The following is a 98,432-nucleotide window of genomic DNA, read 5'->3' as shown; positions in this document are numbered from 1 at the left end:
GTGGCGGAGCAAGGGTTACGGCGGTCATAGCGTGGGGGAAACGCCCGGTCCCATCCCGAACCCGGAAGCTAAGACCCACAGCGCCGATGGTACTGCACCCGGGAGGGTGTGGGAGAGTAGGTCACCGCCGGAACACCATTCAGGTCGAGGACCCCAACCACCAGGTTGGGGTCCTCCCGCATTTAACCCCCCTTTAGGCCGCTTTCGAGTCCAGGTCAGGATCTGGGGAAGAAGGCCACGCGGGTAGAGTTGTTGCCCATGGATAACCTCTTCAGCCATGCCCCGTCCGGCGCACCGGAGCCCGCCGCGGCGGACGAACTCGATCCCGTCGTCGTCGGCGTCGTGCTGCCGGGCGCAGTCGCCCGGGCCTTCATGGGATTCACGGAACACACGCACCTCTGGTGGCCGCTCGAGGACCACAGCGTCTACGGCGCCGGCTCCTATGTCGAGTTCGAGGAGAACCTGATCATGGAGTCCTCGGATGACGGCAGGACGGCGGTGTGGGGATCGATTGACGACTGGCAGCCGCCGCTGTCCTTCCACGCCAGCTGGCACCCCGGAACCACTGCCATGTGGTCCACCGAACTCCGGGTGGCGTTCAGGGCGGTAGGCGAAGGGACAGAGCTCCGCCTGGTTCACAGCGGCTGGGAAGGCGCCGAGGACCCCGCTGCGGCCCGGGCAGAGTATGCGGCAGGCTGGCCCGCCGTCCTGGACCGCTTCGTTCGGTTCATGGGTGGCGCCGGTGCGGTCGGCCCCGACGCCTGAACGCCCTGAGACCGGCGCGCCCGTACCATCAGGCATTAAGGCTGGCGCTCAGGCAGTCATTCAGGCCGGCGGCCGCTCCGGAACGGCTGGCGCGGACCTTAGCCCCGCAGTGGTGCCTGGTCTACCGGCGGAACGGCAGTGCTGGAACGGATCACGAACTGTGTAGGGTATTCGGAGTCCGCCGCCGATGAGTCAGCGTCGCCGTTGAGTCCCGCCAGCAGACGCCTGACGGCCAACGCGCCCTGCCCCCGAGCATCCTGGTCGATCGTGGTCAGTCCGAAGACCTCACCCAGCTCGTGGCCGTCGATGCCGATGACAGAGAGATCCTGCGGCACCCGCAGGCCGAAGTCCCGGGCGGCGAGGATCGTGCCGATCGCCATTTCGTCCGAGGCGGCAAAGACGGCCGTGGGACGCTCCGGCGAGCCACCGAGCAGTTGGCGGGCACTGGCATATGCGCCTTGAATCGTGAAATCGGCGGAGACCTGCCACTCCGGCCGGACCGCCAGTCCCGCATCGCGCATGGCTTTCTTGAAGCCGGCCTGACGCGTCCCGGGCAGGCGGAAGTCTTGTTCGTAGGCGGCGTCCCCGGTCATGTGGGCGATCCGGCTGTGACCAAGCTGGATCAGGTGCCGGGCCGCGGCCTCCGCGATGCCGGAATCATTGATGCGGATTGTCGAAGCCCCGGGCAACGGACCGCCGATTCCCACGATTGGGCGATGGATGGCCAGCAGTTGGTCAATCTCCGCTTCGGAGAGCTCCAAAGACACCGCGATGACGGCATCCACGCGTTTGCGGAGCAGGAAGTCGTTCAGCACGCTGTGACGGCGCTCCTGCCCCTCGCTGACGTTGTACAGCGTGAGGTCGTAGCCGGCATCCAGCAGCGTCGCCGAGACGCCTTCGACGACCGAGGAAAAGAACCACCGGTGGACCGAAGGCACAACGACGCCGACGTTGTGGTTGCGTCCCGAGGCCAGGCTCGAGGCGTGGTAGGACAGGACGAAACCGAGCTCGGCGGCGGCGGCCCGGGCACGCTCCCGGCTCCTCGGCGAGACGTTGCCCTTGCCGCTCAAGGCGCGCGAAACGGTAGCGATGGAGAGGCCGGCCCGTTCCGCGACGTCCTTGATGCCGGGCATTTCTACCCCTCCGTGTCCTCTATGTAGGTTTCCAGCCAAACTGTTTCACCTGAGCTTAACTGATCACCGGTGCTGGACATGTCCTCCGTGGCGTAGCCGGACCCGGGCCTCGTCGAGCTTCGCAACAGCACCCGGCCGGCCGGCATGTCCAGGGGTTCGGATCCCGTGTTGAGCAGCACCAGCGTGGTCCCGTTGAGGAAGGCCAGGCTCGTGTCCGTGCACAGGTCCTCGTACCAGGACAGCGAGCCGCGGCCGAGTTCCAGCCCGCGGCGGAGATCCAGCATCCGCTTGTAGAGGCTCAGATGCGACGATGGCGACGCGGCCTGCAGATCACGCGCAAGTCCGGCAAAGCTGTCCGGCTGCGGCAGCCAGGGGTCCTGCCCGTCGCCGAACCCGGCATGGAGCTCGCCGGCCCGCCAGGGCAGCGGGACCCGGCAGCCGTCGCGGCCAAGCCGCTCACCGCCGGTGCGGGCAAAGGTGGGGTCCTGCCGCCGGGTGTCCGGGATGTCGATCCCGTCCGGGAGACCGAGTTCCTCGCCCTGGTAAAGGTAGGCGCCGCCGGGCAGTCCCAGCATGAACATGGACGCGGCAGCCGCCCGGGACCGTCCGAGGTCCTCATCCGGCTGCGGATCCCAGGTGCCGATTCCGTCGCCGTCACGCGGCGCCTGACCGGTGTACCCGAAACGGGTGGCGTGGCGGACAACGTCGTGGTTGGAGAGCACCCAGGTGCTGGGGGCACCGACGGCGTCCAGCGCCGTCAGCGACTCGGTGATGACGTTGCGCATGCGGTGCACGTCAAGTCCTGCGTGAAGGTAGGGGAAGTTGAAGGCCTGGTGCATTTCATCCGGACGGACCCAATCGGCGAGCCGGGGAAGCGGGTCCACATTAGCCTCGGCACAGAGGATCCGGTCGGGGCCGTACTCCGCGAGAATCCGCCGCCACTGGCGGTAGATCTCATGAAGTGCGGGCTGGCCGAACATTGGGGCGTCGTGGCCGGGGAAGCCGTCGCAGCTGTTGCCGTCGGCGCGGCCGCCCCACTCGGGCAGGCCGGGGGCCTTGACGAGGGCATGCGCCACGTCCACCCGGAACCCGGAGACTCCGCGTTCGAGCCAAAAGCGCAGGACGCGCTCGAATTCCTCGTGAACGGCGCGGTTGTCCCAGTTGAAGTCCGGCTGGGAGGAATCGAACAGGTGCAGGTACCACTGGCCCGGCGCGCCGTCGGGTTCGGTGATCCGGGTCCAGGCCGATCCGCCAAAGTGGGACTGCCAGTTGTTCGGCGGCTCCTCGCCGAACGTGCCGCGGCCGTCGCGGAAAATGAACATGTCCCGTTCGGGACTGCCGGCCGGCGCGGCGAGGGCGGCCTGGAAAGCCGGGTGCTGGTCCGAGCAGTGGTTGGGCACCAGGTCAACGATCATCCGCAGCCCCAGCCGGATGGCCTCGGCCATCATGGTGTCGAAATCGTCCAGCGTGCCGAACAGGGGGTCGACGTCGCAGTAGTCGCTGACGTCGTAGCCGGCGTCACGCTGGGGTGACCGGTAGAACGGGGACAGCCAGACGGCGTCGATGTCGAGTTCGGCGAGGCGAGGCAGCTCGGCCGTGATACCGGCGAGGTCGCCGACGCCGTCGCCGTTCAGGTCCCGGAACGAACGCGGATACACCTGGTAAATGACGGCGGAACGCCACCAGCCGGGAAGGTGGTCAGCGGCGTGCACCGGGGTCAGCGGGCCCGTCAGGGGACCGGTGGGGGTGCCGGCCATCGCGGCGGGGGAGAAGAGAGCTGCATCTACGGACATGACCGTAATGGTAAGTCCCGCGCACCCAAAATGAAAACGCTTCCAGTCACATTCCAGCCCGCGTGTTTGGCCAGCGATTGGATTATCCCGGGCGGGGAGTGCGGCCTGGCGGCCGACGACAGCTAAGAACGTGAGCGACGGATCGTGGCGCGTCGCACCCCAGCCGCAGGAGGCTGGTCCCACTACCGGCCGGTAGCCTGACTTTTCAAAGCGCCGTCGAGCATGTACTTTGGAAGCGCTTGCAGCTGTGAGCCACATCACCGACGATGCCACGGGGCTCTGGAATGGAATTCCAGGGCCTTACGCGTGGATGCAGGATTTTATGAAAGGGACACCAATGAAGGTGCAGAACACCCTCACGAACGGGACGAGCCGGCGGGTATTCACCGCAGGCGCGATCTCCGTAGTGGCCGCGCTGGCCCTCAGCGCTTGCGGCGGCGCCGCAGCCACCGCGCCGGCCACCGCGACGGCCAAGCCGGACCTGAAGGCTTCCGGGGCCAGCACGATCACCATGTGGGTCGATGCCGAGCGTTCACCCGCGCTGAAGGACATCACGGCCAAATTCCAGGCCGATACCGGCATCGCGGTCAAGCTCGTGGTCAAGGACTTCGCCGCAGTCCGCGACGACTTCATCACCCAGGTCCCCACCGGCAAGGGCCCGGACCTGATCGTCGGTCCGCACGACTGGGTAGGCAAGTTCGTCCAGAACGGCGTGATCGCGCCCGTGGAGCTCGGTGACAAGAAGGCCGGGTTCCAGGACTCCGCCGTCAAGGCCATGACCTACAACGGCTCCGTCTACGGTGTTCCGTACGCGATCGAGAACATCGCCCTGCTGCGCAACACGGACCTCGTGCCCCAGAGTGCCAAGACCCTGGATGAGGTCATCGCCAACGGCAAGAAGGCCGTGGCCGACGGCAAAGCGAAATTCCCGTTCCTGGTGGGCATGGACCCGAAGCAGGGCGACCCCTACCACCTGTACCCGCTGCAGTCCTCCATGGGCTCGGAGGTCTTCGGCAAGGCTGCCGACGGCGGCTACGATCCCAAGCAGCTCCTGATCGGCGACGCCGCCGGCGTCGCGTTCGCCAAGAAGCTGGCCGCCTGGGGCGACGCCGGAGAGAAGATCATCAACTCCAACATCACCGGCGACATCGCCAAGGAGAAGTTCCTGGCCGGCGAGTCCCCGTACTACCTGACCGGCCCGTGGAACGTGCCGGACGTGCAGAAGAAGGGCATCAAGTTCGCTGTCGACGAGCTGCCCACCGCCGGCGACAAGCCCGCCCAGCCGTTCATCGGCGTCAACGGCTTCTTCATCAGCGCCAAGAGCGCCAACGCCCTGGCCACCAACGAGTTCGTCACCAACTACCTCACCACCGAGGCAGCACAGGACTCCATGTACAAGGCCGGAGGCCGTCCGCCGGCCCTGAAGGCCTCGTTCGAGAAGGCCGCCAGCGATCCGGTCGTGGCAGCCTTCGGCAAGATCGGCGCCGCCGGCGTCCCGATGCCGGCCATTCCGGAAATGAGTGCCGTCTGGGCTGACTGGGGAGCCACCGAGCTCGCCCTCATCAAGGGCCAGGGCGATCCCGCCGCTGACTGGGCCAAGATGGCCGCCAGCATCAAGGCCAAGATCGCGGGTTAGCCCTCGCGCGGTTCCAGCGGATCCCGTTGAGGGTCCGCGGCACCGCACAGCCCGGGCCGGGCGGCAGAGCATGCCGCCCGGCCCGTTCCTGCACCACCCCAGCTTTCTCCCGAGGACCGAACACAGCCATGACAGACACCGAACTCCGCCAGGCCGGCGATTCCGCCCCTGCAGCTCCCGGCGGCCCCGCCAGGACCCCCTCCCGGAAACTAAACGGCTCCCGCCGCCGAACCTTCGGCCCCGATACCACCAAGGGAACGATCGCCAAGATCGTCCTGCTGGGCCTCGTGGATGCCGTCGCCGTCTACGTGCTCATGATGCTGTTCCTCAGCCAGTCCTGGGGCGCGCTGGCTGTTTCCGCCGTCGTCGTGGCGGCGATCAACTGGATCTACCTGCGCAAGGGCGGGCTGCCGGCGAAGTATCTCGCCCCCGGCGTGCTGTTCCTGCTCGTGTTCCAGGTGTTCGTGGTGCTCTTCAGCGGCTACATCGCCTTCACCAACTACGGCGACGGGCACAACAGCACCAAGGATGACGCGATCGCAGCCATCCAGCTCACGGCGCAGAAGCGGGTCCCTGACTCGCCGGCCTACAAGGCAGCCGTGCTGTCCAAGGACGGCTCCTTCTACCTGCTGTTCACGGACCCGGACGGCAGGACCTCGCTGGGGAGCACCGGCACGCCGCTGGAACAGGTCTCCGGCGCGGGAACGGACTCCACCGGCAAGGCCAACGCCCTGGCAGGCTACCGGACCCTGAACTTCCAGGAGATCGTCGCCAACCAGCAGCAGATCCTGGGCATCACCGTTCCGGTCTCCGCCGATCCCGCTGACGGTACTCTGCGGACCGCTGACGGCAGCTCCGCCTACCAGTTCAAGCCGGCCCTGGAGTACGACGCCGACGCCGGCACCTTCACGGACACGGACACCGGTTCCGTCTACCGGGACAACGGCAAGGGAGCGTTCGCCACGGACAGCGGAGAGACGCTGACTACGGGCTGGAAGATCGACGTCGGCATGGAGAACTTCGCGCGGGCCTTCACCGATCCGAGCCTCCGCGGCCCGCTGCTGGGCGTCATCCTGTGGACCTTCACCTTCGCCGTCGCCTCGGTGGCGCTGACCTTCGCCCTGGGACTGTTCCTGGCGATCACGTTCAACCGCGAGGACCTGCGAGGCAAGAAGATCTACCGGATCCTCATGATCCTGCCCTACGCCTTCCCGGCATTCCTGTCCGGACTGGTCTGGTCCGGCATCCTGAACCCGCAGTTCGGCTGGCTCAACCAGACCCTGCTGGGCGGGGCCACGATCGGCTGGCTGACGGACCCGGTCCTGGCCAAGATCAGTGTGCTGGTGGTCAACCTCTGGCTCGGCTTCCCGTACATGTTCCTCGTCTGCACCGGGGCCCTGCAGTCCCTGCCCACGGAGTTGGACGAGGCGGCCAGGATGGACGGCGCCGGCCCCTGGCGGGTGTTCCGCTCCATCAAACTGCCGCTCCTGCTGGTCTCGATCGCGCCGCTGCTGATCTCATCCTTTGCCTTCAACTTCAACAACTTCAACGTGATCTTCATGCTCACCGGCGGCGGCCCGCGGTTCGCGGACACGGACCGGGACATCGGGGCCACGGACATCCTGATCACGCTCGTCTACAAGGTTGCGTTCGGGCAGGGCACCGGCCGTGACTACGGCCTGGCCAGCGCCCTGGCGATCATCATTTTCATCATCGTGGCCACGGTTTCGGCCATCAGCTTCAAGCAGACCAAGGCACTTGAGGAAGTGAACTCATGAACGGGCCCGCAGCACGCGTCGTCTCCACTACTGACCAGCCGCAGCGCCTTGCCTCCGGCGACCGGACGGCCGAAGAAGCACGCGACAGGGACGGTGCCGGACCCCGCAACGGCACCGGCGACACCGCCGGCGGGCTTGCAGCCCTCCCTCGGCGCAAGTCCTTCGGCGCTTGGCTCAAGGACAAGGGCTGGCGGCACCTGGTGGGAATCGTCGTCACCATCTTTGCGGTCTTCCCGCTGCTGTATGTGCTTTCCGCGGCCTTCAACTCCACGGGCACTCTGGTGGGATCCAACGCCTTGTTCAGCCGGATCGACTTCGGCAACTTCACCGAACTGCTGAACAACCCCTCGCGCCCCTTCGCGCGCTGGTTCGTCAACACCATGGTGGTGGGCGGCGTGACCTCTGCGTCCACCGTGTTCCTGGGCGCCATGGCGGCGTACGCGTTCTCCCGAATGCGCTTCACCGGGCGCCGGATTGGCCTGCTGAGCCTGCTGCTGCTGCAGATGTTCCCGCAACTGCTCGCCGTTGTGGCCATCTTCCTGCTGCTGAGCGGGATTTCCGAGGTCATCCCGGCCCTTGGGCTGGGCAGCCAGCTGGGCCTGATCATGGTGTACCTCGGCGGGGCCCTGGGCGTGAACACCTACCTCATGTACGGCTTCTTCAACACCGTGCCGCAGTCCCTGGACGAGGCGGCCAAGATCGACGGCGCCAGCCACGCGCAGATCTTCTTCGGCATCATCATGCGGCTCGTCACCCCGATCCTGGCCGTGGTGGGCCTGCTGACGTTCATCGCCATCTCCGGCGAGTTCGTGATCGCTTCCGTGGTGCTCACGGACCCGGACAGCCAGACTCTCGCCGTCGGGCTGTACTCCTTCGTGGCGCAGCAGCGCTCGGAAAACTGGGGCGTCTTTGCCGCCGGGGCGGTGCTGTCCGCCGTCCCCGTGATGGCTTTGTTCCTTTACTTGCAGCGCTATATCGTCAGCGGCCTCACCCAGGGCTCGGTGAAGGGCTAGGCATGGAGCTGCCGGGCAGCGCGGGACCGCTTCCGCACCATGACGGCTCGGCCCTTTGCGCGCCCGGGCACGTCGAGCAGGGGGCGGAGCTCCGCCTGCGGCTCCGCGTCCCCGCCGTCTGGGGGCGGCCCGCCCGGGTCTGGCTGCGGTCCATCCACGACGGCGAACCCCGCTACGACCCCGCCCTGCCCCTGGGCGAGGCCGACGGCTGGGCATGGTGGGAGGCTGCCACCGTGGCGACCAACCCGGTGGCCCGGTACCGGTTCCTGCTGGAAGTCCCGGAGGCCAGCGGAGCCGCAACCGACGGGGCCACGGCAGCCGGGACCGCCGGCAGCCTGCGGTACTGGAGCCTGAACGCGCAGGGGTTATTCAGCCGGGATGTGTCCGACTACGCCGACTTCCGCATCACGACCTTCCGGCCCGCACCTGAATGGCTGCGCCGGGGAACGATGTACCAGATCTTCCCGGACCGCTTCGCCCGCTCCGCTCTTTCGTCGCAAAACCTGCCGGCGCAAATCCTGTCCGCAGAAGACCTGTCCGCGCCTGGTCCGGTCCCGGAGCGCCCCGCTCCGGACTGGGCCGTGCCGTGCAGCTGGGACTCCACCGAGGTGGACGGCTCCGGCCCGCAGACCCCGTACCAGTACTACGGCGGGGACCTCCGCGGCATCACCGAGCGGCTGGACCATATCCAGCAGCTCGGAGCCGATGTCATCTACCTGACGCCGTTCTTCCCGGCCCGTTCCAACCACCGCTACGACGCCGCCACCTTCAGCTGCGTGGATCCGCTGCTGGGCGGGGACGAGGCCCTCGTGGAACTCGTCGAAGCCGCCCACGCGCGCGGCCTGCGCGTGATGGGCGACCTCACGGCCAACCATTCCGGCGATGCCCACGAATGGTTCCGACGGGCCCTGGCCGACCCGGCCTCCGAGGAGTCCGGATACTACTACTTCAACGCCGAGCACACGGAATACGAGTCCTGGTACGGCGTCAGATCGCTGCCCAAACTGAACTGGTCATCTCAGGGCCTGCGCGAGAAATTCGTCCTGGCCGACGATTCCCCCGTGGCGCGCTGGCTCCGGCCGCCGTTCAACCTCGACGGATGGCGGATCGACGTCGGCAATATGACCGGCCGGCTCGGCGGCACCGATCTCAACCAGGACGTCGCCCGCCTGATCGCGGACCGGGTCCGTTCGATCAACCCGGACGCGGCGCTGCTCGCCGAGGCCACCAACGATGCCGCCCCTGACTTCAGCGGCGAGCACTGGCACGGCGCCATGACCTACTCCAACTTCACCCGGCCACTGTGGTCCTGGCTGGCCGGCGACGCCGGACACGTCAACTTCTTCGGAACCCCGCTGCCGGGGCCGAACCGGACCGCCGCCGAGGATTTCTTGGCCACCCATCTGGACCTCGCCGCCGCGTTCAGCTGGGACGTCCGGCAGCAGAACATGAACGCCCTGAACAGTCACGACACCGCACGCGCCGCCACGGTGATGATCGACGGCGGCCAGCGGCTCGGCGCGCTGCTGATGTTCACCCTGCCGGGGGTTCCCGTGGTCTTCGCCGGGGACGAGTTCGGCCTCAAAGGCGACAACGGGGAGTCCTCCCGCACGCCCATGCCTTGGAACGACCCCGGCCGCATCCTCAGCGACCTCCGGGCGGATTACGCGGCGCTCAGCACACTGCGCCGGGAACAGCCCGCGCTCACCGGCGGCGGTGTGCGGTGGCTGCACGCCCGCGGGGATGTCCTGGCGTTTGTTCGCGAAACCGCGGGGAGCTCCGTGCTGGTGGTAGTGGCCCGGGCGGCCGCCGAAGTGAAACTGGAGCCCGGAACGCTCGCGGCGGCCCAGCTGGCGGCCCTTGCCGGGCGGCCGGCCTACGCGACGGCCGACGTCGACGTGGCACTGATCCCGTCGCCGGGGCAACCGGGCGGGCAGAGCAGGTCGGATGACGCCGGCGGAACCGCCCTGATCTGCACCCGAGGGCCTGCGGCCGCCGCGTGGGTGTTGCCCGGGACCCGGGTGCCCGTCCCGCGGACTTAGACTGGGATCCGGATTCGACCGAACTGGAGACCGCATGCGCAGCATCATCGATGAGCTGACCAATTCCCTGGGCGCGGCGAAAATTGCCGTGGACGCGACCACCCTGGCCGCCTACGCCGTGGACCAGGCCCCCGTCCTGGACTATCAGCTCCCGCAGGCCGTGGTCCGCGCCGAATCGGTGGCCGACGTGCAGGCAACGGTGCGGGCCTGCGCCGCCCTCGGCGTCGCGCTCGTGGCGCGCGGAGCCGGGACCGGGGTTTCCGGGGGCGCGCACGCGAGCGCGGGCTGCGTGGTGCTCACGCTCGAGGGGATGAACCGCATCCTGGACCTCAACCCGGACGACGAGACCGCCGTCGTGGAACCCGGCGTCATCAACGCCGACCTGAACGCGGCCGCCGCCGTGCACGGGCTCATGTACGCCCCGGATCCTGCGAGTTTCAAGATGTCCACCATCGGCGGCAACGTGGCCACCAACGCCGGCGGGCTGCGCTGCGCGAAGTACGGGGTGACCCGCGACTCGGTCCTGGCACTCGACGTCGTCCTCGCGGACGGCTCCCTCATCCACACCGGCCACCAGACCTTCAAGGGCGTCGCCGGCTACGACCTCACCGGGCTGTTCGTCGGCTCGGAGGGGACCCTGGGGATCGTGGTCGGTGTCACCGTGCGGCTGAAGTACCTGCCGCGCGACGTGCACACCATCGCCGCCTTCTACCCGGACTTCCGCAGCGCCGCGGCCGGGGTCCTCGCCGTGGGCCGCGCCCGCGTGCAGCCAGCCATCATGGAACTGCTCGACGGCGGCTCGCTCGCCCAGCTCGATGACCTCCACGGCTCGGACCTGGCCGCGCGCGGGGCAGCCCTGCTGCTGATCCAGACCGACGGCTTCGGCGCGGCGGCGGAAGCCGCGGCCATCCGCCCGGTCCTGGTGGCGGGAGGAGCCGTGGTGACCATGGAAGCCGACGCGGAGGCCGAACAGCTCGTCGAACTGCGCCGCAACAGCCGCGGGACCGAGGTGGACGACGAATACCGGGTGGGCGAGGACGTGGCCGTGCCGCGCTCACGCCTGGTGGATTACGTCGCCGAGCTCGAAGCCATGGCGGCGGAGCACCGGGTCCAGCTCAAGGTCGTGGCACACGCCGGCGACGGCAATCTGCACCCCACCTTCTGGGTCGACCGGGTGGACAACACCGTGGACCCCGATGCCATGGCCCGCCTCGGCGCCGCCCTGGACCGGTCGATTGCCGTGGCCCTGGCCATGGGCGGCACCATCACCGGCGAACACGGGATCGGGCAGTACAAGCTGCGCTGGCTTGGCCTGGAGCAGAAGGAACCCGTGCGGGAACTGCAGCGCCGGATCAAGGAACTCTTCGACCCGGCCGGGATCCTGAACCCCGGCAAGGCGATTTAGCCCGGGCGCGCCACAACCTGCCCGGCGCGCAGCCTAGTCGTCGGAGTCCGGGTATTCGTCCACGGATTCGTCGGCGCCGTACCGCGATTCCTCGGTCTCCACCTCAAGGATCTTGAGCAATCCCGTGTCCGGGTTGAGCATGATCGCAGCCTCGTCCCGGCGGTGACGGAGTTCGTTGTCGATGTAGGACTGGACGGCCTCCGCCAGGGGGATATGCCGGTTCTCCTTCTCGGACATGTACCAGCGGTGCTCCAGGACCTCGTGCACCGCCTCGGCCGGCTCAAGCTTGCCGGAGAGGTCGCGGGGGATGGCCCGGACGATCGGCTCAAAGATCTGGCTGACCCACAGGTGCGCGCTGTATTCCTCGTCCATGCCCGGGTTGTTGTCGGCCCGGAATGAATCCATGTCGTTCAGGAGCCGGCGGGCCTGGTTTTCCTGGGCGTCCAGGCCGGTCAGGCGCAGCAGCCGGCGCTGGTGGTGCCCGGCGTCGACGACCTTCGGCTGGAGCTGGATGGTGGAGCCGTTCTGCGTGGTCTTGATCGCGTATTCCTCGACGTCGAACCCCAGCTCGTTGAGCCGCCGGATCCGGGCGGCCACGCGCCAGCGTTCCCCAATCTCAAACGACTCCTTCGCCGTCAGCTCGGTCCACAGCCGCCGGTAGCTGTCCATGATCAGCTCGCTGGTGGCCACCGGATCCACTTTCTCCTCGATCAGGCCCCCGTCGAGCAGGTCCATGAGCTCACCGGCGATGTTGACGCGGGCGATTTCGAGGTCGTACTCGCGCTGGCCGGTGGACAAATCCGGGTACAGTTCGCCGGTCTCGGCATCGACGAGGTAGGCGGCGAACGCGCCGGCGTCGCGGCGGAACAAGGTGTTCGAGAGCGAGACGTCGCCCCAGTAGAAGCCGATCAGGTGCAGCCGGACCAGCAGCAGCGCCTGGGCGTCGATGAGCCGGGTCAGGGTGTCCTTGCGCAGCATCTGGGAGAAGAGCGCGCGGTAGGGCATGGAGAACTTCAGGTGCCGGGTCACCAGCACGGGGTTCAGCGGCCGGCCCTCCGGGGTGGTGCGTCCGGTGATGACGGCCACCGGCTCCACGCCGGGAACGTCCAGCCGGGCGAGCTTGCGGAGCATATGGTACTCGTGGCGGGCCACGTGCTCGGAGGTTTCCTTGATGGCGATCACGGAGCCGCCGAGGTGGGCGAAACGCACAATGTGCCGGGAGATCCCGCGGGGGAGGGCTGCCAGATACTCTGCCGGCCAGTCCTCGAGGGCAATGTGCCAGGGCAGGTCCAGCAGCTCGGGCTCGGTGGCGGCGGCCGTGATGCTCAGCGAGCTGGACACCATCGAGGCCTTGTCGTCATTGGCGCTGGCGGCCTCATACCGGGGCAGTTTCCCGATCTGACCGTAGTCGGTGGGCTCGTCGTGCCACTGGGCACTGTTTTCCTCGGTCATATATCAATTCTTCCGTATTTGGCGGGCCGCGCCTAAAGCAGGGCAGTTAACGCCCGACGGCGGCCCTCCGCTGGGGAGGACCGCCGTCAGGCGTTTAGGCTACCTGGGCCCACGCCGGCAGGGTTCCCTGACCGAAGCGGAGCGAGGTTAGGGAGCCGGTGGGGACTAGTCGCCGAGGCGCAGGCCGGTCTTGGTGTCGAACAGGTGTACGTGGCCCGACTGCGGGCGGACCCAGATGGACTCACCCTTCATCGGGGGGCGGCGGCCGTCGACGCGGGCCACGATGTCGTGGCTCTGGCCGTCGAGCGTGGTGTGGCCGTAGACGTAGGCGTCGGCGCCGAGTTCTTCGACGACGTCGACCTCGACCTGGAGGCCTTCACCCTGGGCAACAGTCTCAAGGTCTTCCGGGCGGGAACCGAGGGTCACGGTCTGGCCGTGGGCTTCCTCGAGGACGTCGCGCGGTACCGGGTAAACGGTTCCGCCGAACTGCACGCCGCCGTCGACGACGGGGAGTTCGAGCAGGTTCATGGCGGGGGAGCCGATGAAGCCGGCCACGAAGACGTTCTTGGGCTTGTCGTAGAGGTTGCGCGGGGTGTCGACCTGCATCAGCAGGCCGTCCTTCAGCACGGCGACGCGGTCACCCATGGTCATGGCCTCGACCTGGTCGTGGGTCACGTAGACCGTGGTGACGCCGAGGCGGCGGGTCAGGGACGCGATCTGGGTGCGGGTCTGCACGCGCAGCTTGGCATCCAGGTTGGACAGCGGCTCATCCATGAGGAAGACCTGCGGGTTACGCACAATGGCGCGGCCCATGGCAACGCGCTGACGCTGGCCGCCGGAGAGGGCCTTCGGCTTGCGGTCCAGGTACGGTTCGAGGTCGAGCAGCTTGGCGGCCTCACGGACGCGCTCGGCGCGCTCTTCCTTGCTGACGCCGGCGATCTTCAGAGCGAAGCCCATGTTGTCCGCCACGGTCATGTGCGGGTACAGGGCGTAGTTCTGGAACACCATGGCGATGTCGCGATCCTTCGGCGGGACGTCCGTGACGTCACGGTCGCCGATGAGGATGCGGCCGGAGTTGACGTCCTCGAGACCTGCAAGCATGCGCAGGGAGGTCGACTTTCCGCAGCCGGAGGGTCCAACGAGGACCAGGAATTCGCCATCGGCGATATCAATGTTGAGCTTGTCAACAGCGGGCTTCTCAGTGCCCGGGTACAGACGTGTTGCGTTGTCAAAAGTAACTGTAGCCACAGTTATCAATCCCTTCACCGGCAGGTACGTGCCGGACGATCCGTAGTGAATGGTCGTTTTATGCAGTTGTTAATTCAATTGTGGGTTATCGTGCGCATACTCCTCGGCCGAAGCCGAGGAGTATCCAATGACGCCGCACGGTAGTTGTGCGCCACATCACATACAGAGTATGTCAGATTTATGGCATTTGGGCCAAAATGTTACGGATGTCACACGTGGGGTCCGTCACGTGGCGCCAGAAATGGGTGTGTAGGCTGTGCGCATGACGGCACTGCAGATCTATGTCAGTTTCCCGGGCACGGCGCGTGAAGCACTTGGCTTCTACGCCGACGTCTTCGGCGGAGAGCTTGCCTTGTTCACGTACGAAGAGTTCAACCGCAGCGACGGCCCGCCGGACGCCATTGCCCACGGACAGCTGAACGGCGCAGTCGCATTGGCGGGCTCGGATGCGGCAGCGGGCGAGAAAAGCGTTCGGTTCGAAGGCCTCATGCTCTCGCTGCTAGGGACCGCCGAACCGGCAGTTCTCCACGAGTGGTTCGACAATCTCGCCGTTGACGGCCGGGTGATCGACCCCCTGGCCCCGAAGCCCTGGGGCGCAACAGATGGCCAGGTTGTCGACCGTTACGGACTGCACTGGTTGATCGGCTACGAACTTCAGTCGTGACCGACGCCCGGTTGGCCGCTCAGTGAGCCCGCTTTAGCTCCCGGAGTCGACGGACTTCTTCCGCTCACGCAGCAGGGCCTCCAGCAGTTCGCAGATGTGGACCGGTGCCTCCACCCGGAACTCGGCCTGGGTGAAATCGAGCCCCACTTTTACGCCGAGGTCGCCGGGGACGAGGCTGGCCAGGGCGTCCTCGTCGGTGGTGTCGTCTCCGGCGAAGGCCACAGCCGTGGCTCCGGTGGCCTGCCGCAGGAAGGCAATGCCCTCGCCCTTGGAGGCGTTCACCACTGAGGTCTCCAGGACGCGGTTGCCCGTTTTGAGGAAGACGCCGCTGCGGTCCTGCAGGACCGCCCGCGCCGCGGCGACGGCGTCCTCGGCGACGTCGTCCGCCGCGAGCCGCGTGTGCAGCACGACGCCGGCCGGCTTGTCCTCCAAAAGGGTCCCCGGGGCCTGTTCGACGATTCCCTCAAGCTCCTTGCGGACCTCGGCCAGGAGTTCGCGTTGGGCCTCGTCGAGCATGAGCTGCGAGGAGCCGGGCCCCATCCAGACCTCTGCGCCGTGGCTGCCGATCAGCAGCGTCTCCTCCGGCGGGGAGGCGACGGCCCGCAGGCTGTCCAGCGCCCGGCCGGAGATGAGCGCCGTCGTTGTCCGGGGGAGTTCCGTCAGCGCCGCGAAGGCGGCCGCGGAGCGCGGGAGCGCGCGGGCGTCGCCGGCATGGTCCACGAGCGGCGCCATGGTGCCGTCGAAGTCCATCGCCACGAGCAGGTGCTCGGTGCCGGCGACGCGGCGCACGGCCGCCAGCAGCTCAGGGGCGAGCGAGAGCCGGGCGGTGTCTGGGGTGTTGGTGTCTGGGTCGTTGGTACCGGCGGCGTCAGGAGTCATCGCGTACAACCTTTTCGGCGAGGGCTTTCAGGAAGTCGGAGGACCAGAGGTCGACGTCGTGGTCCAGAATCTGCTTGCGCATGGCCCGCATGCGGCGCGATGCCTCGGCCGGCTGCATGTTGACGGCCCTCATGATCGTGTCCTTGAGCCCGTCAATGTCGTGCGGGTTCATCAGCAAGGCCTGCTTGAGCTGGTCGGCGGCGCCGGCGAACTCACTCAGTACCAGGGCGCCGTCGTTGTTTGTCCGGGCCGTGACGTATTCCTTGGCGACGAGGTTCATGCCGTCGCGCAAGGCGGTGACCAGCATGACGTCCGCGGCCAGGTACAGGGAGACCATCTCTTCGATGGGGTAGCTGTGGTGCAGGTAGCGGACTGCCGTGCTCTCCATGGTGTCGAAGGTGCCGTTGATGTGGCCCACTGTGCCCTCGACCTCCTCGCGGAGCAGGCGGTACTGCTCCACGCGCTCCCGGCTGGGGCTGGCCACCTGGATCAGGGTCGCGTCCTCGACGGTGACCTTGGCGTCCTGCAGCAGTTCCTCGTACGCCTTGAGCCGGTGCCGGATGCCCTTGGTGTAGTCGAGGCGGTCGACGCCGAGCAGGATGGTCTTGGGGTTGCCGAGGTCCCGGCGGATCTGCTGCGCCCGCTCGATAACCTCCGGCTTCTTCGCCAGCTCGCTGATCTGTTTGACGTCAATGGAGATAGGGAACGCCTGGGCCCTCGCGATGTGGGTGGTTTCGCCGTCGGCGCCCCTGACATGGACCTGCTGCTGCTTGACGCTCGCGCCCAGGAAGCGCCGCGCGGAGCGCATGAAGTTTCCGGCATCGCTGCTGCGCTGGAAGCCCACCAGGTCCGCGCCCAGCAGGCCGTCGATGATCGCGCGTCGCCACGGGAGCTGGGCAAAGATCTCCGGCGGCGGGAACGGGATGTGGTTGAAGAATCCGATCTTCAGATCCGGCCGGGCCTCCCGGAGCAGCTTGGGAACCAGCTGGAGCTGGTAGTCCTGCACCCAGACGGTGGCACCCTCCGCCGCATGGCGGATGACGGCGTCGGCGAACCTGCGGTTGACCTTCCGGTAGGAATCCCACCAGGTACGGTGGAATTCCGGCGGGGCGATCACGTCATGGTAGAGCGGCCACAAGGTGGCGTTCGAAAAGCCCTCGTAGAAGAGCTCGATGTCCTCGGTGCTCAGCTGGACGGGGATCAGGTCAATGCCGCCGTGGCTGAAAGGCTTGACCGTCTCATCGGGGGCGCCGTGCCAGCCCACCCACGCGCCGTCGGTTTTGGTCATCATCGGAGCCAGCGCTGTGACGAGTCCGCCGGGGGAGCGGCGCCAGCCGTCCTCGCAGCCGGTTTCGTCGGACGAGCAGCGGTCGACGGGCAGCCGGTTGGACACCACCATGAAGTCGAACTGATCCCCCGCCGCGGCGCCGGTGGTGGCGCCGTCGGCTGCCGGCCGCGTCGCTTCAGTGGTGCTCTGTGTGCCGTGGCCGGCGCTGTCCGTTGCTTGCATTGGTGCCCCCTGGGGTCCGCTCGTGGCTCTCCATCAACCCTAGCCGCCCGGAATCTTCCGGGCTATTCGTCCGTTGGGCAGGCGGAAGGAAACTTGAAAGCGCAAGTTCTCGGGTTTCTCCCCTAAAATGATGACGTTGCCACTGAGTGGACCGTCCCTGGCCGAACGACCCGAGGAACCAATGAGCCCCGCAAACGAACCCCGACTGTCTAAGGCAGAGCGCACTGCCGCGGCGCGCGAGAAAGCCCGCGAGATCCGCGAGGCGCAGCTGAAGAAGGAGAAGCGCAACAAGCTGCTGATCGGCTGGGGCATCGTTGCCGCCGTCGTCGCGATCATCGTGATTGTCGCGCTGGTTGTCACCTCCAACATCAAGAACAACGCCCCGGTTGCCGATGAGGGACCCACTCCGGCCAACGGCAACATCCACGGCGGTGTCACCCTGCTGGCGAACACCGAGGTTGCGAAGACCGATCCCGCAACCGTGAAGCTGTCCGATCTTCCGTCCGCTCCGGCCACGCCGCCGTCCCCGGTCACGGCCCCGGGCGCCGAGGCTGAGGCCGGCAAGCCGGTCAAGGTGGTCCTCTACATCGACTTCATCTGCCCCGTCTGCAAGAACTTCGAGGCGCAGTACAACGAGACGCTCACCAAGCTGCGCAACGAGGGCAAGATCAGCGTGGAGTACCGGCCGCTCGGATTCCTTGACAGCCGGTCCACCACGAACTACTCCTCCCGCGCGGCCAACGCCGCAGCCTGCGTGGTCAACGAATCCCCGGAGAAGTACTCGGCCTTCGTCGACCTGCTGTTCGCCAAGCAGCCGGCCGAAGGCAGCGCCGGGCTCTCCGACAACGAGCTGAAGACGCTGGCCAGCGACGTCGGGGCCAAGAGCATTGACCAGTGCGTGGATGGCAAGACCTACCGCCCGTGGGTGAAGCACACCACCCAGGAGGCCACGGTGATCGGCATAACCGGCACGCCCACCGTGTTCGTTGAAGGCAAGCAGTGGGGCGTCGGCGACAGCGCCCAGACCCCGTTCGACCAGTACCTGCAGGCCGCAGTCGACGCCAAGAAGTAACCGTCCACGGCACATGCCGCTGAAGGACGCAGTAGAAGGCCGCGGTTGAAGGCCCGGCCCCGGATCGATCCGGGGCCGGGCCTTCGCTTCTGGTCTTTTGCTGAGGCCTTCGCTGTGGCCTTCGCTGTGCGGGAGGGGCGTTGCGCGTTTTTCTCTGGGTTTTTCTCACCGGGCGTCGGTGGGCTAATCTTGTCTAGCGTCCTGACATCCGCGCCATTTGTGGCCCGGTGTTGTGTCAGGAAGCAGGAATGCCTCCTTAGCTCAGTTGGCCAGAGCACCGCTCTTGTAAAGCGGGGGTCGTCGGTTCGAATCCGACAGGGGGCCCCACGAACCCCTCCGTTCCGGCGATTGCCCGGAACGGAGGGGTTTTTCATGCCGGAAAATTGGGCACGACACGCTTACGACACGCTTTCGAGGGGCCGCGTTAGGCCCGTCGGCCGTCGGGCTGCATAGGGAAACCATGCAGACAAGCAGAAAGACCTTGGGACCGGCCACGGACCAAGGCTACGCAGCGCAACTCCTGACCACCGAGGAAGTGGCCGTATGGCTGCAGGTGGCACCCAAGACCCTCCGGAACTGGCGCTCCGCGGGGATCGGACCAACTGCCCTCAAACTCCATAGCATCGTCCGCTACGACCGGGCCGCTGTCGAGGCTTGGATCGGCAAGACCTCGAAGGCTGCTGCCTGATGGGGCGGTCGAGCCTCCCGGTTGGTGCCTGGGGAACGATCAGTGCCAAGAAAGACGCAGCGTCCGGAAAATGGCGGGCCAGCTGTAGGTTCCGTGGCTGGGACGGTGTCACGCGGAGCTACGGCAAGTTCGGGTCAACCAAGGGCAAAGCCGAGACAGCCTTGCTGGCGTCCATGAAAGAGCGCCAGCAGCGTGCCGGCCGAGTAGCGGCGAACCCCTCGCTGAAGGTCGTCGCCGAGAAGTGGCTCGCCAGCATCGAGGTGCCCAAGGTCGTCGTTGACGACAATGGCAACATGGTCGCGACTGACAGCACGGGCGGGATCCGGCGCCAGACGTGGGACCAGTACGAGGGGCTCATCGACCGACTCATCGAGCCCGCACTCGGCGCGCTGAAGATCAGCGAAATCAGCACGTCCACGTGTGACAGCTTCCTGAGGTCGCTGGTCGGGGAGGGGAAGGGGCACACGAATGCCCGTCTGGCAAAAACGGTGCTCCAGCAGATCATGTCCTATGCCATCCGGCATGACCTCTACGTGGGTGGAAACCCGGTGCGTGAGGTCGATCGGCTGAACAGGCCGCGGAAGAGGCCCGTTAGCTTGAGCGCGACTACCCTGCACGATGTTCGCGAGGCTGTCCGGATTTGGCGGACAGAACCCGGCCAATTCGGTCCCCGCCCGAGCAACGTACTGGCAGACGTCGTTGACGTTCTGATCGGCGCCGGGGCGCGAATCGGGGAGGTCCTGGCCATCCGTTTGGAAGACATCGACCTGTCGGGCGACGTAGGAAAGATCGCACTCACCGGAACGCTGGTGGAGCCTCGTCACGGCCCCAAGTACCGCCAGAACTTCCTCAAGAGCCGCGGCAGCGAGCGGGTCATCCCAGTGCCTCGGTTTGTCGTCGACGTACTCATCCGCCGAAGCCTCGAATCCCCGGAAAACAACAAAGCGGGGGCCCTCTTCTGGTCCAGGACCGGCACCTACGTTCAGGCGTCAAGCGTACGGAGGCAGCTGCGTTCCGCGCTGACCGCCTCCAAGATGGAGAACACGGCAGTCATCACTCCGCACGCCTTTCGGCGTACGGTTGCGTCCCTTCTCGCCAGGGAGCTGACCGACGGGGCCGCTGCCGCCATGCTGGGTCACGCCGACGTCTCCATGACTCACGCCGCCTACATCGAGAGGCTGAGGGACGTGGCGGACTACACCACGGTTTTGGACCGGCTGGCGCCGAAGCCCTAAAGCCCGGGCGAAAAGGTGGTGCGCTCCTCGATTCCGCATTCGCGGCGGGGAGGATCGTGCCACCATTCACAGAGGATTTGCGGGAAGACCGGAATACAAGCGTTCTCCACTACTTATTATCCTCAGCTCGCAGCAGGACGTTGCACGGGCCGTCACCCTGCCGCCTGCGTTGACCACCGTGTTCTTCGCGGTCTTGGTGATCGTCAAGCACCAGGCAAGAACTTGCCCGTCACCGAAAAGGGCCGCCCTTCTTACCGAGGGCGGCCTTTTGTAGCCAATGCAAGCAATGGGAGAAGGGGAATCTCGCGAGCGTCTAAGAGGTTCCGCCATTAGGTGAGGCCGCACCGGATCTATCTATGTAGGCACAGGCTCCGATAACCATGTGATTGTTCTAGAACCCTGGTCATGGACTACATCGAGGCTTGGGAGAACCACAACGTCCCACTGTCAATGCGGGCCCCGGACCTCGGCGGCCCCATCGGCACCCCATCAAGCTTGCGGCCGTGAACCCTTGGCGGCATCGTCGAATACCGACGATGAAACTGCCTGATAATACTTGACGAGCGCATACACTTCGAACATGCGCGTCTTTGACACTTCATTCGACTACATGACCGACACTGCTGCTAAGACCAAACCGGGCAACGCCGGCTCCCCGCCGGACTCCGACTCCGGCACCCCAAAGGAACGCGACCCGGATTCGCACAGTCCAAAGCTCCGGGCGGACCATCAGCTGCTGTGGACCAAGACGCTAAACTCCGGCGTCCTCTTCGAACCGACCGCGCCGCCGAAGCGTACGGACGGCTATCTCATCTTCACTGACCCCTCCGAGGCGAGGCATTGGTACGGCAGTGATGCCATCACGCACTCCTACACCGGCCGGGCACGTACGAGGTCTCTGGCGAACGCCATCGCCTCGCTGAACGAGGACGAGCGGTCCCGCTACCTGAAGCCGCCGTACACCATCGGCAGTGCGATGATCTGGCCCGTCAGGAAGAAGGACCGACCCACCATGAACCAGGCCCGGGGGTTCAGGTCGCTCATCGCCGACCGGATGGATCTGACCCTGGAGTGCATCCGGCGTCATTACGCAGGAGAACCGGAGAGCCCCCTAGCCGATGTCATCAACGCGTACGCGGACTTCTTTGCGCTCTTCGACGGGTTCAAGGAGTTTGTGGAGTTCTTCCAGTTTCAAGACCTCGTGACGCCCGACTACGAAGGGGTTCGGTTCTACCTGCCCTTCGACAACTTCAAGCGTTCCGGGATGCCGGCCACAAAAGACGAGTACGTAACGTACCGGGAGGCCACGCTGGAGTTCATCGCGGCACGGAACCGTCGGATGGCTGAGTGGGTCATAGAGAACCACCCCGAGATTGAGGTCCGCCAGTAGCGTCTTAGCGGTTCAGGCGATAGCTCGGGGCGGCGTTCGGGCCGGGTGTCCCAGCGGTTAGTGGTCCAGGCGTCGCGGATCAGGCGCCGGACGGTGATGATCTCGTTGGCCAGGGCAACGAACGCGTCGATGACGCGGATGAGCTGCTCGATAAAGATAGCGAGCCTTTGACGCCGAGGTTGTGGCAGGAGTTGGTTCGTCGACCATCTGGCGCTTGCCCGGCCTAGATCTGGGGCGACGGCATACACCGGGTCTCCCTCGACGAGGTCATTGTGACCATACGCGAAACCGGCCGCGACATGAGCTCCAAGTACAAGGAAACCGCAATGGGCGGCCTCGCCGTCAACGTCGTGGAGTGCTGACCTCAGCCGACGGCAGGCGCCGCGGATTGTCGTGCAGGTCCATGGCTTCATGGATCTGCAGGGCAAACCACAGTTGCGCCAGCGTGGAGGTTTCGGTCATATCAAGGCCTGTCAGCTCACTGATCTTTCGGATGCGATAGATGATGGTCTGCCGATGCGCGAACAGGGCGGCCGCCGTCTTCTGCCAGGACCGTTGCGTGTCGAGGAATGTCTTGAGCGTGACGATCAGGTCCCCGTTTTCCCGCTGTTCGTACTCGAAAATTGGTCCGAGGAGCCGCTGGACCAGGGCGTTGCCTTCCTCAAAGCTGGTGAGCCCGAGCCACGAAGGTCCCTCGGCATAGCGGACCAAACGCTCGCCGGTGCTTGATGCGGTCCCAAGTGCCCACATTGATTCCTGAAGTGCTCTCTGCACACCAGCGGCCGTGGAAGGCCGGCTGATCCCGATCCTGACGTCCAAGGGAACCGTGTGTCGCAGCAGATCATCGGTGCAGTCTGTTGCGACGGCCAAGTGGATTGTGTCGAATCTGCGCTGGCACGCCGTCGGGTAGCCGTGTCGCCAAAGATCAACGTGGATCCCTGCCAGGCGCTCACCGTCGTCGCTGGACATAGAGATGATGAGGAATTCCCGTGACGGAATTCCGAACTCAGGCAGGCGGCTTTCAATGTCGGCTATGCCCAGGCGCCCGTCAAAGGCCTGCAAAAGGAACTCCGCACCCAGCCGGCGCTGGTTCTCGAGGGACAGCACCGTACGCGACAGCTCGAGTCCCAGGACTGTGGCCACATGGAGCAGTACTACCGCGTCCGGGAGCGGTTCGGATTTCGGCAGCACCACCAGAAGCGCATTGGCGTGAGTCGGAATATCCATCATGAGAAGGTGGCCTTCCCCCAAGCGATGCCACTGGAACTTCTTGCTTGCCACCGGTGACTTGCTGGTCAGCGGTTCAAGCTGCCGCCTGAGGCCCGGCGGCAGCGGCTGGCCTCCGGGGTGCCAGGCGTGCAGGCACCGTCGATCAATGACGAAGAGGCTGGCGTCGAGTTCAGCTTCGATACCCAGGATCAGTCCCAGCCAGTTGTCCTCAGATGGACCCGCCAGCCGCAGCAGGTCGTAAATACGGGCCGTCTGGCGCAGCCTGCGGGACTCCTCAAGCAACGAAGACTCAGCGACCGAACGTGCGATGGCGATGAACGGAAGCGGGTAGGGGATGCTGATGACCGGCAACGGCAAGCGGTCACAGGCTTCGAGGAACTCGGGACAGAGTTCAGGGGCATGCATCTGCTCGCCGATCGCCAGGGCACTCGCACCTGCGTTGACCAGTGCCTCGGCAAGCTCAACCTGCCCCTCGGGATCGGCCGGAATGGAGAGCCCGTTAGTCATCATGAGCTCGCCGCCGGTGACCCATTCCCACAGGCGCGGGAGGTCGGAGGTGTGGGCCCAGGTGACCCGGTTGCCCAGGCCGGCGGAGCCCGCCAGAAGGCTCAGTCCCAGCTGGGGTTCGGCAAGCAGTTCGGCCACGGTGATCGCCATGCGCGGTTCCTGTTCATGAGTCCGGAGGCCGTCCCCAGGCCGCTTATACATATGTATAAGCCTCTCGGCTGTTTGTAGTCAATCGGCGGATATACGGCGTGACGCCGATCACTAATAGTTAAGGCATAGACCTCAACCGGCGCAGGAAGAAATTGCCAGGCCGACTGAAACCACAGCAACCGGAGGACCCCAGTCATGACCACGCACAAGCCAATCGGCCCCGTCGACGCAACAAAAGTTCCCCGCTACGCGGGCCTGGGCACCTTTGCCCGGCTTCCTCAGATTGACCGCGTCCCGGACTATGACATTGCGATCGTTGGTGTCCCGTTCGACGGCGGTACCTCCTACCGCCCCGGCGCCCGCTTCGGTCCGGCTGCTGTCCGTGAAGCGTCGCGGCTCCTGCGCCCCGGCTACCACCCGGAGCTCGACGTCGAGCCCGTCTACGAAGCCCAGGTTGTGGACGCCGGCGACATCGCCTGCACCCCCTACGACATCGCCCGCGCAGTCCGCGAGATCGAGGAGCAGGCCCTCCCGCTCCTTGGCGACGCCGGCTCCGGCAAGAGGCTCATCTCCATCGGCGGCGACCACACCATCGCGCTCCCGATGCTGCGGGCCTTGAACAAGGTCCACGGCCCCGTGGCCCTGCTCCACTTCGACGCACACCTGGATACCTGGGACACCTATTTCGACCAGCCGGTCACGCACGGAACCATCTTCCGCCGGGCCTTCGAGGAAGGCCTCCTGGTCGAGGACAAGTCGATGCACGTCGGCATCCGGGGCCCGGTTTACGACCGCAACGATTTCCTTCGCGACCACGAGTTCGGCTTCCAGATCATCCGCTGCTCGGACCTGGACGTCATCGGGGTTCCGGCCGCGATCCAGCGGGTCAAGGAGCGGCTGGGCGACACCCCGGTCTATGTCTCCATCGACATCGACGTCCTGGATCCGGCCTACGCCCCGGGCACCGGCACTCCGGAAATGGGCGGGCTCCACTCCCGCGAACTGCTGGCGCTGCTCCGCGGACTGAATGGCATCAACATCGTGGGCGCCGACGTCGTCGAGGTCGCTCCGGCCTATGACCACGCAGACATCACCACAGTCGCCGCGGCGACGCTCGTCTTTGACCTCCTCGCACTGATGGTGAACCGCAGCAAGGCCACCGCCAACGTCACCGAGGAGCTGCAAGCGGCCACCGTCTGAACCACAACTGCTGGGCTCTCGCACTTGATTTGTACATATGTATGAACAGGTCTACGGCAACTATTCAATCGCCGGATTACCACTGTGACAAAAGTCACGAATGATTGATACATCAGATCCCGTGCTCGACGAAGCGCCGGGACAGAACAAAGAGGTTCCCATGAACTCCAGGAACGCATCATGAACGCTCGACCCACCCACGCCGTCACAGCCGAAGTACCCCGGCTCGAGGACAAGACCATTCAACCCATCCCGGCCCACGAACGCCACGGAAAAGCACGGGACCTCTTCACCATCTGGTTCGGTTCCAACATCATGATCATGACAATCGTGACCGGGGGACTCGCGACGACGGTGTTCGGGCTCAGCTTTGTGCCGGCAATCGTCGGAATCATCATTGGGAACCTCGTCGGTGGCATCTTCATGGCACTGCATTCGGCCCAGGGCCCGCAGCTGGGCGTGGCGCAGATGATTCAGACCCGCGGCCAGTTTGGTTCGTACGGGGCGCTGCTGATCGTGGTCATCGTGGTGATCATGTACGTCGGTTTCTTCGCGGCGAACCTCGTCTTTGGCGGCCAAGCACTGGCCGCCGTCACCCCTGGCATCAGCGTTGATGCGGGCATCATTGTCATTGGCGTCGTGAGCGTCGTGGCCACCATCTTCGGCTACCGGCTCATCCACGCCTATGCACGCTTCTTGAGCGTCGTGGCCGGTCTGGCGCTGGTGCTGGCCTTCGTCTGGATCCTGGCGGTCTACGGATTGCCGGCCAGCTTCCTGGATCAGGGAAACTTCAACTGGGTCGGCTTCATGGCCACCATCTCGGTCTCCGCGCTATGGCAGCTCGCCTACGCTCCCTACGTCTCTGACTACTCCCGCTACATGCCCCAGGGCACCGGCTCGGCCCCGGCGTTCTGGGCCTCCTACTCAGGCTGCGTCTTGGGAACACTCTTCCCGATGGTCTTGGGAGCCCTGGTGGGAACGCTCGCACTGGCACTGATCAACGATGGCAGCAACGTCGAAATAGTCGGGAGCCTGGGAGCCATGCTCGGGCCATGGACCATGGTGATCATCGGAATCTTCTGCCTCGGCGTTGCGGCGTCAAACGCGATGAACCTCTACTGCGGGGTCCTGTGCACCCTCACCATTGGGCAGACGTTCAGGCCGGCCTGGTTGCCCCACGCCAAGACCCGGACCATAGCGGCGATCCTCATCTTCACCCTCGCCCTCTTGATCGCGCTGTTCGCTCGCGACAATTTCATCTTCTTCTACACGAACTTCCTCTCCTTCCTGATGTACGTCCTGGTTCCCTGGACGGCCATCAACCTGGTCGATTACTACCTCCTGCGGCACGGCGAATACCGGGTTGAAGACTTCTTCAAGCGCGACGGCGGGGTTTACGGAAGGTTCAACTGGGTTGCGATCGGAGCCTATGTTGCCGGCGCACTGATCCAGGTTCCGTTCTCGGCCACAGCGATGTTCACAGGCCCCGCTGCCGCAGCGATGAACGGCGTGGACCTCTCCTGGATTGTCGGCCTGGTGGTTGTTGCACCTCTGTACTACTTCGCGGCACGTGTGTTCGGGAAAACGCCGGAAGCCGCCCCCTTTCAGTCTCCCGCATTCGCAACTGACCTGATTGAGGCGGAGCGGGCGTAACGCCCGCTCCGCGCATCCCGGGCACGTACCGCCCACCCCCACACCAAACTCCCGGCGCCGCGATCGGCGCAGAAACAAAGGCAAAAAATCATGACACTCACTGACCTCGAGCGGTTCACAGTCCGACGCTCTGCAACGGAGCAAAGCAGCACCAGTTTCTTGCCACCCGTTTTGCCTCCGACGGGGCACTTCATCGGTGGATCGTTTGTCCCCGGTTCCGCGACCCGGCTGATCGACGTCGTGGACCCCACCACGGAACAGGTCATCGCGTCGGTTCAGGCCGGCACGGCCGCGGATGTGGACGCTGCGGTTGAAGCAGCCGTGGCGGCCCAAAAGTCCTGGGGCGCCACGACACCGAAGGAACGCTCCGAGGTCCTCTCCCTGATCGCCAACATCATTGAAGCCAACCGTGAAGCCTTCGAAATCATCGAGTCCGCCAACACCGGTAAACCGCGCACCGTCGCGGAGGACGATGTCTCCAGCACCATCGACACCTTCCGATTCATGGCCGGTGCTTCCCGCACACTGACCTCCATGGCAGGCGGCGACTACGCCACCGGACACACCTCGGTCATCCTCAGGGAACCCGTCGGCGTCGTCGGCGTCATCACCCCTTGGAACTACCCGCTGCTGATGGCTGCCTGGAAGATCGCGCCCATCCTCGCCGCCGGAAACAGCATCGTCCTCAAGCCCTCGGAACAGACGCCGCTCTCGACGCTGAAGCTGGCAGAGCTTGTCGCCGGACGCATCCCCGATGGAATCCTCAACGTCGTGACAGGAAAAGGCCGAACCGTCGGGCAGCGACTCTCCGAACACCCTGATGTGGCGCTCATTGCGTTGACGGGAAGCGTCGTCAGCGGACAGGCAGTGGCGGAGACCGCGGCCAGGTCTGTCAAGCGCGTCCATCTGGAACTCGGCGGCAAGGCCCCGGTTGTCGTCTTCCCCGACGCCGACCTCCGCGCGGCCGCCGCCGGCGTGCGAAACGCCGGCTTCTGGAATGCCGGCCAGGACTGCGGCGCCGCCTGCCGGGTGCTCGTGCACGAGTCCGTGGCCGAGGAGTTCACCGAACACCTGGTACGCGAAGTCAGCACGCTCGTCGTCGGCGCTCCGGGCGCCGGGGAGGACGTGGAAATCGGTCCCATGATTTCGCGCCCGCACTTCGAACGCGTCAAGGAAGCCCTTGCCGAGGCAAAAGCTGCGGGGCTTCAGGTGGCCATCGGCGGCTCGGCCTTGGAAGGCCCCGGTTACTTCATTGAACCCACCGTAATCAGCGACGTCCCGGCCGGGGCGCATATTGCTACCCACGAAATCTTTGGCCCCGTGGTCACCGTGGAGTCCTTCCGCTCCACTGAAGAGGCCATCACCCGGGCAAACGAGAGTCCCTACGGCCTTTCCGCCTCGGTATGGACGCGGGATTCGAGCCTCTCGCTCAGGGTTCCGAAGCAACTCGATTTCGGCACCGTCTGGGTCAACTCGCACCTGGTGCTGGCCTGCGAGGTTCCCTGGGGCGGATTCAAGGGATCCGGCTACGGCCGCGACCTCTCGCTGTACGCCTTGGACGATTACTCCCGCACCAAGCACGTCATGATCAACCACGGCGCATGAGCCTAAAGACCAGCATCGGAGCTCAGCAATGACCACCACGAATCATCACCACGCCGCGTCGTCCGCCCGTGCCGCAACGCCGTCCGCTCCCTTCGGAACCGACGTAACGTGGACCAATTGGGGCGGAAACCAGAGCGCCACGCCAGCCTTCACCGTCCGGCCGCGGAATGAACAGGAGGCCCTCGACGCCGTCCGGTTCGCCATCCGGGAAGGCCTGCCAGTACGCGCGGTCGGCTCAGGGCATTCGTCCTCTCCGCTTGTTCAGACGGGCGGCGTCCTGATGGACATGTCCGCACTCTCGGCAATCACCGGAACCGACCTCGTGCGGCGCCGCGCCCGGGCCCTGGCCGGCACCACCATCAACGCCTTCGGCGATCCGCTGTGGGAGCAGGGGCTGGCACTGGGCAACCAGGGCGACATCGACAAGCAGCAGATCGCCGGGGCACTGGCGACCAGCACCCACGGCTCCGGAAAGAACCTGGGCAGCTTCTCATCGGCCCTGCGCTGGGTCCGGCTGATCAACGGCTACGGCGAAATCGTCGAAATCGGTGAGGGGCAACTCCGCGAACTCAGGGCAGCCCAGGTCGCCCTCGGGACCCTCGGAATTTTCCTGGAGGTCGAACTGGCGGTCGAGGACCGCTATTACCTGCAGGAGCAGATCACGTATCCCACCTGGGCAGAGACCGCGGCAACCTGGCAGGCCGATATCGACGGGAACAGGCACTACTCGTTCCTCTGGTGCCCGGACAACGATTCCTGCGAGCTCCTGGACCTGCCCGGATCGCCGGGCCAGAGCATGGCAAACCGCAGCTACACCAAGCGGTACAACATCGCCGACGTCCAGGACGAGCGGGAAATTTCCGGCACGGAGGGTGCCCGGCTGGACCGGTCGTACCGCATCTACCCGGGCGGATTCACCACACCGTTCCACGAACTCGAGTACTTCGTTCCCAGCGAACACGGCCTGGCGGCCGTCGAGGCTGTCCAGGACCTGATCCGCACCAAGCACTCCGATCAGAAGTACCCCGTTGAGGTCCGCTGGGTGAAAGCCGACGAGGGCTACATGTCTCAGTTCCAGGGACGCGACACCACCGTCATCACGCTGACCACCGAACCTGGGACCGACTACTGGCCCTTTTTCCGGGACGCCGATGCGGTGCTGCAGGAATTCGAGCCACGTGCACACTGGGGCAAGATCCACTTCATGACCAGAAGCCGCCTGGAGCGTCTCTACCCGGAGCTCGACACGTTCATCCAGATCCGCCGGGAATTCGACCCCCGCGGGATGTTCCTCAACGACCACACGCGGGCCCTCGTGGGCTAACCACCAATTCGACGCGGGAAGAGACGACATGAGCCATTTTCAGGACAAAGCCTACCTTGTCACCGGAGCCAGCTCCGGCATCGGTCTCGCGACCACTCGAGCCCTTCTGGCGCACGGTGCCAAGGTTGCGGCAGTAGGGCTGCCTGACCGGTTGCTTGATGATGCAAAACGCCAGCTGACGGGCGCTGTGATCTTCATCGAAGCCAACGTGGCTGAGTCCGTGCAGGTCGATAGCGCCTTCGCCCAGGCCGAAGCTGAACTTGGACCACTGAGCGGTGCCTTCAACGCTGCAGGGATCTCCAGCGTGGCGCCGATCGCTGAAACGTCCGACGAGCTGTGGCAAAGGCTGATCCAGGTGAATTTGACCGGCACTTTCCACTTCGCCAGGGCAGCGGCGCGAACGCTCACATCCAACGGCGGCGGATCGCTGGTCTGCACTGCCAGCGAGCTGTCACTGGTCGGCCAGACGGGCTACTCCGCGTACACCGCCACCAAGGGCGGCGTGCTTTCGATGATGCGGTCTTTGGCCGCCGAACTAGCTCCCGCCGGCGTCCGGGTCAACACACTCTCGCCGGGCACGACGGATACGCCTATGCTCGCGGCCGAGTTCGCGAACGAAGAAGAGAGAGCCCGAGACGAAGCTTCAGTACCGCTTGGCCGATTCGCCCTGCCGGAGGAGATTGCAGCCGCGGCGCTGTGGCTACTGGGTCCTGAGTCCTCGTATGTCACGGGAACAAACCTGGTGGTCGACGGTGGTCGAACGACAACCTTCCCGCTAGGGCATTGACCCCCATCCAACACACGTGCTGAAAGGCAAAATCACATGAGCTCTGTCCTGGTCACAGGTGGTGCCGGATTCACCGGCCGCCACATAGTCAACGAACTCTCCGACGCCGGTCATCAAACCGTCAGCTACAACCGGGACTTCCTCGAGGCGCCGCGCCCAGATGTCATGTCCGTTCAGGGCGAGCTCTTCGATATCCCTCGTCTCCTCGAGGTCCTCAAGGAGCACGACGTGGACACCATCGTTCATACCGCCGCAATATCCCACCCGACGTATTCGCTGAGCTTTCCCTTGGCAACCTTTGCTGCCAACGTCGAGGGAACTGTGGCGGTTTTCGAGGCGGCACGGCTCCACGGCGTCAAACGGATCGTTTTCTTCTCTTCCGAGTGCGTGTACGGAAAAACCTCAGCGCCCGTGGTCCTCGAATCGGAGCCCGTAAATCCCACGACGCCGTACGCCGTAACGAAGGTTACCGGGGAATGGCTCGGCCAGGTCTACGGCGACAGGTACGGGATCGACGTTATCTCCCTGCGCATCGGCCAGGTTTACGGACCCGGAAACCGGATGGACGAAATCATGCGGGACATCATGCGCGGCGTGGTCCGTGACGGTTCATTCTCGCTCGACCACGGTGCCGATCACCGCTACAACCTAGTCTACGTCCGCGACGTCGCTCTTGCCGCGCTGGCAGCAGTCCAGGCACCGCAAACAGCCTCAGCCAGGCCCCTGGCTTACAACATCTCCGGCAGCGAATACTGGACACTGAGCGACGTCGTCAAAGAAGTCCGATTGGCGTTCCCGGACGCCACCGTGGAGATCGGGCCCGGGACGGATCCAACCTTGGACTTGCAGGGCCACTTCAGCATCGCTTCCGCGGCCACGGACCTAGGCTACGAATCGGCCTGGCCGCTGCAGCGGGCCCTCGGCGATTATGCAGACTGGCTCTCCGGCCATGACTTCTGACCTTGGAAAGGGAGGATGGAGGCAGGGGGCGGCATGCGTTGCCGCGTTGACGTTCGACGTCGACGCCGAGTCCCCCATCCTGGCTGCCGGCCGCCGCTATGCCGAGAACGCGATGGCGATGACTCACCAGGCGTTTGGACCCAAAGTGGGGGTTCCTCGGATTCTCCAAATGTTGAAAGAGGTCCAGCAGCCGGCGACATTCTTCATTCCAGGGGTAACCGCGGAACGATATCCCCGCATGGTTGAACAGGTCCTGGAATCGGGGCACGAGATCGCGCACCACTCACACACTCACCGGACCGCGGTGAACATGAGTTTCGACGATGAACGCGCCGACTTCGACCTGGCGCTTGCCGCACTCGGGCGCTTCGGCATTACTCCAAAGGGGCACCGCGCCGCGCTATGGGAGCCCTCCTGGCAGACGCCGTCGCTGGTAGCTGAGTACGGGCTCAAATACGATTCCAGCCTGATGGACGCGGACGTGCCGTATCTCATTGAAACCCCCGCAGGAACGGTTGCGGAGCTTCCCCCGCATTGGAGCCTGGACGACTGGGAGCAGTATGCCTTCCTTCCTGAACCCAGGATCGGTGAAATCATCCAGTCGCCTCTGGTGGTCGCTGATATGTGGATTCACGAGATCGACGCAATGCGACGTCACGGAGCGCTATTCATGCTCACGTGCCACCCGTTTCTCACTGGACGGGCAGGACGGCTGGAAGCCCTGCGGACGGTTATCGAAACGGCGCTGGAACGCGGCGACGTCCGCTTCTCGACGTGCGAAGCGCTCGCGGACGCGGCCCTCGGCGACCCGGAGATGATTGCCGAGCCCCTCATCCCCGTTACAGCATCCGCGGAACTCTACCCGGACTACTGAACTGGCCAGTAGTCCCATCAATACCAGTAGTCCCATCAATAGGTGCAGGGCCCCACCGGCGTCAGAGCGATGCGTAGATCCTGCCGGCTACTGTCAGTTGGCCGTTCGTTTGGTAGAGGGCCGAAGGGCCCAAACACGGATCGGAGGGCCCCCTGGCATACCACGCGAACCGTTCTACGAACGGCATCGCCCGCATCCCGGCGACAGCAGCCCGCATGAAACTGTGCACTTCGTTACGGGTGTACCGGGAGGGGCGCGAGGGGGTCGCAGACCAGTCCGCGACGGAAAATTCGGTAACCCACACGGGCCTTTCATACTTTTCGTGCAGATTCCGGACCTTCGAAAGGAAGCTCTCAGCATTTGGCCAGCCGTAGCTGTGCATCGTCATGAAGTCGACGCGCAGGTTGGCCCTGGCCGCCTTGGTCATGAACTTATCCAGCCACGGGCTGGTCGCGCTGACGGTGCACGGGGAACCCAGCCTCAGGCCGGTGGACTGGAGCAGGGGCCATAGACGGATGGCCTCGTCAACGGACATGTTGGCCTGGCTGGAGTAGTCAGGCTCGTTGAAGCCCAGAAGGTTCTCGGTCCTCGTCACGGGAAGCTGGCGGATCACGTCGCCGACAGAATTATTCCGGATCAGGGCTTTTCCGCTCCAGACCATCGGGACGAATCCTGGGTTGGTGGTGACGGTATATGTCGATCCCCACGAGTAGTACCAGCTGGCGTTGAGGTCCCGGATCTGCCGAAGCGCCAGTGCGTCTGTGCCTCCGCGGGCTGCGCCCTTGAGCGCCAGGGGCCGGGGAACCACCGCGGAGGCAGGGGCCGAGGAAAGGACCCCCGGAAGAGTCAGGGCGGCCAGCGGTAAGGCGAGAAATGTCCGGCGTTCCATTGTATTCCTTCTCTCGATGCGAAGCGGGTCGAGACCAGGATCTGACGCGAGTCACGCTACGCCGTCGTATCGGTGTTAGGAAGATTCGTTCGGCCCTATTCGCAGCAAACGCACGGCTTTGCCCCCGCAGCAGGGGGCAAAGCCGTGCGCCGTCTATTGCCGGTGGAGGCTACTCCGGAACCACCAGCGCGGGCGTGTCCTTCCGGATCGTCTCGCCCCGGAAGAAGCCCGGATGCAGTTTCGCGGCGACCAGCATGATCACGACGCCGAGGGCGAGGATGCCGATCCCCAGGATGAACACCAGGCCAACCCCGAAGACCTCCGAGCCGCTGCCGAATTCCGGTGCCCAGCTGTCCACGGCGGTCTGGAAGAAGACCACGGTGAGGACCAGGCCGCCCAGCACCGGGAACAGCAGGCGCATGAAGAAGTTGCGGACGCTGGAGAACAGGCTGTGCCGGAAGTACCAGGTGCAGGCGAACGCCGTGAGGCCGTAGTAGAAGCAGATCATCAGGCCCAGGGCCATGATGGTGTCATTGAGGACGTTCTCGCTGACCACCTTCATGACGGCATAGAAGCCGCCGGAGATCACACCGGCAATCACCGTGGCGAAACCGGGGGACCCGAACCGCTTGCTGACGGATGCGAAGCGCGGCGGCAGCGCCCCGTAGTGGCCCATCGCCAGCAGGCTGCGGGCGGGGGAGGCCATGGTGGACTGCAGGGACGACGCGGTGCCGGAGAGCACGGCCAGGGACATCAGGATGGCCAGCGGGCCCATGACGGGGGAGGCCAGTGCCGCAAAGATGTTCGACTGGTTGTCCGGGTTGTTCAGGCCGATGCCGTCGGTTCCGGTGCCGGCAACCATCATGGTGGCCACGATCGCGACGAGGTACAGGGCCAGGACGGCGACCGCCGTCGTGGTTCCTGCCCGGCCGGCGGTGCCCTTGCCGCCCTTGGTTTCCTCGTTCACGGTGAGGCAGACGTCCCAGCCCCAGTAGACGAAGACGGCCAGCGACATGCCGGCGGCGAACTGCTCGAAGCTGCCGATCTTCATCGGGTTGAACCAGTCCCAGTTGAAGGCGATCGCGGTGCCCGAGTCGCCCGAGGCAGCGTGGGTGAGTGCCATGACGACGAAGATGCCCAGGACGAGGACCTGGAATCCGACCATGGTGTACTGCACCAGCTTGGTGGCGTGCAGGCCGCGGTAGCTGACCCAGACGGCCAGTGCCACGAACACCAGGCACGTCACGATGTTTACGGCCGTGTTGGAGGTCAGGTCCGCGAGTTCGGGATTGTTGAACACCTGGGCCAGGAAGAGATAGAAGAAGTCCACCGCGACGCCGGCCAGGTTGGACAGGACGATGATGTTGGCGGCCAGCAGGCCCCAGCCGCCCATCCAGCCGACGAATGGGCCGAACGCCTTCGTGGCCCACGTGAAGGTGGTGCCGCTGTCCGGTGAATCGGCGTTGAGCTCTCGGTAGGCGAACGCCACCAGGATCATCGGGATGAACGCGACAATGAAGATCGCCGGCAGTTGCAGGCCCACGGCCCCGACGGCGGGTCCCAGCGAACTGGTCAGGCTGTAGGCGGGTGCCACGGAGGAGATGCCGAGGACGACGACGGCGAGCAGGCCCAGCTGGCCGCCCTTGAGTCCCTTGCCCGTGATGCCGTGCTTGGAACCGGCCGGATCGACGACGTCGGGCGCGGTAGTGGTGCCGTCTTCGCGGCCGATAGTTTGACTCATGGCTGACCTGTCTTCTGGGGGACGGACGGTTGCTGTTGGGTGATGCAGTGGATGCCGCCGCCGCGGGCGAAGAGCTCGCGGGCGTCGATGCCGACTACCCTGCGGCCGGGGTAGGCGTCGCCAAGGATGCGCAAGGCCTTTTCGTCCATCGGGTCGCCGAAGGTGCAGGCGATGACGCCGCCGTTGACCACGAGATGGTTGATGTAGCTGTAGTCGACGAAACCCTCCTCATCCGTCAGGGTTTCCGGGGCGGGGACCTCGATGATGTTCCAGTCGCGGCCGGCCGCGTCCCGGGTCGTGGCGAGGTGGCTGATGATGTCCCGGCTGACCTCGAAATCGGGGTGTGCCGGGTTCTGCTGGGAATGGACCAGCACGGTGCCCGGGGACGGGATGGCCGCGATGATGTCGACGTGGCCGCGGGTGCCAAACCGTTCCGAATCCCGGGTCAGCCCGCGGGGAAGCCAGACGACGTGGCTGACACCGAGGGTCCGGGCCAGCTCGGCCTCGACGTCGGCCTTGCCGAGCCCGGGGTTGCGGCCCGGGTCGAGCTGGACCGTCTCGGTGACGAGGACCGTGCCTTCGCCGTCGACGTGGATGCCGCCGCCCTCGTTCACCAGCGCGGAGACGAGGTGGCTGGCTCCCGAGCGGGCCGCGACGTCCGCCGCCACGAGCGAATCCTTGTCCCAGGCGGCCCAGTCCTGGCCCCCCCAGCCGTTGAAGACCCAGTCGACGGCGCCGAGCCGGCCGCCGTCGTCGAGGACGAACGTGGGGCCGATGTCCCGCATCCAGGCGTCGTTCAGGGCGGCGGGGACCACCTCGATGTCCGGGTGGAGGTAGTCCGCCGCGGTCTGCACATCAGCCGGCGCCACCAGCATGGTGACCGGTTCGAATTCCACGACGGCGTTCGCGACGGCGGCCCAGACGGAGCGGGCGGCGTGGGCTTCTGCCGCTGTTTCGCCCAGGGTGTAGCCGCCGGTGGGGAACGCCATCCAGACCCGGTCCTGGGGTGCCGTTTCGGACGGCATCCGCCAGGCGCTCATGCGTTGGCCTTGCTGGTGTCGGAGCCGAGCGGGGCGTCGGCGCGTACCGGTTCGGTCAGACGCCCGTACGTGTCCGGGCGGCGGGTGGCCAGGAAGGGGAAGAGCGTGAGCCAGTCCCGGCGCTGGTCGAGATCGAGGTCCGCGACAATCACTGCGGATTCGTCCCGCGGTGCCTGGGCGAGGATCCGGCCGTAGGGGTCGGAGATGAAGGAGGAACCGTAGAAGTTCAGCGTGCCTTCGCTGCCCCAGCGGTTGGGGACCACCATGAACAGCCCGTTGGCGATGCCGTTGCCCACAATGACCTGCTGCCACAACGGCTGGGTGTCGAAGTCCGGGTGGTCCGGCTCGGAGCCGATGGCGGTGGGGTAGACCAGGAGCTCCGCCCCGCCGAGGGAGTAAATCCGCGCCAGCTCCGGGAACCACTCGTCCCAGCAGGTGGGCATGCCCAACCGTGCGCCGCCGAGTTCGGCGGGGGCATGGACCTCGTAGGCGTCGTCGCCGTCCGGGCCCTGGCGGAAGAATTTGTCCTCGTAGTAGCCGGCCGTGACGGGAATGTGGAGCTTGTGGGTGCGGGCCAGGAGTTCGCCCCCGGGGGACACCAGGATGGCGGTGTTTAGGCCCAGGCCGTCGTCAGCGCCGTCCGGATTCTCCGCCTTCTGGTAGAGCGAGGCGTGGACGCAGATTCCGTGTTTCCGGGCCGCGTCCGCCGCGAAGCGGAACGTGGGGCCGGTGAACAGGTCCTCGGCGATGTCCGAGGGCCGCGGGCGCGTGGTCCCGCCCCCGGCGGCGTCATTTTCGGGAAGCGTGTCCGCGGGGTAGCGGGACAGTGTGAGCTCGGGGAGGAAGACGACGGCGGCTCCCAGCCGGGCCGCCCGCCCGATGCCTTCGTCCAGTTCTGCGTGCAGGGCCGCGGCGTCAGGATGCCAGCGATGTTGTACGACGCCGACCCGCAGCGCAGGCCGGCTGGACGGCGTTGTGCTGGACTGCGCGGTGCTGGACGGCGCGGTGCTGGACGGCGCGGTGCTGGACTGCGTTGTGCTGGACTGCGTGGTAGGGGACGAGGCGGTGCGGGCCAGGGAGGGCGGGGTGTCGAGGGACGTGATTTCGATCATGGCTACTCCAGTGAGACGGGCGTCACATTAATGAACGGTGTTCATTTAGTTTGAGGGTGACGGGCGCGCGGGGCAAGACCTAATATGAATAAAGTTCATTTATTTATTCGCGGTGCAACCTGCGGCGTCCCGGGGCCGGCGGCCGGACCGCTGCCAACCCCCGGCGCGGACCTCCCCGGGGGTGCGGGCCGTAAGGCCCTAGACCGTGGATTGGACCCGGCAGAGTCTGGGGTATGACTCAAACGAACCCGGGGCCGGCCCCGGACATCAGGGCCGCCCAACTCAAGGAACAGCCCACAGCGGTCGTGCGTGAGACAGTCCCGATGGATGCGTTGCGGGAATTTTTCGGCCGTGCCTTCTCCGCCGTCATGGGTGCGGTGCAGGAGCAGCACGTCCAGTTGGCCGGACCGCCGTTCGCGCTGTACCGCGGCACGCCGACCGACGTCGTCGACGTCGAGGCGGGGTTTCCGCTCGCCGCACCTTTCACGAATCCCGGCGGCGCGGACACTGCGGTCATCGCCGGGATCCTCCCCGCAGGCCAGGGCTACGAGGCGATGCACATCGGCCCCTACGAATCACTGCAGCACACCTACGGCGCGATCATGGCGCGGATGCGGCAGGACGGCGCGAACCCGGGGGTGGCAATGTGGGAGTACTACCTCACCGATCCCGGCGTCGAACCCGACCCGGCGAAATGGCAGACCCTCGTGGTCTGGCCGGTCGCCTGAACTGCCGCACGTGAACTGCCCGTTCGAAGGTCGGAGACGCTCCGGCGGGGTCCGCTGCACCGGTTTGCCAGGGCCCGTCCGACTCATTGTGTCTGATAGGCCACACTATTGCTCAACTCCATGCATAATGTCCTAAACTGCTTCACTGAGGTGCCTGAAATGGCGCTGCGCAGCAACGAAAGTGAACCCCGATATGGCTACCGATTACGACGCCCCACGCAAGACAGAAGAAGAATCTCCCGCTGAGTCGCTGGAGGCCCTTCAGGCGTCCCGCGGCGGCGGCGCGCAGACCGCCGTGATCGACGTCGATGAGAATGACACCGCTGAAGGCATCGATCTTCCCGGTGCGGATCTGTCCGGCGAAGAGCTGACGGTCATTGTTGTTCCGGAGCAGTCCGATGAATTCACCTGCTCCTCCTGCTTCCTGGTCCGTCACAGGTCCCAGGTGGCCCTTGAGAAGAACGGCATGAAGTACTGCCGCGACTGCGAAGGCTAAAGCCTTCCAAGCATCAGCCAGGCCGTAAGAAGCGCCGGACCCGCGAGGGTGCCGGCGCTTCGCCGTTCCCGGCCTGGGCTGGGGCTGACGGTGTTATCTGTTCGTGAACGATATTCACGCGTTGTGTCTGTGAAATCCGTCCGTGACCAGCAATGGGCCACGCTAACGGTTGGGCGCCGAAACCGTGGAGGACCTCGCCCGCCGGGTCGGGGCCGCCTACGCTGGAAGCGTCTGACCTGCGCTGACTGTTCCGCCAGCCCAAGGGCCCAGGCAGCACGAGGGGGTGGCGGGGTTGACGAAGACCCAGTTGAAAAAGACCCAGTTGCGGAAGTTCCGCGCGTTGCTCGCAACAGTGCTGATGGCCGCCGGTCTCGGGATTCTTGCGCCGGCGCCTGCCGCCGCGGACCCTTACTGCGGACAGGCCTGGGGATCGCTGGCCAAAGCGGATCCCGCCATGAGCCAGGCCAAGGTGGTGAACGTCCGGACCGGTCAGCACTACTGTTTTGACCGGCTGGTCATTGATCTCAACGGCCCCGTGGCCGGCTATAGCGTCCGCTACGTACCCGGGGTGGTGCAGGACGGGTCCGGCCTGCCGGTCCCGCTGCGGGGCCAGGCTTTCATTCAGCTCACGGTCAATGCACCCGCATATGACGACGCCGGCAACCCCACCTACAACCCGCCGAACAAGAATGAACTGGCTGACGTGGCCGGCTACCAGACCTTCCGGCAGGTGGCGTGGGCGGGCAGCTTCGAGGGCTATTCGACCATTGGCCTGGGGGTACGCGCCCGGCTGCCGTTCCGGGTCCTGACCCTGCCCGGGCCGGACGCCGGGTCGCGGCTCGTAGTGGACGTGGCGCATTTCTGGTGAAGCCGGTGAAGCTCGTGAAGGTGGAGGGGCGCAGGGCAGGGCCGCGCGCTTTGCCGGGCGGCCGACTAGAGCGAGTTGAGTTCGGCCCGGAGCGGGAAGTCCCGGCCGTCCAGCACAAGCTGCGAGCAGCGTCCTGTGGCGCGGTTCAGAATGATCGGAGCCATGAGGTTGACGGTCGTGGAACCGGGGGAGTGGTTGACCACGATCAGGACCTGGGCGGCCTCCCGCTCGTCGAGTTCCAGGGCCTCCAGCGATGCCGCCGGGATCGGCGGAGCGTAGCTGGGTGCAAACACGGCGGCGTCGGCCAGGAACAGCCGCACCGGGCTCGAACCTGCCTCCAGGGCGTACAGGCCGGCCGCGCCCTCGACGCTCCGCAACGCGAAATCGTGCAGCTCCTCGAATCCCGGCATGGGTGCGGTGAAAGAGAGGGGCAGGCTGGCGACCGGAGTGTCCATGACCGGGGTGCTCACCGCAGGAAGTCCATCAGGGTGGGCTGAAGCACCCGGGCCGTCGCCGCGAGGGCCACCTGGTAGTTGGTTTCCTGAAGCTTCAGGTCCATGATGACGCTGCCGAGATCTGCCTTTTCAATGCCCATCTTCTGTGCATCCAAGGTGGCCTCCAGTTCGGTGTTGACGTTGCCTGCGCGTTCCAGCTGCACCTGCCGTGTTCCTATTTCAGCACGCCCGCTGACGATGTTCTTGAAAGACGCTTGAAGGTTTGTGAGGTTCACAGTGGCATCCTCACCTTTGCGCAGGGACTCGATGGTCTTGGTGACGGCGTCGAAGACGGAGCCAGAGCCGCTGCCGAAGATCGCGGCGCCGTCCGCGTCGACCTGGACGGTTCTGTCGGCACTGATGCGCCGTTCCACTGAACCGCCGGCGACGCCGTTGAAGACCGGGGGAGTCCCGGTGTCACCCGGAACCGTCGGGTCGGCCGGGATGGCCGGGCTGAAGGCCGTGGCCGCGTCAGAACTTCCAGCAAAAATGTTGCGGCCAAGGTGCTTGCTGTTGGCGGTTGACAGCAGATCCTTGTTCAGCCCTTCGAGCTCGACGGCGATCGCGTCCTTGCCCGCCTGGTTGAGCGCGCCATTGCCGGCCTGGACCGTGAGGTCGAGGATGCGGTTCATGACGTTGGTGGCCTGGCTGAGGGCGGAGTCGGCCGCGTTGAGCCAGCCGGCGCCGTCGTCGATGTTCCTGCCGTACTGGGCGTTGGCGGCGAGCCGCGCGCGCGTATCGAGAGCCTGCGCGGTGGCGGCAGGATCGTCGGAAGGACGCGAAATTTTGTCCAGCGTGGTGGCCTTTTCCTGCAGCTGGGCCAGCTTGGACTGCTGGGCCTGCAGGGTCCGCTGGGCGGTTGTGCTCATGGTCAGGTTTGTTACCCGGTTCAGCATGTCTATCTTCCTACCAGTCCGGTGCGGTTGATCAGAACGTCCAGGGCTTCGTCCACAGCCGTCATGACGCGGGCGGCGGCCTGGTACGCGTGCTGGTTGGTGAGCAGGCTGACGTTTTCCTCGTCGAGGCTGACGGACGCCTGCGAGGCGCGGTTGGACTGCGCGGAGATCTCCGCTGCCGAGCTCAACGCTTCATGCTGCTGGGCGCCGCGTGACTGCACACCGATCCCGGTGACGATGTTTGCCCAGGCGCTGTCCGGAGACCCCGGCCCAGTGCCAAGCTGTGAGATCTGGTCGGCGAGGCTGCCGTCCAGGTTCCCCGCACCCGCCACGCCGACCGCGACTTCCGCGGCGGCCTTGGGCACAACGGCGAGGGCGAGGGCAGCAGGGCCCGCGGCCGCCGGGTCGAAAAAGTTGCCCGATGAAGTACCGGCTGAGGTCCGTCCGCCGAAGTGAAGGGCGTTGACCGCGTCCCGCAGGTCGCCGGCGAACTTGTTCAGTGACTGTGCGGCCGAATCGATGGCGCCGCCGTTCGCTGCAGGGGCCAGGACGGACAACGCGCCGGCGATCTCGCCGTCGGCGACGGCGATTGCCGCGCCCGGCCGGTCCGCCCACTCAAGCTGCACGGCGGTGCCGAGCTTGTCCGCAGTCTGGGTTCCGGAGAGGGCGAGGGCCCGGACGGAGCTGCCCATCACGAGGGCGTTTCCGCCGACGTGGACATCCACGGTGCCGTCGGCCTGTTCCCTGACGGTGCCGCCGGTCAGCCGGGAGATGGTCTCGGTGAGCTTGGCCCGGGCGTCGATCAGCTCGTTGGCGGATCCTCCTGCGGCGAGGGTTGAGCGGATGCTGGTGTTGAAGGCGGCCACCTGCGTGGCGGCGGCATTGACGGCGTCCACGGCGCCTTGGGCCTGGCCACGGACGCTGCTCCACTGGTCTTCAAGGGAGCGGTAGGAAGAGGAGACCTTGGTGGCGAGGTCGTTGCCGGCCTGCAGGACCAGTCCCTTGGCTGCGGAGTCGTTGGGCTGGTTGGCCGCGCCTTGCCAGGCCGACCAGAAGCCCTGGAGCGCGGTGGAGATGCCGTTTTCGCCGGGTTCCTGCAGCATGCCTTCGATCCCCTGGAGCGCGGAAGACCGGGCGCTGGCGTAGCCGGACTGGGCCGCCGTCGATCGGACGCCCGAGTCAAGGAAGCTGCTGCCCAAGCGTGCGATGCCGTCCACGGAGACGCCGTTCCCGGCCTCGGGGCGGCCCGAGCCGAACAGGCCCTGCGCGGGAGCCACAATTGACGACTGCTGGACGCGCTGCCGGGTGTAACCCTCGGTGGCGGCGTTGGCGATGTTCTGCCCGGCCACGTTCATGCCCTGCTGGGCGGCGGTCAAGCCACGGTAGGCGGTGTTCAGGGCGCCGAAGGTACTCATGGTCGCTTCCTTAGAATTGCTTGTCGAAAATACGCGAGGCTGCGGTTTCCCCGGTCTTGCCCTGGGCGTCATAGGTGCCGGCTGCAGCGGTGGGCCGCAGATCGGCGAGGGATTCCTGGGTGGAACGGACTGCGGTGCGCAGGTACTGCTCGTTGGAGTCGCGCAGTTCCTTGATCAGTGTCGTTTGGTGGGTCAACGCCGTCAGATGAGCCGTGAGGATCTCGGACCAGGCGCCTTCCGGCGCGGCAGCGGCGAGTTCGCCGAGGGACGCGTCAGTGGGCAGCCCCCAGGTTTCGGCCACGACGGCGGCTTCGATGGTGCGGGCCAGGCTCGCCTTGGAGAGGTGTTCCAGGACCTGCTCGACTTCCTTGGTGCCGTGGGGCAGCCAGCGGGATTTCCCGGCGGTGAGCAGCAACTGCTCTTCCTCCAGCTTGAAGGTGAGAACGTCCAGGAGTTCACGCTCCCGCCACAGCAGGGCTGAAAGTTCGTGGATGGCCATGGTCCGGACGGCTCCCTCATGTGTGAATGGTGCAGATGACTGGTGCGGTGGTGCCGGGGCGTCGATTTCATCGTGCGGACGATTCAGCCTTCAGCAGGGTTCGTAGAAACTATCGGCAGGGGTGCGCCATCCGTTAGCGGCAATAAGGCTGATAACAGTCAGGAGCAGCCCGGGCGTTGAACTGAAAAACTCTTTTGGAATCTTCCTTACGTGTGCTGGGCAAATGGCGATAACTACTCGTGAAGGCCCACGGATGGGCCATCGCACATCGTCCCAATCATGGAGGAAACATCATGGGAATGCAGATCAACACCAACATGGCTGCGAACAACGCTTACCGCAGCCTCGCCAATACCCAGACCGACCTGTCCAAGTCGCTGGAAAAGCTTTCCAGCGGCCTGCGCATCAACCGCGCCGGTGACGACGCGGCCGGCCTGGCAATCTCCGAGGGCCTGAAGTCCCAGATCGGCGGCCTCACCGTCGCTTCCCGCAACGCCCAGGACGGCATCGGCCTGGTCCAGACCGCTGAAGGCGGCCTGAACCAGACCCACTCCATCCTGCAGCGTCTGCGTGACCTGGGTGTCCAGGCCGCTAACGACACGAACAACGCCGATTCGCGCGCAGCTATCAAGACCGAGGCAACCAGCCTGGTCGAGGAACTGGGCCGGATCTCCGGTTCCACTGACTTCAACGGCACCAAGCTGCTGAACGGCGACAACTCCAACCTGAAGATCCAGGTCGGAGCAAACAGCGACGCCAACAGCCAGATCACCGTTGACCTGTCCGGTGCGAACGTCAAGGCGATCGCCACCACGCTGAACCTTGGCGCGCTGGCAAGCGGCGGCAGCACCTTCGACATCGCGGACGCGACTGCCCTGGCCGGCGCGGCTACCTTCACGTCCACGAAGGACGGCGTCGTCACGACGGTTACGACCGCTGACTTGGGTAGCTCGTTCACCAGCGTCGAGGGTTACGCCGATGCGCTGCGCGGGGACGCCGACTTCTCCGCCAAGTTCACCGTTTCCGTTGAAAAGGATGCCAACGGCGCCGGCACCGGCATCGTGGTTCAGGCCAAGGACGGCGGCACGCTGCTCGACGCCGACAACGGCACCGCAGGTACCGGCCTCGCCGCCGGAGCCGAGACGGCTTCCGTCGGTACGGGCCTCGACTTCACCAGCGCCGCCAAGGCCCAGGCGTCCATCAAGTTGATCGACCAGCAGATCGTCGCGGTCTCAACGGCTCGTGCAGACCTGGGTGCCACCCAGAACCGCCTCGAGTCCGCTGTGCAGACGATCAACGTGGCCAAGGAAAACCTGACGGCTTCCAACTCCCGTATCCGCGACACGGACATGGCTGAGGAAATGGTCAAGTTCACCCGCAACAACATCCTGTCCCAGGCCGGCACCGCAATGCTGGCCCAGGCAAACCAGTCCAACCAGGGTGTACTGCAGCTCCTGCGCTAAACCCCTGCGGGAAGCGATCACTTCGGTGACTTCCGCTAGGTAGTTCAGGCTGCACGTGGCGCCCGGGGAGAGAGTTCTTCTCCCCGGGCGCTGTGCAGTACCACCAGCCATTACTGATTCAGCCAGCCATTGTTCTAAGGAGTTGTAGGCATGGGACTTTCTATTGACGGACTTTCCAGCGGTTTGGACACCACAGCCCTGATCAATTCCCTCATGGCCGTGGAAGCAATCCCGCAAAGCCTCATCAAGAACAAGGCTGCAACTGTCCAAACCCGCATCTCGGCCCTGCAAGGACTCAATACCGCCGTCGCGGACCTCGCAACCAAGGCCGGCAAGCTCTCCGACCCCAAAAGCCTGGAACTGTATTCCGCCTCGAGCAGCTCCGCCAAAGTCACCACCACGGTCGGTACCGGGGCGAAGCCCGGTGCGGTTGATTTCACCGTCTCGCAGCTGGCCCAGACCCAGGTCTCCGTTAGCAAGAACCTCGCCGCGTGGCCTTACACCACCATGACGGTCACCGGTGAAGGCGGCCAGGCCATCACAGTCACCCCGCTCACTTCCTCCCTGGACGACGTCGTTTCCGCCGTGAACCTCTCCGGCGCCGGCATTGTCGCATCGAAAGTTTCCGTGGGCGGCGGCGAGTACAGGCTGCAGTTTGCCTCGTCCAAGACCGGCGTCGCCGGCGGGTTCAGCATCGCCGATCCGGACGGCACCGCCGGCCTGACCAAAGTGCAGCCTGCGCAGGACGCGCAGATCAAACTGTGGGCGGGAACAGCTGCCGAAGCGACGCTCAGCTCCGCCACCAACACCTTCGCGGATGTCCTCAGTGGAGTCTCGATCACCGTCTCCGAGGTCTCTGCCACTCCGACACGGGTCACAGTTGCCCGTGATAACGCCCAGATCAGCAAGGCCGCCTCTGATCTGGTCAGCTCGGTCAACGCAGTCCTGGCACAGATCGGCACCAAGAGCGCCGTGGTCAGCAGCACCGACGCCTCCGGCAACCCCGTCACCTCAGGCGGCGTGTTCACCGGAGACAGCACCATCCGCAATGTCAACGCCGCGATCCTCGCCGCCGCGTCCCAGCCCTTGAACGGAAAGTCGCCGTCTGAGCTTGGCATCAGCGTCACCAAGACCGGGACGATGGAATTCGACGCCACCAAGTTCGGCGATGCCTTGGCGAAGGACCCGGCCGGAACGATGGCGGCCGTGGCCACCATTTCGGGCCGCGTGGCGGACGCCGCCAAGCAGGCCTCTGATCCCGCCACTGGGCTGCTGAGCACCAAGATCAAGGGACAGCAGTCCACCGCGAAGGACTACACCGAGCAGATCGCCGACTGGGACGACCGCCTGGAGATGCGCCGGACCACGCTGCAGCGGACGTACTCCGCGCTGGAGGTCGCTCTCAGCGGCATGAAGGCTCAGTCGTCATGGCTGTCCTCCCAACTCGCCGGACTCTCTTCAGGAAGCTCTTCATCATGACTCTGAACTCCTTCGGCGGCGGCTACGGCAGTGCCGGCCAGCGGAACCAGTACCTCGCCGACTCGGTCCTGTCGGCCCCGCCGGCACGCCTGCTCACCATGCTCTACGACCGGCTCCTGCTGGACCTGGGCCGGGCGGAAACGGCGCAGCACGCTGCCGACTGGGCCACCGCATCGGAAAACCTGCTGCACGCCCAGGCCATCGTGTCCGAGCTGTCCTCCTCCCTCAAGGTCGACGCATGGGACGGCGCCAACGGGCTGCTGGGGGTCTACAACTACGTCTCCACGGCACTGATCAATGCGAACATCCAGCGGGACCCGGCCCTGACCCGGGAAGCGATCGAACTCTTGGAGCCCCTGCGGCAGACCTGGCACGAGGCCGCTGCCGCGGCACCCGTGCCGGCAACCCCCGCGGCGTTTCCCGCCGCAGCTCCAGCCGGTTTCCCGGCAGCAGGGGCCTGGAACACCGGGCCCGGAACAGGCGGCGGGAGTCTCGGCTTTGGCTGAACAGGCATACTCGGATATCGGCCTAGGGGGAGCCGGATCCAACGACGCCGCTTCATCCCTTCCCGGCAAGATCCCTGAAGACACCACCTTGGCAGCTTGGATGGCCGTCCTGGATGTACTTGAAATGGCGGTGCAGGCCGCCGAGCGGACCCTGAAAGATCCGCTGGGCCCGCTGTCCGCGCCCGCGGGATCGGTGGCGGAACCCCGGCCGGAAAAGCGCTGGTCTCCGCCGTCGATGACCGGGCCGTTGCCGGCGACCGCCCGGCGCCGCGCCGTCGCCCTGGCAGCGGCACAGGAACGCGTTGCCCTCCGGCTGGAAGAGGCGCGGCTGGGCGTCGCCCGGCAGCTGCAGGCGGTCTCGTCCGTGCCCGGTGTGGGGGAGTCCGCCGGGGCCCTGTACCTGGATGTCAACGGCTAGGAATCCCGGGTTCCAAAACATCTGAAATCCTCTCCTGATTTCGCCTAACGCGGCGCTGAGCAGTGCCGATAACCACTGTAAGAGCACGGATCGCTCGATTACCGGCCACGGATCGGCCACCCCCACCTTTCCCAGGCAGGACTCTGTGCTCGAATCCGTGACTTCCGCCGCCCTGGCCAGCGCCATGGACGGGCTGGCACTGCGCCAGCGGACCATCGCGAACAACATCGCGAACGTCAACACGCCGAATTACCACGCGAAGCGGGTCAGCTTCGAGGACGCCCTCGCTGCGTCGGTGCAGTCCGGGAGCGGCCGCGTCCAGGCAACCACGGCGGAATCCCTGGAGCCCACCCAGCTGAACGGCAACAACGTCAACCTGGACACCGAGACCCTGTCCAACATCGACACCGTGCTGCGGTTCCAGTTCGCCGCCCGCGCCGTCAACACCGAATTCACCGCCGTGCGCTCCGCCCTGAGGACCAGCTGATGACCTTCGACGCAATCGGCATCGCCGGCTCCGCCCTCACCGTCCACCGCAAGTGGCTCGATGCCGTCTCGGACAACCTCGCCAACATGAACAACGCCTCCGCCACGTCCGGCCCCGCCTTCCAGGCCCGGTACGTCGAGGCCGCAGAGGGCTCGGAGGGCTCGGGCGTGTACGTCAAGAGCACCCAGCTCGGCGATGCCGAGGGCAGGATCGTCTACCAGCCGGACCACCCGCTGGCGGACGCCAACGGCAACGTGAAGTACCCGGACATCGACATGGCCGAACAGATGGGTGCGCTCATCATTGCCCAGCGCGGCTACCAGGCCAACGCGCAGGTGGTGGATCGCGCCCGCGAGACCTACATGGCCGCCCTTGAGATTGGACGCTCCTAATGACTGTCGCCCCCTTCGCCCCCGTCCAGGGCGTCCTGCCGACAAACTATGTGACAGGCGCCGGAGCGGCCCCCGTTGCCGGCACTGACGGCTCCGCCTTTGCCACTTCCCTCACCGGCGCGGTGGATAACCTCCAGCAGCTGCAGTCGACGTCGAACCAGCTGGCTGTCTCCGCAGTGACCGGCAACCTGGATGACATCCACAACGCCACGCTTGCCGCGACCCGCGCCCAGGTGACGCTCGAGCTCATGGCCACCGTACGCAACAAGGGCGTTGACGCGTTCAACGAGATCATGAGGATGCAGGCCTGATGCCTCCGCAGATTACCGCTTTCTTCCAGCGCCTCGGCGCGGGCCTGAAGAGCTTCACCGCCGGCCAGCGCACCATCGCCGTGATTGGCGCCGCCCTGCTGGTGGTGGGCATTGTGGCCCTGTCCGCCTGGCTTACCCGCCCCGTGCTGACCCCGCTGTTCTCCGGCCTCCAGACCACCGACGCCAACGGCATCGTCGAACAGCTCCGCAAGGACAACGTTCCGTACGAGCTCAGCGACGGCGGATCCACCATCCTGGTGCCGCAGGACAAGGTCTACGACGAGCGCCTCAAGGCAGCGGCCGCGGGCCTGCCGACTGCCGCCGCCACCGGGTACTCCCTGCTGGACAAGATGGGCGTGACGTCCTCGGAGTTCCAGCAGTCCGTCACCTACAAACGCGCCCTCGAAGGCGAACTTGCCAGCACCATCTCCGCCATGGACGGCGTGAAGACCGCCGCCGTCCGGCTCGCCATCCCCGAGAAGACAGTGTTCGTGTCCAAGGCCCCGGACACCACCGCCTCGGTGTTCATCGAGACCGACGCCGGCGCCACCCTGTCCAGCGACAGGGTGCAGGCAATCGTCCACCTGACCTCCGCCGCCATCGAAAACCTCAAGCCCTCCAACGTCTCCGTGGTCGATTCCCAAGGCAACGTGCTCTCCACCGTCGGCGGCGGGACCGCGGGATCATCCACCAAGCAGGCCAGCGACTACCAGCAGCGCACCTCCGACGCCGTCCGGGCCGTCATGGACCGTGTGGTGGGCCCGGGCAACTCCACGGTCGCCGTTGCCGCCGACGTGACAGGCGAATCGGCCCAGCAGAAGAGCGAGACCTTCTCCAACGCCGAGGGTGCCCTGCCGCTCAGTGAATCGTCCAAGACCGAGACCTACACCGGAACCGGGGGAGGCGCCGCGGGCGTCCTCGGCCCGGACAACATCGCCGTTCCCGGCGGCACGAGCGGCAACGGCAACTTCGATTCCTCCACCGAGACCAAGAACAACGCGGTCAACAAGGTCACCGAGGACCGGGTCATCCCGGCCGGTGCCATCAAGCGGCAGACCATTTCCGTCGCCGTCAGCCAGGCCGCCGCCGGCGGCCTGAACCTGGCCTCGCTGAAGAACCTCGTCACCTCCGCCGCCGGGGCCGACACCGCGCGCGGCGATGTGGTCACGGTCGAGGTTGTGCCGTTCAGCACCGCCGCCGCCGACGACGCCGCCAAAGCGCTCGCCGAGGCCCAGGCCAACGCCGAAGCCGAAAAGCAGGCCGCGTTCTTCGGAACCCTCGTCACCGCCGGCAGCATCCTGCTCGGCCTGCTGATCCTGGCCCTGGTGGTCACGATCATCCTGCGGCGCCGCCAGAAGCGCGAGCCCGTGGACCTCGGCGAACGCCTGGACCTGGAGATCATGCCGGTGGCCCCGCCCGTGGTGGCCCTTCCGCCGGCGACGTCGGCGATCCCGATCACCGCCCTGCCCCCGCTTCCGGGCCCGAGCACAGAACAGCTGGAATCCGAGCGCCGCCGGTTTGAAATCGACAACATGGTCGCCGCCAACCCGGAACGGGCCGCGGACTACCTGCGCAGCCTCATGGATGACAGGCAACCGGCATGAAAGCAACCGATACGCCCCTGACCGGCACCCAGCGCGCCGCCGTCGTCCTGATGCAGATGAGCCCCGAGAACGCCGCCAAGGTCATGGCCCAGCTCACGGACACCGAGGCGGAGGAGATTGCCGGCGAGATCGTCAAGCTCCGGAAGGTGGACTCTGACGTCACCGAGCAGATCATGAAGGACTTCCACCAGGCCGCGCTGACAACCACGCGCCAGGCCCGGGGCGGGCGGGAACTCGCCGAGGGCCTGCTGGAGGCCTCCTTCGGCTCGGAAAAGGCCGCCGGGCTCATCAACCGCCTGACCGTCAACATGGCCGGCAAGTCCTTCGAGTTCCTCGAAGACATCGAACCCGTGCAGATCCTGGCCCTGATCGACGGCGAACTGCCGCAGACCATCGCCCTCGTCCTCGCCCACCTCAGCCCGCGCAAGGCCTCGGCCGTGATGTCCGGGCTGCCCGGCTCGCTGCGGGCCGACGTCGCCCTCAGCATCGCCACCATGGGATCCGGCGCGCCTGAGGCGATCGGGATTGTCGCCGACACCCTCAAACTCCGCGGCGGCGCCGCCGTATCCCAGCAGGCCTCGAAGGTGGTGGGCGGCATCCAGCCGCTGCTGGAGATCATCAACCGAACCGACGCCGGCACGGAACGATCCGTGCTGGACGGCCTGGACCTGCTCGATCCCGACCTCGCGGTGGAGATCCGGGCCCAGATGGTGACGTTCGACGACATCGTGAAGCTGGAACGCCGCGACGTGCAGCTGGTGCTGCGCGGACTCGACGCGGCCGTCCTGGCGATGGCGATGAAGGGCGCCTCCGAGCCGGTCCTAGAAACCATCACCACGAACGTCTCCGGGCGCAACCTGGAAATCCTCGAATCCGAGATCGCCGCCCTGGGACCGCTGCGGGCCTCGCAGATCGAAGAGGCCCGTGCCGCCGTCGTCCGGTCCATCCGCGAACTCGAGGCCGAAGGCCAGATCACCATCCAGCGCGGGGACGAAGAAGACTATGTCTACTGACAACGCCCCGGCGCGCGTCGTCTTCCCGTCGCTGCGGGCCAACGGCCCGGCCGCCGAGCAGGCCGGCTACACCGAAGGCCACGCCGCGGGCTACGCCGCCGGGGTGCGCGCCGCCGCGAAGGAACAGCGCCGTTGGCGGGACCGGATGTCCGCCGAACAGGCTGCCTCCCTGGCCGCCGGACAGCAGGACCTGGACCGTGCCGTGCGCGCCCTCGCCGTCGCCAGGACAGACTTTGCGCACCGCAACGTGCAGGCGCTGCAGGATGCCGAAGAAATCCTGGCCCGCACGGCGCTGGAACTGGCCGAGGCCATTCTCGGCTACGAACTGGCCGAAGGCACCCGGACCGCCCGGGCCGCCCTGGCCCGCGCCCTCTCCGGGAATGACTCCGCCACGGTGCTGGCAATCCGGCTGCACCCGGCGGACATCGACGTCCTCAGCCGGGAAGGCCAGGAACTGCCCGCCGGGCTGCCGCTCATCGCGGACCCCTCCCTCGGCCGCGGCGACGCGAAGGTCGAATACCAGCAGGGCTGGTTCGACGCCAGCCTCCGCACAGCCCTGGGGCGTGCCCGCGCGGCGCTGCTGGGAGAGGCAGCGTCGGCAGAAGCCCTGCCGGGAGACGCCATGTTGGGAGACACAGTGCTGGGAGCGTCCGGCCACGCAGAATTCGACGCCGGCGCCTACCGGGGCCAGGCATGATCGCCGAGTGGCGGCCCAAGGGCGCCGACTATGCCGCCGCGCTGGCCGCGGCCGCCCCGCAACGGGTCGGCGTCGTCACCTCGGTTATCGGGCTGGGCCTGGAAGTGTCGGGTCTGGACTGCGCCCTGGGTGACCTCGTGACCGTGGGAGAGAACCCGGGCCTCGACGCCGAAGTCGTCGCGGCGCTGGACGGCTCCGTGCGCTGCATGCCGCTGGGCCGGCTGGCCGGCGTGGCTGCCGGTGACCCGGTTCGCGCCAAAGGCAGCGCGGTATTGGTTCCCACCGGGCGGGGCCTGTTCGGCCGGGTCCTGGACGGTCTGGGACGCCCGATCGACGGCAAGGGTCCGCTGCTCAGCGGGCCGCGCGTGCCGATCGACAACGAGGCACCGAACGCCATGAAACGCGCCCGCATCGACACCGCGCTGCAGACCGGCGTGCGCGTCCTGGACACCATGACCACGCTCGGCAAGGGCCAGCGCATGGGCCTGTTTGCCGGTTCCGGCGTCGGCAAATCTTCCCTGCTCTCGATGATCGCCCGCGGTACCGACGCCGAGGTCTCGGTGATCGCCCTCGTTGGCGAACGCGGCCGCGAAGTCCGCGAGTTCCTCGAAGACGACCTCGGCGCCGCCGGCCTGGCCCGCTCCGTGGTGGTGGTCGCCACCTCCGACGAACCCGCCCTCATGCGCATGCGCGCAGCCTTCACCGCCACCCGCATCGCCGAGTCCTTCCGCGACCAGGGGCAGGATGTGGTCCTCATGATGGACTCCCTGACCCGGGTGGCCATGGCGCAGCGCGAGATTGGCCTCTCGGCCGGCGAGCCCCCTGCCACCCGCGGCTACCCGCCGTCGACCTTTTCCATCCTGGCGCGGCTGCTGGAGCGCGCCGGCACGGCCGAAACCGGCTCCGTCACCGGCATCTACACCGTGCTGGTGGACGGCGATGACCACAACGAGCCCATCGCCGACGCCGCCCGCTCCATCCTGGACGGCCACGTGGTGCTGGATCGCAGACTCGCCGTCACCGGGCACTTCCCGTCCGTGGACGTGCTCGGATCCGTGTCCCGGGTGGCCAGCAAAGTCAATTCCCGGCCGCACCTAGACGCCGCCGCCACACTCCGCCGGGTCCTCGCGGCCCGCAAGGCGGCACAGGACCTGATCGACGTCGGCGCCTACCAGGCCGGGACCAACCCACTGGTGGACGCAGCGCTGAACCACGAGCACGCCGTCAGCGGATTCCTCCAGCAGCCGATGGACGAATCCACGGCCCACCCCGAGTCCTGGCAACGGCTCGGCCACCTCACTTCGATCCTGGGAGCAGCAGCATGAACCGCGAATTCTCACTGGCCGGCCTCCTGCGCCTTCGCCAGCTCCAGCAGGACCAGGCGGCAACCGGGCTGGCGCGCGCCCGCTCACGTTCCAGCTCCGTCCGGGTCCGCGAAGCCGCCGCCCGCCGCGAACTTGCCGCCACGGATGACCCCATCTCCAGCTCGGCCTCCCTGCGCGCCGTCGCCGCGGCCCGGTCATCCGCGCACAGCATGCTCGCGGACCTGCAAAACCTCACCCACCTGGCCGAGGCCGACGAAGCCAACGCCCGCGCCGAGTTCATCGCTGCCCGCACGCGGTCCGTGGGCCTGGAAAAACTCCAAGCCCGGCACGACGCCGAGGTCAACTCCGCGGACCTGCGCGCCGAACAGTCGGCCCTGGACGAGGTTGCCTCGACGCTCTGGCACCGCGATGAGCAGCAGGTGAAGCCATGAGCATGACCGAGGCGATCGGCCGGATGCAGGGAATCCAGTCGATGATCGCGGAATTGAGCCGGCCCGCGGCCACGGAAACCAGCGCCGCCGCGGCCAAGGCTGCGGCTGCGGCCTCGCTCGCGACCGCAACCGGCACCGGCGACTCCGCCACGTTCACCCAGGCACTGGCCGCGGCACTGGGCGGCAGCGGCGCAACGGACACCGCCTCCCTCACGGACAGCCTCGGCCTGGGCACCTCATTGGGCACCTCTCTGGGTCTTGGCGGCACATCGGGACTGGGTGGCGCTGCGGCGGCCGGGACCGCCGCGCTCACCGGCGCCCAGGCATCCGGATCCGTACACACCGGTGGGTCCGCGACGGGCAATGACGTGGTGGCCGTGGCGAAGAAGTACATCGGTGTTCCCTATGTGTGGGGCGGCACCAATCCGGCCACCGGCATGGACTGCTCCGGCTTCACCCAGCGGGTCTTCAAGGACCTCGGCGTGGAGCTTCCCCGCGTGGTGAGCGACCAGATGCGCCAGGGCACCCCGGTGGCGTCCCTCGCCGAAGCGAAACCCGGGGACCTCCTGGTGAGCTTCGGCGGCAACCACATTTCCATCTACCTAGGCAACGGCAAGGCGATCGACGCGCCCGTGCCCGGCAAGACCGTCCAGATCCGCGATGCCTGGGAGCAGCAGTCCAACCTGACCTCCATCCGGCGCATCGTTCCCGCAGGGGCGGCATCATGAAGGCGGCATCGACGGAGCTTGCGGCCGCGCTGGCGGCGCCGGTCCGGGCGGCCCGGCAGGGCGCGGACCCGCGGCCCGGCAACGACAACGCAAAGACAGCCTCCGTGTCCTTCGACTCGGTCCTCAATGACGTCCAGGGCGCAGCAGGCAACAGCACCGCGGCAGAGCCCGGCGCCGCGAAGGCCGTGCCGGCGCCCGACGACGCGGCGGCCGAAACGCCGCAGCACGGCGGCGGCACGGACGGTGCTTCGCTGACCGGCACCGCTGCGACCCCTGCTCCGCCGGCCGACGCTGCTTCCGCGGCCGTACCGGGGACCGACGCCGTTTCGTCCGGCAGCGCCAGCCTTGCGGCCCAGTACGCCCCAGCCCATTACGGCACGGCCGAATTCCTCCCGGCCCAGTCCGGCACGGCCGAATTCGCGCCAGCCCAGTTTGTCTCGTTTGGGCAGCTTGGCCAGGTTGCGCAACTTGGTCAGGCTGCGTTGCCCGGACAGCCGGCACCTGCCGTTGCCCCGGCGTCGGACAGCAACGACGGCTCCCGCGCTGCCGCACAGGCCGCCACTGCGTCCGCGACCTCGGCGGTTCTTCCCGACGAAGTGCCGGCCGCCGCTGCGCAGGACCCGGCCGTCGCGACCCCGGGATTGGCCGCCTGGCGTCGCCACACTCCGGCCGTCGTGCCCGCTGCGACCATGCCGGACGGTATGCCGAGCGCCGTTGTGGCCTCGCAGACCGCTGGCGCAGACGCCTTTGCCGACACATCCGACGGGTCCAATGCAGCCGCCGGCCGGACTGGGCAGGATCCTGCCCTGACGGCTGCGCCCGTCAATGCCGTGAGCACCGCACCGGCTACAGTTGCCGCAGCGCCGCTGTCCGCGGTACCGCCCAAGGCTGCACCGGCAGGGCAAACCCCGGCAGGGCCGGTGCAGGCCACCGCCACAGCGTCGGCCGCGTCGGCGGCACCGAGCGGGGCAGCGGCGGCACAGACCGCCCAGGGACTTGGTCCCGTGCTTGGCGCTTTGCCGGCGGCCGCCGCCGCGGCCGTGCCCGCGCCGGCGCCCAATGACGTGGGCGCCGCCGCCGTCGCCACCGTCGCCGCGTCCGCGCCCGGACAAGCGCCGTCGGTGCCGACCCCCTCGCCCGGTACTGCCCGGTCCAGCAGCGCCCAGGCCGGCACCACACCCTCCGGCAGCACGTCTCCCGGCACCGCACCCGAAACCGCATCCACACCGGCAGCCACGCTGGCATCCGCACCTGCGCCGGCGCACGCCGGTATCCTGGCGGACCCCGTCGCGACACCCACGCCCACCGCCGCAAGCGCTCCGTCCGATCCGGAAAGCGGAGCCCCTGCGGCCGCCGTAATACCCGTTCAGCAAACTGTGGCGGCGGCAACCGTGGCCCAGGCAGTGCCCCAGCCGGCTGCCCAGATTGCTGCCCAGCCGGCGTTCCAGTCGGCGTCCGCGCCGGCACCCCAAGCCGCGGCACCCCTCCAGCCCCAGCTGGCCAAACCGCTTTTCACCCTCGTGGGGGCACCCCATGGCCAGCACATTATGACCCTCAAGGTCAGCCCGGAAGATCTCGGTCCGCTGACCGTCCGGGCCCAGATCGACGCCGCGGGCGTGCGGATTGAGCTGTTCGCCCCGGGGGAGGCGGGACGTGAAGCGGTCCGCGGAATCCTGCCCGAACTCCGCAGGGAACTCCACGGCGCCGGATTCGGGGCCAGCCTTGACCTCTCCGATCACAGCGGTCCCGGGTTCGGACAGCACGGTGCCCAGCACGGCACGGGCCAGGACCGGGCCGGTACCGGCGGCCAGTTCGCCGCCGGCCGGGACCCCGGCGGCAACGGCTCCGGCCCGGGCGGCCGGAACGGGCCGGCCGAGCCGCGGCCCGGAAACCGCTGGGATGCGCTGGCCGATGATCAGGCCATCCGCACCGCCAGGCTGTTGAACGGCCCCCAGACCACCCTCGACATTCTTGTCTGACACGAAGGAACGCGACTTATGACGATTCAGCCGATCGCATCCCAGCCGGTAACGGCGGCGGGGGAGGCCACCCAGGCCTCCGCCGTGCGGACACCCTCGCAGACCATGGATGCCAACGTGTTCATGTCACTGCTCGTGACGCAGCTCAAGAACCAGAACCCGAGCGCGCCCATGGACACCAACCAGATGATGAGCCAGACCCTCCAGCTCTCCATGATGGAAAAAATGACTGAACTGACCACCAACAGCAAGGAGGGCTTCTCCCTCCAGATGCGGACGGCGGCGGCCCAGCTGATCGGACACTCGGTCGGCTACACCCTCGCGGACGGCACCACCGGGACCGGCGTCGCCAGTTCCGTCAGCTATGCGGGATCGGTTCCGTCCGTCACGATCGGCGATCTTTCCGTTCCCCTCGACTCCATCACCGGGCTTACTGCTCCGGCCGCTTCCTAACCACTTCTTCACCCGTAGAAAGGCAGTTCCCATGCTCCGCTCGCTGTACTCCGGAATCTCGGGCCTCCGCGCCCACCAGACCATGCTGGACGTCACCGGCAACAACATCGCCAACGTCAACACCGCCGGTTTCAAGGCCTCCTCCACCCAGTTCCAGGACACCCTGTCCCAGTTGCAGCAGGGCGCCACCGGCCCGCAGGCTGAGACCGGCGGCAGCAACCCCGCCCAGATCGGTCTCGGCGTCCGGGTTGCCGGTGTCACCACCAACTTCTCCCAGGGCTCGTCGCAGAGCACCGGCCGGGCCACCGACTTGATGATTTCCGGCGACGGCTTCTTCGTCACCAGCAAGGGCGGCAGCCAGCTCTTCACCCGCGCCGGGGCGTTCAGCCCGGACGCAGCCAACCAGCTGGTAAGCCCCGACGGCGGCATCCTCCAGGGCTGGACCGCCACCAACGGTGTGATCAACGCCGGTGGCCCCGTCGGCGACATCACGCTGAACCCCAACACCATGGTGGCCAAGAAGACCGACACGGTGACGCTGGACGGAAACCTGCCCAGCGACGCCGTCGATGGCACCAAGCTGGACCGCCTCGTCAAGGTTTACGACGCCGCCGGCACCGAACGCAGCGTGTCAATGACTTTCACCAAGGCCGGAAGCACGTGGAACATCGCCGCTGACGACAACGGCACCACAGCCACCGGATCCGTGACCTACACGAACGGCAAGCCCACCGCCGGCGGCAACTTCACCGTCAACGGCATCACCATCGACGTCTCCAAGGTCTCCGGCTACGCTGCCATGAGCTCGCTGACCATCAGCGGCCAGAACGGTGCCCCCGTCGGCAAGCTCGAGTCCTACACGTTGGGCAGCGACGGCTCCCTGATCGGGTCGTTCAGCAACGGCATCAAGCAGGTCCTCGCCAAGATCGCCCTCGCCAAGTTCACCAACCCGGGCGGCCTGGAGAAGGCCGGCGGCTCCTCTTATGTCGCGACCGGCAACTCCGGCGGAGTGCAGCTCGGTGCTGCGGGCGATCCCGGCCTTGGCAGCCTGACCGGCGGCTCGCTGGAAATGTCGAACGTGGACCTGTCTCAGGAATTCACCAACCTGATCGTTGCCCAGCGTGGCTTCCAGGCTAACGCCCGCATCATCACCACCTCGGATGAGGTCCTCCAGGAACTGACCCAGCTCAAGCGCTGATCAGGGAAGTCTTGATTGCCCCTTAAGGATTCGGGGGACAGCTTTGGGTTTCAGGTATCGCCGGACCCGGAGCTGTCTCCTTGGATCACACCCTAAAAGGGCGCGTACGTTCCGTCGTCCGTGCAGCACGTCGTCGCGTTAGCATTGGTCCCAACACGTCTGTCCAGGAGGGCGCATGCCGTACATCGTTGACTTCGAGACCGTTTCTACTGTCGGATTGGAAGCGTCTCCGGTCGCCGAGGCCCTGGCCGGATTGCGCGCCAACGAGGCACGCTATTACCGGAATAAGTACGGCCACATCTTCACAGTGAGCCCTGCAAGCGAAGTTCCTGACGTGGTTGACCGGGTGAGCCGGATCCTCCGGGACGAACGTGACATCGTGATCGGATCCAACCCGCTGGAAGCGACCGCCTTCGAAGTCGACGGTTTGCGGATGGCCTACGTTTTCTACGAGTCGGGACTGTCGGTCAACGTCATGTACAGCATCGAGGGCGGCGGGAAGAGAGCGGTCGGGTTCAAACTTGCCGACGGCATGGAAATTCCGGAGGAACTGGCGCCCCGCTTCAAGTTCGCCCGCCAGAAATCGAAGCTGGCGGGCGTTATCCGCGGCTCCTACTTCGTGATCAAGGGCGAGTACTGATCGGGCTCACCCCCGCATTTCAGGGTGCGGGACGCAGCCGGGCAATCCGGTAAGTGAGTTTCTGGGATTGGGGTTCCACATTTTCGACGTGATCATCAGCGGCGGCGGCCCGACGGGGATGATGCTGGCCAGCGAGTTGCGGCTGCACGACGTGGACGTGCTCGTGCTGGAGAGGGACGCGGAGCCGAGCCAGGCGGTCCGCTCGCTCGGCCTGCACCCGCGCAGCATCGAGATCATGGACCAGCGCGGGCTGCTGGACCGGTTCCTCGCCCACGGGCAGCAGTATCCCGGCGGCGTCGGACGCTTCGCCGGGATCGACAAGCCCCCGCCGGCGAACCTGGACACCGCACACGGCTACGTCCTTGGCATCCCCCAGCCGGTCACCGATCGCCTGCTGGCCGAGCGCGCCGGGGAGCTCGGCGCCCAGATCCGCCGCGGCTGCGAGGTGACAGGGGTCGAGCAGGACCAGGACGCGGTGAGCGTCGAGCTCGCTGACGGCTCACGGCTGCGCTCGCGCTGGCTGGTCGGCTGCGACGGCGGACGCAGCCTGGTGCGCAGACTGCTCGGCATCGGCTTCCCCGGCGAGCCGGCCACGACCGAGTGGCTCCTGGGCGAGGTGGAGGTGACCGCGCCGCCGGACGAGCTGGCCAAGGTAGCGGACGAGGTGCGCAAGACCCACAAGGGGTTCGGCATCGGCCCCGCCGGAAACGGCCTGTACCGCGCCGTCGTGCCCGCGGCGGCCGTGGCCGAAGACCGCTCCGTGCCGCCCACCCTGGAGGAGTTCCGGACGCAGCTGCGGGCGTTCACGGGCACCGACTTCGGCGTCCACTCACCACGCTCCCTGTCCCGTTTCAGCGACGCCACCCGGCTTGCCGAACGATACCGGGTGGGCCGGGTTCTTCTTGCCGGCGACGCGGCGCACGTCCACCCGCCGCTGGGAGGGCAGGGACTGAACCTCGGCATCCAGGACGCCTTCAACCTCGGCTGGAAGCTCGCCGCCGAGCTCAACGGGTGGGCACCGGACGGGCTGCTGGACAGCTATTACGCCGAGCGTCACCCGGTTGCCGAGAGCGTGCTGACCGTCACCCGCGCTCAAAGCGAGCTGCTGTCCACCGAGCCCGGCCCGCAGGCCGTGCGCCGGCTGCTGACCGAGCTGATGGACTTCGAGGACGTCAGCCGTTTCCTGGCCGAGAAGATCACCGCGATCGGGATCCGCTACGACTTCGGCGAAGGCCCCGAGCTGCTCGGCAGACGACTGCGCGACATCCCTCTGTCGCGGGGCCGTCTCTACGAGCTCACCCACAAAGGCCGCGGACTCCTGCTGGACCAGACCGGCGAACTCTCCGTCACAGGATGGGCGGATCGGATCGACCACGTCGCGGACGTCAGCGGGGAACTGGACGCGCCCGCGGTCCTGCTCCGGCCGGACGGCCACGTCGCATGGATCGGCGCGGACCAGAAGGACCTGGTCCACCACCTGCCGACATGGTTCGGGGCTGCCCTCAAGGACGCTGAAGACAGCCACGATCGCCGCCCCTGACGCCGCGCTCGGCGTCAGGCAGCCTGCCAGGTCACGGGGAGCTGTTTCGCCCCGTAGACGATCATGCTTTCCATCCGCTCCAACTGCGCGTCGGGTTCTACCGCAAGCCCCGGCAGCCGTGAGAGCACGGCCTCCAGCGCGATCCTGGCCTCCAGCCGTGCCAGGGGCGCCCCGAGGCAGAAATGGATGCCCTGCCCGAAGGCGAGGTGACGGTTGGGTGAGCGTTCGACGTCGAACTCGTCCGGGCGCGGGAACTGCTCCCCGTCTCGGTTCGCCGAGCCGATCCAGGCAACGATCGGCGAGCCTGCTGGAATGGTGCGGCCGCGCACGGTCGTGTCGACGGCTGAGAGCCGGTACATGGACTGGACGGGGGAGCGGTAGCGCAGCACCTCTTCGATGGCGTGCGGGAGCAGGGCCGGCTCGGCGACGAGGCGTTCCGCTGTGCCCGGCGCTTCGGCGAAGCACAGCACCGCATTGCCGATCAGGTTGGTGGTGGTCTCGTTTCCCGCCACGAGCAGCAGGCTGCAGAATCCCAGCAACTCGATGGGACTTAGTTTCTGCCCGTCGATCTCGGCCGCGAGGAGCGCGCTGATCAGATCATTGCCCGGCCGGTGCCGCCGCTCCTCGATCATGCCCATGAAGTACTCCGCCATTTCACGGTTGGCTGCCGTGTGGACGGACTCATCGGCGCCCGGGCGGGTTTGGCTCACGATCACGTCGGACCACTGCTTGAACCGGTCCCGGTCTGAGGACGGAATGCCCATGAGCTCGGCGATCACGATCACCGGAAGCGGATAGGCGAGCTGTTCGATCAGGTCGGTGGCGCCGCCGGCAACCACCGGGTCCAGCAACTCGTTGGTCAGTTCCGAGATGCGCGGGGCGAGCGCTTCGACTGCCCGCGGCGTGAACGCCTGCGTCACGAGCGAACGCAGCTGGCGGTGCCGCGGCGGGTCAGTGTTGACCAGGCTGGCGGCGAAGAGCTGGCCCGTTTCGGAGGGGTTGTCCCCGCCGATCCGGGAAGAAAACGTGGCGTGCTCGGACAGGACCCGCTGCACGTCGTCGTAGCGGAACACGTGCCACACGCCGGTCTCCTGGTCCTGGAAAACGGGTTCACTGTCCCGCATGGCTGCGTAGCGGGGAAACGGGTTCAACGGCTGCTCAAAATCCGGAAATGGCGCCATGGCTGGCCTTCCTGATGAGGCGGGCGGCCGTCATTTCCTGGCACTGGACCAACTGCAAGGGACGAACCGCACCGAAGCAGGCGTCCAACGGGGCGGGCCGGGTGGCCCCGTCAGCTCCCACCCTAATACCGGGCGGCGGCCTTGGCACGGGGAATCTTGCCGCGGCGGCCGCGCCGGGGAACCGGCACCTTGCCGCAGCGCCTGACGACGGCGCCTAACGAAGGGGCCCGGCCTGCCGACAGTACGGAGGAGAACACCCTTCCCCTCACAGAGCAGAATCGGCCCATGATCGTCGTCACACGCCTCAACGGAACGCGCTTCGCGGTCAATCCGGACCTCATTGAGCGCATCCACGAGAGCCCGGATACGCACTTGGTGACGCTCGACGGCGCCGCCTATGTAGTACTCGAAAGCCTCGCCGAAGTGGTCGAGCTCATCGCGGAGTACCGGGCGTACATCCTGAGCAAAGCCCGGGACTTTCCGGCCATCACCGGCTATCCGCTCAGCCTGGTCCGGACTGAAGACCCGGACGACGACCCCTACGACGACGGCGCCGGCCCCACGGCGCCCGCACAACCCAGAAAGTAACGATGGATCCCGCAACAGTCATCGGACTGCTCCTCGCCTTCGGCTCCGTTATCGCCATGGTGTCGCTCGAGGGCGCCAGCCTGTCGGCGTTGCTCCTACCGGCCCCCATGATCTTGGTCTTCGGCGCCACGCTCGCCGTCGGGATCGCCGGAAACACCCTCAAAGACGTCGTCCAGGCCTTCAAAGCCCTCCCCAAGATGTTCCTCGGCAAAACCGCCAAGCCGCAGGAAAGCATTGACCAGATGGTCCGCTTCGCCGAAAAGGCCCGCAGCGAGGGCCTGCTGTCCCTCGAAGAGGAAGCGGCCAGCGTCAAGGACCCCTTCCTGGCCCGTGCCCTGCAGAACATCGCCGACGGCACCGACGCCGAGGACCTCCGGATGCTCATGGAGGACGAGATCGACTCCAAGTCCCGGAGCGATCACGCCAACTCCAAATTCTTCGCGAGCCTCGGCGGATACGCCCCCACCGTGGGCATCATCGGCACCGTGGTGTCCCTGACCCACGTCCTGGAAAACCTGTCCACCCCGGACCACCTCGGCCCAATGATCGCGGCAGCCTTCGTCGCCACCCTGTGGGGCCTGCTGTCCGCCAACTTCATCTGGCTTCCCTTCAGCGCCCGGATGGCCCGGCTCTCGGAACTGGACATCGAACGGATGACGCTGCTCATGGAAGGCATGCTGTCGGTCCAGTCCGGCGCCCAGCCGCTTCTGCTGGCCGAACGGCTCCGCGCCATGGTCCCCGAGCACCAGCTCAAGAGCACCGGCAAGAAGGCCGGCGCTGACAAGCCCGACAGGATGGACGAGGCCGCGTGAGCCCCAGGCGGCGCGGGCGGAAGAAGCCGGAAGAACACCACGTCGACGAACGCTGGATGGCGTCCTACATGGACATGGTCACCGTGCTGATGTGCATGTTCATCGTCCTCTTCGCGATGTCCACGGTGGACGCCAACAAGTTTGAAAAGCTCCGCAACTCCCTGGCCACGGGATTCGGCGCGGTCGCGACGGAAACGGTGGACACGGCGTCGGGCACAGTGGTGCCGCCGGAACTCGTGAAAGAGGACCTTGAGGCGTTCGCCGCCGTCAAGGGCGCGGCCACCGCATCCCCCGAGAACATGGCTGAAGCGATCAAGGAAGTGGACAAGCTCAAGGCGCTGCAGCAGAAGATGCAGGCCGGCCTGGCGGCCGCCGGGCTGAGCGAGAACGTCGAGTTCCAGATCGACCAGCGCGGCCTGACGGTCAAACTCGTCGGATCGCAGGCATTCTTCGAACCGGACCGGCCCGAGCTCACCTCACGGGCCTCCCGGGTGCTGCAGGTCATCTCACCGGTGCTCAAGCCGGCCGGCATGGAAATCATGGTCGAGGGCCATGCCGCGAACGGCATCACGGCCTACCCCTCGACGTGGGAACTGTCCTCGGCGCGCGCCGTCAACGTCCTGCGGTACATGGTGGACCGCGGCGGCATAGCCCCAGGCACCATCGGTGCCGTCGCGTTCGGTTCTGCCCGCCAGGTCAACGACGACTCCACTCCGGCGCTGATGGAGCGGAACCGCCGGGTGGACATTGTGGTCGTTTCCGACAAGCCCGACGTCGTCCGGGCACTGATTCCGGAGGCCTTGAAACTCAGCGAGAAATAGCCGTTCCCGGCTACGGCGGACGGCCGCGTTCTTTGCCTGTGTTTTTGCGTGTCTTTTGCCTGCAGTATTTGCATCTGTTTTTGCCTGTGTTTTACCTCCGGCGGATTGCTTACGCCGCGGCTTCCCTTGCCGATAGTGGCAACCGTGAGTGTTCTGGATGAGCGGGAAGTGGCACGGGAGCGGACCGTCAGCGTCTATGACTTCCGCCGTCCCGCGACGCTCGCGCGCGAACACAGCCGGGTGCTGGAGCTCGCCTTCGAAACCTTCGCCCGCCAGTGGGGCACCCAGCTCACCGCCAAGGTCAGGGTCAAGTCCGTGGTGCGCCTGGAAGACGTCAGCATGCTCAGCTACGACGAGTACGCCGCCTCGCTGCCCGCCGTCACCGCGATGGTCCTGTGCACCGTGGAGGCCCACGATTCCAAACTCGTGGTGCAGTTCCCCGGCCCGGCCGCCCTCGGCTGGGTCAACCGCATGCTCGGCGCCTCCAACGATTCGCCCATGCCGGACCGCAAGTTCACCCAGATCGAGCAGGCGCTGATCAAGGGCCTCATGGACGAGGCCCTCGAAGACCTCGGCTATTCCCTGGGCCCGCTGCTCAGCGAGGCCGTCCGGGTGGACACCATCCAATACAACTCCCAGTTCGCCCAGGCCGCCGCTCCCAGCGAACTGATGATCGTCGCCTCCTTCACCATGAGCGTCGGCGACGTCAACGCCCCCGCCACCCTGGCCGTTCCGGCCGGCATCCTGCTGGGGCGGCTCAAGAAGGTCAACCCGACCGACTCCCGCGAAGACGCGGCCGCCCGCGTCAGCGCCCAACTGGAGCAGGTCCCGGTGGAACTCTCGGTACGGCTCTCGACGTCGTTCGTTACCCCGAGCCAGGTCCTGGGCCTCGCCGTCGGTGACGTCCTGACCCTGCCGCACCTGGAAAACCGGCCCTTTGACCTCACCCTGGACGGAACCCGGCTGGCCACTGCCGCCCCGGCCCGCAACGGCTCCCGCGCGGCCGCAGTAATTGTCACAATCGAGGAGAACCAACGATGAGCATCACCCTGACCAAGCACGAAATGTCGGCGGAACGGCTCGTCGAGGAGCTGCCGAGCCCGGTGGCCCTGAAGGTTGTCGCCCTGGTTCCCGCCCGGTCCGCGGCGGCCTACGCCCGGCAGGCGGTCACGGCGACCTTCGTCGGCGCGGTGACCGCCGACCTCGCCCTCATGCTCAGCGACCGCACCTTCCTTGACGAGGCCGCCGGCGCAGGCTCCCAGCTGGGACACGTCTCCGTGACCGACGTGCTGCGCCCCGCGATGGAAAGCGCCAGCTCAGTCTTCGGGGCCGGTGTCCTGTCCGACCTGCGTGAATCCGACGTCTCCGGGCTCCTCTCGGATCCCGACACGGCCGTCTTTGAACTCTCGGACGGCAGCAACGCCGCGGCCTGGTTTGCCGTCCGGCTCCGCGAGCACGGCAACAGCCAGGAACGCGGCGGAGACCTGTTCGCCGGCGGGGACACCGTGGCCGGCCGGCTCGGCCGGATCAACAACATTGAAATGGCCCTGACCGTGGAGATCGGACGCACCCGGATGTCGGTCCGGGACGTGCTGTCGCTGGAACCGGGCAAGATCATCGAACTGGACCGCTCCGCCGGCGCCCCGGCCGATGTCCTGCTCAACGGCCGCCTGATCGCGCACGGCGAAGTTGTGGTCCTCGACCAGGACTACGCGGTGCGGATCACCCGGATCCTCGACGTCGCCGAGGGGCTCAGCTGAATGGACGCACTGATCCTCGGGCTGCGGGTAGTCGTGGCCCTGGGCGCGGTGCTTGGCCTCATGTGGTTCCTGCAGCACCGGCTGGGCAAGGGCACCGGACGGCGCCGGGCCGACCGCGCCTTGACCATCGTCAGCCGGCAGAGCCTGGGACAAAAAGCCTCCGTGGTGGTGGTCGACGCCGCCGGGCAGCGCTTCCTCCTGGGCGTCACCGAGCACGCCGTCAACGTCCTGCACACCGGGGACATCCCGCCCGAACCCGAAGAAGTCCCCGTCCCCGGCACCAGCCGCGGCCTCGGGGATTTCGCCCGGATCCTCGCTGACGCCAGCCCGCTCGCCGGCAATCACTTCAGCGGCCAGGCCAGGGCCGCTATCGACGGTTCGGACGACGCCGATTTCGCCGACGATTTCTCCGACGGCCCGGACGGTGTCCGGGACCTGCCGCCGTCCCGCCGCAGCTCCCTCCACCGGAACCCCCCGGCCCGCGGCCACGCCGGCCGTGGCAGCGCCGGCGGCGCCGCGGGCCATCCGCCGCTGCACGGCTCCATCCTGGCCGGCTCCACCTGGAAGCAGGCTGCCGCCGCGCTCAGGAGCGGACGCCGCAATTGATCTTCCCGCTCCCCACCAGCACCACCCGCCCGCGAACAGCTGGCGCAAAGCCCCTCAGGCTCCTGGCCCTGGGGCTCGCCGCCGTGCTCTTTGCCGTCCTCCTGCTGTGGCTCAATGCCTCGGCAGGCCACGCCGCACCCATCGACCCTGTTGCGCCCGTGCCGCCGACCGACCCCGCCAATCCCGACGGCGGGAACGTCAACATCCAGATCAACGGGATGGACGGGAAACCTTCCACCGCTGTCCTGACCCTGATCGGCATCACGCTCCTGGCCGTTGCGCCCTCGCTGCTGCTGATGATGACGTCCTTCACCAAGATCTTCGTGGTCCTGGCAATGACCCGCAACGCGCTGTCCCTGCCCTCCATCCCGCCGAACCAGGTCCTGGCCGGGCTGGCCCTGTTCCTCTCGATCTTTGTAATGTGGCCCGTCATCAACGAGATGAACACCCTCGGCATCCAGCCCTACCTCAACGGCACACTGGACTTCAACGGGGCGGTCAGCGCCGCGTCGGGTCCATTGCAGCACTTCATGCTCGCCCACACACGCGAGGAGGACATCGCCCTGATGTCCCGCGCCGCCGGAGCCGAGAACCCGGCCACACCTGAGACCGTCCCGCTGCAGACCCTCATCCCGGCGTTCATGATCTCCGAACTCCGCGCCGCGTTCATCATCGGCTTCGTCATCTTCATCCCGTTCCTCGTGATCGACCTCGTGGTGTCCGCGGCCCTGATGTCCATGGGCATGATGATGCTCCCGCCGGTCATGATCTCGCTGCCTTTCAAGATCCTGCTCTTCGTGCTCGTCGACGGCTGGGGCCTGATCATCACCGCGCTCGTCCAGAGCTATGCGGGTTCGGGATGAACGCCAACGCGGTCCTGGACATCTGCCTCCAGGCCATGATCGTGGCCGCCAAACTCTCCGCCCCCGTGCTGGTCACGGCGCTGGTGGTGGGCCTGGCCATCTCCCTGCTGCAGTCGATCACGCAGCTGCAGGAAGCGACCCTGTCCTTCGTGCCGAAGGCGGCCGCGGTGGCCGTGGCTCTGATTGTCTGCGGACACTGGATGATTTCGGAGATGGTCGCCTTCACCAACGACCTCTTTGCAAAGATTCCGTCCCTGCTCGGAGGCCTGTGAGGTGGGCATCCCGATCGACCCGGCCTGGCTTGAAGTCCTGCTGCTGGCCACGGTCCGGATGACCGCCTTCCTGGTCGTGGCACCGCCCTTCTCGCACCATGCCATTCCCGGGCGCGTCAAGGCCATGCTGGGCCTGGGCCTGGGCCTGGCGGTGACGCAGCGCCTGGCCGGCGGCTACACACCCCGGGACACCGCCGGGTTCCTCACCGGTGTGGTCCTGGAGCTGGTCACCGGGCTGGTCCTGGGCTTCCTGGTCCTCGTCGTCTTCTCCGCCATCCAGTCCGCCGGCAGCCTGATCGACCTGTTCAGCGGGTTCCAGATGGCCCAGGCCTACGACCCCCAAATGATGGTCAACGGTGCACAGTTCACCCGGCTCCTGCAGATGGCGGCGCTGGCCCTGCTCTTCGCCTCCGACGGCTACCAGCTGGTCATCACCGGCCTCACCGGCAGCTTTGCCGCCCTGCCGCTGGCCGGGGGGATCGACCTTTCCCAGCCGGTACAGGCCATGATCGCGGCAGTGTCCGGCATGTTCCTCGCCGCCGTGCAGATCGCCGGCCCACTCCTGGTGGTCCTGTTCCTTGCCGACGTCGGGCTCGGCCTGCTGACCCGCGTGGCGCCGGCGCTGAACGCCTTCTCCCTCGGCTTCCCGCTGAAGATCCTGCTCACCCTGACGCTGGCCGGCTTCATGTTCCTGGCCCTGCCGCGGATCGTTTCCAGCCTCGCCGGGCAGGCGGCCAAAGCCGTGCTGGGGGTGGGCTGATGGCGGATTCACAGGAAAAGACCGAGCAAGCCACCGAGAAACGAATGCGGGAGGTCCGCTCCAAGGGCCAGCTGTCCCGTTCCCAGGACCTCACCGCTTGGCTTGGCGTCGGCGCCGCGGCGCTGATGCTGCCCAGCACGGTGGACCGGGCCGCCAACGCCGCCACAGACCAGCTCTTCAGCATCCGCGGGATCGTGTCCGCCCCCGACCCCGGCAATGCCGTCCGGGCGCTGGAAGCCGGCTTTGCGTCCATTGCCGGGATCGTTGGACCCCTGCTGATCGTCGTGTTCCTGGCCGTCCTCGCCGGCTCGGCCCTCCAAGGCGGTGTGCACCTGAAGAAATTCAGGCTCGAATTCGAACACTTCAACCTGCTCGGCGGGATCAAGCGGCTGTTCGGCGCCCAGGCCGTGTGGGGCGGGCTCAAGGCGCTGCTCAAGGCAAGCGTCGTGGGGCTGGTGCTCTACACCGTCGTGCAGGGACTGGTTCCGGTGCTGCTGACCGCCGGAGGACTGCCCGTCGCCGGGGTGGTGCAGGCCGCCGCCGGCGGGATAGCCGCCCTGGTCCAGTTCGCGGTGGCCGCCGGAATCGTTCTGGCCGCGGCCGACTTCTTCGTCGTCATGCGGCGCAACCGCAAGAAGACCCGGATGTCCAAGAAGGAAGTCCAGGACGAGAACAAGAACAGCGAGGGCGATCCGCTCATCCGGTCCCAACGCCGGGCGCGCCAGATGGCCATGAGCCGCAACCGCATGATCGCCGCGATCGGGGACGCCGACGTCGTCCTGGTCAACCCGACGCACGTGGCGGTGGCCCTCAAATACGAGCCCGGCAAGTCCGCGCCCCGCGTGGTGGCCAAGGGCGCCGGCCACGTGGCTGCGAGGATCAGGGAAGAGGCCGAGGAAAAGAACGTGCCCATGGTCCAGGACATCCCGCTGGCCAGGGCCCTCCACGGGGCCTGTGAGCTGGGGGACGAGATCCCGGTGGACTTCTACCGGGCGGTGGCCGGCGTCCTCGCGTTCGTCATGGCGCTCAAGGCCCGGGGCGCCGCCGCCGGGATGCACCGCATGGCCACCACGGTGGCCACCGTATGAAACACGGCAGGCACCACAGCGTGAAACACGGCATGCACCAGAGCGTGAAACACGGCACGAAAACTTCGGGAATCAGCGTCTGTGAAAGGACAGCACCATGAACAACAGGCTGAACCGGCTGGTGGTGCCCATCGGCATCGTGGGGATCGTGCTCCTGCTGGTGGTTCCCGTACCCGCGCCGCTGCTCGACTTCCTCATCGTCTGCAACATCCTGCTGGCACTGCTGGTCCTGCTGACCAGCATGTTCGTCAAAAAGCCGCTGGACTTCTCGGTGTTCCCGTCCCTGCTGCTGGTGGCGACGCTGTTCCGGCTCGGCCTCAACGTCGCTTCCACCCGCCTGGTCCTGGGCAACGGCTACGCCGGGCAGGTCATTGAAGCCTTCGGCAAGGTGACGGTCGGCGGCTCCATGATCATCGGCGCCGTCGTGTTCCTCATCCTCGTGGTGATCCAGTTCGTCGTGGTCACCAAGGGCGCCGAGCGCGTGGCCGAGGTGGGCGCGCGCTTCACCCTCGACGCCATGCCCGGCAAGCAGATGGCGATCGACGCCGACCTCAACGCCGGACTCCTCACGGACACCCAGGCCCGGGAGCGGCGCGCCGAAGTCTCTGCCGAGGCCGACTTCTACGGTGCCATGGACGGCGCCTCGAAGTTCGTCAAGGGCGACGCCATCGCGGGCATCATCATTATCATCATCAACTTCGTCGGCGGCATCGCCATCGGCATGGTGCAGCGCGGCCTGGAAATCGGCGACGCCCTGAACACGTACGGCCTGCTGACCATGGGCGACGGGCTCGTCACCCAGATCCCGGCACTGCTCATGGCCGTCTCCACGGGCATGATCGTGACCCGGTCCAACGCCGAGTCGGACATGGGCCGGACTGCCTCCACGCAGCTGCTGCAGTCACCGAACGCACTCATGATCGCCGGCGTCGCCGCCGTCGCCATGGCACTGATCCCCGGCATGCCGCCGATCCCGTTCGTCGTCGTCGGCGCCGGCCTATTCATCGCCTCCCGCCGGACCGCGGCAAGCCAACAGCTTGCGGAAACGGCCCGGGAGGCTGAGTCGACCGCGCTGAACTTCCCGGAACAGGATCCCAACGAGAAGCTGCTGGAAGACATGCGCATCCACCCCGTGGAGATCCTGCTGGCACCTGACCTGGTGGACATGGTCTCCGGCGCCTCCGATGACCTCCTGGCCCGGGTCCGGTCCCTGCGGCACAAGATCGCCATGGAACTGGGCCTGGTCATCCCGCCGGTGCGCACCCGGGACAGTGTGGACCTGCCGCCGGCGACGTACGCCATCCGGATTGCCGGCGTGGAAGCCGGGCGCGGCACGGCCCCCAGCGGCCAGATGCTGGCCCTGGGCGAGAACCTGGACTCGCTCCCGGGCCCGGCGATGATCGAGCCCGTGTTTGGGCTCGCCGGGAAATGGATTCCGGGGGAGATGCGCCACAACGCCGAAATGACCGGGGCCACGGTCATCGACCGGGTCTCCGTCCTGGTCACCCACCTGTCCTCGATCGTCGCGTCGAACGCTGCCCGGCTGCTGTCCCGCGAGGACGTCCGCGTGCTGACCGAGGGCGTGCGCAAGCAGAGCCCCTCCGCCGTCGACGAACTGACCCCGGCGCTGCTCTCCCTCGCCGAGCTGCAGCGCGTCCTCCAGGGACTGCTGGATGAGCAGGTGCCCATCAACGATCTCGCCCGGATCTACGAGGCCCTCACGCTCCGCGCCAAGATTTCCACGGATCCGGAATCGCTCGTGGAAGCCGCCCGGCAGGCCCTGGGCCCCGCCCTCACGGCCAAGTTCATGGACGGCCCGGTGCTCAACGTGATCATGATCGACCCCGTCCTGGAACAACACATGCTCGAGGACATGCGGCCCGCGGAGGGCGGCAGCCAGATCGTCATGGGCCAGGAACGGCTCGACGCCGTGCTGCGCTCGGTGCGGTCCGCCGTCGACGCCGCGGCCGCCGCCAACCGCCAGGCCGTGCTCGTCTGCGCCCCCGCGCTCCGGCCCGCCATCTACCGCCTCGTCGGCGCGCAGCCGGGATCCGTGCCCGTGTTGTCCTACCGCGAGGTGACCTCCGCCAACGTCCGGATCGAAACAGTAGGAGTGGTGCGCCATGCCGAACCGCTATCGGCTTAAGGGAGCCTCGCTCGAGGAAATCCGCCGCAAAGCAGAACAGCTGTACAGTCCGGCGGCCCGGATCGTGTCCGCCGAACGCGTCAGCAGCCCCGGAATCGCCGGGCTCTTCGCCCAGGACCGCTACGAGGCCATGATCGAGATCCAGTCCAAGCACGAGGTCGTCACCGGCGAGGTAGTGCCCGACGCCGACATCCTGGCCGGGACCGATTCCGGCCCGGTAACTGGTGGTCCCGCCCGGGAGACCGCCGCCGGAGCGGCTTCCGCGGGCACTGTTACGGGCGGCGGGACCCCGGCCGGGAAGTACGACGCCGGAGCCGCGGCGGCAGCATCGGCCCCGCCGGCAGCCCCGCCGGCAGCCCCGCCGGCGGCACGGAGCTCAGCGCCGACCGGCCTCGACGGAGGGTCGGCACGGCCCGCCGCCCCGTCCCATCACTTGCAGGGCGCCGCCATCGCCGCGCTCCTGGAAGAAGCGGACGCCGCTGAGCGGAGCCTGTACCGGCCCGCTCCTGCCGGTGTATCCACCGAATCGCCGGACTTCGCCGAGCTGCTGGAACAGCTCGGCGCCGGGCTCCGGACCCCGGCGGAACCGGCGCCCGCTGCCGGGCGGGCCGCCGTCGGGAGCCCCGTGCACCCGGCCCCCGCCGCCCGCATCTCGGAGGAACCGGCGCCCGCTGCCGGGCAGGCCGCAGCCGGGACCCCCGTGCACCCGGCCCCCGCCGCCGGCACCGCCACCGGGCGGGGCAGGGCTGCGGATGCCCCGGTTCCGGCTCCGCTGACCGGCGTCGGCGATCTCGTGCTCCTGGTCGGGCTGGGGGAGGACGCGATGGATGCCGCCCTGGCCATGTCCATGGCGTCCGGGGGTGCCGATGTGCGGACCGCCGGCGAGCTCTCCGCCTATGGCCACCTGCACGTCGAGGGACGTCAAAGCGCCACGGCCGCGCGTGCCCACGCCGTGGTGACGGAGCGCACCGTCCTGGTCGCGTTCGGACTGGGTAAAGCCCGCAACGCCCTGGCCCGGGTGCAGTCCGTGGCGGCGCTCTCCGCCGACCAGGTCTGGGTAGTAGTCGACGCCGGACGCAAGCACGAGGACACGGCGCGCTGGGTCGGCGTGCTCTCCGCCCAGCTCAACGTGACCGCTGTGGCGGTGGTGGGTGCGTCGGAGACCGGGTCACCTGAAAGCGTCAACGGACTGGCACTGCCCGTGGGCTGGATCGACGGGCGCCCCGCCGGGCCGGAACCGACATGGCAGAACCGGCGGGAATCGTACGATGCCCCCCGGGCTGAAGGGTAGATTGAGAAGATGCTGGTACTTACACGCAAGCCGGGCGAACAGATCATGATCGGCGACGGCATCGTCATCACTGTTCTGGAAGGCCGCGGCGACGGTGTTCGGATAGGCATTGAGGCGCCCCGGGGTGTGCCGATCCAGCGCCGGGAAGTCATCGAAGCCATCGCGGCGGCGAACCTCGCGGCGGCGGAAGCGGGCCCGGACGCCGAGGATGCGCTGCGCGGACTCATGCCGCCGCGCGCAACTCCCGCCGACGGCTGAGGACCCGCTCCGGATCAGACGTGGTCCCCGCCGAGATACTGGGCCAGGAGCGGCTGGGCTGAACGCCGGACCACGGCCAGGGACCGCTCCAGGTTTCCGCCCGTGGTCAACTGGTCCAGCAGCCCGGCCGCGCCTGCCGGGCCGGGGCGTCCCGGCATCGGGAGGCTCCCCAGTGCCTCCTCGTTCACGCTGGAAGCCTCGCCCAGCCGGGCCAGGAGTGTGTGCAGGGCGTCCAGATGCTCGCGCAGGATCTCGGGCCAGGGCCCGGCGGGCGCGGCCGCAACCAGTTCGACGAGCGTGGTCTGTGCCGGCAAACCCCATTCGGCCGCCACGGCAGCAGATTCGACGCTCCGGGCCAGGGCCTCGAAGCGCAGGCGGTCCAGCACGGTTTCAATCTCGGAGGCCATGAAGTTCAGCCATTCCAGATTCCCGGCCACGACATGCAGACGCTGCGTCTCCAGCCTGAAGAGGAGCAGCTCCAGCTGCCGCCGCTCCTGCCACAGTGCCGCGGAGAGATCACTTGCGCTCATGGGCCCCATTCTCTTTCCGCCCTGTGAATCACAGCTTCGGGGCGGTCACCGCATTTTTCGCACAGCTTTTCCCTGAGGGTACACGCAGATCTTGGAACAGGTGATAGGTTTCCTCCATGGGTGCTGCGCCCTACTTGCGAACGCTGACTCCTATGGGGGGAGCACCGGTCGGTTTTGGGTGCGGCTCTCGGCGTTTTAAGGGTCGAGGACCCTTCGGATCCGGTCTCATGGGGGGACACAGTATTGAATCGCGTGGAACGCAACGAGATGGTCACGCAGCACCTTCCGCTGGTGGGGTATCTCGTCTCAGATTTGTGCTCGAAGGCGTCACACCTTTCTCGCGATGATTTGGCTTCAGCCGGCGCTATTGCCCTGATCACCTCGGCCGATTCGTTCGATCCAGGCCTCGGGGTGCCGTTCGGCGCTTTCGCGCGCCGGCGCATCCTTGGTGCCTTCGCGGACGAGATGCGGGCCAGCGACTGGGCCACCCGATCCGCCCGCCGGCGGATCAAGGAAACCATGTCCGTGCAGGAAACCCTGGCGTCCGCCTTGGGCCGCACCCCCACTGTGGACGAGATCGCCTCTGCCCTGGGCGTCCAGCAGAGCGTTGTGGAGGCCGCGCTCGCGGATGCCTCTCGCACACTGACGCCCCTCGACGAGGCAGTCGTGGATACCCTGGCCGCCGAAACCCTGACGCCGGAACACTCCGTGCTCGCGGATGAACGACTCCAGTACCTGCGGGCCGCCGTGAAGTCACTCCCGGAACGGATGCGCTACGTGGTGGAGGAGATCTACTTCGGCGACCGCACGGTCAAAGACCTCGCCGCGGAACTCGGGTCCACGCACGCAGCGGTGTCCCAGCAGCGTTCGGAGGCCATCCGGCTCATGCGTGACGGCCTGACCGCCCACTACGCCGACGACCCCGAGCAGCCGTTCCAGCCGCAGTCCCGGATCACCCCGAGGCGGCGCAACGACTACCTCACCCAGCTGTCCGAATCCACCTCCGGCGGCATCACGCGGGCCGTGTTCCCCCGGGGGCCCATCCTCAACGAGGCCGTCTAAGCCGCCCCAACAACGGTTAGTAAGCCGACTTAGTAAGCTGACCGAGAAATTCCTCCCAGAACCGTCGCGGCCCGGCGCCGCCCTGCGGTAGCGTCGAAAGCATCGGCCGGGGTGCCAGCAAGCGGCACGCGCGGCCCGCACGGCACCGGTTCTATCGAGGAGGATTCATGAAAGCATCACCCACATTGACGACCAACCTGCAGGCAGTCCTGGTGGACCTGATCGAACTCCACGTTCAGGGCAAGCAGGCGCACTGGAACATCGTCGGGACCAACTTCCGGGACCTTCACCTCCAGCTGGACGAGATCATCGACGCCGCCCGGGGCTTCGCGGACGACCTCGCCGAGCGCATGCGTGCCCTCCACGCCCTCCCGGACGGCCGAAGCTCCACGGTTTCCAAGTCCACCGCACTGGCCGAGTTCCCGGCGGGCCTGATCAACACGAAGGACGCCATCGAGCGGATTGTCGCCGCGCTTGAGGCGGCCGTCGGCACCATGCGCAAGGTCCATGACGAAGTGGACGAGGAAGATCCCACCACCGCGGATCTGCTGCACGAGTTCATCGCCAAGTTTGAGCAGTACGCCTGGATGGTGAATGCCGAGACCATGCGGGCCACGGCCAGCGTGACAACTCCGGACAGCAAGTAGGGACCGGCTCCCACCAGGCCGCCCCTAAAACATGAGCGTCCGGCGCCGGGTATCTTCCCGGCGCCGGACGCTCGTGTTTAAGCGGCGGAACGTGTGACGCCGACGGCGGCCGCTGAGCCTTATTTGGCCTTCGGCACCGACCGGAGGACGACGGCGGCCAGGACGCAGGCCCCGGACATCAGGACCAGCGCAATTGAGGCCGTGACGTGCACGCCCGAGTCGAAGGCGGTGCGCGCGGCCGCCGTCACGGCCTCCGCCAGGGGCGCCGGCAGCATCCGGGCCAGATCCACAGCGCCGGCCAGGGTTTCACCGGCCTGGCTGGTGGCCGCGGCCGGGGCGAGCTCGGACACGCCCGCGGGAAGCCGGAGATTGCCCTGGTAGGAGGCAGTCAGGATTGAGCCGAGGATCGCCGTTCCCAGCAGGGACCCCACTTCGTAGCCGGTCTCGGAGATGGCGGCGGCGGCCCCCGACTTGTCGGCGGGCGCGGCGCCCAGGATCAGGTCATTGGAGATCGTCTCCGCGGCGCCCACCCCCAGGCAGAGCACCAGCAGGGCGGCAAGGAGCAGCGACGGGCCCTGGCTGTGGTCGCCGAATGCCACCAGGAAATAGCCTGCCGCGCTCAGCAGCAGGCCGCCGGCCACCACAAAGCCGGGCCGCACCTTGCGCACCAGCGGGACCACGAGCAGCCCCGCTACGACTGTGGCGATGAGGGCCGGGACCATGGCGACGCCGGACGCCGAGGGGGACTGGCCTTCCAGCAGCTGCAGGTGCTGGGCCAGGAAGAGAATGAAGCCATTGAAGGAGAACAGTGCCAGGACGTTGGCCACGATGGCCGTACTGAAGATCCGGTTGCCAAACAGGCTGACATCGAGCATTGGCGCGGTGCTCTGGTCTGTCCTGTGGACACGGGCAAGCGCACGCTGCCGCCGGATGAACACATACCCCATGAGCAGGCCGGTTCCGATGCTCGCGAAGGCCTCGGGAGCGGGCCCGTGGGTGGCGAGGGACTTGATCCCGTAGACCACCGGCACCATGACCAGCAGGGACAGGACAATGCTGGGCACGTCCACCCGGCCCGGCTGTGGGTCGCGGGATTCCGGGATCAGCGCCGGGCCGAGCAGCAGCAGGGGCAGGATGATCGGTACCGCGACCAGCAGGACGGCGCCCCACCAGAAGTGTTCCACCAGCCAGCCGCCGGCAATCGGGCCGAGGGCGGCGCCGCCGGAGAAGCCTGCGGCCCAGATCGCCACGGCCAGCCTGCGCCGGTTGGGTTGCGGAAAGATGTTCCGGATCAGCGAGAGCGTGGACGGCATGAGCATGGCGCCGAACAGGCCAAGCCCGGCGCGGCCGGCGATCAGCCATTCGGCGCTCGGCGCGAACGCCGTCACGGCCGATACGGCGGCGAAACCCGCGCTGCCGACGAAGAGCAGCCGGCGCCGGCCGATCCTGTCGCCCAGGGAGCCCATCGCAACCAGGAGTCCGGCCAGGACCAGGGGATAGGCGTCGACGATCCAGAGCAGTTCGACGCCGGAAGCGGTCAGGCTGCTGGCGATGGCCGGCAGGGCGAACGTGAGCGCGGTGTTGTCCACGGCCACGAGCAGGACGGGGAACATCAGCAGGGCCAGGGCGACCCAGTCACGCCACGGTGCCCCGGGGGCGGTGGTCGCCGGAGTGCTGGTGGCTGCGGTGATCGATGTGATGCTCATGAACGTAACTATACCGTCTGGACGGTACAGTTAAGAAATGCGCGGCAGGACAGGCATGATGGGAGGCATGCCCAGGAAACCCGTCGCCCGCGAGGCCGTACTCGATGCCTTCGAATCCCTGCTCATCGAAGTCGGCGAACGCGCCGCGACGCTCGACGCCGTCGCGCGCCGGGCCGGCGTCTCCAAGGGCGGCCTGCTCTACCACTTCCCGACCAAGGAGGCGATGATCGCGGTCCTGCTGGAACGGCTGGACCGGCTTCTGGCCGCGGATGTTGCGGCCATGGCGGCAGCCCCCGAGGGGGCGGCGGCATACTTCATCAAGTCCTCGGTGTGGGCGGACACGCCCATGGACCGGGTCTTCGTGGCGGCCACGCGGCTCGCCGAGGTGGCACACGGGGAAACCCTCCGCCGCTTCGCCGCCGGCCAGGCGAGCTGGCTCGAACTGCTGGCCGCCGACGTCGGGCCCGCCATGGCGAAGGCCGTCCTGTATATGGGGGACGGGCTGTACTTCAACGCGATGCTGACCCGGGGCCCCGGCGGGCCCCTGCCGGAAGTCGAGGCGGACGTCCAAGGCCTGCTGGCCGCCGTCGAGCGCCTGCGCGGCTGACGCCCACCCCCCCGCCGCCGCCGGCCCCCCTCGCCGAAGTCGCCGGAAGGCTCCGAGGTCGCCGGAAAGTTGCGGCGACCCCGGACGTTTCCGGCGAATTCACGCCGTCGGATTTCCCGGCGGGCGGCTCGACGGCCGTAACCTGGGTCCGTCGCCGGGAGGGAGTTTGCGGACGCGCGCCCGGCATAGGACAATGAGAGCTGTGACTGTTGTCACCCCCAATTGAATACGCCTTTGATCTGCGGCGGGAGAGTCCTGCAAGTAGGTACAAGCAGGCGCCGTAGGAGCAAACCCTCCCCAGGAATCTCTCAGGCCCATGTACCGCCGCGGCAAGGCATCTCTGGAAAGTAGCAGGCGTGTCCCGGACATGCTGTGCTCACCGACGGTGCAAGCGGAGCCTTGAAACGCAGGCTGCGCGGAAACTCTCAGGTCCAATACAGAGCGGGGAGGAACCCGAATCAATGTGGCGTACCCTGCGCCGCCTGAGTTATGGAGTTCCTTGTGACTGTTACCCCAGCCTCCACGTCCTTCGTTGACCGGCACATCGGCGCGCGCCGCCAGGCCGACGTCGACGCCATGCTGAAGGCTGTCGGCTACGACACCGTCGACGCCCTGGTGGACACCGCCGTTCCGAAGGACATCCGTCAGGACGCCGACCTCGCGCTCGCCGCGGCCCTGAGCGAAGTCGAAGTCCTCGCCGAGCTGCGCAAGCTGGCGTCGAAGAACAAGACCGCCGTGCAGATGATCGGGCAGGGCTACTACGACACGCTCACTCCGCCTGTGATCCGCCGCAACATCCTTGAGGCCCCGGCCTGGTACACCGCGTACACGCCCTACCAGCCGGAGATCTCCCAGGGCCGGCTCGAGGCGCTGCTGAACTTCCAGACCATGGTCCAGGACCTCGTCGGCCTGCCGATCGCCAACGCCTCCCTGCTGGACGAAGCCACCGCCGTCGCCGAGGCCGTGCTGATGATGCGCCGCGCCAACAAGAACAAGGCCGCCCACGACGGCAAGACCGTCCTCGACGCCGACTGCCTGCCGCAGACCATCGCGATCGTCAAGGGCCGCGCCGAGGCGCTCGGCTTCGAGGTCGAGGTCGCCGACCTCTCCAAGGGTCTGCCCGACGGCGTCATCAACGGCGTCGTCCTGCAGCAGCCGGGCGTCTCCGGCCGCGTGTTCGACCACACCGCCGTGATCGCCGACGCCAAGGAACGCGGCGCCCTCGTCACCGTCGCGGCAGATCTGCTCTCCCTGACCCTGATCACGTCCCCGGGCGAGCAGGGCGCTGACATCGCCGTCGGCTCCGCCCAGCGCTTCGGCGTGCCGCTGTTCTTCGGCGGCCCGCACGCGGCCTACATGGCCGTCCAGAAGGGGCTCGAGCGCTCCATGCCCGGCCGCCTCGTGGGTGTCTCCAAGGACTCCGCCGGCGTTCCCGCCTACCGCCTGGCCCTGCAGACCCGTGAGCAGCACATCCGCCGCGAGAAGGCCACCTCCAACATCTGCACCGCTCAGGCCCTGCTGGCCATCGTGGCTTCCTTCTACGCGGTCTACCACGGCCCGGACGGGCTGAAGGCAATCGCAGAGTCGGTCCACGTCCACGCCAAGACCATCGCCGCCTCCCTGAAGGCCGCCGGCCTGGACGTGCTGCACACCTCCTTCTTCGACACCATCACCGTTTCCGTGCCGGGCCGGGCAGCTGAGATCATCGCGGCAGCCGACGCCAAGGGCGTCAACCTGCGCGCCATCGACGCCGACACCGTCGGCATCTCCGCCGACGAGGCCACGACCGTGGAAGTCGTCGCCGACGTCATTGCCGCGTTCGGCGCGTCCGTGACTGACTCGACTGATGGCTTCGGCCTGGACCCCGCCGTCGAGCGCACCTCCGACTACCTCCAGCACCCGGTGTTCAACACCCACCGTTCCGAGACGCAGCTGCTGCGCTACATCCGCCGCCTCTCGGACCGCGACCTGGCCCTGGACCGCACCATGATCCCGCTGGGTTCGTGCACCATGAAGCTGAACGCCACGGCCGAGATGGAAGCCATCTCCTGGCCGGAGTTCGCCTCGATCCACCCCTTCGCCCCGGAATCCCAGACCGCCGGCTGGCGTGAACTGATCGAGGACCTCGAGGCCCAGCTGACCGAGATCACCGGCTACGACCAGGTCTCCATCCAGCCCAACGCCGGCTCCCAGGGCGAGCTCGCCGGCCTGCTGGCGATCCGCGGCTACCACCTCTCCCGCGGTGACGCCCAGCGCACCGTCTGCCTGATCCCGGCCTCGGCGCACGGCACGAACGCGGCCTCCGCCGTGCTGGCCGGCATGAAGGTCGTGGTCGTGGCCACCGCCTCCGACGGCACGATCGATCACGCGGACCTGACCGCCAAGATCGAGCTGCACAAGGACGCCCTGTCCTGCATCATGATCACCTACCCGTCCACCCACGGGGTGTATGACGCCGACGTCCGCGAGGTCTGCGACGCGGTCCACGCCGCCGGCGGCCAGGTCTACATCGACGGCGCCAACCTCAACGCCCTGGTCGGACTGGCCCAGCCGGGCATGTTCGGCGGCGACGTCTCGCACCTGAACCTGCACAAGACCTTCTGCATCCCGCACGGCGGCGGCGGCCCCGGCGTCGGCCCGGTCGCAGCCAAGGCGCACCTGGCACCGTTCATGCCCGGCAACGCGGCGGATCCCGCCAACGGCGCCGACGGCACCCCCATCTCCGCCTCCCGCTACGGCTCGGCCGGCGTCCTGCCGATCTCCTGGGCCTACGTGAAGCTCATGGGCGGCCGCGGCCTCACCGAGGCCACCAAGTCGGCCCTGCTCGCGGCGAACTACATCGCGGCCCGCCTGAACGACTCCTTCCCGGTGCTCTACACCGGCGAAGGCGGCCTGGTGGCGCACGAGTGCATCCTGGACCTGCGCGAACTCACGGCCAAGACCGGCGTGACCGCCGAGGACGTGGCCAAGCGACTGATCGACTACGGCTTCCACGCCCCGACCCTGGCGTTCCCGGTGGCCGGCACCCTGATGGTGGAGCCCACCGAATCCGAGGACCTCGGCGAGATCGACCGCTTCATCACGGCCATGGTCGCCATCCGCGCCGAGATCGACCAGGTGGCCCACGGCGACTTCACCGTGGAGCACAGCCCGCTGCGCAACGCACCGCACACCGCCGCTGCCGTGATTAGCACCGACTGGACCCGCGCATACCCTCGCGAACAGGCCGTCTTCCCGGTCCACACGCTCAAGCAGGACAAATACTTCCCGCCCGTCGGCCGCATCGACGGCGCAGCCGGGGACCGCAACCTGATCTGCTCCTGCCCTCCCCTCGAAGCCTTCGAAGAGGACACAGCAGCCCACTCCGACGACTCCGCCAACTCCGCCTCTAACAACTAGGGACAGCCAACGATGACTGAGAACTACACGGCACTTTACGAAGAGCACAAGAAGCTCGGCGCCTCCTTCACGGACTTCGGCGGCTGGCAGATGCCCCTGAAGTACAGCTCCGAACTCGCCGAGCACCACGCCGTCCGCAACTCCGCGGGCCTGTTCGACCTCTCCCACATGGGCGAAGTCTGGGTCACGGGCCCCGACGCCGCAGCCTTCCTGGACTACGCCCTCGTGGGCAAGATCTCCGCGATGGCCATCGGCAAGGCCAAGTACTCGCTGATCTGCAACGAGGACGGCGGCATCATCGACGACCTCATCACCTACCGCCGTGGCGAGCAGAAGTTCCTCGTGGTCCCCAATGCGGGCAACGCCAAGGTAGTCGCCTCGGCCCTCGCTGAGCGGGCCGGTTCCGGAAAGGACGGAGGGTTCGACGTTACCGTTCAGGACGCGTCCGCCGAGACCTCGCTGATCGCCGTGCAGGGACCCAAGGCGCAGGAAATCCTGCTCCGCCTGGTCCCCGCCGCGCAGCACGAACTCGTCACCGACCTGAAGTACTACGCCGCAGTGGATGTCCCGTTCATGTTCGGCGGCGCCAGCCACGACCTCCTGCTGGCCCGCACCGGCTACACCGGTGAAGACGGCTTCGAGATCTTCGTCGCGAACGACGCCGCCGTCGCCCTCTGGCAGGCACTCGTCGCGATCGCCGAGGACGGCGAGCTGACCCCCGCCGGGCTCGCGTCCCGCGACTCGCTCCGCCTCGAGGCCGGCATGCCGCTCTACGGCAACGAGCTCTCCCTCGAAGGCGATCCGTTCGCCGCCGGCCTGGGCCCCGTCGTCGCGCTGTCCAAGGAAGGCGACTTCATTGGCAAGGCTGCCCTCGCCGCCAAGAAGGAAGCCGGCGCCGGCGCCACCGCGGGCCGCAAGCTCGTCGGGCTCAAGGGGCTCGGACGCCGGGCCGGCCGCGGCCACTACCCGGTCCTCAAGGACGGCAACGTCGTCGGTGAGGTCACCTCCGGCCAGCCCAGCCCGAGCCTCGGCTACCCGGTCGCGATGGCCTACGTCGACGTCGAGTTCACCGAGCCCGGCACCGCCCTGGACATCGACCTCCGCGGCAAGGCCGAGCCCTTCGAAGTGGTCGCACTGCCGTTCTACAAGCGCCAAAAGTAGCCGAAGCTGTCCCGGGGGCTGCGTGACTGTGGTTGCGTCAGCCCGTCGGACCCGGCATCCTCTGCATGCTCGGTCGCGAAGACGCCCGCTGAGCGGACGTAACGCTCCCGAAGGGGCCCACGCCGTCCGGGTTCCCTGGCCGAGCTTGCGAGGTTAGGGGGACGGCGGGGAGCATGCTCCCGGATGTCGGGCCCGAAGGGGCCCTGCAGCTCACCTCGGGTTCAACGCACCTCGAGTTCCAAGCGTCGTTGCGGGCGCCTTTGAAAGCCACGGTGCTGGGGGATATGCCGCCTACCGCGGGTTGGCTTGTCCCAACGGTGTGCCACGCAAGCTCGATCATTGGGGGTTGAGCTTGATGACACCCGTAGGCCAGGGAGCAGCCCGGCCCTAGAAGACCTCGAAAGGCCACTGTTTCTTCCCGGAGAACAGGTGGCCCGGAAAACTGAACTGAATAACGGAGGGTGAGGGGATTCCGGAAGCGTGCGTCTAAGCGAGGAACGAGCGAGCACGCGGAGGAATTGCCTCACCCGCCACCCAACCCAGCCACAATTGTCGTGGCCCACGACTTCTCAAACGCAAAGGAAAAACACATGGCAAAAGTTGCCCCTGAACTGCAGTACTCCGACGAGCACGAGTGGGTTGCGCGGGATTCCGGCAACGCCGGATCAAACATTGTGTCCATCGGCATCTCCGCCGTCGCCACTGATGCCCTGGGCGACATTGTGTACGTGGACTTGCCCGAGGTCGGGTCGACGGTGACCGCGGGGGAGACGTGCGGCGAGGTTGAGTCGACCAAGTCCGTCTCGGACCTCTACGCCCCGGTGACGGGCGAGGTCACCGAAACCAACGCGGCCGTCGTCGACGATCCCTCCCTGATCAACAGCGACCCGTACGGTGCCGGCTGGCTCTTCAAAGTGGCCGCCGAATCGGACGGCCCGCTGCTCTCGGCCCAGGAGTATGCGTCCAAGAACGGTGGCGAACTGTGAGCGCGGCGCAGGTAACCACGTTTGAGCAGGTCGTTTCCCCGAGTCTGGACGCGGAGCTGTCCGTCCTGGATCCGGAGATCGCCGCGCGCATCGACGCCGAACTGTCCCGTCAGCGGGACGGGCTGGAGATGATCGCCTCGGAGAACCACACGGCCAGGGCGGTGATGCAGGCGCAGGGTTCGGTGCTGACGAACAAGTACGCCGAGGGTTACCCGGGCAAGCGCTATTACGGCGGCTGCGAGCACGTGGACGTGATCGAGCAGCTCGCGATCGACCGGGTCAGGGCCCTGTTCGGTGCCGGGTACGCCAATGTCCAGCCGCACTCCGGCGCGCAGGCCAATGCCTCGGTGATGCACGCCCTGATCCGTCCGGGCGACACCATCATGGGCCTGAACCTGGCACACGGCGGCCACCTCACGCACGGCATGAAGATCAACTTCTCCGGCCGCCTGTACAACGTCATCCCGTACCAGGTCCGCGAAGAGGACCACCGGATCGACATGGCCGAGGTCGAACGCCTGGCCCAGGAGCACAAGCCGCAGCTGATCGTTGCCGGCTGGTCCGCGTACGCCCGGCAGTTGGACTTCGCCGAGTTCCGCCGGATCGCCGATTCCGTTGGGGCCTACCTGATGGTGGACATGGCGCACTTCGCCGGCCTCGTCGCCGCCGGGCTGCACCCCTCCCCGGTGCCGCACGCGCACGTGACCACCTCCACGACGCACAAGACCCTCGCCGGTCCGCGCGGCGGCATCATCCTCTCCAACGATGCCGACATCGCCAAGAAGATCAACTCGGCAGTGTTCCCCGGCCAGCAGGGCGGACCGCTGGAGCACGTGATCGCCGGGAAGGCCGTGGCCTTCAAAATCGCTGCGTCCCCGGAGTTCAAGGAACGCCAGGAGCGGGTGCTCGCCGGCGCCCGGATCCTCGCCGGCCGGCTGGTCCAGGACGACGTGACCGCGAAGGGGATCAACGTGATCTCCGGCGGCACCGACGTGCACCTGGTCCTCGTGGACCTGCGCAACTGCGAACTCAACGGCCAGGAGGCCGAGGACCGCCTCGCGGAAATCGACATCACCGTCAACCGCAACGCCGTGCCGTTCGACCCGCGCCCGCCGATGGTCACCTCGGGGCTGCGGATCGGCACCCCGGCGCTGGCCACCCGCGGTTTCGGCGGGGCGGCTTTCGCGGAAGTCGCGGACATCATCGCTGAGGCGCTGATCGCCGACGCCGGCGCCGACCTGTCCGGTCTGCGCGCCCGGGTTCAGGCCCTCGCCGCCGCCCACCCGCTCTACCCCTCGGTTGATAACCTCGCCTAGGCGACGTATGACAGAAGTAGACGCAGTACAGATCACGTCGCCGGGCCGCCGCCACAAGCTGCCGCCCGGCGTCGTGCCTCCGGCGGAACGCACCGCCTTCCGGCGGCCGCACCGCCTTCCGGCGGCCGCACCGCCTTCCGGCGGCCGCACCGCCCTTCCGGCGGCCGCACCGCCTACCGGCGGCCGCACCGCCTTCCGGCAGGACCCTCTGCCGGGCCACAGCAAGACCTAGTTAGGAACCGACAATGGCTGTTGGAGTCTTCGATCTCTTTTCCATCGGAATAGGGCCGTCCAGCTCGCACACGGTGGGGCCCATGCGGGCCGCCGCCCTCTTCGCCGAGGAGCTCAAAGCCTCCGGGGACCTGGAGAAGGTGGCGTCGCTGCGCGTGGACCTGTACGGCTCCCTCGCCGCCACCGGGCATGGCCACGGCACCATGACCGCGATCCTGCTCGGCCTGGAAGGCTTCCACCCCGAGCTGATCCTGCCCGAGGAAGTCGAGGAACGGCTCGCCGCGATCGCCGAAACCGGGAAACTGCAGCTGGCCGGCTCCGTGCAGCTGCCGTACGGGGTGAAGGACATGATCCTGCGCCCCCTGACCATTCTCCCCCGGCACACCAACGGCATGACCTTTACGGTTTCCGGCGCCGACGGCGAAGTCCTGCACACCGCCACGTTCTTCTCCGTCGGCGGCGGCTTCATCGTGCGCGAGGGCGAGGAGGACGCGGCGCTCAAGGAACTCGATGAATCGAAGAAGGAACTGCCGCTGCCGTTCCGCACGGCAGCGGAACTGCTGGGCCGCTGCCAGTCCAAGGGCCTCTCCATCGGCGAGATCATGTTCGTCAACGAGCGCGCCTCCCGGACCGAGGACGAGATCCGCGACGGGCTCCTGCACATTTACTCGGTGATGGAGGGCTGCGTCGAGGTCAGCCTCAAGCGCGAGGGGCTGCTGCCCGGCGGGCTCAAGGTCCGCCGCCGGGCCCCGGACTGGCACAAACGCCTCATGAAGGAAACCCTGGACCAGGACCCCGACTTCCGGGACCCGAAGTACTGGCAGGAATGGGTCAACCTGATCGCGCTGGCCGTGAACGAGGAAAACGCCTCCGGCGGGCGCGTGGTCACCGCCCCCACGAACGGCGCCGCCGGCATCATCCCGGCCGTGCTCTACTACGCCCTGCACTTCGCCCCCGGCATGGACAAGGCCACCCAGGCCGACCGCGACGAGACGATCGTTAAGTTCCTGCTGACCGCGGGCGCGATCGGGGTGCTCTACAAGGAGCAGGCCTCGATTTCCGGTGCGGAGGTTGGCTGCCAGGGCGAGGTGGGCTCGGCGTCCTCGATGGCGGCCGCCGGCCTGGCCGAGGTCATGGGCGGCACACCCCAGCAGGTGGAGAACGCCGCGGAAATCGCGATGGAACACAACCTGGGCCTGACCTGCGACCCGATCGGCGGACTCGTGCAGGTCCCGTGCATCGAACGCAACGCGATCGCCGCCGCCAAGGCCATCAACGCCGCCAAGATGGCGCTCTGGGGCGACGGCACGCACCGGGTCTCCCTGGACGAGGTCATTGTGACCATGCGCGAAACCGGCAAGGACATGAGCTCCAAGTACAAGGAAACCGCAATGGGCGGCCTCGCCGTCAACGTCGTGGAGTGCTAGGAAGCTGACCCCGGCCGGCTGGGGCTGACGTGGCGGGACTCTGCCCCAGCTGTGCAGGCGCTAGTTGTGCAGCGCCGCCCAGAGGTTCAGCGAGGACGCGTACACGATCCACGACAGGTAGGGCAGCATCAGCAGTCCTGCCGTCCGGCTGATCGGCCCGAAGAGCACCACCGTCACGGCCACGGCCACGGCCAAAGCCACGATGATCCCGAACGCGATCCACAGCGCCGTCGTCCCGAGCGCCGGGTACAGGGCGAAGAAGACCGGCGTCCAGAGCAGGTTCAGCCCCAACTGCACGCCGTAGGCTGTCAGGGCCGCTTTGGACCCCGGGGCGCGGCTGCGCCAGACGAGCCACGCCGCAACGGCCATGGCGGCGTACAGTACCGTCCAGACGGGCCCGAAAACCCAGTTCGGCGGGGACCAAGGGGCCTTGTCCGCGGTGGCGTACCAGCCGTTGACGTGGTTGGCCGTGGCCAGGCCGCCGAGGCCCGCAACGAGCGCCGACGCGCCGAGGAACAGCAGCAGCGCGACCACCTGGGAGAAGCCGCTGCCCCCGCCGCGCGAGGAGCGGCGGCCTGGCGCTCCGGGACGTCCTTCCAGCGGTTGTTGCTGAGCCTGCATGAGACCAGCGTAACCGCCTGGCCCGGCCCGGCGGCAGGGTGCGGACCGATAGACTTGGGGCTGCATGTCCGCATGCCGCCGAAGCTCGTACCGCAATGATTGGATACCGCACCCTTGCGAGAATTCACTGCCCGCTTTGCCTCTGCCGAAGAGATTGCCAACTGGGATGCCCACGTCACCGCGAACCCCAACGGCGGCAATCTCCTGCAATCGGAAGCCTTCGCCGAGGTCAAGCAGCACTTTGGCTGGAAGCCCTTGCACCTGGTGTACGAGTCGGCCGATTACACGAGCTACAACCTGGTCCTGGAGAAGTCCTTTCCGGTGCTCGGCAAGCTCTGGTACCTGATCAAGGGACCCGACGTGGCGTCCGTCGAGGACATCCCCGGGATCGTCGCGGCGAACGCGGACTTCGTCAAACGGGCCAAGCTGGGCGTCTTCGCGATCAAGATCGAACCGGACATTGTCTTGTCCGACGACGCCGCGCGGATCCTTGAGGGGGCCGGCCTGGTCAAGACCCACAACCTGCAGCCGAATGACTCCACGGCGCTGCTCGATATTGCGCCCGAGGAAAACCAGCTGCTGCGCAACCTGCACTCCCGGGGCCGCAACGCCGTGCGCCGCGCCATCCGCGAGGGCGTGGAAGTCCACAATGTCGAGCCCACGGAAGAGAACTTCCGGGCCATGTATGCCCTGATGACCACCACGGTGGAAGCCAAGTCCCAGGTCCGGGTGCGCGAGTACGAGTACTACCGCCAGTTCTGGACCAACTTCCTGGCCAGGGACCAGGGCAGGCTGCTCTTCGTGTACGAAAACGGCGTGCCCTCGGTGGGCGCGTTCGTGATCAATTACGGCCGCAAGGGAACGTACAAGGACGGCGGCTCCCTGCAGAAACGTGGCCAGTACGGTGACTCGCACCTCGTGCAGTGGACCGCGATCAACCAGGTCAAGGACCTCGGCTGCACCGAATACGACTTCTGCGGCACGCCGCCGAGCGACAAGCTCAAGGACACGTCGAACCCGTTCCATGGGCTGGGGCTTTTCAAAACCAGCTTCAGCAAGACGGTGACCGACTTTGTCGGCTGCTATGACCAGGTCCTGAGCCCGCTGAAGTACAAGGCCTGGATGGCGGCGGGGGAGCGCGTGGCACGCCAGGTGTACACCCGGCGCACGGGCCAGCAGTTTTACTAAACCGAGCCAAAACAATCAAGGACAGTCAAGGACAGTGAGGAGGCCGGAATGAACAGCGGAATCGACGGCCACCGCAGGCCGGCCACGGACGGCCTGCCCCGGACGCAGCCAATGTCGGCCACGCAGGTGCGCCAGAACGCCGCCGCCAAGAGGATGCTGCGCCGCCTGGTCCAGGGCGAAAACCCGCCGACGGCGCCGATGTCCATCGTGGACCGGCTCGCCGGCAGCCCCTACGCCAACCCGATGATCCAGGTCGGCGGGGTGGACGCTGCAGCCCGCAAGACCATCGACTTCGCCCTGAAACTGGCCGAATCCATGTTCCGGTACGGGGCAGGCGCCCTCGAAGTCGAGACCAGCATCATCGCGATCACTGCCGCGCTGGGGCTCAAGAACATCGAGGTGGACATCACCAACCAGTCGGTGGCCATCAACTATGCCCCGCGGGACCAGACGCCCATCTCACTGCTGCGCGTGGTGCGGTCCTGGACCAACAACTACGCCGGCCTCTCGCAAGTGCACCAGCTGGTCACGGACATTGTGGCGGGCGGCGTCGGCCGCGAGGAAGCCGCGCGCCGGCTCGATGACATCACCCGCAGCCCCAAGCCGTTCCCGCGGTGGATGGTCACGGTGGCATTCGGCGTGTTCTCCGCCGTCTTCGTCGGCGTCTTGGGCGGCGGGCCGGGCGCCTCAATAGTCGCGTTCCTCTCCAATCTGCTGGTCAGCCTGCTGGCCCGCCAGCTGGGCCGCTGGCGTACGCCGGACTTCTTCATCACGGCCTCGTGTTCGTTCCTGGTGACCATCATCGCCCTGCTGCTGTGGCGCTTTGGCACCCCGCTGGGGGTGCAGATTGCCCCCGAGATCGTGGTGGTCGGCGGGATCCTGCTGCTCCTGCCAACGGGACGCCTCGTGTCCTCGGTGCAGGATGCGATCAACGGCTTCCCGGTCACGGCGGCCGGCCGGTTCCTGTCCACCATGCTGACTTTCGGGGCGCTGGTAGCCGGCATCGCCGTCGGGTTCGTCGTGGGGGACATGACCGGCATGGATCCCATAGACGTCACCAAGACATTCCCGCCCAAGTATGACTTGTGGGTGATCGTCATCCTGATCGCCATTGCGGTGCTGATGATCGGCATTACGGAACAGACCAGCTGGAAGCTGCTGCTGCCGACGGCGGCCGTGGGGGTGGTGGGCTATCTGGTCCTCATCGGCGGTGACGCCCTGGGCATCGGGTCCCGCTTCGCCCCCGCCCTGGCCGCCGTGGTGATCGGCCTGCTGGCCCGCGTCGTGGCCCTCCGGATGGGCGCCCCGCAGCTGGTGGTGGCCGTCCCCGCAGCCCTGATTCTGCTCCCCGGGCTCACTATATTCCGGTCCATGTATGTATTGACCATCGAGGAATCGGAGATTCTCATGGGCGCCGGCGGGATGCTCAACGCCGGGGCGATCGTGCTCGGTGTCGCAGCCGGCATCGTGCTCGGCGACACCCTGGCGCGGCCCCTGACGCGGAGCCTGGCGAGCAACGAACGGCGCAGGGCCCGCCGCCGCTAGCTCTTGCGGCGTCAGATGTTGCCGCTTAGATCTTGCCGCTTAGATCTTGCCGCTCAGATCTTGCCGATGGGGAGCTTCTTCTCCGCCTGGAAGTCGTCCTCCACCCGGCCCTTGGCCCAGTAGCCCGAGAGGGACACCTGGGCCCGCTCCAGCCCGCGCTGCACGTAGAAAACGTCCCGCAGGCCCTTCATGTAGCCCCGCTCGCCGTGGGCAAAGACGTGCACCCGGCCCTCAGGCCACTCGGTGTCGCGTACTGCCGTGACCAGCAGTCCGCTCTCGCCGGCGGGGGCGCCGCCGCGCAGCAGCCAGCGCAGTTCGACGCCGGCCGGGCCGGCGATGGCCTGGACGTCGGCGTCGCTGTCCACTTCGAGCAGGGCCAGGCCGCGGGCATCCTCCGGCAGGGATTCGATCGCGGCGCCGATGGCCGGCAACGCTGATTCATCGCCGGCGAACAGGTACCAGTCCGCGGCCGGATCCGGGTTGTACCCGCCGCCCGGGCCGGTGAAAGTCAGGCGATCGCCGGGCTGGGCCGAGGCCGCCCAGGGGCCGGCGAGGCCCTCGTCGCCGTGGATCACAAAGTCAATGGCCAGTTCCTGCGCCGCCGCGTCCACCCAGCGGACCGTGTAGGTCCGGGTGTGCGGCCACTGACTGCGCGGCATGGTTTCCCGGATGGCCCACAGGTCCAGCGGTTCCGGGTATTCGACGCCGGGTTGCGGAAACACGATCTTGACGTACCGGTCCACGTAGTCGTTGTTGACGAACCCGGCGAAGCCAGGGCCGCCGGCGATAATCCGGACCATGTGCGGGGAGAGCTGCTCCCTGCGCAGGACCGTCAGGTCGGTCTGGGGGCGCGAATTCCGGGTGGCGGTGGTGGCAGCGGGGACGGATGTCATGCAGCTAAGCCTAACCAAGAACCCCCGCCGGGAGCTTTGCGCGGAGGCCTGTTACGGCAGCGGCGGCAGTTCCCAATCGACCGTCCCGTTGCCCTGTTCCAGCAGCAGGGCGTTGGCCCGGCTGAACGGCCGGGACCCGAAGAAGCCCCGCGAGGCCGAGAGCGGGCTGGGGTGGGCACTGGTGATCACGGCGGCGGACCCCAGCAACGGCCGCACCGACTCGGCATCCTTCCCCCACAGGATCGCCACCAGCGGGGCATGGCCCGTACCAGAGGCGGAGGCGCGGTCGGCGACTGCCCGGATGGCCGCCGCCGTAACGGCCTCCCAGCCCTTGTTCCGGTGCGAGCCTGCCGCCCCGGCACGGACGCTGAGCACCCTGTTGAGCAGCAGTACGCCCTGCTCCGCCCAGCGGCTGAGGTCCCCGTGGACGCGCGGGGGGAAGCCGAGATCGGTCTGAAGTTCCTTGTAGATGTTTGCCAGGCTGCGGGGGATCGGCCGGGTGGCGCCGTCCACGGCGAAGGACAGCCCCACGGCGTGCCCCGGCGTCGGATACGGGTCCTGGCCCACCACCAGCACCCGGACTCCGGCCAGCGGCTGCCGGAAAGCCCGCAGCAGGTTCGCCGGCGGGGGCAACACGCCATGCCCGGCGGCCACTTCACCCGCGACAAAGGCCAGGGCTTCGCGCAACTGCGCCTCCACCGGCGCCAGCGTCTCCGCCCAGTCCGGAGCAACCAGCGCGTCCAGCGGCCGGCGGGCCAGGTCCGCGAAGCTCAGGGCGTCGGCGGCTGCGGGCTCCAGCTCGAACAAAGCGTCGGGTTCACTGGCGGAGTCAAACTCGGAATCAAACACAGCACCCATTCTTCCCCAGCTGCCGTCCGTTTCGGCGCCGGCCCGAATGACAACCCTGTCATTCGGCCGTAGCATGGGGACTGACTTTTTACCGGATCCAGCCAGGGAGTGTGTCGTGGCCGAAACAGCGCAAGAGTACGTGCTCGCGGGGGATTCTGCTGTCTTCCCCACCGCCGGTGCGGGCCTGGACGGGGTGTCCGCGGAGTCTGCGCTGAGCGCCCGCGACCAACAGATGCTGGCCTTGGAGCGGCAATGGTGGAAGTACGCGGGAGCCAAGGAACAAGCCATCCGCGAGCTGTTCGATCTGTCCGCCACGCACTACTACCAGATCCTCAATGCCCTCATCGATACCGAGGATGCGCTGGCCCACGATCCCATGCTGGTCAAGAGATTGCGTAGACTACGTACATCACGCCAACGTGCCCGCACTGCCCGTCGTCTGGGAACAGATTCGTAAAGTCGCGTCACGAGCAGCCGGATGCGCAAGTCCTGTTGCGTCCGTTCCGGCCTCGGGCACCCCGTATGAAATCAGCAAGGACGTCGTTTTACCATGACCAAATACGCTCGGGATGAATTTGATCGGGTCCCGGAGACCTCTACCCGGCAGGGAGTCCACCGGGCCGTCGCAGCATCACGGCGCCGGAGTCTGGCGCCCATCTTGGCAGCCGGCTGCGTAGCCCTGGCGATCGGCCTGGTGGCCTTCCTGATCCTGCCGAAGCTCGGCTTCTCCGCAGGCCAGGCCGCGGCCGTGACCGCCGGAGACAGCGCTTCCGCCTCTGCCGGCAGCAGCGCGTCCGCCTCGAGCCCCGTGAGCCCCAGCCCCGCGCCGACGAGCCCGGAGCCGGCCGGCACGGAATCCGCCGCGGCGCCGGCGGCATCGCCTTCAGCGACGCCCAGCGCCACAGCCGCAGCCGTGGACAAGACGCAGCCGGTGACGGTCTACAACGCGACCACCACCGCCGGCCTGGCCACCCGGGTCGGCGGCACCGTCACCTCCGACGGCTGGGTCCTGGGCGAGGCAGGCAACTGGGGCGGTGTCCCGCAGCAGACGTCGGTGATCTTCTACAGCGGCGTCGAGCAGAAGGACAACGCGGAGGCACTCGGAACCCTCCTCGGCATCGACACCCTCGTGGACTCCGCCGAGTTCAACATGCCCCTTGTCGTCGTGCTCGGACCGGGCTACCAGTAGCCAAATCCGGTTACGCCTGAATAACTATTAGGCGGCGGCCCTGCCCGCCGCCGGCGTTCCTGGGGGACGCTGTGGGTACAGTATCTGCGGATTTCTCTTCGCAGTCCGCGGCGCACATCGAGGTGGGCCGCACGCAAGCTAGCTGAAAGTGTGGACACCATGGCACTGGGAACCGTCAAATGGTTCAACGCCGAAAAGGGCTACGGCTTCATCACCGTGGACGGTTCCGAGAACGACGTCTTCGTGCACTGGTCCGCGATCGTCGGGGAAGGCTACCGCGCCCTGGACGAGGGCCAGCGGGTGGAACTGGAAGTCGGCGAGGGCGAAAAGGGCCCGCAGGCTGAAAGCGTCCGGCCCGCCTAGTGGCACTGGCTGCCGTCACGAACGCCCCGCGGAACGCGGCGAGGCGCCCCGGAGGAACTTTGCCGCTGGGCCGCGCCCTGGCGGCGGCCACAGTAGCGGCCCTGGCCCTGACGGGCTGCCTGGGCCCGGCGGGCAGTGCCCGTGTGGCCAGCGCCGACGCGAGCGGTGACGGCACCCTGCGCATCGGCCTGATCCTGGACAACACGGGCAAGCAGAACTTCCTCAACGCCTCGCAGCTCGCAGCGGCCAAACTTGCCGTCAAGGAGATCAACGCTGCCGGCGGGCACAAAGGCAAACCGGTGGAGCTGCTGCCGGAGACCATCAGCACGGACACCGCCGCCCAGGCGAAAGCGCTGGTTGCCGCCAAGGCCGACGTCGTGATCGGCCCGACCGATTCCAGCCGTGCCCCGGCCGCCATCGACGTGCTGGCCAACGCCAAGGTAACTGTCATCTCCCCGGCCAACACCGCCGCCGCGCTCAGCAACTACAAGAGCGGCGGCTACTATTTCCGCACCTCGGCGTCCGACATCGCCCAGGCATCCGTCCTCGCCAAGCTGGTCAAAGACGGCGGCGCCAAGACCTTGGCGGTGGTCCACGAGGAAGGCGACTACGGCACAGCCGTCGCCGCCGCCGTCGGCGCTGCGGCGAAACAGTCCGGGATGGAAGTCGTGGCCGACGCGGAGTTCACTCCCGGCCAGGCGCAGCAGGCTGCCGCCGCCGCGAAGGCTGCCAACCCCGATGCCGTCGTCCTGGTCTCGCGTGACGGCGCCCAGGGCGCCATCGCCGAGCTGAACAACGCCGGCCTCGCCGGCAAGAAACTGGTCCTCAGCGACGGAGCCGTCAACAAGTACGGCTCCGGCCTGGGCGCCCGGGCGCTCGAGGGCGCACGCGGGATCCTGCCCGGCGTGTTCCCCTCCGCCACCTTCCAGACGGACCTCGTGGCCGTCGATCCCGGGCTGAAGGACATGGTGTTTGCCGCCGAGACGTACGACGCCGTCGTCCTGGCCGCCGTCGCCGCCGCCGCGGCAGAGGACGACGCCGGAACCTCCATCGCGGCGTCCCTCGTCGCGGTCTCCGGCGGCACCCCGGCAGCCGGCAGCCAGCCGCCCGGCAAGTCGTGCACCAGCTACCAGGACTGCATCGGCGTCCTCCGGGCGGGCCAGCGTCCGGACTATGACGGCCAGTCCGGACGGATCAACTTTGATTCCCACGGCGACATCACCGAAGCGAACTACATGGTCTCCACCTACGGCGAGGACAACCTGCCCACGGTGAGCGGCACGGAAGCCGCGAGCAGCAGCGGCGCCTGATCGCTCGTAGCGTATTGTGCCCGCGTGGCGTGCGGTTCCGGCCGCGCACTGCTTGCACTCTCCCCGGGGGAGTGCTAATTATTGTGTTAGCACTCCAGCGCACTGACTGCTAACACGACGCCCGGTCCGTCCGGCCGCGAAGTGGGGCAGCCGGTCCAGGAGCTAAAGAAACACCTTTGCTGGGGTGAGATCCCGGACCCGGCGGCATACAGAGGCCGCGGGGTAGGGATCGTCCGTCGCGGGCACCACAGCGAAGGTTCATTCTTAACGACTGTCCCGAAAGGACTACTGCCGTTATGGCCAAGATCATTGCATTTGATGAAGAGGCACGCCGCGGTCTTGAGCGGGGCCTGAACATCCTCGCCGACGCCGTCAAGGTCACCCTCGGCCCGCGGGGACGCAACGTCGTCCTCGAAAAGAAGTGGGGCGCCCCCACGATCACCAACGATGGTGTTTCCATCGCCAAGGAGATCGAGCTGGACGATCCTTACGAGAAGATCGGCGCCGAGCTGGTCAAGGAAGTTGCCAAGAAGACGGATGACGTCGCAGGCGACGGCACCACCACGGCAACCGTGCTGGCACAGGCCCTGGTCAAGGAAGGCCTGCGCAACGTCGCGGCCGGCGCTGACCCGCTGTCCCTCAAGCGCGGCATCGAGAAGGCTGTTGACGCCGTCACCGTCGAACTCCTGGCCTCCGCCAAGGAAATCGAGACCAAGGAAGAGATCGCCGCCACCGCGTCCATCTCCGCCGGCGACAACGAGATCGGCGCCCTGATCGCCGAAGCCCTCGACAAGGTCGGCAAGGAAGGCGTCATCACGGTCGAGGAGTCGAACACGTTCGGCCTCGAGCTGGAACTGACCGAAGGCATGCGCTTCGACAAGGGCTACATCTCCGCCTACTTCGTCACCGACGCCGAGCGCCAGGAAACGGTCCTTGAGGACCCGTACATCCTGATCGTCAACTCCAAGATCTCCAACGTCAAGGAACTGGTTGCTGTCCTGGAAAAGGTCATGCAGTCCAACAAGCCGCTGCTGATCATTGCCGAAGACATCGAGGGCGAGGCCCTGGCCACCCTGATCGTCAACAAGATCCGCGGCACCTTCAAGTCCGTCGCCGTCAAGGCTCCGGGCTTCGGCGACCGCCGCAAGGCGCAGCTGGCCGACATCGCCATCCTCACCGGTGGCCAGGTCATCTCCGAGGAAGTCGGCCTCAAGCTTGAGACCGCCGGACTCGAACTCCTTGGCAAGGCCCGCAAGGTTGTTGTCACCAAGGACGAGACCACGATCGTCGAGGGTGCAGGCGACGCCGACCAGATCGCCGGCCGCGTATCCCAGATCCGCGCCGAGATCGAGAACTCCGATTCCGACTACGACCGCGAGAAGCTGCAGGAGCGCCTGGCCAAGCTGGCCGGCGGCGTTGCAGTCATCAAGGCCGGCGCCGCAACCGAGGTCGAACTCAAGGAACGCAAGCACCGCATTGAGGACGCCGTCCGCAACGCCAAGGCTGCTGTCGAAGAGGGCATCGTCGCCGGCGGTGGCGTTGCCCTGATCCAGGCAGGCGCCAAGGCATTCGCGAACCTGCAGCTCTCCGGTGACGAAGCAACGGGCGCGAACATCGTCCGCGTTGCCATCGACGCCCCGCTGAAGCAGATCGCCTTCAACGCCGGCCTCGAGCCCGGCGTCGTCGTGGACAAGGTCCGCGGCCTGCCCGCAGGCCACGGCCTCAACGCCGCCACCGGCGAGTACGTCGACCTCCTGGCCGCCGGCATCAACGACCCGGTCAAGGTAACCCGCTCTGCCCTGCAGAACGCGGCTTCCATCGCCGGCCTGTTCCTCACCACCGAGGCCGTTGTAGCCGACAAGCCCGAAAAGGCTGGCGCCCCGATGGGCGGCGGCGACGACATGGGCGGCATGGGCGGCATGGGCGGTTTCTAACCACCCGCGCGAGCCATCACCGGCTGTTCGACGACGGCGGTCCCACCTTCGGGTGGGGCCGCCGTTGCCCGTTGAGCGCGGTCCCCGTCCAAGGGAGCGTCGGTGGGCGTCGGCGGGTTCTGGCAGGATAGGTCAGTGACGATTACAGCAGCGGCCGACGGTTCGGCCTTAGGAAATCCTGGCCCGGCCGGCTGGGCCTGGTACGTAAACGACGACTGCTGGCGGGCCGGCGGATGGCCCCACGGCACGAACAACCAGGGCGAACTGATGGCGGTGCTGGACCTGTTCCGGGCAACGGCGCACATGCCCGGGGAAGACCTGCTGATCCTCTGCGACAGCCAGTACGTCATCAACGCCGTGACCAAATGGATGCCCGGCTGGAAACGCAAAGGCTGGCGCAAAGCCGACGGCAAGCCGGTGCTGAACGTGGACCTCCTCAAGGACATCGACCAGGCGCTCGTGGGCCGCAAGTACACCTTCGAGTGGGTGCGGGGCCACGCGGGCCACGAGCTCAACGAGGCGGCAGACGTCCGCGCCCGGGCAGCGGCCACGGCGTACCAGCAGGGCGTGGCCGTCCGCCAGGGCCCCGGGTTCGAGCCGCAGCAGGGCGGGACGCAGCAGGCAGCCCAGCAGGCCTCCACGGAGCCGCCGGCAGCCCAGCAGGCCGCACCGGCCGCGCAGGCCGCCAAGACCCCCGCACCACAGCCCGCCGCCCCGCAGGCCGCGACCCGGCCGCAGGCAACCCCGGCGCCTTCCGGACAGCAGGAACTCTTTGGCGCGCCAGGGACCTACGACGAACCGGACCTCTTCAGCGAACTCGAAGAAGAACCTGCCGTGGACCTGGCGGAGGCCAGCGCCGAAGCCGTCGTCGAGTCCCTCGAACGGGAACTGCTCCGCCCCGAAACCCGGGCGGACCTGGGCCGCACGGGTGTCCTGCTCCATCCGGACTTCACCGAAATCGGCAGCTCCGGCCGGATCTGGACCCGCGACGCCATGATGATGTCACTCGAGGACAACCCGGGCGGAGCAGTGGAGCTGGAGCTGCTGGGCGCGGACCGGCTGGGTGAGAAGACGATGCTCTTGACCTACCGCAGCCACACGCGCGAGGGATCAGCCCTGCGCAGCTCCCTGTGGGTCCTTGAAGGCGCGCAATGGCGTCTGCGCTTCCACCAGGGCACACCCGAGGCCTGAGGGCGCGTGCGGCTCACGTGAAGCGCTGCGCGTTGCCCAGTTCCGCCTGCGCATAGGTGGCGGCAGCGGAATTCAGTGCGAGGTTGATGGACGCCAGGGAAGCCTCGACCCTGCCCTGGGTCAGCGTCCACTCGGCCACCAGGGTTTGGAAATTGGTCGCCGCGGAGCCCCGCCAGCTGCTCTGGAGTTCGTCCAGCCCCCGTTTCATGGCGTGGACGTCCGCGCTGATCCGCTCCACCGTGGCCTGCACGTTGGCGGACTTCAGCTGGAGGAGTTCCGTGTCGACGGAGATGATGCTCATGGAAATGCCTCTCGAAATGTTCGGGAGGCGGCCGCGGCCCGGCGGAGCACGGTGACCGTCAGCGGTGGGCCTGCGGTGAGGGCTGGCGGGGAGCGGCTGCCTCGTCCGGATCTTCCGGACACCTCGAGCGTAGGCGGGCGGCGCGCCGGCCGGACACCGCCGTCGGCTCCTATGTGGATAAGTCTGCTGTGGACCGTTCCGTGGCGTTTTCGTCCAGGAACGGGATGCTGACCACCAGCGTGGCACCGCCGCCGTCGGTCTTCCCGACCCGCACGGAACCGGAATGCGAGCCGACGATGGCGGCCACGATCGCCAGGCCAAGTCCGCTGCCGCCGGTCTCCCTGGTCCGGGAGGTGTCGGCCCGGTAGAAGCGCTCGAAAATCCTGGCCGCCTCCTCATCCGGGACGCCCGGTCCGTGGTCCCGGACCTCGATCACGGACTGCCGTGTTCCGTCCGGTGCGGTCCGGACCCCTACGCCAATTTCGACCGGGGTGCCCTCCGGCGTGTAGCGCAGGGCATTGCCGACCAGGTTGCTGACCACCTGGCGCAGTTTGGCTTCGTCGCCCAGCACCGGGGCGGCGACGGGGGCCGCGCCGTCAAGCCCGGTGAGGGTGATGGTGCGGCTGCGGTCGCTGGCCTGGGTGTCCACCACGGCGTCGTTGGCCAGCAGCAGCAGGTCCGCGGGTTTCTGCTGCAGCGGGCGCTGTTCATCGATCCTGGCCAGCAGCAGCAGGTCTTCCACCATGGCTCCCATGCGCTTGGCTTCGCTTTCGATCCGCCCCATCGCCGTGGCCACGTCTTCCGGAGTGGACAGCGCCCCATGCCGGTACAGCTCGGAGAACCCGCGGATGGTCACCAGCGGGGTGCGCAGTTCGTGCGAGGCGTCGGCGGCGAAGCGCCGCATCCGCGCCTCGGACGCCATCCGGGCGGCGAAGGCGGTCTCAATGTGCGCGAGCATGGCGTTGAGCGAGCTCCCGAGCCGGCCCACTTCCGTGCCCGGGTTCTCCACTTCCACACGCTGGGACAGGTCTCCCGCGGCGATCGCGGCGGCCGTCTTCTCCACCCGGGCCAGCGGCCGGAAGGACCGCGAGACGGTCCACGTGGCGATGAAGAACGCCAGCACGAGCGTCAGCAGGCCCACGCCCACCACCACCAGGGCCGCATGTTCCATCACCGAGTCCACGGGATCCAGCGGCAGCCCGATCACGACGACGGCGCCGCGGTTGTTGTTGTCCACCACGCTGACGGCCACGACCCGCCAGTTGCCGCCCTCGGATCCGCGGACCTGGAAGGGCATCTGCTGGCGTTCCCGTGCCTCGACCGAGGAAAAGGTGCTGATGGCGGGGTGGGATTCCTTGTCGCCGCCGAATGTGTAGGGCGGAAGACCGGGGCTGAAGAGCATCAGCGAGTAGTCGGTGGGGACGGTGGAGTTGGTCTCCTGCAGCTGGCTGAAGGACTGCTGCTGGCGCGCGGATTCGACGGCGGCCCGGAGCTTGTCATCCACCTGGCCCTGCAGGAAGCTGTGCAGCAGCGTCAGTGTGCCCGCCCCGGTGGCCGTGAGTGCCACCAGCATGAGTGCCATCATGATGGCCACGAGCTGCGAGCGCAGCGACGCCGATTTCCAGCGGTACAGCAAGGTCAGCGCTTCTCGGCAGTCCGCAGAACGTAGCCGACGCCGCGCTTGGTCTGGATCAGTGCCGGGGCATCGGGATCGATATCCACCTTGCGGCGCAGATAGGAGATGTAGGACTCCACGATCGAGGCGTCACCGTTGAAGTCGTACTCCCACACATGGTCGAGGATCTGGGCCTTGGACAGGACCCGGTTCGGATTGAGCATGAGGTAGCGCAGGAGCTTGAATTCCGTGGGCGAGAGCTCGATCACGGTGCCGCCGCGGCGGACCTCGTGGGCGTCGTCGTCGAGCTGGAGGTCATCGACCCGGATCACGGCGTCGTCGTCGACCTGGGGCTGCGTGCGCCGGAGTACGGCGCGGATGCGGGCCACCACCTCGTCGAGGCTGAACGGCTTAGTGACGTAATCGTCCCCGCCCACGGTCAAGCCGGTGACTTTGTCTTCGGTGTCGTCCTTGGCCGTGAGGAACAGGACGGGGAAGTGCTTGCCGGCGGCGCGCAGGCGGCGGGTGACGGTGAAGCCGTCCATGTCCGGCAGCATGACGTCAAGCACCGCCAGATCGGGGGAGTGCAACTCAGCAGCAGCCAGTGCCTCGCGTCCGCTGCCGGCCGAGACGACTTCGAAACCAGCGAAGCGCAGGGACGTGGAGAGCAGCTCGCGGATGTTCGGTTCGTCATCGACGACGAGCAGCTTGGCTTCGGGACCGTTCTTCTTCATGTTCCCATGATGCTCCCAGACTCTGGGAGTTTTCTGAATGGAAGTTGTGTGTTGCATGGCCGCGCCCCGCTCCCGCCTGATATGTGGTGTTCGTCTGTCAAGGGCGTGGGGAAGCGGTCCCGGACTGGGTTGTCCGGGACCGCTTCCTTTTGGGATGCCGGTTGGTCTGGCGGGGTAGTCAGCGTGTCAAAGGCGACGGCGCGGTCAGACTGATATGCGCGGATTGAGTACCGCAGGACGAGGTGTTCGGCTGGAGACTACCGCTGGTCTAGCAATGTCGGGCGTGGCCGTTGCCGGCTGCCCATAGGCGGATCGCGGGTTTACTCCACGCGCTGCAAGGAACCAC

The 98,432-nt window shown here is 67.1% G+C and carries 93 protein-coding genes, 1 tRNA gene, 1 rRNA gene, 2 pseudogenes and 2 riboswitches; of the genes and pseudogenes, 72 read left to right on the top strand and 25 right to left on the bottom strand.

Going from position 1 to position 98,432, the window contains the following annotated elements:
* Nucleotides 1-16 precede the first annotated feature (16 nt).
* A 5S ribosomal RNA gene (gene rrf, locus C566_RS0118570) occupies nt 17-133 on the top strand.
* Between the two features lie 125 nt (nt 134-258).
* Nucleotides 259-765, top strand: coding sequence for an SRPBCC domain-containing protein (locus C566_RS0118565; RefSeq protein ID WP_018775860.1), 507 nt, complete (start codon nt 259-261; stop codon nt 763-765).
* Between the two features lie 98 nt (nt 766-863).
* On the opposite strand, the gene C566_RS0118560 is transcribed toward C566_RS0118565, so the two are convergent.
* Both C566_RS0118560 and C566_RS0118555 read right to left on the bottom strand, forming a co-directional pair.
* Entirely contained in the window at nt 864-1,898 is a 1,035-nt protein-coding gene (locus C566_RS0118560; RefSeq protein WP_018775859.1) for a LacI family DNA-binding transcriptional regulator, read from the bottom strand.
* A 2-nt stretch (nt 1,899-1,900) separates the two neighbouring features.
* Nucleotides 1,901-3,655, bottom strand: coding sequence for a glycoside hydrolase family 13 protein (locus C566_RS0118555; RefSeq protein ID WP_018775858.1), 1,755 nt, complete (start codon nt 3,653-3,655; stop codon nt 1,901-1,903).
* Nucleotides 3,656-4,028: 373 nt separating this feature from the next.
* On the opposite strand from C566_RS0118555, the gene C566_RS0118550 reads away from it, so the two are divergent.
* From C566_RS0118550 to C566_RS0118530, 5 genes are all read left to right on the top strand, one after another.
* Complete coding sequence (locus tag C566_RS0118550) at nt 4,029-5,327, top strand: sugar ABC transporter substrate-binding protein (RefSeq protein ID WP_018775857.1); 1,299 nt, start codon at nt 4,029-4,031, stop codon at nt 5,325-5,327.
* 128 nt (nt 5,328-5,455) lie between these two features.
* Nucleotides 5,456-7,105 carry an ABC transporter permease subunit gene (locus C566_RS0118545; RefSeq protein WP_018775856.1) on the top strand — a complete coding sequence of 550 codons (1,650 nt, stop codon included), beginning with the start codon at nt 5,456-5,458 and terminating at the stop codon, nt 7,103-7,105.
* Entirely contained in the window at nt 7,102-8,118 is a 1,017-nt protein-coding gene (locus C566_RS0118540) for a sugar ABC transporter permease (protein ID WP_018775855.1), read from the top strand. Before C566_RS0118545 ends, C566_RS0118540 begins: the two co-directional genes overlap by 4 nt.
* Nucleotides 8,119-8,120: 2 nt before the next feature.
* Entirely contained in the window at nt 8,121-10,160 is a 2,040-nt protein-coding gene (locus tag C566_RS0118535; RefSeq protein ID WP_018775854.1) for a glycoside hydrolase family 13 protein, read from the top strand.
* A gap of 34 nt (nt 10,161-10,194) precedes the next feature.
* Nucleotides 10,195-11,565, top strand: coding sequence for an FAD-binding oxidoreductase (locus tag C566_RS0118530; protein WP_018775853.1), 1,371 nt, complete (start codon nt 10,195-10,197; stop codon nt 11,563-11,565).
* Nucleotides 11,566-11,598: 33 nt separating this feature from the next.
* On the opposite strand, the gene C566_RS0118525 is transcribed toward C566_RS0118530, so the two are convergent.
* Together C566_RS0118525 and C566_RS0118520 are read right to left on the bottom strand one after the other, a co-directional pair.
* Nucleotides 11,599-13,017: a DUF4032 domain-containing protein gene (locus C566_RS0118525; protein ID WP_018775852.1), complete on the bottom strand. Its 1,419-nt coding sequence runs from the start codon at nt 13,015-13,017 to the stop codon at nt 11,599-11,601.
* Between the two features lie 165 nt (nt 13,018-13,182).
* A complete protein-coding gene (locus tag C566_RS0118520) occupies nt 13,183-14,265 on the bottom strand; it encodes an ABC transporter ATP-binding protein (protein ID WP_018775851.1) in 1,083 nt (360 codons plus the stop codon).
* Nucleotides 14,266-14,527: 262 nt separating this feature from the next.
* Between C566_RS0118520 and C566_RS0118515 the strand changes: the two genes are divergently transcribed.
* Nucleotides 14,528-14,929, top strand: a complete 402-nt coding sequence (locus C566_RS0118515) for a VOC family protein (RefSeq protein WP_018775850.1) — start codon at nt 14,528-14,530, stop codon at nt 14,927-14,929.
* A 33-nt stretch (nt 14,930-14,962) separates the two neighbouring features.
* Here C566_RS0118515 and otsB read toward each other — a convergent pair whose 3' ends face one another.
* Entirely contained in the window at nt 14,963-15,808 is an 846-nt protein-coding gene (otsB, locus tag C566_RS0118510) for a trehalose-phosphatase (protein WP_018775849.1), read from the bottom strand.
* A complete protein-coding gene (locus C566_RS0118505; protein ID WP_155846939.1) occupies nt 15,798-17,207 on the bottom strand; it encodes an alpha,alpha-trehalose-phosphate synthase (UDP-forming) in 1,410 nt (469 codons plus the stop codon). The genes otsB and C566_RS0118505 overlap by 11 nt, the downstream gene beginning before the upstream one ends.
* Nucleotides 17,208-17,499: 292 nt before the next feature.
* On the opposite strand from C566_RS0118505, the gene C566_RS0118500 reads away from it, so the two are divergent.
* From C566_RS0118500 to C566_RS21795, 5 genes are all read left to right on the top strand, one after another.
* Nucleotides 17,500-18,390, top strand: coding sequence for a DsbA family protein (locus C566_RS0118500; protein WP_018775847.1), 891 nt, complete (start codon nt 17,500-17,502; stop codon nt 18,388-18,390).
* Nucleotides 18,391-18,640: 250 nt separating this feature from the next.
* Nucleotides 18,641-18,717: transfer RNA gene (locus tag C566_RS0118495), tRNA-Thr, on the top strand.
* Nucleotides 18,718-18,850: 133 nt separating this feature from the next.
* Nucleotides 18,851-19,078, top strand: coding sequence for a helix-turn-helix transcriptional regulator (locus tag C566_RS0118490; RefSeq protein ID WP_026266843.1), 228 nt, complete (start codon nt 18,851-18,853; stop codon nt 19,076-19,078).
* Nucleotides 19,078-20,313: a tyrosine-type recombinase/integrase gene (locus C566_RS0118485; protein ID WP_018775845.1), complete on the top strand. Its 1,236-nt coding sequence runs from the start codon at nt 19,078-19,080 to the stop codon at nt 20,311-20,313. Before C566_RS0118490 ends, C566_RS0118485 begins: the two co-directional genes overlap by 1 nt.
* Nucleotides 20,314-20,893: 580 nt before the next feature.
* A complete protein-coding gene (locus C566_RS21795) occupies nt 20,894-21,703 on the top strand; it encodes a DUF6994 family protein (RefSeq protein ID WP_155846935.1) in 810 nt (269 codons plus the stop codon).
* 26 nt (nt 21,704-21,729) lie between these two features.
* On the opposite strand, the pseudogene C566_RS23255 reads toward C566_RS21795, so the two are convergent.
* Nucleotides 21,730-21,902 (bottom strand): annotated as a pseudogene (locus tag C566_RS23255) (IS5/IS1182 family transposase); the annotation flags it as partial.
* A 28-nt stretch (nt 21,903-21,930) separates the two neighbouring features.
* On the opposite strand from C566_RS23255, the pseudogene C566_RS23375 reads away from it, so the two are divergent.
* Nucleotides 21,931-22,065, top strand: a pseudogene (locus C566_RS23375) (L-serine ammonia-lyase, iron-sulfur-dependent, subunit alpha); the annotation flags it as partial.
* Here C566_RS23375 and C566_RS21790 read toward each other — a convergent pair.
* Entirely contained in the window at nt 22,046-23,590 is a 1,545-nt protein-coding gene (locus C566_RS21790) for a PucR family transcriptional regulator (RefSeq protein ID WP_018775843.1), read from the bottom strand. The pseudogene C566_RS23375 and the gene C566_RS21790 overlap by 20 nt on opposite strands.
* A 195-nt stretch (nt 23,591-23,785) precedes the next feature.
* Between C566_RS21790 and speB the strand changes: the two genes are divergently transcribed.
* From speB to C566_RS0118440, 7 genes are all read left to right on the top strand, one after another.
* Entirely contained in the window at nt 23,786-24,790 is a 1,005-nt protein-coding gene (gene speB, locus C566_RS0118470) for an agmatinase (RefSeq protein WP_018775842.1), read from the top strand.
* 180 nt (nt 24,791-24,970) lie between these two features.
* Nucleotides 24,971-26,443: a purine-cytosine permease family protein gene (locus C566_RS0118465; protein ID WP_018775841.1), complete on the top strand. Its 1,473-nt coding sequence runs from the start codon at nt 24,971-24,973 to the stop codon at nt 26,441-26,443.
* Between the two features lie 90 nt (nt 26,444-26,533).
* Nucleotides 26,534-28,048: an aminobutyraldehyde dehydrogenase gene (locus C566_RS0118460; RefSeq protein WP_026266842.1), complete on the top strand. Its 1,515-nt coding sequence runs from the start codon at nt 26,534-26,536 to the stop codon at nt 28,046-28,048.
* 28 nt (nt 28,049-28,076) lie between these two features.
* Nucleotides 28,077-29,372: a D-arabinono-1,4-lactone oxidase gene (locus tag C566_RS0118455; protein ID WP_018775839.1), complete on the top strand. Its 1,296-nt coding sequence runs from the start codon at nt 28,077-28,079 to the stop codon at nt 29,370-29,372.
* Nucleotides 29,373-29,400: 28 nt separating this feature from the next.
* Nucleotides 29,401-30,159, top strand: a complete 759-nt coding sequence (locus tag C566_RS0118450; RefSeq protein ID WP_018775838.1) for an SDR family NAD(P)-dependent oxidoreductase — start codon at nt 29,401-29,403, stop codon at nt 30,157-30,159.
* A 36-nt stretch (nt 30,160-30,195) separates the two neighbouring features.
* Nucleotides 30,196-31,119, top strand: a complete 924-nt coding sequence (locus C566_RS0118445; protein WP_018775837.1) for an NAD-dependent epimerase/dehydratase family protein — start codon at nt 30,196-30,198, stop codon at nt 31,117-31,119.
* Nucleotides 31,120-31,165: 46 nt separating this feature from the next.
* Nucleotides 31,166-31,993 (top strand): polysaccharide deacetylase family protein, encoded by an 828-nt coding sequence (locus C566_RS0118440; protein WP_018775836.1) that lies wholly within the window; start codon nt 31,166-31,168, stop codon nt 31,991-31,993.
* A gap of 61 nt (nt 31,994-32,054) precedes the next feature.
* Here C566_RS0118440 and C566_RS21785 read toward each other — a convergent pair whose 3' ends face one another.
* The 4 genes from C566_RS21785 to C566_RS0118420 all read right to left on the bottom strand — a co-directional run bounded on the left by C566_RS21785 (nt 32,055) and on the right by C566_RS0118420 (nt 36,775).
* Nucleotides 32,055-32,882, bottom strand: coding sequence for a glycosyl hydrolase (locus C566_RS21785; protein WP_018775835.1), 828 nt, complete (start codon nt 32,880-32,882; stop codon nt 32,055-32,057).
* 169 nt (nt 32,883-33,051) lie between these two features.
* Nucleotides 33,052-34,623, bottom strand: a complete 1,572-nt coding sequence (locus tag C566_RS0118430; RefSeq protein ID WP_018775834.1) for an APC family permease — start codon at nt 34,621-34,623, stop codon at nt 33,052-33,054.
* Nucleotides 34,620-35,663, bottom strand: coding sequence for an agmatine deiminase family protein (locus C566_RS0118425; RefSeq protein ID WP_018775833.1), 1,044 nt, complete (start codon nt 35,661-35,663; stop codon nt 34,620-34,622). The genes C566_RS0118430 and C566_RS0118425 overlap by 4 nt, the downstream gene beginning before the upstream one ends.
* Nucleotides 35,660-36,775, bottom strand: coding sequence for a nitrilase-related carbon-nitrogen hydrolase (locus C566_RS0118420; protein ID WP_018775832.1), 1,116 nt, complete (start codon nt 36,773-36,775; stop codon nt 35,660-35,662). The genes C566_RS0118425 and C566_RS0118420 overlap by 4 nt, the downstream gene beginning before the upstream one ends.
* A 233-nt stretch (nt 36,776-37,008) precedes the next feature.
* Here C566_RS0118420 and C566_RS0118415 point away from each other — a divergent pair, with 233 nt between their 5' ends.
* The 3 genes from C566_RS0118415 (at nt 37,009) to C566_RS0118405 (ending at nt 38,867) form a co-directional block, all read left to right on the top strand.
* Nucleotides 37,009-37,503 (top strand): GyrI-like domain-containing protein, encoded by a 495-nt coding sequence (locus C566_RS0118415; RefSeq protein WP_051082368.1) that lies wholly within the window; start codon nt 37,009-37,011, stop codon nt 37,501-37,503.
* 193 nt (nt 37,504-37,696) lie between these two features.
* Nucleotides 37,697-37,999 (top strand): DUF4193 domain-containing protein, encoded by a 303-nt coding sequence (locus C566_RS0118410; protein ID WP_018775830.1) that lies wholly within the window; start codon nt 37,697-37,699, stop codon nt 37,997-37,999.
* Nucleotides 38,000-38,321: 322 nt separating this feature from the next.
* The gene (locus C566_RS0118405; protein WP_026266839.1) at nt 38,322-38,867 is read left to right on the top strand and encodes an AMIN-like domain-containing (lipo)protein; all 546 of its coding nucleotides are present in this window, start codon (nt 38,322-38,324) and stop codon (nt 38,865-38,867) included.
* A gap of 65 nt (nt 38,868-38,932) precedes the next feature.
* On the opposite strand, the gene fliW is transcribed toward C566_RS0118405, so the two are convergent.
* The 4 genes from fliW to C566_RS0118385 are packed head-to-tail and all read right to left on the bottom strand — an operon-like array spanning nt 38,933 to nt 42,171.
* Nucleotides 38,933-39,337 (bottom strand): flagellar assembly protein FliW, encoded by a 405-nt coding sequence (gene fliW, locus C566_RS0118400; RefSeq protein WP_018775828.1) that lies wholly within the window; start codon nt 39,335-39,337, stop codon nt 38,933-38,935.
* Nucleotides 39,334-40,257 carry a flagellar hook-associated protein FlgL gene (gene flgL / locus C566_RS0118395; protein ID WP_018775827.1) on the bottom strand — a complete coding sequence of 308 codons (924 nt, stop codon included), beginning with the start codon at nt 40,255-40,257 and terminating at the stop codon, nt 39,334-39,336. The genes fliW and flgL overlap by 4 nt, the downstream gene beginning before the upstream one ends.
* A 2-nt stretch (nt 40,258-40,259) precedes the next feature.
* Nucleotides 40,260-41,672, bottom strand: a complete 1,413-nt coding sequence (gene flgK, locus C566_RS0118390; RefSeq protein WP_018775826.1) for a flagellar hook-associated protein FlgK — start codon at nt 41,670-41,672, stop codon at nt 40,260-40,262.
* 10 nt (nt 41,673-41,682) lie between these two features.
* Nucleotides 41,683-42,171 carry a flagellar protein FlgN gene (locus C566_RS0118385; protein ID WP_018775825.1) on the bottom strand — a complete coding sequence of 163 codons (489 nt, stop codon included), beginning with the start codon at nt 42,169-42,171 and terminating at the stop codon, nt 41,683-41,685.
* 293 nt (nt 42,172-42,464) lie between these two features.
* Between C566_RS0118385 and C566_RS0118380 the strand changes: the two genes are divergently transcribed.
* The 18 genes from C566_RS0118380 (at nt 42,465) to rox (ending at nt 58,835) form a co-directional block, all read left to right on the top strand.
* The gene (locus C566_RS0118380) at nt 42,465-43,634 is read left to right on the top strand and encodes a flagellin N-terminal helical domain-containing protein (protein ID WP_018775824.1); all 1,170 of its coding nucleotides are present in this window, start codon (nt 42,465-42,467) and stop codon (nt 43,632-43,634) included.
* 150 nt (nt 43,635-43,784) lie between these two features.
* Nucleotides 43,785-45,113, top strand: a complete 1,329-nt coding sequence (gene fliD / locus C566_RS0118375) for a flagellar filament capping protein FliD (protein WP_018775823.1) — start codon at nt 43,785-43,787, stop codon at nt 45,111-45,113.
* Nucleotides 45,110-45,619, top strand: coding sequence for a flagellar export chaperone FliS (locus C566_RS0118370; RefSeq protein WP_018775822.1), 510 nt, complete (start codon nt 45,110-45,112; stop codon nt 45,617-45,619). Before fliD ends, C566_RS0118370 begins: the two co-directional genes overlap by 4 nt.
* Nucleotides 45,612-46,037, top strand: a complete 426-nt coding sequence (locus tag C566_RS21780; protein ID WP_051533238.1) for a hypothetical protein — start codon at nt 45,612-45,614, stop codon at nt 46,035-46,037. Before C566_RS0118370 ends, C566_RS21780 begins: the two co-directional genes overlap by 8 nt.
* A 145-nt stretch (nt 46,038-46,182) precedes the next feature.
* The gene (gene flgB / locus C566_RS0118360) at nt 46,183-46,524 is read left to right on the top strand and encodes a flagellar basal body rod protein FlgB (RefSeq protein ID WP_018775820.1); all 342 of its coding nucleotides are present in this window, start codon (nt 46,183-46,185) and stop codon (nt 46,522-46,524) included.
* The gene (locus tag C566_RS0118355; RefSeq protein ID WP_018775819.1) at nt 46,524-46,916 is read left to right on the top strand and encodes a flagellar basal body rod protein FlgC; all 393 of its coding nucleotides are present in this window, start codon (nt 46,524-46,526) and stop codon (nt 46,914-46,916) included. The genes flgB and C566_RS0118355 overlap by 1 nt, the downstream gene beginning before the upstream one ends.
* Nucleotides 46,916-47,227, top strand: a complete 312-nt coding sequence (gene fliE, locus C566_RS0118350; RefSeq protein ID WP_018775818.1) for a flagellar hook-basal body complex protein FliE — start codon at nt 46,916-46,918, stop codon at nt 47,225-47,227. Before C566_RS0118355 ends, fliE begins: the two co-directional genes overlap by 1 nt.
* On the top strand, nt 47,227-48,831 hold the full coding sequence (fliF, locus tag C566_RS0118345) for a flagellar basal-body MS-ring/collar protein FliF (protein ID WP_018775817.1): 1,605 nt from the start codon (nt 47,227-47,229) through the stop codon (nt 48,829-48,831). The genes fliE and fliF overlap by 1 nt, the downstream gene beginning before the upstream one ends.
* A complete protein-coding gene (fliG, locus tag C566_RS0118340; protein WP_018775816.1) occupies nt 48,828-49,844 on the top strand; it encodes a flagellar motor switch protein FliG in 1,017 nt (338 codons plus the stop codon). Before fliF ends, fliG begins: the two co-directional genes overlap by 4 nt.
* Nucleotides 49,834-50,541, top strand: a complete 708-nt coding sequence (locus C566_RS22195; RefSeq protein ID WP_018775815.1) for a FliH/SctL family protein — start codon at nt 49,834-49,836, stop codon at nt 50,539-50,541. The genes fliG and C566_RS22195 overlap by 11 nt, the downstream gene beginning before the upstream one ends.
* On the top strand, nt 50,538-51,866 hold the full coding sequence (locus tag C566_RS0118330) for a FliI/YscN family ATPase (protein WP_018775814.1): 1,329 nt from the start codon (nt 50,538-50,540) through the stop codon (nt 51,864-51,866). The genes C566_RS22195 and C566_RS0118330 overlap by 4 nt, the downstream gene beginning before the upstream one ends.
* Nucleotides 51,863-52,297, top strand: coding sequence for a flagellar FliJ family protein (locus C566_RS0118325; protein ID WP_018775813.1), 435 nt, complete (start codon nt 51,863-51,865; stop codon nt 52,295-52,297). The genes C566_RS0118330 and C566_RS0118325 overlap by 4 nt, the downstream gene beginning before the upstream one ends.
* The gene (locus tag C566_RS0118320; protein WP_018775812.1) at nt 52,294-53,025 is read left to right on the top strand and encodes a C40 family peptidase; all 732 of its coding nucleotides are present in this window, start codon (nt 52,294-52,296) and stop codon (nt 53,023-53,025) included. The genes C566_RS0118325 and C566_RS0118320 overlap by 4 nt, the downstream gene beginning before the upstream one ends.
* Nucleotides 53,022-55,004 carry a flagellar hook-length control protein FliK gene (locus C566_RS0118315; RefSeq protein ID WP_026266837.1) on the top strand — a complete coding sequence of 661 codons (1,983 nt, stop codon included), beginning with the start codon at nt 53,022-53,024 and terminating at the stop codon, nt 55,002-55,004. The genes C566_RS0118320 and C566_RS0118315 overlap by 4 nt, the downstream gene beginning before the upstream one ends.
* An 18-nt stretch (nt 55,005-55,022) precedes the next feature.
* Nucleotides 55,023-55,457 carry a flagellar hook assembly protein FlgD gene (locus C566_RS0118310; RefSeq protein ID WP_018775811.1) on the top strand — a complete coding sequence of 145 codons (435 nt, stop codon included), beginning with the start codon at nt 55,023-55,025 and terminating at the stop codon, nt 55,455-55,457.
* A gap of 31 nt (nt 55,458-55,488) precedes the next feature.
* Entirely contained in the window at nt 55,489-56,655 is a 1,167-nt protein-coding gene (locus C566_RS0118305; protein WP_018775810.1) for a flagellar hook protein FlgE, read from the top strand.
* Nucleotides 56,656-56,830: 175 nt separating this feature from the next.
* A complete protein-coding gene (locus C566_RS0118300) occupies nt 56,831-57,295 on the top strand; it encodes a hypothetical protein (protein WP_018775809.1) in 465 nt (154 codons plus the stop codon).
* Between the two features lie 79 nt (nt 57,296-57,374).
* Complete coding sequence (gene rox / locus C566_RS0118295; protein ID WP_043467421.1) at nt 57,375-58,835, top strand: rifampin monooxygenase; 1,461 nt, start codon at nt 57,375-57,377, stop codon at nt 58,833-58,835.
* 14 nt (nt 58,836-58,849) lie between these two features.
* On the opposite strand, the gene C566_RS0118290 is transcribed toward rox, so the two are convergent.
* Nucleotides 58,850-60,016: a cytochrome P450 gene (locus C566_RS0118290; RefSeq protein ID WP_018775807.1), complete on the bottom strand. Its 1,167-nt coding sequence runs from the start codon at nt 60,014-60,016 to the stop codon at nt 58,850-58,852.
* A gap of 285 nt (nt 60,017-60,301) precedes the next feature.
* On the opposite strand from C566_RS0118290, the gene C566_RS0118285 reads away from it, so the two are divergent.
* The 13 genes from C566_RS0118285 to C566_RS0118225 all read left to right on the top strand — a co-directional run bounded on the left by C566_RS0118285 (nt 60,302) and on the right by C566_RS0118225 (nt 71,281).
* Nucleotides 60,302-60,604 (top strand): flagellar FlbD family protein, encoded by a 303-nt coding sequence (locus C566_RS0118285; protein WP_018775806.1) that lies wholly within the window; start codon nt 60,302-60,304, stop codon nt 60,602-60,604.
* A 2-nt stretch (nt 60,605-60,606) separates the two neighbouring features.
* Entirely contained in the window at nt 60,607-61,416 is an 810-nt protein-coding gene (locus tag C566_RS0118280) for a motility protein A (protein ID WP_018775805.1), read from the top strand.
* Nucleotides 61,413-62,237: an OmpA/MotB family protein gene (locus C566_RS0118275; protein ID WP_018775804.1), complete on the top strand. Its 825-nt coding sequence runs from the start codon at nt 61,413-61,415 to the stop codon at nt 62,235-62,237. Before C566_RS0118280 ends, C566_RS0118275 begins: the two co-directional genes overlap by 4 nt.
* A 144-nt stretch (nt 62,238-62,381) precedes the next feature.
* On the top strand, nt 62,382-63,278 hold the full coding sequence (locus tag C566_RS0118270; RefSeq protein WP_155846934.1) for a flagellar motor switch protein FliM: 897 nt from the start codon (nt 62,382-62,384) through the stop codon (nt 63,276-63,278).
* Nucleotides 63,275-63,997: a flagellar motor switch protein FliN gene (gene fliN / locus C566_RS0118265; protein ID WP_018775802.1), complete on the top strand. Its 723-nt coding sequence runs from the start codon at nt 63,275-63,277 to the stop codon at nt 63,995-63,997. The genes C566_RS0118270 and fliN overlap by 4 nt, the downstream gene beginning before the upstream one ends.
* Entirely contained in the window at nt 63,998-64,603 is a 606-nt protein-coding gene (fliO, locus tag C566_RS22190) for a flagellar biosynthetic protein FliO (RefSeq protein ID WP_018775801.1), read from the top strand.
* Nucleotides 64,600-65,466: a flagellar type III secretion system pore protein FliP gene (fliP, locus tag C566_RS0118255; protein ID WP_018775800.1), complete on the top strand. Its 867-nt coding sequence runs from the start codon at nt 64,600-64,602 to the stop codon at nt 65,464-65,466. Before fliO ends, fliP begins: the two co-directional genes overlap by 4 nt.
* Nucleotides 65,463-65,738 carry a flagellar biosynthesis protein FliQ gene (gene fliQ / locus C566_RS0118250; RefSeq protein WP_018775799.1) on the top strand — a complete coding sequence of 92 codons (276 nt, stop codon included), beginning with the start codon at nt 65,463-65,465 and terminating at the stop codon, nt 65,736-65,738. The genes fliP and fliQ overlap by 4 nt, the downstream gene beginning before the upstream one ends.
* Nucleotide 65,739: 1 nt before the next feature.
* Entirely contained in the window at nt 65,740-66,498 is a 759-nt protein-coding gene (locus C566_RS0118245; protein WP_018775798.1) for a flagellar biosynthetic protein FliR, read from the top strand.
* Nucleotides 66,498-67,586, top strand: a complete 1,089-nt coding sequence (locus C566_RS0118240) for an EscU/YscU/HrcU family type III secretion system export apparatus switch protein (RefSeq protein WP_018775797.1) — start codon at nt 66,498-66,500, stop codon at nt 67,584-67,586. Before C566_RS0118245 ends, C566_RS0118240 begins: the two co-directional genes overlap by 1 nt.
* 97 nt (nt 67,587-67,683) lie before the next feature.
* Complete coding sequence (locus C566_RS0118235) at nt 67,684-69,732, top strand: flagellar biosynthesis protein FlhA (protein WP_018775796.1); 2,049 nt, start codon at nt 67,684-67,686, stop codon at nt 69,730-69,732.
* Nucleotides 69,710-71,023 carry a hypothetical protein gene (locus C566_RS22185; RefSeq protein ID WP_051082367.1) on the top strand — a complete coding sequence of 438 codons (1,314 nt, stop codon included), beginning with the start codon at nt 69,710-69,712 and terminating at the stop codon, nt 71,021-71,023. The genes C566_RS0118235 and C566_RS22185 overlap by 23 nt, the downstream gene beginning before the upstream one ends.
* A gap of 9 nt (nt 71,024-71,032) precedes the next feature.
* Nucleotides 71,033-71,281, top strand: a complete 249-nt coding sequence (locus C566_RS0118225) for a carbon storage regulator (RefSeq protein WP_018775795.1) — start codon at nt 71,033-71,035, stop codon at nt 71,279-71,281.
* A gap of 14 nt (nt 71,282-71,295) precedes the next feature.
* Here the strand turns inward: C566_RS0118225 and flgN are convergent, their stop codons facing one another.
* On the bottom strand, nt 71,296-71,811 hold the full coding sequence (flgN, locus tag C566_RS22180; protein ID WP_018775794.1) for a flagellar export chaperone FlgN: 516 nt from the start codon (nt 71,809-71,811) through the stop codon (nt 71,296-71,298).
* 252 nt (nt 71,812-72,063) lie between these two features.
* On the opposite strand from flgN, the gene C566_RS0118215 reads away from it, so the two are divergent.
* Together C566_RS0118215 and C566_RS0118210 are read left to right on the top strand one after the other, a co-directional pair.
* The gene (locus C566_RS0118215) at nt 72,064-72,873 is read left to right on the top strand and encodes a sigma-70 family RNA polymerase sigma factor (protein ID WP_018775793.1); all 810 of its coding nucleotides are present in this window, start codon (nt 72,064-72,066) and stop codon (nt 72,871-72,873) included.
* A 167-nt stretch (nt 72,874-73,040) separates the two neighbouring features.
* Nucleotides 73,041-73,520, top strand: a complete 480-nt coding sequence (locus C566_RS0118210) for a Dps family protein (protein ID WP_026266835.1) — start codon at nt 73,041-73,043, stop codon at nt 73,518-73,520.
* 119 nt (nt 73,521-73,639) lie between these two features.
* On the opposite strand, the gene C566_RS0118205 is transcribed toward C566_RS0118210, so the two are convergent.
* Nucleotides 73,640-75,226 carry an MFS transporter gene (locus C566_RS0118205; RefSeq protein WP_018775791.1) on the bottom strand — a complete coding sequence of 529 codons (1,587 nt, stop codon included), beginning with the start codon at nt 75,224-75,226 and terminating at the stop codon, nt 73,640-73,642.
* Between the two features lie 67 nt (nt 75,227-75,293).
* Here C566_RS0118205 and C566_RS0118200 point away from each other — a divergent pair, with 67 nt between their 5' ends.
* The 7 genes from C566_RS0118200 to C566_RS0118170 all read left to right on the top strand — a co-directional run bounded on the left by C566_RS0118200 (nt 75,294) and on the right by C566_RS0118170 (nt 84,353).
* On the top strand, nt 75,294-75,833 hold the full coding sequence (locus C566_RS0118200) for a TetR/AcrR family transcriptional regulator (RefSeq protein ID WP_026266834.1): 540 nt from the start codon (nt 75,294-75,296) through the stop codon (nt 75,831-75,833).
* A 235-nt stretch (nt 75,834-76,068) separates the two neighbouring features.
* Nucleotides 76,069-76,167, top strand: a riboswitch (glycine riboswitch).
* Nucleotide 76,168: 1 nt separating this feature from the next.
* A riboswitch (glycine riboswitch) is annotated at nt 76,169-76,283 on the top strand.
* A gap of 39 nt (nt 76,284-76,322) precedes the next feature.
* Entirely contained in the window at nt 76,323-79,232 is a 2,910-nt protein-coding gene (gene gcvP / locus C566_RS0118195; protein WP_018775789.1) for an aminomethyl-transferring glycine dehydrogenase, read from the top strand.
* A 12-nt stretch (nt 79,233-79,244) separates the two neighbouring features.
* Nucleotides 79,245-80,393, top strand: a complete 1,149-nt coding sequence (gene gcvT / locus C566_RS0118190) for a glycine cleavage system aminomethyltransferase GcvT (protein ID WP_018775788.1) — start codon at nt 79,245-79,247, stop codon at nt 80,391-80,393.
* 590 nt (nt 80,394-80,983) lie between these two features.
* A complete protein-coding gene (gene gcvH / locus C566_RS0118185; RefSeq protein ID WP_018775787.1) occupies nt 80,984-81,379 on the top strand; it encodes a glycine cleavage system protein GcvH in 396 nt (131 codons plus the stop codon).
* Entirely contained in the window at nt 81,376-82,695 is a 1,320-nt protein-coding gene (gene glyA, locus C566_RS0118180; RefSeq protein ID WP_018775786.1) for a serine hydroxymethyltransferase, read from the top strand. Before gcvH ends, glyA begins: the two co-directional genes overlap by 4 nt.
* Before the next feature lie 7 nt (nt 82,696-82,702).
* Nucleotides 82,703-82,927: a hypothetical protein gene (locus C566_RS0118175; RefSeq protein ID WP_018775785.1), complete on the top strand. Its 225-nt coding sequence runs from the start codon at nt 82,703-82,705 to the stop codon at nt 82,925-82,927.
* Nucleotides 82,928-82,940: 13 nt separating this feature from the next.
* Entirely contained in the window at nt 82,941-84,353 is a 1,413-nt protein-coding gene (locus C566_RS0118170) for an L-serine ammonia-lyase (protein ID WP_018775784.1), read from the top strand.
* 60 nt (nt 84,354-84,413) lie between these two features.
* Here the strand turns inward: C566_RS0118170 and C566_RS0118165 are convergent, their stop codons facing one another.
* The gene (locus C566_RS0118165) at nt 84,414-84,974 is read right to left on the bottom strand and encodes a TspO/MBR family protein (RefSeq protein ID WP_018775783.1); all 561 of its coding nucleotides are present in this window, start codon (nt 84,972-84,974) and stop codon (nt 84,414-84,416) included.
* A 114-nt stretch (nt 84,975-85,088) separates the two neighbouring features.
* Between C566_RS0118165 and C566_RS0118160 the strand changes: the two genes are divergently transcribed.
* Both C566_RS0118160 and C566_RS0118155 read left to right on the top strand, forming a co-directional pair.
* Entirely contained in the window at nt 85,089-86,162 is a 1,074-nt protein-coding gene (locus tag C566_RS0118160; RefSeq protein WP_018775782.1) for a lipid II:glycine glycyltransferase FemX, read from the top strand.
* Nucleotides 86,163-86,210: 48 nt separating this feature from the next.
* Entirely contained in the window at nt 86,211-87,707 is a 1,497-nt protein-coding gene (locus C566_RS0118155; RefSeq protein ID WP_018775781.1) for a threonine/serine ThrE exporter family protein, read from the top strand.
* A 53-nt stretch (nt 87,708-87,760) separates the two neighbouring features.
* Here the strand turns inward: C566_RS0118155 and C566_RS0118150 are convergent, their stop codons facing one another.
* Together C566_RS0118150 and C566_RS0118145 are read right to left on the bottom strand one after the other, a co-directional pair.
* Nucleotides 87,761-88,600 (bottom strand): siderophore-interacting protein, encoded by an 840-nt coding sequence (locus tag C566_RS0118150; RefSeq protein ID WP_018775780.1) that lies wholly within the window; start codon nt 88,598-88,600, stop codon nt 87,761-87,763.
* 51 nt (nt 88,601-88,651) lie between these two features.
* Entirely contained in the window at nt 88,652-89,458 is an 807-nt protein-coding gene (locus tag C566_RS0118145) for a uracil-DNA glycosylase (RefSeq protein ID WP_051082365.1), read from the bottom strand.
* Between the two features lie 106 nt (nt 89,459-89,564).
* Here C566_RS0118145 and C566_RS0118140 point away from each other — a divergent pair, with 106 nt between their 5' ends.
* The 6 genes from C566_RS0118140 to C566_RS0118115 all read left to right on the top strand — a co-directional run bounded on the left by C566_RS0118140 (nt 89,565) and on the right by C566_RS0118115 (nt 95,436).
* Nucleotides 89,565-89,906 (top strand): DUF3263 domain-containing protein, encoded by a 342-nt coding sequence (locus C566_RS0118140; RefSeq protein WP_018775778.1) that lies wholly within the window; start codon nt 89,565-89,567, stop codon nt 89,904-89,906.
* 93 nt (nt 89,907-89,999) lie between these two features.
* Nucleotides 90,000-90,638, top strand: coding sequence for a LytR C-terminal domain-containing protein (locus C566_RS0118135; protein ID WP_026266833.1), 639 nt, complete (start codon nt 90,000-90,002; stop codon nt 90,636-90,638).
* A 159-nt stretch (nt 90,639-90,797) separates the two neighbouring features.
* A complete protein-coding gene (locus tag C566_RS0118130; RefSeq protein WP_026266832.1) occupies nt 90,798-91,001 on the top strand; it encodes a cold-shock protein in 204 nt (67 codons plus the stop codon).
* Nucleotides 91,002-91,060: 59 nt separating this feature from the next.
* Complete coding sequence (locus C566_RS0118125; RefSeq protein WP_018775775.1) at nt 91,061-92,311, top strand: ABC transporter substrate-binding protein; 1,251 nt, start codon at nt 91,061-91,063, stop codon at nt 92,309-92,311.
* 296 nt (nt 92,312-92,607) lie between these two features.
* Complete coding sequence (gene groL, locus C566_RS0118120) at nt 92,608-94,245, top strand: chaperonin GroEL (protein WP_018775774.1); 1,638 nt, start codon at nt 92,608-92,610, stop codon at nt 94,243-94,245.
* Between the two features lie 135 nt (nt 94,246-94,380).
* Nucleotides 94,381-95,436, top strand: a complete 1,056-nt coding sequence (locus C566_RS0118115; RefSeq protein ID WP_018775773.1) for a ribonuclease HI family protein — start codon at nt 94,381-94,383, stop codon at nt 95,434-95,436.
* A gap of 13 nt (nt 95,437-95,449) precedes the next feature.
* On the opposite strand, the gene C566_RS0118110 is transcribed toward C566_RS0118115, so the two are convergent.
* The 3 genes from C566_RS0118110 to C566_RS0118100 all read right to left on the bottom strand — a co-directional run bounded on the left by C566_RS0118110 (nt 95,450) and on the right by C566_RS0118100 (nt 98,086).
* Nucleotides 95,450-95,737 (bottom strand): WXG100 family type VII secretion target, encoded by a 288-nt coding sequence (locus C566_RS0118110; protein WP_018775772.1) that lies wholly within the window; start codon nt 95,735-95,737, stop codon nt 95,450-95,452.
* A 169-nt stretch (nt 95,738-95,906) separates the two neighbouring features.
* Entirely contained in the window at nt 95,907-97,373 is a 1,467-nt protein-coding gene (locus tag C566_RS0118105; protein WP_018775771.1) for a sensor histidine kinase, read from the bottom strand.
* A 2-nt stretch (nt 97,374-97,375) separates the two neighbouring features.
* The gene (locus C566_RS0118100; RefSeq protein ID WP_018775770.1) at nt 97,376-98,086 is read right to left on the bottom strand and encodes a response regulator transcription factor; all 711 of its coding nucleotides are present in this window, start codon (nt 98,084-98,086) and stop codon (nt 97,376-97,378) included.
* Nucleotides 98,087-98,432: the final 346 nt, after the last annotated feature.

Source organism: Arthrobacter sp. 131MFCol6.1, assembly GCF_000374925.1.
Lineage (GTDB): Bacteria > Actinomycetota > Actinomycetes > Actinomycetales > Micrococcaceae > Arthrobacter.
Note: the sequence above shows the minus strand (reverse complement) of the source record. Positions and strands in the feature narration are given on the sequence as shown.

Bases quoted from the DNA above. Each gene is read 5' to 3' on its own strand.
- C566_RS0118385 (WP_018775825.1), bottom strand. From the start codon at position 42,171: ATGGCCATCCACGAACTTTCAGCCCTGCTGTGGCGGGAGCGTGAACTC.
- C566_RS0118150 (WP_018775780.1), bottom strand. From the start codon at position 88,600: ATGACATCCGTCCCCGCTGCCACCACCGCCACCCGGAATTCGCGCCCC.
- C566_RS0118240 (WP_018775797.1), top strand. From the start codon at position 66,498: ATGGCGGATTCACAGGAAAAGACCGAGCAAGCCACCGAGAAACGAATG.
- C566_RS0118170 (WP_018775784.1), top strand. From the start codon at position 82,941: ATGGCTGTTGGAGTCTTCGATCTCTTTTCCATCGGAATAGGGCCGTCC.
- C566_RS0118290 (WP_018775807.1), bottom strand. From the start codon at position 60,016: ATGGCGCCATTTCCGGATTTTGAGCAGCCGTTGAACCCGTTTCCCCGC.
- fliF (WP_018775817.1), top strand. From the start codon at position 47,227: ATGCCTCCGCAGATTACCGCTTTCTTCCAGCGCCTCGGCGCGGGCCTG.
- C566_RS0118450 (WP_018775838.1), top strand. From the start codon at position 29,401: ATGAGCCATTTTCAGGACAAAGCCTACCTTGTCACCGGAGCCAGCTCC.
- C566_RS0118540 (WP_018775855.1), top strand. From the start codon at position 7,102: ATGAACGGGCCCGCAGCACGCGTCGTCTCCACTACTGACCAGCCGCAG.
- C566_RS0118330 (WP_018775814.1), top strand. From the start codon at position 50,538: ATGATCGCCGAGTGGCGGCCCAAGGGCGCCGACTATGCCGCCGCGCTG.
- C566_RS0118505 (WP_155846939.1), bottom strand. From the start codon at position 17,207: ATGGTGGTGTCCAACCGGCTGCCCGTCGACCGCTGCTCGTCCGACGAA.
- C566_RS0118415 (WP_051082368.1), top strand. From the start codon at position 37,009: ATGACTCAAACGAACCCGGGGCCGGCCCCGGACATCAGGGCCGCCCAA.
- C566_RS0118225 (WP_018775795.1), top strand. From the start codon at position 71,033: ATGCTGGTACTTACACGCAAGCCGGGCGAACAGATCATGATCGGCGAC.
- fliN (WP_018775802.1), top strand. From the start codon at position 63,275: ATGAGCATCACCCTGACCAAGCACGAAATGTCGGCGGAACGGCTCGTC.
- C566_RS0118155 (WP_018775781.1), top strand. From the start codon at position 86,211: ATGAACAGCGGAATCGACGGCCACCGCAGGCCGGCCACGGACGGCCTG.
- C566_RS0118465 (WP_018775841.1), top strand. From the start codon at position 24,971: ATGAACGCTCGACCCACCCACGCCGTCACAGCCGAAGTACCCCGGCTC.
- C566_RS0118310 (WP_018775811.1), top strand. From the start codon at position 55,023: ATGACGATTCAGCCGATCGCATCCCAGCCGGTAACGGCGGCGGGGGAG.
- fliE (WP_018775818.1), top strand. From the start codon at position 46,916: ATGACTGTCGCCCCCTTCGCCCCCGTCCAGGGCGTCCTGCCGACAAAC.
- flgK (WP_018775826.1), bottom strand. From the start codon at position 41,672: ATGAGTACCTTCGGCGCCCTGAACACCGCCTACCGTGGCTTGACCGCC.
- gcvH (WP_018775787.1), top strand. From the start codon at position 80,984: ATGGCAAAAGTTGCCCCTGAACTGCAGTACTCCGACGAGCACGAGTGG.
- C566_RS0118555 (WP_018775858.1), bottom strand. From the start codon at position 3,655: ATGGCCGGCACCCCCACCGGTCCCCTGACGGGCCCGCTGACCCCGGTG.
- C566_RS0118370 (WP_018775822.1), top strand. From the start codon at position 45,110: ATGACTCTGAACTCCTTCGGCGGCGGCTACGGCAGTGCCGGCCAGCGG.
- flgN (WP_018775794.1), bottom strand. From the start codon at position 71,811: ATGAGCGCAAGTGATCTCTCCGCGGCACTGTGGCAGGAGCGGCGGCAG.
- C566_RS0118210 (WP_026266835.1), top strand. From the start codon at position 73,041: ATGAAAGCATCACCCACATTGACGACCAACCTGCAGGCAGTCCTGGTG.
- C566_RS0118550 (WP_018775857.1), top strand. From the start codon at position 4,029: ATGAAGGTGCAGAACACCCTCACGAACGGGACGAGCCGGCGGGTATTC.
- C566_RS0118110 (WP_018775772.1), bottom strand. From the start codon at position 95,737: ATGAGCATCATCTCCGTCGACACGGAACTCCTCCAGCTGAAGTCCGCC.
- C566_RS0118165 (WP_018775783.1), bottom strand. From the start codon at position 84,974: ATGCAGGCTCAGCAACAACCGCTGGAAGGACGTCCCGGAGCGCCAGGC.
- C566_RS0118320 (WP_018775812.1), top strand. From the start codon at position 52,294: ATGAGCATGACCGAGGCGATCGGCCGGATGCAGGGAATCCAGTCGATG.
- C566_RS0118525 (WP_018775852.1), bottom strand. From the start codon at position 13,017: ATGACCGAGGAAAACAGTGCCCAGTGGCACGACGAGCCCACCGACTAC.
- speB (WP_018775842.1), top strand. From the start codon at position 23,786: ATGACCACGCACAAGCCAATCGGCCCCGTCGACGCAACAAAAGTTCCC.
- otsB (WP_018775849.1), bottom strand. From the start codon at position 15,808: ATGACTCCTGACGCCGCCGGTACCAACGACCCAGACACCAACACCCCA.
- C566_RS0118455 (WP_018775839.1), top strand. From the start codon at position 28,077: ATGACCACCACGAATCATCACCACGCCGCGTCGTCCGCCCGTGCCGCA.
- C566_RS0118445 (WP_018775837.1), top strand. From the start codon at position 30,196: ATGAGCTCTGTCCTGGTCACAGGTGGTGCCGGATTCACCGGCCGCCAC.
- C566_RS0118205 (WP_018775791.1), bottom strand. From the start codon at position 75,226: ATGAGCATCACATCGATCACCGCAGCCACCAGCACTCCGGCGACCACC.
- C566_RS0118280 (WP_018775805.1), top strand. From the start codon at position 60,607: ATGGATCCCGCAACAGTCATCGGACTGCTCCTCGCCTTCGGCTCCGTT.
- C566_RS0118535 (WP_018775854.1), top strand. From the start codon at position 8,121: ATGGAGCTGCCGGGCAGCGCGGGACCGCTTCCGCACCATGACGGCTCG.
- C566_RS0118300 (WP_018775809.1), top strand. From the start codon at position 56,831: ATGCCGTACATCGTTGACTTCGAGACCGTTTCTACTGTCGGATTGGAA.
- C566_RS0118380 (WP_018775824.1), top strand. From the start codon at position 42,465: ATGGGAATGCAGATCAACACCAACATGGCTGCGAACAACGCTTACCGC.
- C566_RS0118560 (WP_018775859.1), bottom strand. From the start codon at position 1,898: ATGCCCGGCATCAAGGACGTCGCGGAACGGGCCGGCCTCTCCATCGCT.
- C566_RS0118515 (WP_018775850.1), top strand. From the start codon at position 14,528: ATGACGGCACTGCAGATCTATGTCAGTTTCCCGGGCACGGCGCGTGAA.
- C566_RS0118355 (WP_018775819.1), top strand. From the start codon at position 46,524: ATGACCTTCGACGCAATCGGCATCGCCGGCTCCGCCCTCACCGTCCAC.
- C566_RS0118315 (WP_026266837.1), top strand. From the start codon at position 53,022: ATGAAGGCGGCATCGACGGAGCTTGCGGCCGCGCTGGCGGCGCCGGTC.
- C566_RS0118500 (WP_018775847.1), top strand. From the start codon at position 17,500: ATGAGCCCCGCAAACGAACCCCGACTGTCTAAGGCAGAGCGCACTGCC.
- C566_RS0118325 (WP_018775813.1), top strand. From the start codon at position 51,863: ATGAACCGCGAATTCTCACTGGCCGGCCTCCTGCGCCTTCGCCAGCTC.
- fliD (WP_018775823.1), top strand. From the start codon at position 43,785: ATGGGACTTTCTATTGACGGACTTTCCAGCGGTTTGGACACCACAGCC.
- C566_RS22185 (WP_051082367.1), top strand. From the start codon at position 69,710: ATGCCGAACCGCTATCGGCTTAAGGGAGCCTCGCTCGAGGAAATCCGC.
- groL (WP_018775774.1), top strand. From the start codon at position 92,608: ATGGCCAAGATCATTGCATTTGATGAAGAGGCACGCCGCGGTCTTGAG.
- C566_RS22195 (WP_018775815.1), top strand. From the start codon at position 49,834: ATGTCTACTGACAACGCCCCGGCGCGCGTCGTCTTCCCGTCGCTGCGG.
- fliO (WP_018775801.1), top strand. From the start codon at position 63,998: ATGGACGCACTGATCCTCGGGCTGCGGGTAGTCGTGGCCCTGGGCGCG.
- C566_RS0118410 (WP_018775830.1), top strand. From the start codon at position 37,697: ATGGCTACCGATTACGACGCCCCACGCAAGACAGAAGAAGAATCTCCC.
- C566_RS0118200 (WP_026266834.1), top strand. From the start codon at position 75,294: ATGCCCAGGAAACCCGTCGCCCGCGAGGCCGTACTCGATGCCTTCGAA.
- C566_RS0118175 (WP_018775785.1), top strand. From the start codon at position 82,703: ATGACAGAAGTAGACGCAGTACAGATCACGTCGCCGGGCCGCCGCCAC.
- gcvT (WP_018775788.1), top strand. From the start codon at position 79,245: ATGACTGAGAACTACACGGCACTTTACGAAGAGCACAAGAAGCTCGGC.
- C566_RS0118235 (WP_018775796.1), top strand. From the start codon at position 67,684: ATGAACAACAGGCTGAACCGGCTGGTGGTGCCCATCGGCATCGTGGGG.
- C566_RS0118145 (WP_051082365.1), bottom strand. From the start codon at position 89,458: ATGGGTGCTGTGTTTGATTCCGAGTTTGACTCCGCCAGTGAACCCGAC.
- C566_RS21790 (WP_018775843.1), bottom strand. From the start codon at position 23,590: ATGGCGATCACCGTGGCCGAACTGCTTGCCGAACCCCAGCTGGGACTG.
- C566_RS0118530 (WP_018775853.1), top strand. From the start codon at position 10,195: ATGCGCAGCATCATCGATGAGCTGACCAATTCCCTGGGCGCGGCGAAA.
- C566_RS0118565 (WP_018775860.1), top strand. From the start codon at position 259: ATGGATAACCTCTTCAGCCATGCCCCGTCCGGCGCACCGGAGCCCGCC.
- C566_RS0118460 (WP_026266842.1), top strand. From the start codon at position 26,534: ATGACACTCACTGACCTCGAGCGGTTCACAGTCCGACGCTCTGCAACG.
- C566_RS0118285 (WP_018775806.1), top strand. From the start codon at position 60,302: ATGATCGTCGTCACACGCCTCAACGGAACGCGCTTCGCGGTCAATCCG.
- C566_RS0118490 (WP_026266843.1), top strand. From the start codon at position 18,851: ATGCAGACAAGCAGAAAGACCTTGGGACCGGCCACGGACCAAGGCTAC.
- fliQ (WP_018775799.1), top strand. From the start codon at position 65,463: ATGAACGCCAACGCGGTCCTGGACATCTGCCTCCAGGCCATGATCGTG.
- C566_RS0118305 (WP_018775810.1), top strand. From the start codon at position 55,489: ATGCTCCGCTCGCTGTACTCCGGAATCTCGGGCCTCCGCGCCCACCAG.
- C566_RS0118420 (WP_018775832.1), bottom strand. From the start codon at position 36,775: ATGATCGAAATCACGTCCCTCGACACCCCGCCCTCCCTGGCCCGCACC.
- C566_RS0118425 (WP_018775833.1), bottom strand. From the start codon at position 35,663: ATGAGCGCCTGGCGGATGCCGTCCGAAACGGCACCCCAGGACCGGGTC.
- C566_RS0118100 (WP_018775770.1), bottom strand. From the start codon at position 98,086: ATGAAGAAGAACGGTCCCGAAGCCAAGCTGCTCGTCGTCGATGACGAA.
- fliG (WP_018775816.1), top strand. From the start codon at position 48,828: ATGAAAGCAACCGATACGCCCCTGACCGGCACCCAGCGCGCCGCCGTC.
- C566_RS0118130 (WP_026266832.1), top strand. From the start codon at position 90,798: ATGGCACTGGGAACCGTCAAATGGTTCAACGCCGAAAAGGGCTACGGC.
- flgL (WP_018775827.1), bottom strand. From the start codon at position 40,257: ATGCTGAACCGGGTAACAAACCTGACCATGAGCACAACCGCCCAGCGG.
- gcvP (WP_018775789.1), top strand. From the start codon at position 76,323: ATGGAGTTCCTTGTGACTGTTACCCCAGCCTCCACGTCCTTCGTTGAC.
- C566_RS0118430 (WP_018775834.1), bottom strand. From the start codon at position 34,623: ATGAGTCAAACTATCGGCCGCGAAGACGGCACCACTACCGCGCCCGAC.
- C566_RS0118485 (WP_018775845.1), top strand. From the start codon at position 19,078: ATGGGGCGGTCGAGCCTCCCGGTTGGTGCCTGGGGAACGATCAGTGCC.
- C566_RS0118545 (WP_018775856.1), top strand. From the start codon at position 5,456: ATGACAGACACCGAACTCCGCCAGGCCGGCGATTCCGCCCCTGCAGCT.
- C566_RS21785 (WP_018775835.1), bottom strand. From the start codon at position 32,882: ATGGAACGCCGGACATTTCTCGCCTTACCGCTGGCCGCCCTGACTCTT.
- C566_RS0118135 (WP_026266833.1), top strand. From the start codon at position 90,000: ATGACCAAATACGCTCGGGATGAATTTGATCGGGTCCCGGAGACCTCT.
- C566_RS21795 (WP_155846935.1), top strand. From the start codon at position 20,894: ATGCGCGTCTTTGACACTTCATTCGACTACATGACCGACACTGCTGCT.